The 90,554-nt window shown below is 68.8% G+C and carries 102 protein-coding genes, 4 tRNA genes and 2 pseudogenes; 27 read left to right on the plus strand and 81 right to left on the minus strand.

Going from position 1 to position 90,554, the window contains the following annotated elements; genetic code table 11:
- Positions 1 to 415 precede the first annotated feature (415 nt).
- The 4 genes from ACWV17_RS25785 to tsaB are packed head-to-tail and all read right to left on the minus strand — an operon-like array spanning position 416 to position 3,036.
- Positions 416 to 682, minus strand: coding sequence for a hypothetical protein (locus tag ACWV17_RS25785; protein ID WP_455352461.1), 267 nt, complete (start codon positions 680 to 682; stop codon positions 416 to 418).
- On the minus strand, positions 679 to 1,812 hold the full coding sequence (tsaD, locus tag ACWV17_RS25790) for a tRNA (adenosine(37)-N6)-threonylcarbamoyltransferase complex transferase subunit TsaD (protein WP_455361594.1): 1,134 nt from the start codon (positions 1,810 to 1,812) through the stop codon (positions 679 to 681). Before tsaD ends, ACWV17_RS25785 begins: the two co-directional genes overlap by 4 nt.
- Positions 1,805 to 2,338: a ribosomal protein S18-alanine N-acetyltransferase gene (gene rimI, locus ACWV17_RS25795; RefSeq protein WP_455352589.1), complete on the minus strand. Its 534-nt coding sequence runs from the start codon at positions 2,336 to 2,338 to the stop codon at positions 1,805 to 1,807. The genes tsaD and rimI overlap by 8 nt, the downstream gene beginning before the upstream one ends.
- 44 nt (positions 2,339 to 2,382) lie before the next feature.
- Positions 2,383 to 3,036 (minus strand): tRNA (adenosine(37)-N6)-threonylcarbamoyltransferase complex dimerization subunit type 1 TsaB, encoded by a 654-nt coding sequence (tsaB, locus tag ACWV17_RS25800; protein ID WP_455361595.1) that lies wholly within the window; start codon positions 3,034 to 3,036, stop codon positions 2,383 to 2,385.
- Between the two features lie 112 nt (positions 3,037 to 3,148).
- Here tsaB and ACWV17_RS25805 point away from each other — a divergent pair, with 112 nt between their 5' ends.
- Positions 3,149 to 3,736: a hypothetical protein gene (locus ACWV17_RS25805; RefSeq protein WP_455361596.1), complete on the plus strand. Its 588-nt coding sequence runs from the start codon at positions 3,149 to 3,151 to the stop codon at positions 3,734 to 3,736.
- 85 nt (positions 3,737 to 3,821) lie between these two features.
- On the opposite strand, the gene ACWV17_RS25810 is transcribed toward ACWV17_RS25805, so the two are convergent.
- The 8 genes from ACWV17_RS25810 to ACWV17_RS25845 all read right to left on the minus strand — a co-directional run bounded on the left by ACWV17_RS25810 (position 3,822) and on the right by ACWV17_RS25845 (position 11,835).
- A complete protein-coding gene (locus tag ACWV17_RS25810) occupies positions 3,822 to 4,016 on the minus strand; it encodes a hypothetical protein (protein WP_455361597.1) in 195 nt (64 codons plus the stop codon).
- Between the two features lie 183 nt (positions 4,017 to 4,199).
- On the minus strand, positions 4,200 to 4,676 hold the full coding sequence (tsaE, locus tag ACWV17_RS25815) for a tRNA (adenosine(37)-N6)-threonylcarbamoyltransferase complex ATPase subunit type 1 TsaE (protein ID WP_455352456.1): 477 nt from the start codon (positions 4,674 to 4,676) through the stop codon (positions 4,200 to 4,202).
- A gap of 88 nt (positions 4,677 to 4,764) precedes the next feature.
- Positions 4,765 to 6,006, minus strand: coding sequence for an alpha/beta fold hydrolase (locus tag ACWV17_RS25820; RefSeq protein WP_455352588.1), 1,242 nt, complete (start codon positions 6,004 to 6,006; stop codon positions 4,765 to 4,767).
- Between the two features lie 5 nt (positions 6,007 to 6,011).
- Positions 6,012 to 7,208 carry an alanine racemase gene (alr, locus tag ACWV17_RS25825; RefSeq protein WP_455361598.1) on the minus strand — a complete coding sequence of 399 codons (1,197 nt, stop codon included), beginning with the start codon at positions 7,206 to 7,208 and terminating at the stop codon, positions 6,012 to 6,014.
- A gap of 228 nt (positions 7,209 to 7,436) precedes the next feature.
- Positions 7,437 to 8,861, minus strand: a complete 1,425-nt coding sequence (locus ACWV17_RS25830; RefSeq protein WP_455361599.1) for an NAD(P)H-hydrate dehydratase — start codon at positions 8,859 to 8,861, stop codon at positions 7,437 to 7,439.
- Between the two features lie 71 nt (positions 8,862 to 8,932).
- Positions 8,933 to 9,301 carry a holo-ACP synthase gene (locus ACWV17_RS25835; RefSeq protein ID WP_455352453.1) on the minus strand — a complete coding sequence of 123 codons (369 nt, stop codon included), beginning with the start codon at positions 9,299 to 9,301 and terminating at the stop codon, positions 8,933 to 8,935.
- Entirely contained in the window at positions 9,298 to 11,145 is a 1,848-nt protein-coding gene (gene glmS / locus ACWV17_RS25840) for a glutamine--fructose-6-phosphate transaminase (isomerizing) (protein WP_455352452.1), read from the minus strand. Before glmS ends, ACWV17_RS25835 begins: the two co-directional genes overlap by 4 nt.
- Positions 11,146 to 11,247: 102 nt before the next feature.
- A complete protein-coding gene (locus tag ACWV17_RS25845; RefSeq protein WP_455361600.1) occupies positions 11,248 to 11,835 on the minus strand; it encodes a TetR/AcrR family transcriptional regulator in 588 nt (195 codons plus the stop codon).
- Between the two features lie 77 nt (positions 11,836 to 11,912).
- Here ACWV17_RS25845 and ACWV17_RS25850 point away from each other — a divergent pair, with 77 nt between their 5' ends.
- Genes ACWV17_RS25850 through ACWV17_RS25865 form a run of 4 tightly spaced genes read left to right on the plus strand, consistent with a single transcriptional unit; the run spans position 11,913 to position 15,610 of the window.
- Positions 11,913 to 13,106, plus strand: a complete 1,194-nt coding sequence (locus ACWV17_RS25850; protein WP_455361601.1) for an FAD-dependent monooxygenase — start codon at positions 11,913 to 11,915, stop codon at positions 13,104 to 13,106.
- Positions 13,103 to 13,576, plus strand: coding sequence for an LIC_13387 family protein (locus ACWV17_RS25855; protein WP_455361602.1), 474 nt, complete (start codon positions 13,103 to 13,105; stop codon positions 13,574 to 13,576). Before ACWV17_RS25850 ends, ACWV17_RS25855 begins: the two co-directional genes overlap by 4 nt.
- A gap of 57 nt (positions 13,577 to 13,633) precedes the next feature.
- On the plus strand, positions 13,634 to 14,629 hold the full coding sequence (gene coaA, locus ACWV17_RS25860; RefSeq protein WP_455352448.1) for a type I pantothenate kinase: 996 nt from the start codon (positions 13,634 to 13,636) through the stop codon (positions 14,627 to 14,629).
- Positions 14,630 to 14,665: 36 nt separating this feature from the next.
- On the plus strand, positions 14,666 to 15,610 hold the full coding sequence (locus ACWV17_RS25865; RefSeq protein ID WP_455361603.1) for a DUF389 domain-containing protein: 945 nt from the start codon (positions 14,666 to 14,668) through the stop codon (positions 15,608 to 15,610).
- A 72-nt stretch (positions 15,611 to 15,682) separates the two neighbouring features.
- Here the strand turns inward: ACWV17_RS25865 and glmM are convergent, their stop codons facing one another.
- From glmM to ACWV17_RS25885, 4 genes are all read right to left on the minus strand, one after another.
- Positions 15,683 to 17,041 carry a phosphoglucosamine mutase gene (glmM, locus tag ACWV17_RS25870; RefSeq protein ID WP_455361604.1) on the minus strand — a complete coding sequence of 453 codons (1,359 nt, stop codon included), beginning with the start codon at positions 17,039 to 17,041 and terminating at the stop codon, positions 15,683 to 15,685.
- Between the two features lie 142 nt (positions 17,042 to 17,183).
- The gene (rpsI, locus tag ACWV17_RS25875; RefSeq protein ID WP_455352445.1) at positions 17,184 to 17,702 is read right to left on the minus strand and encodes a 30S ribosomal protein S9; all 519 of its coding nucleotides are present in this window, start codon (positions 17,700 to 17,702) and stop codon (positions 17,184 to 17,186) included.
- Between the two features lie 42 nt (positions 17,703 to 17,744).
- Positions 17,745 to 18,188 carry a 50S ribosomal protein L13 gene (gene rplM, locus ACWV17_RS25880; RefSeq protein WP_455352444.1) on the minus strand — a complete coding sequence of 148 codons (444 nt, stop codon included), beginning with the start codon at positions 18,186 to 18,188 and terminating at the stop codon, positions 17,745 to 17,747.
- Between the two features lie 350 nt (positions 18,189 to 18,538).
- Positions 18,539 to 20,158 carry an ATP-binding cassette domain-containing protein gene (locus tag ACWV17_RS25885; RefSeq protein ID WP_455361605.1) on the minus strand — a complete coding sequence of 540 codons (1,620 nt, stop codon included), beginning with the start codon at positions 20,156 to 20,158 and terminating at the stop codon, positions 18,539 to 18,541.
- Positions 20,159 to 20,213: 55 nt separating this feature from the next.
- Between ACWV17_RS25885 and ACWV17_RS25890 the strand changes: the two genes are divergently transcribed.
- On the plus strand, positions 20,214 to 21,074 hold the full coding sequence (locus ACWV17_RS25890; RefSeq protein ID WP_455361606.1) for a hypothetical protein: 861 nt from the start codon (positions 20,214 to 20,216) through the stop codon (positions 21,072 to 21,074).
- On the opposite strand, the gene truA is transcribed toward ACWV17_RS25890, so the two are convergent.
- From truA to rpsJ, 31 genes are all read right to left on the minus strand, one after another.
- A complete protein-coding gene (gene truA / locus ACWV17_RS25895) occupies positions 21,048 to 21,917 on the minus strand; it encodes a tRNA pseudouridine(38-40) synthase TruA (protein WP_455352441.1) in 870 nt (289 codons plus the stop codon). The genes ACWV17_RS25890 and truA overlap by 27 nt on opposite strands.
- 79 nt (positions 21,918 to 21,996) lie before the next feature.
- Positions 21,997 to 22,509 (minus strand): 50S ribosomal protein L17, encoded by a 513-nt coding sequence (gene rplQ, locus ACWV17_RS25900; protein ID WP_455352440.1) that lies wholly within the window; start codon positions 22,507 to 22,509, stop codon positions 21,997 to 21,999.
- A gap of 79 nt (positions 22,510 to 22,588) precedes the next feature.
- Positions 22,589 to 23,611 (minus strand): DNA-directed RNA polymerase subunit alpha, encoded by a 1,023-nt coding sequence (locus ACWV17_RS25905; RefSeq protein ID WP_010473911.1) that lies wholly within the window; start codon positions 23,609 to 23,611, stop codon positions 22,589 to 22,591.
- Between the two features lie 143 nt (positions 23,612 to 23,754).
- A complete protein-coding gene (rpsK, locus tag ACWV17_RS25910; RefSeq protein ID WP_003948617.1) occupies positions 23,755 to 24,159 on the minus strand; it encodes a 30S ribosomal protein S11 in 405 nt (134 codons plus the stop codon).
- Between the two features lie 65 nt (positions 24,160 to 24,224).
- Positions 24,225 to 24,605: a 30S ribosomal protein S13 gene (gene rpsM / locus ACWV17_RS25915; protein WP_004946638.1), complete on the minus strand. Its 381-nt coding sequence runs from the start codon at positions 24,603 to 24,605 to the stop codon at positions 24,225 to 24,227.
- A 192-nt stretch (positions 24,606 to 24,797) separates the two neighbouring features.
- Positions 24,798 to 24,911, minus strand: a complete 114-nt coding sequence (gene rpmJ, locus ACWV17_RS25920) for a 50S ribosomal protein L36 (protein ID WP_003956441.1) — start codon at positions 24,909 to 24,911, stop codon at positions 24,798 to 24,800.
- Positions 24,912 to 24,974: 63 nt separating this feature from the next.
- A complete protein-coding gene (gene infA, locus ACWV17_RS25925; RefSeq protein ID WP_003956442.1) occupies positions 24,975 to 25,196 on the minus strand; it encodes a translation initiation factor IF-1 in 222 nt (73 codons plus the stop codon).
- Between the two features lie 139 nt (positions 25,197 to 25,335).
- Positions 25,336 to 26,172, minus strand: coding sequence for a type I methionyl aminopeptidase (map, locus tag ACWV17_RS25930; RefSeq protein WP_455361607.1), 837 nt, complete (start codon positions 26,170 to 26,172; stop codon positions 25,336 to 25,338).
- A gap of 98 nt (positions 26,173 to 26,270) precedes the next feature.
- Positions 26,271 to 26,930 (minus strand): adenylate kinase, encoded by a 660-nt coding sequence (locus ACWV17_RS25935; protein ID WP_455361608.1) that lies wholly within the window; start codon positions 26,928 to 26,930, stop codon positions 26,271 to 26,273.
- The gene (secY, locus tag ACWV17_RS25940; protein WP_455352437.1) at positions 26,930 to 28,240 is read right to left on the minus strand and encodes a preprotein translocase subunit SecY; all 1,311 of its coding nucleotides are present in this window, start codon (positions 28,238 to 28,240) and stop codon (positions 26,930 to 26,932) included. The genes ACWV17_RS25935 and secY overlap by 1 nt, the downstream gene beginning before the upstream one ends.
- A 187-nt stretch (positions 28,241 to 28,427) precedes the next feature.
- Positions 28,428 to 28,883 carry a 50S ribosomal protein L15 gene (gene rplO, locus ACWV17_RS25945; protein WP_455352436.1) on the minus strand — a complete coding sequence of 152 codons (456 nt, stop codon included), beginning with the start codon at positions 28,881 to 28,883 and terminating at the stop codon, positions 28,428 to 28,430.
- A 1-nt stretch (position 28,884) separates the two neighbouring features.
- Positions 28,885 to 29,067 (minus strand): 50S ribosomal protein L30, encoded by a 183-nt coding sequence (gene rpmD / locus ACWV17_RS25950; RefSeq protein WP_005313525.1) that lies wholly within the window; start codon positions 29,065 to 29,067, stop codon positions 28,885 to 28,887.
- Entirely contained in the window at positions 29,067 to 29,669 is a 603-nt protein-coding gene (gene rpsE, locus ACWV17_RS25955) for a 30S ribosomal protein S5 (protein WP_017239585.1), read from the minus strand. Before rpsE ends, rpmD begins: the two co-directional genes overlap by 1 nt.
- Positions 29,670 to 29,715: 46 nt before the next feature.
- Positions 29,716 to 30,099, minus strand: a complete 384-nt coding sequence (gene rplR, locus ACWV17_RS25960; protein ID WP_100108608.1) for a 50S ribosomal protein L18 — start codon at positions 30,097 to 30,099, stop codon at positions 29,716 to 29,718.
- Positions 30,100 to 30,102: 3 nt separating this feature from the next.
- Entirely contained in the window at positions 30,103 to 30,642 is a 540-nt protein-coding gene (gene rplF / locus ACWV17_RS25965; protein ID WP_455352435.1) for a 50S ribosomal protein L6, read from the minus strand.
- A gap of 21 nt (positions 30,643 to 30,663) precedes the next feature.
- Complete coding sequence (rpsH, locus tag ACWV17_RS25970) at positions 30,664 to 31,062, minus strand: 30S ribosomal protein S8 (RefSeq protein WP_385433662.1); 399 nt, start codon at positions 31,060 to 31,062, stop codon at positions 30,664 to 30,666.
- A gap of 224 nt (positions 31,063 to 31,286) precedes the next feature.
- The gene (locus ACWV17_RS25975; RefSeq protein WP_030368403.1) at positions 31,287 to 31,472 is read right to left on the minus strand and encodes a type Z 30S ribosomal protein S14; all 186 of its coding nucleotides are present in this window, start codon (positions 31,470 to 31,472) and stop codon (positions 31,287 to 31,289) included.
- 2 nt (positions 31,473 to 31,474) lie between these two features.
- Positions 31,475 to 32,035, minus strand: coding sequence for a 50S ribosomal protein L5 (rplE, locus tag ACWV17_RS25980; RefSeq protein ID WP_455352434.1), 561 nt, complete (start codon positions 32,033 to 32,035; stop codon positions 31,475 to 31,477).
- Positions 32,035 to 32,358, minus strand: a complete 324-nt coding sequence (gene rplX, locus ACWV17_RS25985; RefSeq protein ID WP_366073123.1) for a 50S ribosomal protein L24 — start codon at positions 32,356 to 32,358, stop codon at positions 32,035 to 32,037. Before rplX ends, rplE begins: the two co-directional genes overlap by 1 nt.
- A gap of 2 nt (positions 32,359 to 32,360) precedes the next feature.
- Positions 32,361 to 32,729 carry a 50S ribosomal protein L14 gene (rplN, locus tag ACWV17_RS25990; RefSeq protein ID WP_003956455.1) on the minus strand — a complete coding sequence of 123 codons (369 nt, stop codon included), beginning with the start codon at positions 32,727 to 32,729 and terminating at the stop codon, positions 32,361 to 32,363.
- Positions 32,730 to 32,863: 134 nt separating this feature from the next.
- Positions 32,864 to 33,148 (minus strand): 30S ribosomal protein S17, encoded by a 285-nt coding sequence (gene rpsQ / locus ACWV17_RS25995; RefSeq protein WP_366073122.1) that lies wholly within the window; start codon positions 33,146 to 33,148, stop codon positions 32,864 to 32,866.
- Positions 33,148 to 33,372, minus strand: a complete 225-nt coding sequence (gene rpmC / locus ACWV17_RS26000) for a 50S ribosomal protein L29 (protein ID WP_455352433.1) — start codon at positions 33,370 to 33,372, stop codon at positions 33,148 to 33,150. Before rpmC ends, rpsQ begins: the two co-directional genes overlap by 1 nt.
- A complete protein-coding gene (gene rplP / locus ACWV17_RS26005; RefSeq protein ID WP_119286204.1) occupies positions 33,372 to 33,791 on the minus strand; it encodes a 50S ribosomal protein L16 in 420 nt (139 codons plus the stop codon). The genes rpmC and rplP overlap by 1 nt, the downstream gene beginning before the upstream one ends.
- Before the next feature lie 5 nt (positions 33,792 to 33,796).
- Positions 33,797 to 34,642, minus strand: a complete 846-nt coding sequence (rpsC, locus tag ACWV17_RS26010) for a 30S ribosomal protein S3 (RefSeq protein WP_254372692.1) — start codon at positions 34,640 to 34,642, stop codon at positions 33,797 to 33,799.
- A complete protein-coding gene (gene rplV / locus ACWV17_RS26015; RefSeq protein WP_004571827.1) occupies positions 34,642 to 34,989 on the minus strand; it encodes a 50S ribosomal protein L22 in 348 nt (115 codons plus the stop codon). The genes rpsC and rplV overlap by 1 nt, the downstream gene beginning before the upstream one ends.
- 43 nt (positions 34,990 to 35,032) lie before the next feature.
- Positions 35,033 to 35,314, minus strand: a complete 282-nt coding sequence (gene rpsS / locus ACWV17_RS26020; RefSeq protein WP_254372691.1) for a 30S ribosomal protein S19 — start codon at positions 35,312 to 35,314, stop codon at positions 35,033 to 35,035.
- Between the two features lie 12 nt (positions 35,315 to 35,326).
- Positions 35,327 to 36,163, minus strand: a complete 837-nt coding sequence (gene rplB / locus ACWV17_RS26025) for a 50S ribosomal protein L2 (protein ID WP_455352432.1) — start codon at positions 36,161 to 36,163, stop codon at positions 35,327 to 35,329.
- Positions 36,164 to 36,202: 39 nt separating this feature from the next.
- Entirely contained in the window at positions 36,203 to 36,535 is a 333-nt protein-coding gene (gene rplW / locus ACWV17_RS26030) for a 50S ribosomal protein L23 (protein ID WP_455352431.1), read from the minus strand.
- Complete coding sequence (gene rplD / locus ACWV17_RS26035) at positions 36,535 to 37,209, minus strand: 50S ribosomal protein L4 (RefSeq protein WP_455352430.1); 675 nt, start codon at positions 37,207 to 37,209, stop codon at positions 36,535 to 36,537. Before rplD ends, rplW begins: the two co-directional genes overlap by 1 nt.
- Before the next feature lie 5 nt (positions 37,210 to 37,214).
- The gene (rplC, locus tag ACWV17_RS26040; protein WP_455352429.1) at positions 37,215 to 37,859 is read right to left on the minus strand and encodes a 50S ribosomal protein L3; all 645 of its coding nucleotides are present in this window, start codon (positions 37,857 to 37,859) and stop codon (positions 37,215 to 37,217) included.
- Between the two features lie 14 nt (positions 37,860 to 37,873).
- Positions 37,874 to 38,182, minus strand: coding sequence for a 30S ribosomal protein S10 (gene rpsJ / locus ACWV17_RS26045; RefSeq protein ID WP_003948644.1), 309 nt, complete (start codon positions 38,180 to 38,182; stop codon positions 37,874 to 37,876).
- A gap of 501 nt (positions 38,183 to 38,683) precedes the next feature.
- Here rpsJ and ACWV17_RS26050 point away from each other — a divergent pair.
- The gene (locus tag ACWV17_RS26050; RefSeq protein ID WP_455352428.1) at positions 38,684 to 38,941 is read left to right on the plus strand and encodes a type II toxin-antitoxin system VapB family antitoxin; all 258 of its coding nucleotides are present in this window, start codon (positions 38,684 to 38,686) and stop codon (positions 38,939 to 38,941) included.
- 8 nt (positions 38,942 to 38,949) lie between these two features.
- Here the strand turns inward: ACWV17_RS26050 and ACWV17_RS26055 are convergent, their stop codons facing one another.
- The 4 genes from ACWV17_RS26055 to ACWV17_RS26070 all read right to left on the minus strand — a co-directional run bounded on the left by ACWV17_RS26055 (position 38,950) and on the right by ACWV17_RS26070 (position 40,535).
- Positions 38,950 to 39,210 (minus strand): Txe/YoeB family addiction module toxin, encoded by a 261-nt coding sequence (locus ACWV17_RS26055; protein WP_455352427.1) that lies wholly within the window; start codon positions 39,208 to 39,210, stop codon positions 38,950 to 38,952.
- Positions 39,207 to 39,458, minus strand: a complete 252-nt coding sequence (locus tag ACWV17_RS26060; RefSeq protein ID WP_455352587.1) for a type II toxin-antitoxin system Phd/YefM family antitoxin — start codon at positions 39,456 to 39,458, stop codon at positions 39,207 to 39,209. Before ACWV17_RS26060 ends, ACWV17_RS26055 begins: the two co-directional genes overlap by 4 nt.
- Positions 39,459 to 39,525: 67 nt before the next feature.
- The gene (locus tag ACWV17_RS26065) at positions 39,526 to 39,711 is read right to left on the minus strand and encodes a DUF397 domain-containing protein (RefSeq protein WP_455361609.1); all 186 of its coding nucleotides are present in this window, start codon (positions 39,709 to 39,711) and stop codon (positions 39,526 to 39,528) included.
- A complete protein-coding gene (locus ACWV17_RS26070) occupies positions 39,708 to 40,535 on the minus strand; it encodes a helix-turn-helix domain-containing protein (RefSeq protein WP_455361610.1) in 828 nt (275 codons plus the stop codon). The genes ACWV17_RS26065 and ACWV17_RS26070 overlap by 4 nt, the downstream gene beginning before the upstream one ends.
- 103 nt (positions 40,536 to 40,638) lie before the next feature.
- Between ACWV17_RS26070 and ACWV17_RS26075 the strand changes: the two genes are divergently transcribed.
- The 4 genes and pseudogenes from ACWV17_RS26075 to ACWV17_RS26090 form a co-directional block, all read left to right on the plus strand.
- The gene (locus tag ACWV17_RS26075) at positions 40,639 to 41,124 is read left to right on the plus strand and encodes an ATP-binding protein (RefSeq protein ID WP_455361611.1); all 486 of its coding nucleotides are present in this window, start codon (positions 40,639 to 40,641) and stop codon (positions 41,122 to 41,124) included.
- A 340-nt stretch (positions 41,125 to 41,464) separates the two neighbouring features.
- Positions 41,465 to 41,647, plus strand: a pseudogene (locus tag ACWV17_RS26080) (IS607 family transposase); the annotation flags it as partial.
- Positions 41,640 to 43,277: an IS200/IS605 family accessory protein TnpB-related protein gene (locus ACWV17_RS26085; RefSeq protein ID WP_455361612.1), complete on the plus strand. Its 1,638-nt coding sequence runs from the start codon at positions 41,640 to 41,642 to the stop codon at positions 43,275 to 43,277. The pseudogene ACWV17_RS26080 and the gene ACWV17_RS26085, both read left to right, overlap by 8 nt.
- A gap of 4 nt (positions 43,278 to 43,281) precedes the next feature.
- A pseudogene (locus tag ACWV17_RS26090) lies at positions 43,282 to 43,560 on the plus strand (Uma2 family endonuclease); the annotation flags it as partial.
- 49 nt (positions 43,561 to 43,609) lie between these two features.
- On the opposite strand, the gene ACWV17_RS26095 reads toward ACWV17_RS26090, so the two are convergent.
- The 3 genes from ACWV17_RS26095 to ACWV17_RS26105 are packed head-to-tail and all read right to left on the minus strand — an operon-like array spanning position 43,610 to position 45,684.
- Positions 43,610 to 43,960, minus strand: coding sequence for a hypothetical protein (locus tag ACWV17_RS26095; RefSeq protein ID WP_455361613.1), 351 nt, complete (start codon positions 43,958 to 43,960; stop codon positions 43,610 to 43,612).
- A complete protein-coding gene (locus tag ACWV17_RS26100; RefSeq protein ID WP_455361614.1) occupies positions 43,957 to 45,291 on the minus strand; it encodes a hypothetical protein in 1,335 nt (444 codons plus the stop codon). The genes ACWV17_RS26095 and ACWV17_RS26100 overlap by 4 nt, the downstream gene beginning before the upstream one ends.
- A 6-nt stretch (positions 45,292 to 45,297) precedes the next feature.
- On the minus strand, positions 45,298 to 45,684 hold the full coding sequence (locus ACWV17_RS26105; RefSeq protein WP_455361615.1) for a hypothetical protein: 387 nt from the start codon (positions 45,682 to 45,684) through the stop codon (positions 45,298 to 45,300).
- A gap of 450 nt (positions 45,685 to 46,134) precedes the next feature.
- Here ACWV17_RS26105 and ACWV17_RS26110 point away from each other — a divergent pair, with 450 nt between their 5' ends.
- The gene (locus tag ACWV17_RS26110) at positions 46,135 to 48,093 is read left to right on the plus strand and encodes a PIG-L family deacetylase (protein ID WP_455361639.1); all 1,959 of its coding nucleotides are present in this window, start codon (positions 46,135 to 46,137) and stop codon (positions 48,091 to 48,093) included.
- Positions 48,094 to 48,198: 105 nt separating this feature from the next.
- Here the strand turns inward: ACWV17_RS26110 and tuf are convergent, their stop codons facing one another.
- From tuf to ACWV17_RS26180, 14 genes are all read right to left on the minus strand, one after another.
- Complete coding sequence (gene tuf, locus ACWV17_RS26115; protein WP_455352420.1) at positions 48,199 to 49,392, minus strand: elongation factor Tu; 1,194 nt, start codon at positions 49,390 to 49,392, stop codon at positions 48,199 to 48,201.
- Positions 49,393 to 49,542: 150 nt separating this feature from the next.
- Positions 49,543 to 51,672 carry an elongation factor G gene (gene fusA / locus ACWV17_RS26120; protein ID WP_455361616.1) on the minus strand — a complete coding sequence of 710 codons (2,130 nt, stop codon included), beginning with the start codon at positions 51,670 to 51,672 and terminating at the stop codon, positions 49,543 to 49,545.
- 38 nt (positions 51,673 to 51,710) lie between these two features.
- Positions 51,711 to 52,181, minus strand: coding sequence for a 30S ribosomal protein S7 (gene rpsG / locus ACWV17_RS26125; protein ID WP_351547885.1), 471 nt, complete (start codon positions 52,179 to 52,181; stop codon positions 51,711 to 51,713).
- 2 nt (positions 52,182 to 52,183) lie between these two features.
- Positions 52,184 to 52,555, minus strand: coding sequence for a 30S ribosomal protein S12 (gene rpsL / locus ACWV17_RS26130; RefSeq protein ID WP_003948652.1), 372 nt, complete (start codon positions 52,553 to 52,555; stop codon positions 52,184 to 52,186).
- Between the two features lie 390 nt (positions 52,556 to 52,945).
- Positions 52,946 to 56,845: a DNA-directed RNA polymerase subunit beta' gene (locus ACWV17_RS26135; protein ID WP_455352418.1), complete on the minus strand. Its 3,900-nt coding sequence runs from the start codon at positions 56,843 to 56,845 to the stop codon at positions 52,946 to 52,948.
- A 99-nt stretch (positions 56,846 to 56,944) separates the two neighbouring features.
- On the minus strand, positions 56,945 to 60,427 hold the full coding sequence (gene rpoB, locus ACWV17_RS26140) for a DNA-directed RNA polymerase subunit beta (protein ID WP_455352417.1): 3,483 nt from the start codon (positions 60,425 to 60,427) through the stop codon (positions 56,945 to 56,947).
- A gap of 484 nt (positions 60,428 to 60,911) precedes the next feature.
- A complete protein-coding gene (gene rplL / locus ACWV17_RS26145) occupies positions 60,912 to 61,295 on the minus strand; it encodes a 50S ribosomal protein L7/L12 (RefSeq protein ID WP_455352416.1) in 384 nt (127 codons plus the stop codon).
- Positions 61,296 to 61,404: 109 nt separating this feature from the next.
- The gene (gene rplJ, locus ACWV17_RS26150) at positions 61,405 to 61,935 is read right to left on the minus strand and encodes a 50S ribosomal protein L10 (protein WP_455352415.1); all 531 of its coding nucleotides are present in this window, start codon (positions 61,933 to 61,935) and stop codon (positions 61,405 to 61,407) included.
- Positions 61,936 to 62,246: 311 nt separating this feature from the next.
- Entirely contained in the window at positions 62,247 to 63,113 is an 867-nt protein-coding gene (locus tag ACWV17_RS26155; RefSeq protein WP_455361617.1) for a DUF1396 domain-containing protein, read from the minus strand.
- Between the two features lie 184 nt (positions 63,114 to 63,297).
- Complete coding sequence (gene rplA, locus ACWV17_RS26160) at positions 63,298 to 64,020, minus strand: 50S ribosomal protein L1 (protein WP_455352413.1); 723 nt, start codon at positions 64,018 to 64,020, stop codon at positions 63,298 to 63,300.
- A gap of 81 nt (positions 64,021 to 64,101) precedes the next feature.
- The gene (gene rplK / locus ACWV17_RS26165) at positions 64,102 to 64,536 is read right to left on the minus strand and encodes a 50S ribosomal protein L11 (RefSeq protein ID WP_355823929.1); all 435 of its coding nucleotides are present in this window, start codon (positions 64,534 to 64,536) and stop codon (positions 64,102 to 64,104) included.
- A 162-nt stretch (positions 64,537 to 64,698) separates the two neighbouring features.
- The gene (nusG, locus tag ACWV17_RS26170; protein WP_455361618.1) at positions 64,699 to 65,604 is read right to left on the minus strand and encodes a transcription termination/antitermination protein NusG; all 906 of its coding nucleotides are present in this window, start codon (positions 65,602 to 65,604) and stop codon (positions 64,699 to 64,701) included.
- A gap of 82 nt (positions 65,605 to 65,686) precedes the next feature.
- Complete coding sequence (gene secE, locus ACWV17_RS26175) at positions 65,687 to 65,974, minus strand: preprotein translocase subunit SecE (RefSeq protein ID WP_455352411.1); 288 nt, start codon at positions 65,972 to 65,974, stop codon at positions 65,687 to 65,689.
- A gap of 108 nt (positions 65,975 to 66,082) precedes the next feature.
- Positions 66,083 to 66,155, minus strand: a tRNA-Trp gene (locus tag ACWV17_RS26180).
- Between the two features lie 181 nt (positions 66,156 to 66,336).
- Here ACWV17_RS26180 and ACWV17_RS26185 point away from each other — a divergent pair.
- Together ACWV17_RS26185 and ACWV17_RS26190 are read left to right on the plus strand one after the other, a co-directional pair.
- Complete coding sequence (locus ACWV17_RS26185; protein ID WP_455361619.1) at positions 66,337 to 67,563, plus strand: pyridoxal phosphate-dependent aminotransferase; 1,227 nt, start codon at positions 66,337 to 66,339, stop codon at positions 67,561 to 67,563.
- Positions 67,564 to 67,905: 342 nt separating this feature from the next.
- Positions 67,906 to 68,925: an adenosine deaminase gene (locus ACWV17_RS26190; RefSeq protein WP_455361620.1), complete on the plus strand. Its 1,020-nt coding sequence runs from the start codon at positions 67,906 to 67,908 to the stop codon at positions 68,923 to 68,925.
- A gap of 4 nt (positions 68,926 to 68,929) precedes the next feature.
- Here the strand turns inward: ACWV17_RS26190 and ACWV17_RS26195 are convergent, their stop codons facing one another.
- Positions 68,930 to 69,532, minus strand: a complete 603-nt coding sequence (locus ACWV17_RS26195; RefSeq protein ID WP_455361621.1) for a TetR/AcrR family transcriptional regulator — start codon at positions 69,530 to 69,532, stop codon at positions 68,930 to 68,932.
- 89 nt (positions 69,533 to 69,621) lie between these two features.
- On the opposite strand from ACWV17_RS26195, the gene ACWV17_RS26200 reads away from it, so the two are divergent.
- Positions 69,622 to 70,254, plus strand: a complete 633-nt coding sequence (locus ACWV17_RS26200; RefSeq protein WP_455361622.1) for an NAD(P)-dependent oxidoreductase — start codon at positions 69,622 to 69,624, stop codon at positions 70,252 to 70,254.
- Positions 70,255 to 70,268: 14 nt separating this feature from the next.
- On the opposite strand, the gene ACWV17_RS26205 is transcribed toward ACWV17_RS26200, so the two are convergent.
- The 6 genes from ACWV17_RS26205 to ACWV17_RS26230 all read right to left on the minus strand — a co-directional run bounded on the left by ACWV17_RS26205 (position 70,269) and on the right by ACWV17_RS26230 (position 73,078).
- Positions 70,269 to 71,324 carry a UDP-N-acetylmuramate dehydrogenase gene (locus ACWV17_RS26205; RefSeq protein WP_455361623.1) on the minus strand — a complete coding sequence of 352 codons (1,056 nt, stop codon included), beginning with the start codon at positions 71,322 to 71,324 and terminating at the stop codon, positions 70,269 to 70,271.
- Positions 71,325 to 71,605: 281 nt separating this feature from the next.
- Positions 71,606 to 72,034, minus strand: a complete 429-nt coding sequence (locus ACWV17_RS26210; protein WP_455361624.1) for a MaoC family dehydratase — start codon at positions 72,032 to 72,034, stop codon at positions 71,606 to 71,608.
- Between the two features lie 5 nt (positions 72,035 to 72,039).
- Positions 72,040 to 72,492, minus strand: coding sequence for an FAS1-like dehydratase domain-containing protein (locus ACWV17_RS26215; RefSeq protein ID WP_455352404.1), 453 nt, complete (start codon positions 72,490 to 72,492; stop codon positions 72,040 to 72,042).
- A gap of 141 nt (positions 72,493 to 72,633) precedes the next feature.
- Complete coding sequence (gene rpmG / locus ACWV17_RS26220) at positions 72,634 to 72,798, minus strand: 50S ribosomal protein L33 (protein WP_006604855.1); 165 nt, start codon at positions 72,796 to 72,798, stop codon at positions 72,634 to 72,636.
- A gap of 86 nt (positions 72,799 to 72,884) precedes the next feature.
- Positions 72,885 to 72,957: transfer RNA gene (locus tag ACWV17_RS26225), tRNA-Met, on the minus strand.
- Between the two features lie 48 nt (positions 72,958 to 73,005).
- Positions 73,006 to 73,078 (minus strand) — tRNA-Thr (locus tag ACWV17_RS26230).
- Positions 73,079 to 73,283: 205 nt separating this feature from the next.
- Between ACWV17_RS26230 and ACWV17_RS26235 the strand changes: the two genes are divergently transcribed.
- Together ACWV17_RS26235 and ACWV17_RS26240 are read left to right on the plus strand one after the other, a co-directional pair.
- Complete coding sequence (locus ACWV17_RS26235; protein WP_455361625.1) at positions 73,284 to 74,528, plus strand: amidohydrolase family protein; 1,245 nt, start codon at positions 73,284 to 73,286, stop codon at positions 74,526 to 74,528.
- A 73-nt stretch (positions 74,529 to 74,601) separates the two neighbouring features.
- Positions 74,602 to 75,258 (plus strand): SDR family oxidoreductase, encoded by a 657-nt coding sequence (locus tag ACWV17_RS26240; RefSeq protein WP_455352402.1) that lies wholly within the window; start codon positions 74,602 to 74,604, stop codon positions 75,256 to 75,258.
- A 25-nt stretch (positions 75,259 to 75,283) separates the two neighbouring features.
- On the opposite strand, the gene ACWV17_RS26245 is transcribed toward ACWV17_RS26240, so the two are convergent.
- The gene (locus ACWV17_RS26245; RefSeq protein ID WP_455361626.1) at positions 75,284 to 76,936 is read right to left on the minus strand and encodes an FAD-dependent monooxygenase; all 1,653 of its coding nucleotides are present in this window, start codon (positions 76,934 to 76,936) and stop codon (positions 75,284 to 75,286) included.
- A gap of 208 nt (positions 76,937 to 77,144) precedes the next feature.
- Between ACWV17_RS26245 and ACWV17_RS26250 the strand changes: the two genes are divergently transcribed.
- On the plus strand, positions 77,145 to 77,396 hold the full coding sequence (locus ACWV17_RS26250; protein WP_455352400.1) for a hypothetical protein: 252 nt from the start codon (positions 77,145 to 77,147) through the stop codon (positions 77,394 to 77,396).
- A 77-nt stretch (positions 77,397 to 77,473) separates the two neighbouring features.
- On the opposite strand, the gene ACWV17_RS26255 is transcribed toward ACWV17_RS26250, so the two are convergent.
- Positions 77,474 to 79,309, minus strand: a complete 1,836-nt coding sequence (locus ACWV17_RS26255) for a Dyp-type peroxidase (protein WP_455352399.1) — start codon at positions 79,307 to 79,309, stop codon at positions 77,474 to 77,476.
- 29 nt (positions 79,310 to 79,338) lie between these two features.
- Positions 79,339 to 81,207, minus strand: coding sequence for a galactose oxidase-like domain-containing protein (locus ACWV17_RS26260; RefSeq protein WP_455361627.1), 1,869 nt, complete (start codon positions 81,205 to 81,207; stop codon positions 79,339 to 79,341).
- 333 nt (positions 81,208 to 81,540) lie between these two features.
- On the opposite strand from ACWV17_RS26260, the gene ACWV17_RS26265 reads away from it, so the two are divergent.
- Positions 81,541 to 82,185 carry an NADPH-dependent F420 reductase gene (locus tag ACWV17_RS26265; protein ID WP_455361628.1) on the plus strand — a complete coding sequence of 215 codons (645 nt, stop codon included), beginning with the start codon at positions 81,541 to 81,543 and terminating at the stop codon, positions 82,183 to 82,185.
- A gap of 149 nt (positions 82,186 to 82,334) precedes the next feature.
- On the opposite strand, the gene ACWV17_RS26270 is transcribed toward ACWV17_RS26265, so the two are convergent.
- The 3 genes from ACWV17_RS26270 to ACWV17_RS26280 form a co-directional block, all read right to left on the minus strand.
- Positions 82,335 to 82,412, minus strand: a tRNA-OTHER gene (locus ACWV17_RS26270).
- Between the two features lie 238 nt (positions 82,413 to 82,650).
- Positions 82,651 to 82,962, minus strand: a complete 312-nt coding sequence (locus ACWV17_RS26275) for a hypothetical protein (protein ID WP_455361629.1) — start codon at positions 82,960 to 82,962, stop codon at positions 82,651 to 82,653.
- 220 nt (positions 82,963 to 83,182) lie between these two features.
- Complete coding sequence (locus ACWV17_RS26280) at positions 83,183 to 85,255, minus strand: hypothetical protein (protein WP_455361630.1); 2,073 nt, start codon at positions 85,253 to 85,255, stop codon at positions 83,183 to 83,185.
- A gap of 606 nt (positions 85,256 to 85,861) precedes the next feature.
- Between ACWV17_RS26280 and ACWV17_RS26285 the strand changes: the two genes are divergently transcribed.
- From ACWV17_RS26285 to ACWV17_RS26320, 8 genes are all read left to right on the plus strand, one after another.
- Positions 85,862 to 86,404 carry a hypothetical protein gene (locus ACWV17_RS26285; RefSeq protein WP_455361631.1) on the plus strand — a complete coding sequence of 181 codons (543 nt, stop codon included), beginning with the start codon at positions 85,862 to 85,864 and terminating at the stop codon, positions 86,402 to 86,404.
- Positions 86,405 to 86,545: 141 nt separating this feature from the next.
- Positions 86,546 to 86,797 carry a hypothetical protein gene (locus ACWV17_RS26290; RefSeq protein ID WP_455361632.1) on the plus strand — a complete coding sequence of 84 codons (252 nt, stop codon included), beginning with the start codon at positions 86,546 to 86,548 and terminating at the stop codon, positions 86,795 to 86,797.
- A 21-nt stretch (positions 86,798 to 86,818) separates the two neighbouring features.
- Positions 86,819 to 87,007 carry a hypothetical protein gene (locus ACWV17_RS26295; RefSeq protein WP_455361633.1) on the plus strand — a complete coding sequence of 63 codons (189 nt, stop codon included), beginning with the start codon at positions 86,819 to 86,821 and terminating at the stop codon, positions 87,005 to 87,007.
- Positions 87,008 to 87,017: 10 nt separating this feature from the next.
- Positions 87,018 to 87,614, plus strand: a complete 597-nt coding sequence (locus ACWV17_RS26300; RefSeq protein ID WP_455361634.1) for a hypothetical protein — start codon at positions 87,018 to 87,020, stop codon at positions 87,612 to 87,614.
- Between the two features lie 89 nt (positions 87,615 to 87,703).
- The gene (locus tag ACWV17_RS26305; protein WP_455361635.1) at positions 87,704 to 88,480 is read left to right on the plus strand and encodes a bifunctional DNA primase/polymerase; all 777 of its coding nucleotides are present in this window, start codon (positions 87,704 to 87,706) and stop codon (positions 88,478 to 88,480) included.
- Positions 88,481 to 88,592: 112 nt separating this feature from the next.
- Positions 88,593 to 89,750 (plus strand): AAA family ATPase, encoded by a 1,158-nt coding sequence (locus ACWV17_RS26310; protein WP_455361636.1) that lies wholly within the window; start codon positions 88,593 to 88,595, stop codon positions 89,748 to 89,750.
- On the plus strand, positions 89,747 to 89,956 hold the full coding sequence (locus tag ACWV17_RS26315) for a helix-turn-helix transcriptional regulator (protein ID WP_455361637.1): 210 nt from the start codon (positions 89,747 to 89,749) through the stop codon (positions 89,954 to 89,956). The genes ACWV17_RS26310 and ACWV17_RS26315 overlap by 4 nt, the downstream gene beginning before the upstream one ends.
- Positions 89,953 to 90,537, plus strand: a complete 585-nt coding sequence (locus tag ACWV17_RS26320; RefSeq protein ID WP_455361638.1) for a hypothetical protein — start codon at positions 89,953 to 89,955, stop codon at positions 90,535 to 90,537. The genes ACWV17_RS26315 and ACWV17_RS26320 overlap by 4 nt, the downstream gene beginning before the upstream one ends.
- Positions 90,538 to 90,554: the final 17 nt, after the last annotated feature.

Here is a 90,554-nt window from a genome sequence, read left to right on the forward strand (position 1 = left end):
CGCGCAGCGACGCGACCGCAGGGAGCGCCCTTGACACCCGGCCCGCAACCGCCATCATCACCAACCGGGCGGCCCCCTCCCCGCACGACCCGCCCCCGGCCACGCACGCCCCGCCCCACCGGCCTGGTGGCCGCCGAGCCCATCCCGGACCTGCCGCGCCCCGCAACCACTCACCGGCCCGCGGCCGGCAGCGGGCCCGGGCCAACCGATAGGCAGCCCCGGGCCCCGCCCCGGGGGCCGCCCCCCACTCATCAGTCAGCGGTGGAGGGACGGGAGTCCAGGGTGGCCAAAGGCCATCGCGCAGCGACGCGACCGAAGGGAGCGCCCTTGACGCCCGGCCCGGAGCCGCCATCATCACCAACCGGGCGGCCCCCCACCCGAACGAACTCGCCCCCGGGTCAGGCTCCCGCCCCCGTCACCCCGTACCGACGGACTCGAAACGCCACCTGTGGACCGCTCGCGTGATCAGCTCGTCGGCCGGCTCCGGCAGTTCCGGCAGTTCGTCGGCCGGCTCGGCGTCCCACCACGTGATGACGAGCACCCGGTCCTGCTGGGCGCGGAAGAGCTCTCGGCGCTCGGGCTCGCGCGCCAGCCGATCCGCCTGCGCCCGTGCCCACTCCAGCAACTCCGCCCCCCGGCCCTCCACGGCCCGGGCCTCCCACATCAGCGCGACGGTGCTCATGAGTACAGGTTGTCCTTTGAGTGCAGGTTGTCCTTACTCAGCTCGTGCACATGGTCATGGCCATGACCATGACCCGCGCGGCCCCCCGCCCCCGGCACATGCGGGTCCGTCACCGGCAGCGACGAGTCCGCCGACAGGTCCCAGTCCGACGCCGCCCGCCCCCGCGCCACCATCTCCGCGCCCAGCGCCGCGACCATCGCTCCGTTGTCCGTACACAGCTTGGGCCGCGGCACCCGCAGGGTGATCCCCGCGTCAGCGCACCGCTCCTCCGCCAGGGACCGCAGCCGGGAGTTGGCCGCCACGCCGCCGCCGATCATCAGGTGGCCGACGCCCTCGTCCTTGCACGCACGGATCGCCTTGCGCGTCAGCACGTCCACGACCGCCTCCTGGAAGGACGCCGCCACATCACGCACCGGCACCTCCTCACCCGCGTTCCGCTTGGCCTCGATCCAGCGGGCCACCGCCGTCTTCAGCCCGGAGAAGGAGAAGTCGTACACCGCGTCGCGCGGCCCCGTCAGACCGCGCGGGAAGTGGATCGCGGCCGGGTCGCCCTCCTTGGCGAGCCGGTCGATGACGGGCCCGCCCGGGAACCCGAGGTTCAGCACCCGCGCGATCTTGTCGAAGGCCTCGCCCGCCGCGTCGTCGATCGTCGCGCCCAGCGGCCGTACGTCCGACGTGATGTCGGGCGCCAGCAGCAGCGACGAGTGGCCGCCCGACACCAGCAGCGCCATCGTCGGCTCGGGCAGCGCGCCGTGCTCCAGCTGGTCGACGCAGATGTGCGAGGCGAGGTGGTTCACGCCGTACAGCGGCTTGCCCAGCGCGTACGCGTACGCCTTCGCCGCCGAGACACCGACCAGCAGCGCTCCCGCCAGCCCCGGCCCCGCCGTCACCGCGATGCCGTCGAGGTCCTTCGCGCTGACGCCGGCCTCCTTCAGCGCGCGCTCGATGGTCGGCACCATCGCCTCCAGGTGCGCGCGCGAGGCGACCTCCGGCACGACACCGCCGAAGCGCGCGTGCTCGTCGACGCTCGACGCGATCGCGTCGGCCAGCAGGGTGTGGCCGCGGACGATGCCGACACCGGTCTCGTCGCACGAGGTCTCGATACCGAGGACGAGAGGTTCGTCAGCCATGGATCTCAGTTCCTTGCACAGGTACGGATTCAGGGGATTCAGACACAGAGTCGGACACGGACCCGGCTTCGGATCCGGATGCGGACGGGTCGGTCAGCCGCATCACGAGCGCGTCCACATTGCCCGGCTGGTAGTAGCCGCGCCGGAAGCCGATCGGCTCGAAGCCGAAGCGCTCGTACAGCCGCTGCGCGCGCGTGTTGTCCACCCGCACCTCCAGCAGCACCTCGGAGCACTCGAACGCGGTGGCGTGCCGCAGCAGGTCGGTGAGCAGCCGGGCCCCGAGCCCCGTACCCCACTGGTCGCGGGCCGCCGCGATCGTCTGTACGTCGCCGAGGCCCCCGGCGGCGGCCAGTCCCGCGTACCCGACCACCCGACCGTCGGCGTCCTCCGCGACGACATAGCGGCGGGTGGCCTGCGGGCCGCGCCCGTGGGCGAGCTCGGACCAGAACATCCCGGCCGACCAGGCGTCCTCCGGGAACAGCTCCTGTTCGAGCTCCAGCACAGGCCCGATGTCCCACCAGCGCATCTCGCGCAGTACAGCCGCAGCAGCAGTGGCCTCGCGTCCGGCGCTCACTGGGGAGTGACCACCTTGTAGTTCTTCGGCACCTGCGCGTCCGGCCTGCGCAGATACATCGGCAGCGGCGCCAGGAACGCGTCCCCCGCCGCCAGCCGCTCCGCGGCCAGCGCCGCCAGCGCCGCCGCGGACTGGTGCTCGGGGCCGCGCGCGTCCGGGAACACCTCGGGGTACAGCAGGGCGCCGGCGCCCACCGCCGGAAGCCCGGCGACGTCCGCCGCGATATCGGCGGGCCGGTCGACGGAGGGCTCCGACGCGCGCGTACGGGCGTCGTCGTACCGCGCCCAGTACACCTCCTTGCGCCGCGCGTCCGTCGCCACCACGAAGGGGCCGTCGATGCCCGAGGCGTACGCGAGGCCGTCCAGCGTGCACAGCCCGCGCACCGGCACACCGAGCACCGATCCGAAGGTCGTGGCGGTCACCAGTCCGACGCGCAGCCCGGTGTACGGACCCGGGCCGACGCCGACGACGACGTCCGTCACGGCGTCGAGTTTCAGCCCGGCCTGGGCCAGCACCCGGTCGACGGCGGGCAGCAGCAGCTCCCCGTGCCGGCGGGCGTCGACCTGGGCGGCCTCGGCGACGACGGAGTCGCCGTCGTGGAGGGCGACGGTGACGGCGGGAGTGGCGGTATCAACAGCGAGCAAGAGCACGCAAACAGCCTAGGCCCTGTACGGCGGGGGCACGGCGCCCCGTCCCCGCCGGTACCGGCTGCTACCGTCACCCCAAGTCCGTATGTGCGAGTGGTGCGAGAGGTGGAGCAAGGTGTCACGGAGCAGCTCGGGATTCGTGGCCGGGCTCACCGCGGCGGCCCTCGCCGTGGTCGGCTTCCTCGCGTACCAGGCCTCGGCGAACGCCCCCGCGCAGCTGGTGTCCACCCAGCCCTCCACCTCTGCCTCCACCGAGGGGACCGCCCCGCCGAAGGGCACGGACAAGGAAAAGGCGAAGGGGACGGACCAGGGCAGCGCCGCGACGGCCCTCCCCACGAATTCGGGTACGGGCGTACGGGTCGTCTACTCGCTCGGCACCAAGCGCGTCTGGCTCGTCGGCGCGGCCGGGCAGCCGGCCAGGACGTTCGAGGTCATGCCGAGCACGGTCAGCCCGAAGCCCGGCTCGTACACGGTGACCTCGCGGTCCGGGAAGATCACCGGATCCGACGGTCTCCCGGTCGAGCACGTCGTCCGGTTCGCGAGCGTCGACAACGTCTCCGTCGGCTTCAGCGCCGCCGTGGACGGCTCGGTGCCGGCCCCCGACCCGGCCCGCAAGACGGGCGGCGTCCGGATGACGCGCGGGGACGGCAACGCGATGTGGACGTTCGCGACGATCAACACGAAGGTCGTCGTCGTCCCGTAAGGCCTGAGGCTGGCCACCTGACGCGCGGCTGCATGCCCGATGCCCACCCCGCCAGAATCCCCCGTACGAGGGACCCGTAAAGGCTTCAGGCCGCGGCGCGCCCCTGCTCCAGCTTCGGCTCCGGCCTGGCCTGCCGCCCGGTCTCCGGTTCCCGGGGCGGCGTCGACACGGCGGTCGCCGCCGCGCAGGAGGCCAGCAGATCCCGCATCGACACGACCGACGGCGATGTGCGCGGCGACTGCGGGGACCGAGGCTGCGCTTCGCGTTCTGATGCCGGCATGGATGCCTCCTGGGGCTCCGGGGGAAGGCGTGGTTAGGTAGACCTAACCAGGTCTCGGTATCCATGTGACCACGCGCGGCACCGCCCGCGCAACATCTTGCCGACGACATGTCGGAACGTTGTCGGAACGTACGGGTCCAAAGCGCGAGGTACGGCCCCGGCCCCCGGCCTACGCCTCGCGGCTCAGGCCGTCACACCGGCCAGGTCCGCCGCCGTCCAGCGTGCGCCGACGCCCGTCAGCGTCACCTCGCGCACGTCGTCGAGGACCGCCTCGTGGCCGACGGCCCGCTGGATCACCACATGCAGCCGGTCGTCGGACAGGTCCTCGACCTTGCCTTCGCCCCACTCCACGACCACCACCGAGGCCGGCAGCGAGACGTCGAGGTCGAGGTCCTCCATCTCGTCCAGCCCGCCGCCCAGCCGGTACGCGTCCACATGCACCAGCGGCGGGCCGCCGGAGGTAGACGGGTGCACGCGGGCGATCACGAAGGTCGGCGAGGTCACGGCGCCCCGGACGCCCAGGCCCTCGCCGAGCCCGCGGGTCAGGGTCGTCTTGCCCGCGCCGAGTTCGCCGGTGAGCAGTACGAGATCGCCGGCGCGCAGTACCTTGGCGAGCCTGCGGCCGAGCTCCTGCATCTGCTCGGGAGATCGAACGGTCATCCGAGCAATGCGCTCGGTCACGGCGCCGGTCGCGGCGCCAGTCGCGGCGAGGGCCCCTGTGCCGATCGTGGAGCCAGTCGCGGCGCCCTCAGTTGCCGGTGCCGGGTTGTGCGGTGCTTCCATACGCGCCAACGTTAGTCGCTGCCGGGACGGCTCCCGCGCGCGCCAGCAGATCCGCCAGCCGGTCCGTGACGGCCTCCGGGTGCTCCAGCATCACCAGATGCCCCCCGTCCGGCACGATCACCAGCTCGGCGTCCGGCAGCAGGTCCGCGATCGCCTCGCTGTGGCCGCTCGGGGTCACCAGGTCCTTATCCCCCGCGAGGATGAGGGTCGGGATCCCGGCGAAGACGGTGAGCGCCTCCGCCTTGTCGTGCTCCTGGAACGCCGGGTAGAACTCCGCGACCACGTCGATCGGCGTGCCCTCGATCAGCCGCTCGGCGAAGCGCGCGACCGCCGGGTCGACGTCCTTCGAGCCGAAGGAGTAGCGCTTGATCATCCCCGCGAAGAGATCGGCGGTGGCCCGCCGGCCCCGCTCCACCAGGTCCACCTGGGAGCCGAGCGCCTTGAGCACACCCGGCAGCACCCGGCGTACGGCATTCACCCCGGCCACCGGCAGCCCGTAGTTCACCTCGCCGAGCTTCCCGGACGACGTACCGACGAGGGCGACGCCGACGACCCGTTCGCGCATCAGGTCCGGGTAGTGCGCGGCGAGCGCCATCAGCGTCATGCCGCCCATCGAGTGCCCCACCAGCACCAGCGGCCCGTCGGGCGCCGCCGCGTCCAGGACCGTCTTCAGGTCGCGGCCCAGCTGGTCGATCGTGATGGGTACGCCGTCCGCCTGCGCGGCGCCGCGCGCCGAGCGGCCGTGGCTGCGCTGGTCCCAGTGGACCGTCCGCACGACACCGCGCAGCGCGGCCCGCTGGAAGTGCCAGGAGTCCTGGCTCAGGCAGTAGCCGTGGCTGAACACCACGGTCACCGGCGCGGGCGTCTTCCGGCCGAAGAGCCGGCGCTTACGCGGGGCCGTGCCGCCGGCTTCCGGCTCGACCTCGTCGACCTCGTAGTACAGCTCCGTACCGTCGTCCGCGACCACGCGGCCCGGCATGCCGCGCAGCGCTCCGTACGGCCCGGAGGCGTCGAGCGCCAGCCGCGCCTTCTTGCGCATGCCGCGGCCCACGGTCAGCCGCTCCACCGCCACTCCCGCCGCGGCACCGGCCGCGATGACGCCTATCGCGGCGCCGGCCAGCCCCGCCCGGCGCCAGCTGCCCGCCGCGGCCACGGCCTCCGCCACCGTTTCCGCCACCGCCTCGGCAGCCGACTCCCCCGCGCCCATCTCGCTCACTGCGCCGCTCCGTTCGCCCCGCGCTCCCGCTCCTGCTCGTGCTCCTGCCCGTCCGGACGTTCGTTCAGATAGACGCGCGGCACGCGCGGACCGATCCGCGTGACGATCTCGTAGGCGATGGTGTCCGCCGCCTGTGCCCAGTCCTCGGCGGTCGGCTCGCCCCGGTCGCCGGGCCCGAACAGCACGGCCTCCGCGCCCGGGCCGAGGAGGTCCCCGCCCAGGTCGACCACGAACTGGTCCATGGCGACGCGGCCCGCGACGGTACGCCGCTTGCCGCCGACCAGCACCGGGCCGCGGCCCGAGGCGTGGCGCGGGATGCCGTCCGCGTAGCCGGCCGGTACGAGGCCGAGGGTGGTCTCGGCGGGGGTGACGTAGTGGTGCCCGTAGCTGACGCCGTGGCCCTCCGGCGCGCGCTTGACCAGCGCCACGGAGGCGATCAGCGACATCGCGGGGCGCAGGCCGAGATCGGCTGCGGTGCCGAGTTCGGGGCTGGGCGAGACGCCGTACACGGCGAGGCCGGGGCGCACGAGGTCGAAGTGCGACTCCGGGAGGGTCAGCGTCGCCGGGGAGTTGGCGAGGTGGCGCACCTCCGGGTCGATGCCCTCCTTCTCGGCGTACGCCACCATCTCCCGGAACAGGGACAGTTGGGCGGCGATGCTCGGATGCCCCGGTTCGTCGGCGCACGCGAAGTGCGACCAGAGCCCGGTCACCCTGACGACGCCTTCCGCCTCGGCGGCGCGCGCCTGCTGGACCAGTTCGGGCCAGTCGGCGGGCTGGCAGCCGTTGCGGCCGAGCCCGGTGTCCGCCTTCAGCTGGATCCTGGCCGTCCGGCCCGCCGCACGGGCGGCCTCGACGGCCTCCCGCAGGGCCCACATCCCGCTGACGGACACGTCGACGTCCGCCTCGATCGCCTCGCGCCACGGCCCGCCCGGCGTCCACAGCCAGCACAGCACGGGGCCGCCCACACCGGCGGCCCGCAGCGCGAGCGCCTCCTCGGGAGTCGCGGTCCCCAGCCAGGACGCGCCGGCCTGCTGCGCGGCCCGCGCGCAGGGGACCATGCCGTGCCCGTACGCGTCGGCCTTGACGACGGCCATCAGCGCGGCTCCGGGCGCGCGGGCGCGCAGCGCGCGCACATTGGCGCGCACGGCGGCCAGATCGATCTCGGCGCGGACGCGCGGCGGTGTCTCGTTCATCGCGCCAAGTCTCTCAGAGCCATGCCCCGGGCCCGGTGGATGGCCTCGCCACATACCTCCGGGCAGGGTCCGCCCCGCCCCCGGACAGCGGCCAGCCGCAGACCCCACCAGCAAAGACCCGCCCCGGCGCGCCGCCCCGCCGAGGCCCGGCGCGGCCGGCCCCCGGTACGGCGCGCAACGGCAGCGCGGCGCGGTCGCCACCGGTCAGCGGGGAAGACCGGCCCCGGCTCAGGGGCGGGTGACGTCCCGCCAGGCCTCCGGGAGGGCCGCCGCCACGTCGTGGGCTCCTGTGGGTGCGCCGTTCGCCGCGTATCGGGCCGCCAGGCCGTGCAGGTACGCCGCCACCGAGCCCGCGTCCCTGGCCGGCAGGCCCGCCGCCAGCAGCGAGCCCGCCAGGCCGGACAGGACGTCGCCGCTGCCCGCCGTGGCCAGCCACGGCGTGCCCGTCGGGTTGACCCGTACCGGGCCGTCCGCGCCCGCGACGAGCGTGGTCGAGCCCTTCAGCAGCACCGTCGCCCCGTACTTCCGCGCCAGCGCCCGTACCGACGCGAGCCGCGCGCCCTCCACCTCCTCCCGGGACACGCCGAGCAGCGCCGCCGCCTCCCCTGCGTGCGGGGTGAGCAGCGTCGGGGCCGTGCGCGCCCGTACCACCGCCTCGTCCAGCAGCCGCAGGCCGTCCGCGTCGACGAGGACCGGCACGTCGGAGACCAGCACGTCGTGGACGGCGTCCGGCGCGTCGCCCAGCCCCGGGCCGACGACCCACGCCTGGACCCGGCCCGCCTTCGACGGCGGCCCGGTGTGGACCAGGGTCTCCGGGTAGTGCGCGATGACCGCGTCCCCGCCCGGCCCGACGTACCGCACCGCACCCGCGCCGCCCCGCAGCGCGCCCGCCACCGCGAGGACCGCGGCACCGGGATAACGCGCCGACCCGGCGACGACGCCGACCACGCCCCTCCGGTACTTGTCGCTCTCCGCGACCGGTACCGGCAGCAGCCCCGCCACATCCGCGTACTGCAGCGCCTCCAGCTCCGGCTCGGCCGGGAGGTACGCGTCCAGCCCGATGTCCACGAGCCGCACCGCCCCCGCCCGTTCCGCCGCGGGGTCGATGAGCAGCCCCGGCTTGTACGTACCGAACGTCACCGTCGCGTCGGCCCGTACCGACTCGCCCAGCACCTGCCCGGTGTCCGCCTCGACGCCGCTCGGCAGATCGACGGCGACGACGACCGCCCCGGACGCCTCCGCCGCCCGCACCAGCAAAGCCGCCGCCTCGCGCAGCCCGCCGCGCCCGCCGATCCCGGTGATGCCGTCCAGGACGAGGCCGGGACGGGCCGGCAGCTCGGTGACCACCCGGCCCCCCGCCGCCCGCAGCGCCGCGAGCCCGCCCGCGTGTGCCCGGTCGGGCGCGAGCAGCACCGCGAAGACACCCGCGCCGCGCCGGGCGAGCCGGGCGCCCGCGTAGAGCGCGTCGCCTCCGTTGTCCCCCGCCCCCACCAGCAGTACGACACGCGACCCGTACACCCGGCCGCCCAGCAGGTCCACGCACGCGGCGGCCAGCCCCGCCGCGGCACGTTGCATCAGCGCGCCCTCCGGCAGGCGGGCCATCAGCTCGCGCTCGGCCGCCCGTACGGTCTCCACGCTGTACGCGGTACGCACCCGTTCCTCACCCCTTCGCCGCCGAACGATGCTTCCGGAGGATGCTCCCGGACCAACCATCCCTTCCCGGATCAGCCCTCCGCGATCACGACCGCCGACGCGACACCCGCGTCATGGCTGAGCGAGACATGCCACGACCGCACCCCGAGCCGCTCCGCCCGCGCCGCGACCGTCCCGCGCACCCGCAGCCGCGGCTGCCCGCTGTTCTCGACGTACACCTCGGCGTCCGTCCAGTACAGCCCGCTCGGCGCCCCCAGCGCCTTGGCCAGCGCCTCTTTCGCGGCAAACCGGGCCGCGAGCGAGGCGATACCCCGGCGCTCCCCGCTCGGGAGTATCAACTCCCGCTCCACGAACAGCCGTTCGGCCATGCTCGGGGTACGGTCCAGCGCCGCCCTGAACCGGTCGATCTCGGCGACATCGATCCCCACCCCGATGATCACTCCACCGTCACCGACTTGGCCAGGTTCCGCGGCTGGTCCACCTCGTTGCCGCGCGCCGTCGCCAGCTCGCACGCGAACACCTGCAGCGGCACCGTCGCGACGAGCGGCTGCAGCAGCGTCGGCGTGACCGGGATTCGGATCAGATGGTCCGCGTACGGCACGACCGTCTCGTCGCCGTCCTCCGCGATCACGATCGTCCGCGCCCCGCGCGCCCGGATCTCCTGGATGTTCGACACGATCTTGTCGTGCAGTACAGACCGTCCGCGCGGCGACGGCACCACCACGACCACCGGCAGGTCCTCCTCGATCAGCGCGATCGGCCCGTGCTTGAGTTCCCCGGCCGCGAATCCCTCGGCGTGCATGTACGCGAGTTCCTTCAGCTTCAGCGCGCCCTCCAGGGCAACCGGGTAGCCCACATGCCGGCCCAGGAACAGCACGGTGTCCTTGCCGGCGAGCGAGCGCGCCAGCTCCCGCACCGGCTCCATGGTCTCCAGGACCTTCCCGACCTTCTTGCCGATCTCCGACAGCTCCCGGATCACGGCCTGGATCTCGTCACCCCACTTGGTCCCGCGTACCTGCCCCAGGTACAGAGCGACCAGATAGCAGGCCACCAGCTGGGTCAGGAACGCCTTGGTCGACGCGACTGCGACCTCCGGCCCGGCGTGCGTGTACAGCACGGCGTCCGACTCGCGCGGGATCGTCGAACCGTTCGTGTTGCAGATCGCCAGCACCCGCGCGCCCTGCTCGCGCGCGTGCCGCAGCGCCATCAGAGTGTCCATCGTCTCGCCGGACTGCGAGATGGCGATGACGAGTGTCTGCTGGTCCAGGATCGGGTCCCGGTAGCGGAACTCGCTCGCCAGCTCGGTCTCGCACGGGATGCGGGTCCAGTGCTCGATGGCGTACTTGGCGATCATGCCCGCGTGGTACGCCGTGCCGCACGCCACGATGACGACCTTGTCGACCTCGCGCAGCACCGAGGCCGGGATCCGTACCTCGTCGAGCGACAGCGACCCGGCGGCGTCGATCCGTCCCAGCAGCGTGTCGGCGACCGCCTTCGGCTGCTCGGCGATCTCCTTGAGCATGAAGTAGTCGTAGCCGCCCTTCTCGGCGGCGGAGGCGTCCCAGTCGACGTGGTACTCGCGGACGTCGGCCGGCGCACCGGCGAAGTCGGTGACGGTCACCCCGTCGCGGCGCAGCTCGACGACCTGGTCCTGGCCCAGCTCGATGGCCGACCGGGTGTGCGCGATGAAGGCGGCCACGTCGGAGGCGAGGAACGCCTCGCCCTCCCCGACGCCCACCACCAGCGGCGAGTTCCGCCGCGCCCCGACGACGACGTCGGGCTCGTCGGCGTGCACGGCGACCAGCGTGAACGCGCCCTCCAGCTGCCGGCACACCTGCCGCATCGACTCGGCGAGGTCCCCGCAGGAGGAGAAGGACTCGGCGAGCAGATGCGCCACGACCTCGGTGTCCGTCTCGGACGCGAGGTCGTGCCCTCGCTCGGCCAACTCCGCCCGCAGCGCGGCGAAGTTCTCGATGATGCCGTTGTGGACGACGGCGACGCGGCCCGAATTGTCCAGGTGGGGATGGGCGTTGACGTCCGTGGGGGCGCCGTGGGTGGCCCACCGGGTGTGCCCGATGCCGGTCGTACCGGCCGGGAGGGGCCGGTCCACCAGCTCCTTCTCCAGGTTGAGGAGCTTGCCCGCCTTCTTCGCCGCGGCGAGCTGGCCGTCGGCGAGGACGGCCACGCCCGCCGAGTCGTAGCCCCGGTATTCGAGCCGCTTGAGTCCTGCGATGACGACATCGAGCGCGGACTGCGCTCCCACGTAACCCACGATTCCGCACATGGCGGCAGCCTACGCCTCACGCGGAACACCGCCCCGAAAGGCAACGGCCCGTGTGCGGCGGCCGTTCGGCGGTCGGCAGCTCGGCGAGGCCGTTGGCTCCGGTCAGGTGGAAAGCGCGGCATCGAGCATCCGCCGGACCACCGCGGTCAGCTCGGTCACATCGGGCAGCGGGCGGGTCGCGGCCAACGCGCCGGCGAGCCAGTCGTACAGCAGGCCGTCGGTCCAGGCGACGAGCAGATCCGCGGCCGGCGCCGGACGGGGAGCGCCGAGCGCTGCCAGCAGGGCGGCGGCCCTGGACCGCGCGGCGAGGCCGGCGGTCCGCAGGTCGGCACGCAGCTCTGGCCGACGGGTTGCCTCCAGGCTGAGTTCGAAGCGGGCGAGCTGGCGGTCGCGCGCCGCCGTCAGCCAGTGGTGCAGCAGCGCGGCCAGCGCGCCTGCGGCGGAGTCCAGGTCGTCCGGGCGCCCGTGGTCCGCTTCCCAGCGATCCACGTCGGCGACCGAGAGTTCGGCCAGGCGGAGGTAGCAGGCGCTGATCAGGGCGCTACGGGTGCGGAAGTAGTACGACGTGCTGCCGGCCGGCAGGTCCGCGGCGGCGTCGACCGCGCGATGGGTCAGGCCGCGCAGCCCGGCGGTGGCCACGGTACTGATGGCGGCGTCGGCGATCAGGTCTCGGCGGTCGGGGATGGACACACCCACACTCTACAGATGTAGAGTGCGGGTCATCGTCCTCTACAGATGTAGAGGCGACAGAGGTGGGGGCAGTTGACATGGGTGTGCGTCATGCCGTTGTGGCCGGAGGCGGGATCGGGGGCCTGACCGCGGCGGTGGGCCTGAGCCGCCGCGGCTGGCGCGTCACCGTGTGCGAACGGGCCTCCGTACTCACGGGCATCGGCGCCGGCATCATGCTCGCCCCGAACGCACTGCGCGCCCTGGATTCGATCGGTCTGGGCCCCGACCTGTGGGCGGGTGACGCCCTGCCCGGTCAGGTCGGGCTGCGTACGCCCGACGGCAGTTGGCTGAGCCGGTCCGACAGCGGCGCGATGTCCGCCCGCTACGGGCTCTCCGCGCGCGCCGTGCACCGCGGCTTCCTGATCGAGACCCTCGCGGCCGCCCTGCCGGCCGGCGCCCTACGCCTCGGCGTATCGGTGACCGGCGTGGACGACGCGGGGGACACCGTGGCCGTGCGTACGTCGGCGGGCGACCTGCGTGCCGACGTCGTACTGGCGGCGGACGGCATGCGCAGCGTGCTCCGCGGACAGCTCTTCCCCGGTCACCGCGGGCTGCGTCACGCCGGTGAAGCCGGCTGGCGAGCGGTGCTGCCCGGTGCGGGTCTGCGTGTCCAGCAGGCCGAAACCTGGGGGCGAGGCGAGCGGTTCGGCGTCGTTCCACTCGCCGATGGCCGTATCTACGTCTACGCCACTGCCGTCTCCGGCCCCGGCGCGAGGCCGGCCGACCACCATGCGGAGCTGACCCGGCGCTTCGGCGCGTGGCACGATCCGATACCCGCGCTGCTGGACCGGCTGAACCAGCGGGACCCGGACCCGGTCGGCATACTCCACCATGAATTCCACGAACTGGCCGCGCCTCTGCCCCGGTTCCACGCCGGCCGGGTGGCCCTGCTCGGCGACGCCGCCCACGCGATGACCCCCAACATGGCCCAAGGCGGCTGCCAGGCCATCGAGGACGCCGTCGTCGCGGCGCATCTCCTCGCGCCCGCCGACGACGTGCCGGCCGCGCTCGCCGCCTACACGAAGGCCAGACACCGGCGGACCACCCGGATCAGCCGCCGCTCCCGGCGCATCGGCGAACTCGCCCGGCTCTCCCACCCGCTTGCCGCGTCCCTCCGGAACCTGGCCGTACGAACCACGCCGCAGGCGCTGTCGCTGAGAGCCCTGGACACGGTCCTCGGCTGGCAACCACCACCCGCCCCAGCCCCCGTCAACGTCAAGGAGCAACCGTGAACACCACGGTCACATCCCGCCCCCTCCGCCGGGCGGACTCCGTCCGGCCCTTCACGGTCGGCGCCTACGGCTTCGTCTTCCTGGGCATCGGCCACCTCGCCCTCTCCGCCGCTTCGGCGCTGGCCACCCAGGCCCCGCAACGGCGTGAAGTCGACACCGCCATGCGGGAGTCCACCGTCGCCCTGCTGGGTCTGGAACGCACGGTCCTCGATGTCTTCAACGGCATCAGCATCGTTATGGCCTTCTTCATCATCACCTGCGGCCTCCTGATCACCGCCGCTGTCCGTCACGCCCCCACCCTCGTCCAGCGCCGCACCGCCTTTGGATGGATCACCCTCGCGGTCTCCCTGGCCGCCCTGGCGGTATCCGTCCTCCTGCTGCCCCCTCCGCCGATCGTCGTCCTCACCATCACCAGCTGCGCTTTCGCCCTGTCCCTGCGCAGGGCGGTCCCCGCCGCTCGCGCGGGCTGAGGCCCGAGTGACCGACCCCACCCCCCACAACCGCCCCCGAGCCCCGACAATGGCCGTGTGATCACATCGCCGCCACGGAGCACCGCCCGCCGGGCCGAGCCGGCCGCGTCCCCGTACGTGGACCTCACCCGTACGGAGTGGAGCGCACTGCGCGAGAAGACCCCGCTGCCGCTGTCCGCCGAGGAGGTCGAGCGGCTGCGCGGCCTCGGCGATGTCATCGACCTCGACGAGGTACGGGACGTCTACCTGCCGCTCTCCCGCCTCCTCAACCTGTACGTGGGGGCCACCAGCAACCTGCGCGGCGCCCTGAACACCTTCCTGGGCGACGCGGGCAACGGCCACGGCGCCCAGCAGGGCACCCCGTTCGTCATAGGCGTGGCGGGCAGCGTCGCGGTCGGCAAGTCGACGGTCGCGCGGCTCCTCCAGGCGCTGCTGGCCCGCTGGCCGGAGCACCCGCGGGTCGAGCTGGTCACCACGGACGGCTTCCTGCTGCCGATGAAGGAGCTGCGGGAGCGCGGCCTGATGTCGCGCAAGGGCTTCCCCGAGTCGTACGACCGCCGCGCGCTCACCCGCTTCGTCGCCGACATCAAGGCCGGCAAGGACGAGGTGACCGCCCCCGTCTACTCACACCTGATCTACGACATCGTGCCGGGCGAGCGGCTGACCGTCCGCCGCCCGGACATCCTGATCGTCGAGGGCCTCAACGTCCTCCAGCCGGCCCTGCCCGGCAAGGACGGCCGCACGCGGGTCGGCCTCGCCGACTACTTCGACTTCAGCGTGTACGTCGACGCGCGCCCCGAGGACATCGAGCACTGGTACCTCAGCCGCTTCCGGAAGCTGCGCGAGACGGCCTTCCAGAACCCCTTCTCGTACTTCAGGAAGTACACCCAGGTCTCCGAGGAGGAGGCGCTGGACTACGCGCGCACGATGTGGCGCACGATCAACCGCCCCAACCTGCTGGAGAACGTGGCCCCGACCCGCGGCCGGGCCACGCTCGTCCTGCGCAAGGGCCCGGACCACAAGGTGCAGCGCCTCAGCCTGCGCAAGCTCTGAGTCACGGCGCCGCAAGGGCCGCGTTAGGGTGCGGCCATGCTGCATCTGAGGCTGATCACCCCCACCGACCGCACCGAGGAGGTGCTCGGGCTCATCGAGAAGACGGTGGGCACCGCGCACGTGGCCGTCCTGGCGGGGGCGGCGCGCAACCCGGAGGGTGACGTCGTACTGTGCGACGTCGCGCGCGAGGCGGGCGACGAGCTGCTCGCCGGGCTGCGGGGACTGGGGATCGACGAGTGCGGCTCGATCGCCGTGGAGAACATCGACCTGACGCTGTCCAAGCGCGCCGACAAGGCGGAGGACGAGGCTCCGGGCGAGGGCGCGGACGCGGTGCTCTGGGAGCAGCTCCAGGAGGCCACCCACGAGGACTCGACCCTCACGGTCACCTACATCGCGTTCCTGGCGCTGGCGACGATGCTCGCGGCCTGCGGTGTCATGATCGACAACGCGATCCTGATCGTCGGCGCGATGGCGGTCGGCCCGGAGTTCGGACCGCTCGCCGGGATCTCGACGGCGATCGTCCAGCGCGCCCCGCAGCTGGTCTGGCGATCGCTGCTGGCGCTGATCGCCGGGTTCGCGGCGGCGATGCTGCTCACCGTCGGATTCAGCTGGCTGATGGACGCGCTCGGCCTGTTCGAGGAGTCGATGATCAAGGCCGACCGCCCGAACACGGCGTTCATCTGGCAGCCCGACGCGATGTCCTTCGTGGTGGCGCTCCTCGCCGGTATCGCCGGGACGCTCTCGCTGACGTCCGCCAAGTCGGGGCTGCTGATCGGCGTGGCCATCTCGGTGACGACCGTGCCCGCCGCCGCCAACGCCGCGGTCGCCATGAGCTACCGCGACTACGGCCAGATGTGGGGGTCGTCGATCCAGCTGATGGCCAACCTGGGCGGCATCATCCTGGCCGGCACGGTCACGCTGCTCATCCAGAAGCTCCTCTGGGCGCGGCAGCGTGCCCGTACGGCGGAGCAATCCGCCTGAGGCCCGCCCCGGGCCCGCGCCACTCCTGGCGGCGGGCCCCAGCGGGCCCCGGCGGGCCCCAGCGGGTCAGCGTCAGCCCAGCGCGGACTTCACCGCGTCGGCCAGCCGCCCCGCCACCGACCGGGCCTGGTCGATGTCGGCCGCCTCGACCATCACGCGGACCAGCGGCTCGGTGCCCGACGGGCGCAGCAGCACCCGGCCGGTCGAGCCCAGCTCGCGCTCGGCCTCGACGACCGCGGCGGCCAGCTCGGGGGACGTACCGACCCGCGACTTGTCGACGTCCGGCACGTTGATGAGCACCTGCGGCAGCCGCTCCATCACCCCGGCCAGCTCGGCCAGCGAGCGGCCGGTCGAGGCCACCCGGGCGGCCAGCATCAGACCGGTCAGCGTGCCGTCGCCGGTCGTCGCGTGGTCGAGGACGATCACGTGGCCGGACTGCTCGCCGCCGAGCGCGTAGCCGTTCTCCTTCATCGACTCCAGTACGTACCGGTCGCCGACCCCGGTCTGTACGACCTCGATGCCCTCGCGCTCCATCGCCAGCTTGAAGCCGAGGTTCGACATGACCGTGCCGACGACGGTGTTCTTCCGCAGCTGCCCCGACTCGCGCATGGCGAGGGCCAGTACGGCGAGGATCTGGTCGCCGTCGACCTCCTCGCCCGCGCCGTCCACGGCCAGGCAGCGGTCGGCGTCGCCGTCGTGCGCGATACCGAAGTCCGCGCCGTGCTCGACGACGGCGGCCTTGAGCCCGTCGAGATGCGTGGAGCCGCAGCCGTCGTTGATGTTCAGGCCGTCCGGATCGGCGCCGATGGTCACGACCTGGGCACCGGCGCGCGCGAAGGCCTCGGGCGAGACCCGGGAGGCGGCGCCGTGCGCCTCGTCGAGGACAACTTTGAGCCCGTCGAGCCGGTTCGGCAGTACGGCGATGAGGTGCGCGACGTACCGGTCGAAGCCCTCGTCGTACGAACGGACGCGGCCGACGCCCGAGCCGGTGGGCCGCTGCCACGGTGCACCGGTGCGGTGCTCCTCGTAGACCGCCTCGATGCGGTCCTCCAGGTCGTCGGCCAGCTTGTGGCCCCCGCGCGCGAAGAACTTGATGCCGTTGTCCGGCATGGCGTTGTGGCTCGCCGAGAGCATCACGCCGAGGTCGGCACCCAGCGCACCGGTGAGATACGCCACCGCCGGGGTGGGCAGCACACCGACGCGCAGGACGTCCACGCCCGCGCTCGCGAGACCCGCCACGACGGCGGCCTCCAGGAACTCTCCCGACGCACGCGGGTCACGGCCGACCACGGCGGTCGGCCGATGGCCCTCGAAGGTGCCCGCCTCGGCGAGCACATGCGCCGCCGCGACCGACAGGCCGAGCGCGAGCTCCGCCGTCAGATCCGCGTTGGCGACACCGCGCACACCGTCCGTGCCGAAGAGTCGTCCCACTGTTGTCCTCCGAATTGCTCCGAAACTGCAAGCGTTTGAACGCTCCAGTCACATATACGCCCCTGCCCGCCATAAACGAACGCCCCGGCAGCACAGCGAGTGTGCCGCCGGGGCGGATTCGTGCAGAGCAGCGAGCGGCGATTTAGCGCTTGCTGTACTGCGGCGCCTTGCGGGCCTTCTTCAGACCGGCCTTCTTGCGCTCGACCGCACGGTCGTCGCGGCTCAGGAAGCCGGCCTTCTTCAGCGGGCCGCGGTTGTTGTCCACGTCCGCCTCGTTGAGCGCACGGGCCACGCCGAGGCGCAGGGCGCCGGCCTGACCCGAGACGCCGCCACCCGAGATGCGGGCGATGACGTCGTAGCGGTTGTCGAGCTCGAGCACCTTGAAGGGCTCGTTGACTTCCTGCTGGTGCACCTTGTTGGGGAAGTAGTCCTCAAGGGTGCGACCGTTGATCTTCCACTTGCCGGTGCCCGGAACGATCCGGACGCGGGCAATGGCGTTCTTGCGACGGCCCAGGCCGGCCGCCGGCTGCGGCTCGCCGAAGCGGGACGCCATCGACTCGCTGGTGTACTCGCCCTCGACGGGGACCTCGGACTCGAAGGTCGTCACCTCGGCGAAGGTCTCTTCGCCCTCGACGGGGGTCTCTGCAGTGGTCTCGGCCACGATGCTCCTCAGATTTCTTTTCGTCTTAGGGGGTGGCCGGAACTACTGCGCGACCTGGGTGATCTCGAACGGGACCGGCTGCTGAGCAGCGTGCGGGTGCTCGGCGCCCGCGTAGACCTTCAGCTTCGAGAGCATCTGACGGCCCAGGGTGTTCTTGGGGAGCATGCCCTTGATGGCCTTCTCCACGGCCTTCTCGGGGCTCTTGGCGAGCAGCTCGTCGTAACGGACGGAACGCAGACCACCCGGGTAGCCGGAGTGGCGGTACGCCATCTTCTGGGTCTTCTTGTTGCCGGAGAGGTGGACCTTCTCGGCGTTGACAATGATGACGAAGTCACCCATGTCCATGTGAGGGGCGTAAATCGGCTTGTGCTTGCCCCGGAGGAGGGTCGCTGCCGTAGTCGCCAGACGGCCCAGGACGATGTCCTGCGCGTCGATGATGTGCCACTGGCGCGTGACATCGCCGGGCTTGGGGCTGTACGTACGCACGGTCGTAGCCTTCGCTTCTTCAGTGAGTGGGTCCTGACAAGGCCACCCGGACGATCACGACAGCCATGGCGGACATACGGGGACGCAACCCGTGCCTGCCGCTGGTCATCGGCCCGGTGGACCGGCGTAAGGGCCTCTCACGTGAGAATGAACAAGCCAATACGCATAACGAACCAGCAGGATACCCGCGATGGCCCGGACGGGTCAAAACGGGGTCCCGGCCGCCACACCGTGGCTTCCGGGGTCACCGGCTGCTCCGTCCTCACCACGGTAGCGCCCCGCCGGGGCCGGCAGCACCACATCACGGTGACGGCCCGGCCGCACCCCGTTACCGCTTGCGCTGGACCCGGCTACCGCTTGCGCTGGACCCGGCGTTCGTCCCAGACCGGCTCCGTCGTCTCCCGCACGACACCGTCCGAGCCGAACACCAGGTACCGGTCGAAGGACCGGGCGAACCAGCGGTCGTGCGTGACCGCCAGCACCGTGCCCTCGTACGCCTCCAGGCCGTCCTGCAGCGCCTCCGCCGACTCCAGGTCCAGGTTGTCCGTCGGCTCGTCCAGCAGCAGCGCGGTCGTGCCCGCCAGCTCCAGCAGCAGGATCTGGAAGCGCGCCTGCTGGCCGCCCGAGAGCTTCTCGAACGGCTGGTCGCCCTGCCGCTCCAGCTCGTACCGCCGCAGTACGGACATCGCCCCGCCGCGGTCCTTCGCGTGCTCGGTCCACAGGATGTCCACCAGGGAGCGCCCGAGCAGCTCCGGATGGGCGTGGGTCTGCGCGAAGTGACCGGGCACGACCCGCGCGCCCAGCTTCCACATCCCCGTGTGCGCCACCGGCTCCCCCGCCAGCAGCCGCAGGAAGTGGGACTTGCCGGAGCCGTTCGACCCCAGCACCGCGACCCGCTCCCCGTAGAAGATCTCCAGGTCGAACGGCTTCATCAGCCCGGTCAGTTCGAGCTGCTCGCAGGTCACGGACCGCACTCCCGTACGTCCGCCCCGCAGCCGCATGGTGATCTCCTGCTCGCGCGGCGGCTCCGGCGGCGGGCCGGCCTCCTCGAACTTCCTGAACCGCGTCTGCATCGCCCGGTATCGGGATGCCATGTCCGGGCTGATGGCCGCCTGCTGCCGCAGCCGGAGCACCAGCGCCCGCAGCCGCGCGTGCTCCTCGTCCCAGCGCCGCTTCAGCTCCTCGAAGCGCGCGAAACGCTCCTTGCGCGCCTCGTGGTACGTGGCGAAGCCACTGCCGTGCACCCACACGTCGCTGCCCGCGGCCCCGGGCTCCACGCTGACGATCTTCTCGGCCGACCGGGCCAGCAGCTCCCGGTCGTGGGAGACGAACAGCACCGTCTTGCGGGTCTCCTTCAGCCGCTCCTCCAGCCACCGCTTCCCCGGCACGTCCAGATAGTTGTCCGGCTCGTCGAGCAGCAGCACCTCGTCCGGGCCGCGCAGCAGCGCCTCCAGCACCAGCCGCTTCTGCTCACCCCCGCTGAGTGTGCGCACCTCACGCCACTGGGCCTTCTCGTACGGCACCCCGAGCGCCGCCGTCGTACAGATGTCCCACAGCGTCTCGGCCTCGTACCCGCGCACCTCCGCCCAGTCGCTGAGCGCCTGCGCGTACGCCATCTGCGCGGCCTCGTCGTCCCGCGTCATGATCCCGTGCTCGGCGGCGTCCACTGCGGCCGCCGCGGCCCGGATCCGCGGCTGGGCGACGGAGACCAGCAGGTCCCGGACCGTGCGCTCGTCCCGCACCGATCCCACGAACTGCGGCATCACGCCCAGCCCGCCGCTGACCGTCACCGTCCCGCCGTGCGGCTGCAGCTCCCCCGAGATCAGCCGCAGCAGCGTCGTCTTGCCGGCACCGTTCGCGCCCACGAGGGCGACCACGGACCCTTCGCCGACCCGGAACGAGGCGTCCCCGAGGAGCACACGTCCGTCCGGAAGGTAGTACTCCAGGTGTCCGGCTTCGAGATGTCCCATGGCCGCATTGTCACCGCCACTACGGCGCTCCCCCAACACGTTTAGGATGCGCGGCATGAGCTTTGGGCAAGGGGGGCCTTCATGGGGCCCCGGGGGACCGCAGGAACCGTACGGATCGAGCACGCCCGACTGGGCCGCGCTGGCGGACGCCTCCGCCGCGCGCAACCGCCGCAGGAAGTTGCTCTGGATCGGCGGCGGCGCCCTCGCGACGGCCGCGATCGTCGGCATCGTGGCCACCGCGATCGTGTCCACGAACAACGGCAGCCGGGACGGCAAGGCCGCCACTGAGCTGCCCACCCCCGAGGAACTGCCGAAGAACAGCGCCCAGCCCGGCCCGTCGTTCTCCTCGGTCGCCCCGCCGCCCCCGCTCGACCCGCACGACTTCATCGCCGACAAGGGGAAGGACAAGGCGCCGCTCAGCGCCGACACCCTCTACCCGGGCAAGAAGCTGACCATGGGCGACCGCGTCTACGCCAAGGGCCCGACCAGCCGCACCGCCGCCTGCGCCGCGGCCACCCAGGGCGCCCTCGGAGCCGTACTGGCGAACAACGGCTGCACGCAGGTCATCCGCGCCACCTACACCAAGGACGGCGTGGCCGTCACCGTCGGCGTCGCGGTCTTCGACACCGAGGCGCAGGCGAAGAAGGCGAAGCAGCAGGCGAGCGGCGGCCTCGCCTCCCTCTCCGGCTCGGGCGTCCCGACGTTCTGCCGCGGCGGAACGGTCTGCCGCAAGACGACCAACTCCTACGGCCGCTACGCCTACTTCACCGTCGGCGGCCACACCAGCGGCAAGAACGTCACCCAGAACGACGCCGCCGTCTTCCAGGCCGGCGACGACCTCGCCGAGTTCACCTTCCAGCAGATCGTCCAGCGCGGCCGCAGCCAGGCCTCAGCAGCAGCCGCCAACGCCGGGTAGCGTCCGCATGTTGCGGGCCTCGCGGCTGCGCGCGGCCAGCAACTCGTCCGCCGGATAGCCGACTTCCTCCAGGGTCAGGCCGTGCGGCCGTACGACGTGCACGGCGGAGTCCCGTACACCGGCGGCCAGCACCTGCCCCGGCCAGTCCACCGGCCGGTGCCCGTCGCCGACGAGCAGCAGCGCGCCGACCAGCGAGCGCACCATGTTGTGGCAGAAGGCGTCGGCCCGCACGGTCGCGGTGACGATCCCGGCATCCTCCTGCCCTTCCGGCACACGCTCCCAGCTGAGCTGCTGGAGCGTACGGATGGTCGTCGCGCCCTCGCGTTTCTTGCAGTACGCGGCGAAGTCGTGCTCCCCCAGCAGCGCCCGCGAGGCCGCGTTCATCGCGTCCACGTCCAACGGCCAGTTGTGCCACAGCACATGACCGCGCCTCAGCGGGTCGACCCCGCCCTTGTGGTCGCCGACGCGGTACGCGTACCGCCGCCAGACCGCCGAGAAGCGCGCGTTGAAACCGGCCGGCGCCTCGGCCACCCGCCACACCCGCACATCGTGCGGCAGCCGCCCGGCGAGCCGCCGCAGCAGCTTGTCCGCGTGCTCGGCCCAGACCGCCTCCGGCAGGTCGACGTGCGCCACCTGCCCGCGCGCGTGGACGCCCGCGTCCGTACGCCCGGCGACGGTCAGGTCGACCGGCTCCGGCAGCCGCATGACGGTCTGCAGCGCGGACTCCAGCTCACCCTGCACGGTCCGCCGCGCCGTCTGCTTCGCCCAGCCCGAGAAGTCCTTCCCGTCGTACGAAAGGTCCAGCCGCACCCGTACGAAACCGGGCCGCACGTCGTCACTCACCCGAAATCCCCTCACAAACGAAGCGGACCCGCACCGCCCCGAAGGGTGGTACGGGCCCGTCCAGTGGTCTGAAGAACGCTCAGGCGTCCTTGGACTCCTTGGACTCAGCCTCGGCCTCGGCCGGCTTGGCGTCCTCGGCGGACTCGGCCGGAGCCTCGTCCTTCTTGAGGGCGTCTTCCTTGACCGCACGCTTCGTCGCGGCCTCGGCCTCACCGGTGGCCTGCTGCGCCACGGTCAGGGCCTCGACCAGCTCGATGACCGCCATCGGGGCGTTGTCGCCACGACGGTTGCCGATCTTGGTGATGCGGGTGTAACCACCGGGGCGGTTCTCGTACCGCGGGGCGATCTCGGTGAAGAGCGTGTGCACGATGCCCTTGTCCGTGATCGTCTGCAGCACCAGGCGACGGTTGTGGATGTCGCCCTTCTTCGCCTTGGTGATCAGGCGCTCGGCGACCGGACGCAGGCGGCGGGCCTTCGCCTCGGTCGTGGTGATGCGGCCGTGCTCGAACAGCGACTTCGCGAGGTTCGCGAGAAGCAGACGCTCGTGCGCGGCGCTGCCGCCCAGACGGGCACCCTTGGCGGGCTTCGGCATGGTGTTACTCCTTCATATCTGCACCGGCCGTATCAGGTACCGGTGTCAGTTCCCCCGGGGCGGATGCCCCGCGGAAGAATCAGTACTGCTCGGTCTCGACGAAACCGGCGTCCGCGTCGTCGTCGGCGCCAAACGCGTCCGCGGCAGCGGTCGGGTCGAATCCGGGCGGGCTGTCCTTGAGCGCCAGGCCCATGCCGGCCAGCTTCGCCTTGACCTCGTCGATCGACTTCGCACCGAAGTTGCGGATGTCGAGCAGGTCGGCCTCGGAGCGGGCGACGAGCTCACCCACGGAGTGGATGCCCTCGCGCTTGAGGCAGTTGTACGAACGGACCGTGAGCTCGAGCTCCTCGATCGGCAGCGCCAGATCGGCGGCGAGCGCGGCGTCCGTCGGGGACGGACCCATGTCGATGCCCTCGGCGTCGATGTTGAGCTCGCGGGCCAGACCGAACAGCTCGACCAGGGTCTTGCCGGCGGACGCCATGGCGTCACGCGGGCGCATGGCCTGCTTGGTCTCGACGTCGACGATCAGCTTGTCGAAGTCGGTGCGCTGCTCGACTCGGGTCGCCTCGACCTTGTAGGTGACCTTGAGGACCGGGCTGTAGATCGAGTCGACCGGGATCCGGCCGATCTCCTGGCCCAGCTGCTTGTTCTGCACGGCGGAGACGTAGCCGCGACCGCGCTCGACGGTCAGCTCCATCTCCAGCTTGCCCTTGCCGTTCAGCGTGGCGAGGACCAGGTCCGGGTTGTGGACCTCGACACCGGCCGGCGGGGCGATGTCGGCGGCGGTGACCAGACCGGGGCCCTGCTTGCGCAGGTACATCACGACCGGCTCGTCGTGCTCCGAGGAGACGACCAGCTGCTTGATGTTCAGGATGAGGTCGGTGACGTCCTCCTTGACGCCCGGCACGGTGGTGAACTCGTGCAGGACACCGTCGATCCGGATGCTGGTGACAGCAGCGCCGGGGATCGAGGAGAGGAGCGTGCGGCGCAGGGAGTTGCCGAGCGTGTAGCCGAAGCCGGGCTCCAGCGGCTCGATGACGAACCGGGAGCGGTACTCGTCGACGACCTCTTCGGTCAGCGACGGACGCTGAGCGATAAGCATGATGAAGATCCTTCAGTCGTGGGCGCCCACTATTTGACGCCCGACGGGGTGCTGCGGGTACTGCGTACTGCAAGGGTACGGGCGGCACGTCCCCACAGGGGGGCCGTACCGCCCGGACACTCAAAAACGCACAGCGTCAGGCGTCAGACGCGACGGCGCTTGGGCGGGCGGCAGCCGTTGTGCGGGGTGGGGGTGACGTCCTGGATCGAACCCACCTCGAGGCCGGTGGCCTGGAGGGAGCGGATCGCGGTCTCACGGCCGGAGCCGGGACCCTTGACGAAGACGTCGACCTTGCGCATGCCGTGCTCCTGCGCGCGGCGGGCGGCCGACTCGGCGGCCATCTGCGCGGCGAAGGGGGTGGACTTGCGCGAGCCCTTGAAGCCGACGTGGCCGGCGGAGGCCCAGGAGATCACGTTGCCGGTCGGGTCCGTGATGGACACGATCGTGTTGTTGAACGTGCTCTTGATGTGCGCGTGGCCGTGAGCGACGTTCTTCTTTTCCTTGCGGCGCACCTTCTTGGCAGCGCCCTGACGTCCCTTGGGGGGCATGTCTTATCTCCTACGGAGGTGGTCGGTCCTACAGCGAAGACCGCTGATGAGCGTCCTGCTGCGGACTACTTCTTGCCCGGCTTCTTCTTACCGGCGATGGCGCGACGCGGGCCCTTGCGGGTGCGGGCGTTCGTGCTGGTGCGCTGTCCGTGGACCGGCAGGCCGCGGCGGTGACGCAGACCCTGGTAGCAGCCGATCTCGACCTTGCGGCGGATGTCGGCCTGGATCTCGCGACGGAGGTCACCCTCGGTCTTGAGGTTGGCGTCCACGTACTCGCGGATCTTGACCAGGTCCTCTTCGGCCAGGTCACGAACGCGGGTGTTCGGGTTCACACCAGTGGCGGCGAGAGTCGCCTTGGACTGGGTGCGGCCGATGCCGAAGACGTAGGTGAGTGCGACCTCCACACGCTTGTCGCGCGGGATGTCAACACCGGAAACGCGTGCCATTCAATGGCTCCTGTGTGTTCGGGGGTCTTCCGCAGAACCACTCCCGGCCGCCGACCTCACCGTCGGTGAGGTGGTACGTCCGGGTCCCCGGCCCCCGCCGGAGGTGTCGTCAGCCGTGGCTTGGACGGGTTCTGCGTATGTACGTATTGCTATGCGTCGCGCGAAGAACTGCGAGGTACAGGTGGTCGTGCGTCAGCCCTGGCGCTGCTTGTGGCGCAGGTTGTCGCAGATGACCATGACCCGGCCGTGACGGCGGATCACCTTGCACTTGTCGCAGATCTTCTTGACGCTCGGCTTGACCTTCATGGGATGTCAGGTTCTCCGGGTCAGTGCCACCACCCACGCCGAGGCGGGATGTGGAGACAAGATCTACTTGTATCGGTAGACGATCCGGCCACGCGTCAGGTCGTACGGAGAGAGCTCCACCACGACCCGGTCATCGGGGAGGATGCGGATGTAGTGCATACGCATCTTGCCGCTGATGTGCGCGAGGACCTTGTGACCGTTCTGGAGTTCCACCTTGAACATGGCGTTCGGGAGGGACTCGATCACGGTGCCCTCGATTTCGATGGCACCTTGCTTCTTGGCCACGCTTCGCCTTTCGAATCGGCTACCTTGATCAGCTCCCAGCAGACATGCGGACGCACGAATGCACGGGAGCCGACGAGTCAGTCTACGTCAGGGCCCCGAGAAAGACGAATCGGGTGAGTCTGCCCCACACCGCAGATCGTTAAGCAAGGGGGTCCGGGGCGGCCGTGATCCCGTACTCGGCGAGCTTCGCCCGGCCGCAGTCCGGGGCCGTCAGGACCAGCGGACCTTCCTCGGTGAGGGCGATCGAGTGCTCCCAGTGCGAGGACCAGGTGCCGTCGGTGGTGATGACCGTCCAGTCGTCGGAGAGCACCTCGGTGTACGGGGTGCCCAGGCTCACCATCGGCTCGATGGCCAGGCACACGCCGGGGCCGAGCTTGATGCCCTTGCCGCGCTTGCGCGTGACGTAGTTCAGCAGGTGGGGGTCCATGTGCATCTCGGAGCCGATGCCGTGGCCGCCGTACTCCTCGATGATCCCGTACTTGCCGGTGGCCGGCCGGGGCTGGCGGCGGATGTACGACTCGATCGCCTTGGAGATGTCGACCAGCCGGTTGCCGTTCTTCATCGCGGCGATGCCGGCCCACATCGACTCCTCGGTCACCCGGGAGAGTTCGATCAGCTCGGGGGCGTGACCGGTGCCGACGAAGGCGGTGTACGCGGCGTCGCCGTGCCAGCCGTCGATGATCGCGCCGGCGTCGATGGAGATGACGTCGCCGTCCTTCAGGACGGTCTTGTCGTCCGGGATGCCGTGGACGACGACCTCGTTGACCGAGGTGCAGATGGTGGCCGGGAACCCGCCGTAGCCGAGGAAGTTGGACTTCGCACCGTGGTCGGCGATGACCTTGCGGGCGACCTCGTCGAGGTCCTTCGTGGTGGCGCCGGGCACGGCCGCCTCACGGGTGGCCGCATGGATCGCGGCGACGACCAGCCCCGCCTCGCGCATCTTCGCGATCTGCTCCGGGGTCTTGATCTCCACCATGGCCTCTTGCCTTCCGGGTCCGACGTATCTCTGCTCAACAGTACGGCCGCGGCGCCCATCGGACACCGCGGCCGTACGTACTGGTCGTGCGGTACTGCTCAGCCCTTGGCGGGCTTCTTCAGGGCGTCCATCGCCCGCTGGGTCACGTCGGTGACCTTGCCCAGCGCGGAGATGGTGACCACCAGGCCCTGCGCCTTGTAGTGGTCGATGATCGGCTCGGTCTGCGTGTGGTACACGTCCAGCCGGTTGCGGACCGTCTCCTCGGAGTCGTCCGCACGCTGGTAGAGCTCGCCGCCGCAGGTGTCGCAGACACCCTCGGTCTTCGGCGGGGTGTACGTCACGTGGAAGACGTGGCTGGAGTCGTTGCGGCAGATGCGGCGGCCCGCGATCCGCTTGACGACCTCGTCCTCGGGGACCTCCAGGTCGAGCACCGCGTCCAGCATCATGCCCTCGGACTTCAGCATCGTGTCGAGCGCCTCGGCCTGCGAGACGTTGCGCGGGAAGCCGTCCAGCAGGAAGCCGTTCTCGGCGTCCGGCTTCGCCATCCGGTCCTTGGCCATGCCGATGGTGACCTCGTCGGGCACCAGGTCTCCCGCGTCCATGTAGGACTTCGCCTGTCGGCCAAGGTCGGTGCCCTGGCTGATGTTGGCGCGGAAGAGGTCGCCCGTGGAGATGTGCGGGATCGACAAGTTCTTGGCAAGGAACGCGGCCTGCGTTCCCTTGCCGGCACCCGGCGGCCCGACGAGGACGATTCGCATCAGCGGAGGAACCCTTCGTAATTGCGCTGCTGGAGCTGGCTCTCGATCTGCTTCACGGTCTCCAGTCCCACACCCACGATGATGAGGATGCTCGTCCCGCCGAAGGGGAAGTTCTGGTTCGCGCCGAAGCCTGCCAACGCCATCGTCGGCACAAGAGCAATCAGACCCAGGTACAGCGACCCCGGCCAGGTGATCCGGTTGAGCACGTAGCTCAGGTACTCAGCAGTAGGTCGACCAGCCCGGATACCCGGGATGAACCCACCATACTTCTTCATGTTGTCCGCGACTTCGTCGGGGTTGAACGAGATCGCCACATAGAAGAAGGCGAAGAACACGATCAACAGGAAGTATGTGACGATGTAAATGGGTTTGCCATCGACGAAGTGCCGCTGAATCCAGCCTGCCCAGTCCGACTGGGTACCGCTGAACTGCACAATCAGCATCGGAATGAAGAGCAGCGACGACGCGAAGATGACAGGAATCACACCCGCCTGGTTCACCTTCAACGGAATGTACGTCGACGTGCCTCCGTAGGACCGGCGGCCGATCATGCGCTTCGCGTACTGCACCGGGATCCGGCGCTGCGCCTGCTCGACGAAGACCACCAGGGCCACCATGGCGAGGCCCACCAGGATCACGATGCCGAACTCGACCCAGCCGTCCGCGATCTTGCCCTGCAGCTTGATGGCCCACAGCGCGCTCACGAAGCCGGCGGCGATCGAGATGAACATGAGGATCGACATGCCGTTGCCGATACCGCGGTCCGTGATCAGCTCACCGAGCCACATCACCATCGCCGTGCCGGCCGTCATCGTGATCACCATCGTGATCGTGACGAAGATCGACTGGTCCGGAACGACCTCGGTGGCGCGCGCACAGCCCTGGAAGAGATTGCCGCTGCGGGCGGTGGCCACCAGGCCCGTACCCTGCAGGATCGCGAGGGCGATGGTCAGGTAACGCGTGTACTGGGTGATCTTCGCGGTACCGGACTGCCCCTCTTTCTTCAGGGCCTCCAGCCGCGGAATGACCACGGTCAGCAGTTGCAGGATGATGCTCGCCGTGATGTACGGCATGATGCCGAGCGCAAAGATCGTGATCTGCAGCAGCGCGCCACCGCTGAAGAGGTTGACCAGGCCCATGAGGTTGTTGCCGGACTGGGACTGGTTCACACAGAACTGAACGTTCTCGTAGCTGACGCCGGGGATCGGCACGGCGGCCCCGAGTCGGAACAGCACGATGATGCCCAGTGTGAAGAGCAGCTTCTTGCGCAGGTCGGGCGTCTTGAACGCCCGGGCGAACGCGGTGAGCACGGTGCCTCCTGCGACCCCCGCGCTACTGCGTCAGAGGTGACGGTCTTGAGGATCGACGAATACGAATCACAAACGGTGCACGCCACCTTACCGGCGACCATGCCCCCCTAGGAACGACCAACCGGGGATGCCCCTTATGAGAGGCATCCCCGGTCGGTGTTTCTAGCTTTCAGCCACCGGACTCGTCTCAGACGAGCTCGGTGACGGTGCCGCCGGCAGCGGCAATCTTCTCCTTGGCGGAGCCGGAGACGGCGTCAACCGTCACCTGCAGCGCCACGGAGATCTCGCCCTGGCCCAGGACCTTGACGAGGCTGTTCTTGCGGACCGCGCCCTTGGCGACCAGGTCGGCCACCGTGACCTCTCCACCCTCGGGGTAGAGAGCGCCGAGCTTGTCCAGGTTCACGACCTGGTACTCGGTGCGGAACGGGTTCCGGAAGCCCTTGAGCTTCGGGAGACGCATGTGGAGGGGCATCTGCCCACCCTCGAAGCGCTCCGGAACCTGGTAACGGGCCTTGGTGCCCTTGGTACCACGACCTGCGGTCTTACCCTTGGACGCCTCACCACGACCCACACGGGTCTTGGCGGTCTTGGCGCCCGGGGCAGGACGGAGGTTGTGGACCTTCAGCGGGTTCTGCTCCGCCATGTCAGTCGACCTCCTCAACCGTCACGAGGTGGCGGACGGTGTGCACCATGCCGCGGAACTCGGGACGGTCCTCCTTGACAACCACGTCGTTCAGGCGCTTGAGCCCGAGCGAACGCAGGGTGTCGCGGTGGTTCTGCTTGCTGCCGATGTACGACTTCGTCTGCGTGATCTTGAGACGGGCCATTACGCACCCGCTCCCGCACGTGCACGCAGCAGAGCCGCGGGGGCGACGTCCTCGAGGGGCAGACCACGGCGAGCCGCGATCTCCTCGGGACGCTGCAGGCCCTTGAGGGCCGCCACGGTCGCGTGCACGATGTTGATCGCGTTGTCGGAGCCCAGGGACTTCGACAGGATGTCGTGAACGCCGGCGCACTCGAGCACCGCGCGCACCGGGCCACCCGCGATCACACCGGTACCGGGGGAAGCAGGCTTGAGCAGGACGACGCCCGCGGCCTTCTCGCCCTGGATCGGGTGCGGGATGGTGCCCTGGATGCGCGGGACCTTGAAGAAGTTCTTCTTGGCCTCTTCCACGCCCTTGGCGATGGCCGCGGGAACTTCCTTGGCCTTGCCGTATCCGACACCTACGGTGCCGTCACCGTCGCCCACCACGACCAGCGCGGTGAAGCTGAAGCGGCGACCACCCTTGACAACCTTGGCGACGCGGTTGATCGCGACAACGCGCTCAACGTACGCGGTCTTCTCGGCGGCAGCGCCACCGTCGCGACCCTTCCGGTCCCGCCGCTCGCCGCCACCGGCACCGCTTCCGCGGCGCTGGGGTCCAGCCATTGGATTTACCTCTCTCTGTTACGTCCGTTAGTCCCGGAACCGGGGCTCAGAACTTCAGCCCGGCTTCGCGGGCGGCGTCAGCCAGAGCGGCAATGCGCCCGGCGTACCTGTTGCCACCACGGTCGAACACGACGGCCTCGACGCCGGCGGCCTTGGCGCGCTCGGCGACCAGGGAACCGACCTGCTTGGCCTGAGCGCTCTTGTCGCCCTCGCCACCACGGATCGAGGTGTCCAGGGTCGACGCCGACGCGAGCGTGTGGCCCGCGATGTCGTCGATGACCTGGGCCACGATGTGGCGGTTGGAGCGCGTCACGACCAGGCGCGGACGCTCCGGCGTACCGGAGACGTGCTTGCGGACGCGGATGTGGCGGCGCTTGATGGCGGCGCGCTTGTACGCGTCACCCTTAGCAATCTTCACACCGTATGCCATGGCTTACTTACCCGCCTTTCCGACCTTGCGGCGGATAACCTCGCCCGCGTACTTGACGCCCTTGGCCTTGTACGGGTCGGGCTTACGCAGCTTGCGGATGTTCGCGGCGACCTCGCCGACCTTCTGCTTGTCGATGCCCTCGACGCTGAGCTTGGTCGGGGACTCGACCTTGAAGGTGATGCCCTCGGGGGCCTCAACGACGATCGGGTGGCTGTAGCCCAGGGCGAACTCCAGGTTGGAGCCCTTCGCCTGGACGCGGTAACCGACACCGCTGATCTCGAGCGCCTTGCTGTATCCCTGGGTCACGCCGGTGATCATGTTCGCCACCAGCGTGCGGGACAGGCCGTGCAGGGCCTTGTTCTGACGCTCGTCGTTCGGGCGGACCACGTTCAGAACGCCGTCCTCACCCTTGGTGACCTCGATCGGAGCGGCAACGGTGTGCGTGAGGGAACCCTTGGGGCCCTTCACCGCGACCGTGCGACCGTCGATGGTGACGTCCACACCAGCGGGAACCTGGATGGGGAGCTTGCCGATTCGCGACATTAGCTTTTCCTCCGTTCCCGACTACCAGACGTAGGCGAGGACTTCCCCACCTACGCCCTTCTTCTGCGCCTGCTGGCCGGTCAGGAGGCCGTGGGACGTGGAGATGATGGCCACGCCCAGGCCGCCGAGAACCTTCGGCAGGTTGGTGGACTTCGCGTACACGCGCAGACCCGGCTTGGAGATGCGCTTGATGCCGGCGATCGAACGCTCGCGGTTCGGGCCGAACTTCAGCTCCAGGACGAGGTTCTTGCCGACCTCGGCGTCCTCGACCTTCCAGCCGGTGATGAAGCCCTCCTGCTGGAGGATCTCCGCGATGTGCGACTTGATCTTGCTGTGCGGCATCACGACGGTGTCGTGGTACGCCGAGTTCGCGTTACGCAGACGCGTGAGCATGTCTGCGATGGGATCAGTCATGGTCATGAATTGGCCTTCGGCCTCTCTCGCCGGGGTTTCCTGTATGCGCCATCCCTCTCCCCGATCAGTGTCGGGACGGGTGCGGTGCGGGGACCTACGGCGTAGTAAGTCGGTCAGGGCGGCAGGCGCCCAACCCCACAAGCCTACGGCATGCGAAGGAGGGCTCCCGCCGACCAGATACTTACCGAGAGCTTCGGGTAATCCAGTACGGCCCTAGGGGCGTACGGGAGTTACCAGGAGCTCTTGGTCACGCCCGGCAGCTCGCCACGGTGAGCCATCTCACGAAGGCACACGCGGCACAGGCCGAACTTGCGGTACACGGAGTGCGGACGGCCACAGCGCTGGCAGCGGGTGTACGCGCGCACACCGAACTTGGGCTTGCGGGCGGCCTTAGCGATCAGAGACTTCTTCGCCACGGTCAGTTCTCCTTGAACGGGAAGCCGAGGTGACGAAGGAGGGCACGACCCTCGTCGTCGTTGGTCGCCGTGGTGACCACGGTGATGTCCATGCCCCGGACCCGGTCGATCTTGTCCTGGTCGATCTCGTGGAACATGACCTGCTCCGTGAGACCGAAGGTGTAGTTGCCACGGCCGTCGAACTGCTTGGGCGACAGACCACGGAAGTCACGGATACGCGGCAGCGCGAGCGACAGCGTACGGTCCAGGAACTCCCACATCCGGTCACCGCGAAGGGTGACGTGGCAGCCGATCGGCTGGCCCTCACGCAGCTTGAACTGCGCGATGGACTTGCGGGCCTTGGTGACGGCCGGCTTCTGGCCGGTGATCGTGGTGAGGTCGCGGATGGCACCCTCGATCAGCTTGGAGTCGCGGGCGGCGTCGCCCACACCCATGTTGACCACGATCTTGACGAGGCCGGGGACCTGCATGACGTTCTCGTACGAGAACTCCTCACGCAGCTTGCCGGCGATCTCCTCGCGGTAGCGCAGCTTCAGACGCGGCGCGTTGGTGGTGGCAGTCATCAGATGTCCTCACCGGTCCGCTTGGCAACGCGGATCTTGTTGCCCTCGTCGTCAAAGCGGTAGCCGACGCGGGTGACGACCTTCTTGCCGTCCTTCTCCACAACCAGCTGAACGTTGCTGACGTGGATGGGGGCCTCGGTCGTCACGATGCCACCGGTCTGCGAACCACGAGCGGTCTGGCCGGCCTTGGTGTGCTTCTTGACCCGGTTGACACCCTCGACGAGGACGCGGTTCTCAGTAGGGATGGCCACGATGACCTTGCCCTGCTTGCCCTTGTCCTTACCGGTGATGACCTGAACCAGGTCGCCCTTCTTGATCTTCATGCTTACAGCACCTCCGGCGCGAGCGAGATGATCTTCATGAACTTCTTCTCGCGCAGCTCACGGCCCACCGGGCCGAAGATACGGGTGCCGCGAGGGTCGCCGTCGTTCTTCAGAATGACGGCGGCGTTCTCGTCGAAGCGGATGTACGAGCCGTCCTGACGACGACGCTCCTTGACGGTGCGAACGATGACGGCCTTGACGACGTCACCCTTCTTCACGTTGCCACCGGGGATCGCGTCCTTGACGGTGGCGACGATGACGTCACCGATGCCCGCGTAGCGGCGACCCGAGCCACCGAGAACACGGATGCAAAGGATTTCCTTGGCACCAGTGTTGTCGGCGACACGCAGTCGCGACTCCTGCTGGATCACGTCTATCTCCTGATTGTCTGCCGGTTCCCGGCGAGGGGGCTCCTCACGGAGCGCCCCTCACCGAGCCTGGCGGAACTGACCTGAGGGAAACCCCCCAAGTGCTGTTTCTGTTGGAAGTCCCTTGCGGGAATTACCTACTTGGCCTTCTCGAGGATCTCGACGACGCGCCAGCGCTTCGTCGCGGACAGCGGCCGGGTCTCCATCAGGAGAACGCGGTCGCCGACGCCCGCGGCGTTGGCCTCGTCGTGCGCCTTGAGCTTGTTGGTACGGCGGATGACCTTGCCGTACAGCGCGTGCTTGACGCGGTCCTCGACAGCGACGACGACGGTCTTGTCCATCTTGTCGCTGACGACCAGACCCTCACGGGTCTTGCGGAATCCGCGCTGCTCAGTCGTCTCAGTCACATTCTTCTCGCTCATCAGGCGCTCTCCACCGTCTCGATGCCCAGCTCGCGCTCGCGCATCAGGGTGTAGATCCGGGCGATGTCCTTACGGACGGACTTGAGCCGGCCGTTGTTCTCGAGCTGCCCGGTCGCCGCCTGGAAGCGGAGCTTGAACAGCTCTTCCTTGGCCTCGCGAAGCTTGATGACGAGGTCCTCGTCGTTCAGCTCACGCAGCTCAGACGCCTTGATACCGGCCGCCATCACGACTCACCTGCCTCGCGCCGAACAATCCGGCACTTCATCGGAAGCTTGTGAGCAGCGCGGGTGAGCGCCTCACGAGCAATCTTCTCGTTCGGGTAGGACAGCTCGAACATCACCCGACCGGGCTTGACGTTCGCGATCCACCACTCGGGGGAACCCTTACCGGAACCCATGCGGGTCTCGGCAGGCTTCTTGGTGAGCGGACGGTCCGGGTAGATGTTGATCCAGACCTTGCCGCCACGCTTGATGTGGCGGGTCATCGCGATACGAGCAGCCTCGATCTGGCGGTTCGTCACGTACGCCGGGGTCAGCGCCTGGATGCCGTACTCGCCGAATGCGACCTCAGTGCCACCCTTCGCCATACCGCTGCGCTTGGGGTGGTGCTGCTTGCGGTGCTTGACCCTACGAGGGATCAGCATGTCGGTCAGGCCTCCGTTCCAGTGCTCTCAGCCGGAGCAGCGGCGGCGGGAGCCTCGGCCTTGGGGGCCTCGGCAGCCGGCGCGGACTGCTGCGGCTTGCGGCCGCGGCCGCCACGCTCGCCACCACGACCGCCACGGCCACCGGCCGGACGGTCGCCCGCGCCGCCACCACGGGCCGGGCGGTTACCCGCACGGGCCGCGGCGTTCTCGGCGCGGACCTCGGCGATGTTCTTGACGTCGCCCTTGTAGATCCAGACCTTCACGCCGATACGGCCGAAGGTCGTCTTGGCCTCGAAGAAGCCGTAGTCGACGTTCGCGCGGAGCGTGTGCAGGGGCACACGGCCCTCGCGGTAGAACTCCGAGCGGGACATCTCGGCGCCGCCGAGACGGCCGCCGCACTGGATCTTGATGCCCTTGGCGCCGGCCTTCATCGTGCCCTGCATGCTCTTACGCATGGCGCGACGGAAGGAGACGCGGGAGGAGAGCTGCTCGGCAACGGCCTGGGCGACCAGCTGAGCGTCCATCTCGGGGTTCTTGACCTCGAGGATGTTCAGCTGGACCTGCTTGCCCGTGAGCTTCTCGAGGTCGCCGCGGATGCGGTCGGCCTCGGCGCCACGGCGGCCGATGACGATGCCGGGACGCGCGGTGTGGATGTCCACCCGCACGCGGTCACGGGTGCGCTCGATCTCAACCTTCGAGATGCCGGCGCGCTCCATGCCGGACGTCATCATCCGACGGATGGCGACGTCTTCCTTGACGTAGTCCTTGTACAGCTTGTCGGCGTACCAACGGGACTTGAAGTCCGTGGTGATACCGAGCCGGAACCCGTGCGGGTTTACCTTCTGGCCCATTACCGGGTTCCTTCCTTGCTGCTGACGACCACGGTGATGTGGCTGGTCCGCTTGCGGATCCGGTAGGCACGGCCCTGAGCACGCGGACGGAACCGCTTCAGGGTCGGACCCTCGTCGACGTAAGCCTCGCTGATGACCAGCGAGGAGGCGTCCGTGTGGTCGTAGTTGTGCGCGGCGTTGGCAATGGCGCTGTCAAGCACCTTGCCGACCGGCACGCTGGCGGCCTGCGGGGCGAAACGCAGGACCGCCTGGGCCTCCGTGGCGTCCATGCCACGGATGAGGTCCACCACGCGGCGGGCCTTCATGGGCGTGACGCGGATGTACCGCGCCTGGGCCCTGGCTTCCATGGTTGTCCCTTCGGTGTCGTTCATAGTCTTCGCACACCCCGCCTTAGCGGCGCTTCGACTTGCGGTCGTCCTTGACGTGGCCGCGGAAGGTGCGGGTCGGCGCAAACTCGCCGAGCTTGTGGCCGACCATGGACTCGGTGACGAACACCGGGACATGCGTCTTGCCGTTGTGCACCGCGATGGTGTGACCCAGCATCGCCGGGATGATCATCGAGCGACGGGACCAGGTCTTGATGACGTTCTTGGAACCGGCCTCGTTCTGTACGTCCACCTTCTTGATGAGGTGGTCGTCGACGAAGGGCCCCTTCTTGAGACTGCGCGGCATCTAAACCCGCTCCTAGCGCTTCTTGTTCGTCTTGCGGCGGCGGACGATGTACTTGTTGGACGCCTTCTTCGGCGACCGAGTACGACCTTCCTTCTGACCCCACGGGCTGACCGGGTGGCGACCACCGGAGGTCTTGCCCTCACCACCACCGTGCGGGTGGTCAACCGGGTTCATCGCGACACCGCGGACGGTCGGGCGGACGCCCTTCCAGCGCATACGGCCGGCCTTGCCCCAGTTGATGTTCGACTGCTCGGCGTTGCCGACCTCGCCGACAGTGGCGCGGCAGCGGACGTCGACGAGGCGGACCTCACCGGACGGCATGCGCAGGTGGGCGTACTGACCCTCCTTCGCCAGCAGCTGCACGGAAGAACCGGCAGAGCGGGCGAACTTGGCGCCACCACCGGGACGGAGCTCGATCGCGTGGATCGTGGTACCGACCGGGATGTTGCGGAGCGGGAGGTTGTTGCCCGGCTTGATGTCGGCGCCAGGGCCGTTCTCAATCCGGTCACCCTGGCTCAGTCGGGCCGGGGCGATGATGTAGCGCTTCTCGCCGTCTGCGTAGTGCAGGAGCGCGATGCGCGCGGTGCGGTTCGGGTCGTACTCGATGTGCGCGACCTTGGCCGGCACGCCGTCCTTGTCGTGACGACGGAAGTCGATCACTCGGTAGGCGCGCTTGTGGCCACCGCCCTGGTGGCGAACGGTCACACGACCGGCGTTGTTACGGCCGCCCTTGCTGTGCAGGGGGCGGACCAGCGACTTCTCCGGCGTGGACCGCGTGATCTCGACAAAGTCGGCGACGCTGGAGCCACGACGGCCCGGGGTCGTCGGCTTGTACTTGCGGATACCCATTTCTCAGTCCTCGTCCGATTCCGGACGACTCGGACTCCGTTAGGAGACCGGGCCGCCGAAGATGTCGATACGGTCGCCCTCGGCAAGGGTCACGATGGCGCGCTTGGTGTTGGCGCGCTTGCCGAAACCGGTGCGGGTGCGCTTGCGCTTGCCCTGACGGTTGATCGTGTTGACCCCGGTGACCTTGACCGAGAAGACCGCCTCGACGGCCTGCTTGATCTGGGTCTTGTTCGCACGCGGGTCGACGACGAACGTGTACTTGTTCTCGTCCAGCAGCGCGTAGCTCTTCTCGGAAACCACCGGCTTGACCAGGATGTCACGGGGGTCCGTGTAGGTCTTGCTGGTGACGACCGCTGCAGTTGCCTCGCTCATCAGGCGTCGCTCCCTTCGAGCTCACCCTCGGAAGCGACGGCCTTGGCAGACGCGGCCGGACCGGCCACGAAGGACTCGAAGGCAGCCTGCGTGAAGACCACGTCGTCGGAGACGAGCACGTCGTACGTGTTCAGCTGGCCCGGCTCCAGGAGGTGCACCTGGGGCAGGTTGCGGGCGGAAAGCCACGCGGCCTCGTCGGCCCGCTCGACGACCAGGAGCAGGTTCTTGCGCTCGCTGATCTTGCCCAGCAGGGTCCTGACGGCCTTGGTGGAAACCGCACCGTCGACCACGCCGGAGACGACGTGGATACGGCTGTGGCGGGCCCGGTCGGTGAGGGCACCGCGCAGGGCGGCGGCCTTCATCTTCTTCGGGGTCCGCTGCGAGTAGTCACGCGGCACGGGACCGTGGACGACGCCACCGCCGGCGAACTGCGGCGCACGGGTCGAACCCTGGCGGGCGCGGCCGGTGCCCTTCTGGCGGTAAGGCTTGCGGCCACCACCACGGACCTCGCCACGCGTCTTGACCTTGTGCGTGCCCTGACGGGCGGCGGCCAGCTGCGCGACGACGACCTGGTGGATCAGCGGGATGCTGACCTTGGCGTCGAAGATCTCGGCCGGGAGCTCTACAGTCCCGGACTTGTCGCCGGAGGGCGACAGAATGTCAATGGTGCTCATAGTCCTCAGGCCCCCTTGGCCGCGGTGCGGACCAGGACCAGGCCGCCGTTCGGACCGGGAACTGCGCCCTTGATGAGGAGCAGACCCTTCTCCGCGTCAACGGCGTGAACGGTCAGGTTCTGGGTGGTGACCCGCTCGTTGCCCATACGACCCGCCATGCGGAGGCCCTTGAACACACGGCCCGGGGTGGCACAGCCACCGATGGAGCCGGGAGAGCGGTGCTTGCGCTGGGTGCCGTGACCGGCGCCGAGGCCCTTGAAGTTGTGACGCTTCATGACACCGGCGAAGCCCTTGCCCTTGCTCTTGCCCGTGACGTCGACCTTGACGCCGGACTCGAACACCTCGGCAGTGATCTCCTGGCCGAGCGTGTACTCGCTGGCGTCGGAGGTACGGAGCTCCACCAGGTGGCGGCGCGGGGTCACGTCGGCCTTGGCGAAGTGGCCCTTGAGGGGCTTGTTCACCTTGCGCGGGTCGATCTCGCCGAAGGCGATCTGGACCGACTCGTAGCCGTCGATGTCGTTCTTGCGGACCTGGGTAACGACGCAGGGCCCGGCCTTGACAACGGTCACCGGGACGACGCGGTTGTTCTCGTCCCAGACCTGGGTCATGCCGAGCTTCTCGCCCAGGACGCCCTTGATCTGCTTAGCCATCTTCTCCGCGCCTCTCAGAGCTTGATCTCGATGTCAACGCCGGCCGGAAGGTCCAGGCGCATCAGCGAGTCAACGGTCTTGGGCGTCGGGTCGAGGATGTCGATCAGGCGCTTGTGCGTGCGCATCTCAAAGTGCTCGCGCGAGTCCTTGTACTTGTGCGGCGACTTGATGACGCAGTACACGTTCTTCTCAGTGGGCAGCGGCACCGGGCCCGCGACCGACGCACCAGTACGCGTCACCGTCTCGACGATCTTCTTCGCCGAGGAGTCGATGACCTCGTGGTCGTAGGCCTTGAGCCGGATGCGGATCTTCTGTCCCGCCATGGCTACTAGTAGTCCTGTCTCTCGAAACGCTCTGGAACCCGGAAGGCTTGCGTTCATCCTCCGACCCACGCGGTCGGGCGTGTCGCACTCCCACCAAAGAAATTTCCGGGGAAATTCCCTGCCAAGGGGTGCGGGCCAGTGACCACGCATCGGGGGAAGCAGCGCCGAACGCTTTGGCCCACCGGGTGCCTGGCCGGTACCTCACTGACACTTCCCGGAAGATTCCCGTACGTCCGCCCCAGCGCTGCCCAGGAGGCAGATAAGGCGACGAGTACTGTGGGACTCGCTTCCGGTCCTCCCGGCGGGAGGCGTGCAGCATCGATACTCAACCGAGCAACCCGGACAGTCTGCCACACGAGGCGCGACGGGCGCCAATCGCAGCCGGAGAGATTACCCCGCGGGGGTTGCGTGTCAAGCGGCGGCTCGCGGTGGCCCGTGTCCGGGGCCGGGAAGTCACCGTTTACCCCTCTGCCGCTGCCAGCACTACGGAGAGGAGCAACCGTGGCCCGTATCGTCACCGAAGTCGACGACGTGATCGTCGAGCAGGCCATCCGCCTGTACGGCGTCACCACCGGGGCCGAAGCTGTACGCGCGGCCGCGGAGGACGCCGTGAAGCGCCAACTGCGCCGCGAGCTCTTCGCAGCCATCGCCTCGGGCGAGATCGACACCACCGAGATCGTGGAATCCACGGGCCCGAAGAACCGCGACGGCACCCTCAAGCGCAGGACGGCCGGCCCCTCCGGCCCGCCGCCGCCCTAGCCTCGCGGTCACCGACCGTAGTGATAGCGGCAGGCCGCGATCCGCACTTCGTCCTCGACCACCTTGTAGACAAGGCGGTGCTCGTCAGTGATCCGCCGGGACCAGTAGCCCTGAAAGCCGTGCTTGAGGGGCTCGGGCTTGCCGATGCCCTCGTTGCCGTTGCGCGCCACATCCTGAAGCAAGGAATTAATCCTCTTGAGGACCTTTCGGTCCTGCACCTGCCACCAGACGTAGTCCTCCCAGGCGGACTCGTCCCAGACGAACTTCACTCCGCAAGCTCCCGGACGGTTCCGCCGCCGCTTTCGAGGCGGTCGATGGACATCAGCAGCCGACGCGCGTTCTCCGGACTCCTGAGCAGATACGCCGACTCCTTCAGCGCCTGATAGTCGTCGAGCGCAACGATGACGACCGGATCATGGCCTGCACGGGTGATGACGACCTCCTCCCGGTCCTCGACGACCGAATCCAGCGTCTCGGCGTACTTCGCCCGCGATTCGCTGTAAGACATCGTTTTCATGCAAGCCTCCCTCTCCACGTACAGAAAATTGTACGTGGCCGGGTCCTGTGCCGACAAGGGGTCGGGCTCAGGGGCCCGTCGCGTACGCCACGAAGTCGGACCACGCGGCCGGGGTGACGGCGAGCTGCGGGCCCTGGGTGTTCTTGGAGTCGCGGACATGGACGGTGCCGGGGGTGGCGGCGACCTCGACGCAGTCGTTGTTGTTGCTGCCGCTGTAGCTGCTCTTGAACCACTCCAGCTCCGAAGCGTTCATGTCTCCCCCAGTACTTTTTCGATGAAAGCCGACGACTCTCGTGGGCTGAGAGCCTGGGACCGGATGATCCCATAGCGCAGCTCCAGGACCTGTACCTCTCTCGGATTCGAGACGAGACGGCTGGTGAGCTGGGCCTCGGAGTGCCCTACCGTCGAGCCGTCCCGGAGCTTCAGCAGTTGGAGCTCGCCGCCCATCCCGGCATGATCTTCCCGGTCCGTCGGCATGACCTGGAGCTCGACATGCCTCAACTGCCCGATCTCCAGGATGTGTTCAAGCTGTCGGCGCAGCACCATTCTGCCCCCGATCGGGCGCCGCAGCGTGACCTCCTCCTGGACAAATGTGAGCGTGGTCAGCGGCGTCCGGGCGAAGATCTCCTGCCGGGCCAGGCGGGCGGAGACGAACCGGTCGAGGTCGTCCGGGGAGAGCGCGGGCCGCCGGACGCCGAACAGCGCTCGTGCGTACTCCTCCGTCTGCAGCAGACCGTGCAGGTTGTGGTTGCCGTACGCGCCGAGCTCGACCGCCTCCGCCTCCAGCTTCGCCAGGTCTCGCACCTTCTTCGGGTACCTGGCCTCCTCCACGTCCTTCTTCATCGCCGCGATCCGGCCGCCGGCCGACAGCACCTGGTCCGCCTGGTCCAGGTATTCCGGCTTCGGGATGCGGCGGCCGCGCTCGACCGCCGAGACCATCTCCTCGCCGTACCCGATCGACGCCCCGAACTCCACCTGCCGCAGGCCGGCCGCCTCGCGCCACAGCTTGAGCTGCCGGCCGACCGCCTTGATCACGGCCCCGCTGTCGTCTTCGTCATCCAGACCGTCGCTGTCCATGCGACCCCACCCCACCTTCGCCCCGTACTGGTCCGGACACGTCCGGACCACCGCCGGACAGTCACTGTCCGTACACGCTCCGTTGCTTTCAGCGTAAGTGCACATGGCCACGCTGAGTGATGTGAATCGAGAAATCACCCAGCCTCGGGCCGCCGCCCGCCAGTTCTCCGTCCAGCTCTCCGCCACCCGCCGGGGCGCCCGGCTGGCCCGGCTGCTCGCCACCGAGCAACTCCGCGCGTGGGGCCGGCCCTTGGACGACGCCGCGCACATCGTCGCCGAGCTGGCGGCGAACGCCGCAACGCACGGCCTCGTGCCCGGGCGTGACTTCCGCCTCACGCTCGCCGTGATGGTCGCGGACACCCTCCGTATCGAGGTGACGGACGCACGCGGCGACCGGCTCCCCGCCGTCCGGACGCCGGGCAACGCCGAATCGGGACGCGGCCTGCTGCTGGTCGAGGCACTGGCCGACCGCTGGGGAGTAACGCCGGGCCCGCCGCCCTGCAAGATGATCTGGGCCGAGCTGACGTTCGTACCAGGGCCGCCGCACCGGGTTGTGGGGGGCCGCGACTCGGTGCGGCGCGACGTCTAAAGAAATCAATTCCTGCGAAGCAAAAGACCCCTCCCAACCCCTCCAGCCTCCCCGTCACTCGCATGGGTGACATCCGCCAACTGGGCTGGATTTGCGCAGGGTTCGCGGGCATATGCTCGCCACGACAACCGCAGACATGCGACGGCCCCCGGCCGGGACGGCAATCCCGAGCGAGGGCCTGACCAACGAGGAAGTTCGGAGCTTCCCGATGGCTCTTCAGCACCTTAGCGCGCCCTCGCGCGCCTCGTCCCGCGTTCCCCGGGCGGACGCCCATTCCGGCGTCGTCCACGCCAACACCCGGCACACCAGCCGCTACACGGTCGTGGGCAACCACGTGGAGCTGGTTGAGGCCGCGCTGTCCGCGCTCGGCCGCCGCCTGGTCGTCCTCGATGACGGTGCGGTCGAAGACGACCTGGTGCGGGACATGGTGGAGGTGCTGACCTCGTTCCGTGCCCGCCTGTACGGACGGCGCTCCGCGAAGAACCGCGCCCAGAAGGCACTTGAGGCGGCTGAGCATGGCTGAGCCGAAGAAGCTGCGTACGATCGCCACGCCGTTCGTCGCGCTCGGCCCCGCTGGTGTGGCGATACGCGACCGGCTCAAGCACCTCACGGCGGAGGACGAGAAGGTCCTGCGTACGGTGGGTGAGCATCAGGGCATGCTCGCTTCCCGTGACCTCAGGGCCCGGTGTGCGAATGGCTTGGACCACAGCACGGACACCTGGGCGGCACGCAAGCGGGAACTGACCGGGGTGTCGTCGTCGCGGATCGCGGGGGCGATCACGAAGGCCACCCACGACCAGTGGGCACTGGCGCGCAGGTGTCTGACCGTATACATCCACAACCTCGAAGCCGGTATCCGCACGCTGCGGCATCGCCTGTCCCTCCCGATCGGGGAGAAGGGCGGCAAGCGGTCCCCCGGCGGCTACCGCAGCAAGCAGGAGTGGTTCGCCAAGTCCCGGCGCCTGGCCGCGCTTCAGACCCGGCTGGAGCAGGCGCGTACAGACTGGCAGACCGGGCGCGTGCGCGTGGTACGGGGCGGTAAACGACTCCTCAATACCCGGCACAACCTCGCCGAAGCCCGGCTCACCGAAGCCGAATGGCGCGCCCGGTGGGAAGCCGAACGCCGGTTCCTCGCTGCTGATGGGGAGTCGGGGAAGCGGTTCGGGAACGAGACAATCCGCGTCACCCCCGACGGCGAGGTCAGTGTCAAGCTGCCCGCCCCGCTCGCGCACCTGGCCAACGCCAGGCATGGCCGGTACGTACTGGCCTCGAAGGTGGCGTTCGCCCACCGGGGCGAGGAGTGGCGGGACCGCATCGACACCAACCGGGCGGTGGCCTACCGCATCCACCTCGACGTGCCCCGGGGGCGCTGGTACCTCACCGCATCCTGGCAACGCCCCGTGGTGCAGACGATCCCGCTGGCTACCGCCCGCGTCCAGGGCATGATCGGCGTCGATACGAACGCCGACCACTTCGCCGCCTACCACCTCGACAGCCACGGCAACCCCATCGGTGATCCCGAGCGGTTCTTCTACGACCTGTCCGGCACCGCCGACCACCGCGACGCCCAGATCCGCCACGCACTCACCCAGTTGCTGCACTGGGCCAAGCGGTGCGGTGTCAAGGCCATCGGCATCGAAGACCTGGACTTCACCGCCGAGAAGACCCGCGAGAAGCACGGCCGCCGCAAGAGGTTCCGGCAGCTCATCTCCGGCATGCCGACCGGCAAGCTCAAGGCCCGCCTCGTCTCCATGGCCGCCGAACAAGGCCTCGCCATCGTGGCGGTCGATCCCGCCTACACCTCCCAGTGGGGCGGTCAACACTGGCGCAGGCCTCTGACCACGCCGCGCCGTACGATGTCCCATCACGATGCCGCCGGCATCGCGATCGGACGACGCGCCCTCGGGCACCCGATCCGACGACGGACGACACCGCCCCCACACGACCAGAGCGATCGTGTGGGGCATCGGACCGTCCAGGCCGGATCAAGTGACCGGGAGCGTGACGGAAACCGCCCGCCCGCAACGGACCACGCCCCTGAAGACGTGCCACCGAACGGGAAGCGAAAGCGGAGACCGAGTGCATCCAAAACCGTTCGGGATGCGCCCAGTACGCAGCAGTGGGTCCAAGACTCACCTATGCACACTGGTTAGGAACGGTTCCTTTGATCCCCGTACGATCACCGCCGCCATCGAGGTCGTCTCCCGGTCCAACCCGGACAACGACTGGGTGAGCAAGATGCGGGACTACCCCCTCCTGGGCGTTCCCCTTTACGCGATCTTCGATCCGCGCACCGGGTCCGGCGCCGTGTTCTCCGACATTCACTCGACCCCGAGCGGTCCCCGCTACGCGACCCGCAAGGACTTCCTGTACGGCGAGGACGTCACGATCGGCGAGTGGACCATCTCGACGGAGAAGCTGCCCCGCTACTCGTAGGCCAGCCCTGGTGCGACGGTCCGGTCGCCGCGGCTCTGCGACCTTGGATTCAGAGCTGAGGGGCAAGGACAGTGAGCCGCAAGAGGGCAGCGATGGCCAGCAGTGCCGGTAGCGCATACCACCACCTGCGCAACCACTGGGCCAGCACGCTGACCAGTGTCAGCAACGCGCCCAGGACGGACGCCACCAGAGCGAGGCTTGCGGTGATGTTGGAATGCGCGACTGTCTCGGTGTCCCATGGGCCGACAGGCTCGGCCATGTACGCGAGGAAGACGAAGTAACTCGTTACCAGGTGCATCAAGACAAGGACCACGGCACACGACAGCGTGCCCACACGGCTGAGGGCGCCCCGTTTCCGGCCCGCGTGATCACGGTTCGACAGGCCGACTGCGTTGCTCACCACAAAGCCTCCTTCGCCTTGTCGACGCGTTGGTCGAATCCACGACCGTAGGCTTGAGCGGCGTCGCTCTCGTGGTAGGGGCCGCCGTTGTAGCGCGCGGCGAGTTCCTGCATCTGAGCCCGGGTCATCTGCTCCGGCGGTACATCGGCGAACCCGCTCTCCGCCTTGAGTTGGGCCAGGTACTCCGAGGCGATGAAGATGTTGGTCCCCGGGTCCCTGACCGCATCCACGACAGCGCTCCGCTGGTCCTCGGTGAGGTTGTACGGGTCGTAACCCAAGACCTCCGCGGCCCGGCGGACCTGGATCGACAGGGGGCCCATCGAGGTCCGGTCGGGTTCTTCACCCCAGGGGTTGACCTTACGGACCTCAAAGGCCACGTCATCCACGAAACCGGGATCTCCCTCGACCTCCTGCCAGGCAATGCCGGCGACCATCTCTGGTGGCAGTCCCGAGTCATGTGCGGCGGCCACGATGAGTCCCTTGTTGGCGGAAATGTACTCACGGCGACTCTCGTCCGAGTTCGACGGCAGCCAGTAGTTGTTCCCCTGCCCCTCGGTCAGTCCGGCAACCCGGGTCTGCATCCGGTAGAGGGCGTCGGAGGTCGCGTAGTCGTCAACGGCTGGAATCGAGTCCACCTTCGGCCCCGCCCCGGGCAGCTGGACGTACGGATTGTCGCGTGCCTGCTGCGCCTCGGCGCGGAGGGGACCCAGGTTCTTGAGAAACTGCTCCGGATCGGGGACGCCGCTGCGGAAGTCTGGGATGGACCGGTACGCCGCCTTCAGGTCGGCGACGCACTTCTCGCGCGCTTCGGACTCCACACGGAGGGCGTCACCGTAGTGTCCCCTGGTCTGGCTGTAGTAGCCCTCGGCCTCTTCCCGGATCTCGTCCAGGTCGACGGTCACCTCAGCGAAGAAGTCGAGGACGCCTGTCGTCCCGCGCAGGTCCTCCCATTGCCGCAGTGGCTCCGCCGCCCGCGCGGTCGGGGTAATCGCGGTGGCCTCACGCGACATGACCTCGACGAGCTTCGACTCGGCGCTTTTCCCGCTGGCGTAGTGGCTCTTGGCCGTCGTGACGGCGTCGGCGTACAGAGCCAGGGCCTTCCCAGCCAAGCGGAAGGCGTCCGAGAGTGCATCGGCGAGGTCCTTGCCCTCCCGCAGCCGCTTCACGTACAGGTCGCGCGCTTCGCTCTCCCACTCGACCTTGGCTGCCTTGCGGAAGGCGTCGTCGGTGCAGTCGATCAGGTTGTGCAGGCGCCTGAACTCCGCCGCGTTGCGGTCGATGAGGGCCGGGTTCGAGTCCTCCAGGAACTCGACTGATTCACGGTAGGTCACGAATGATCACCGGTCTTCGGGGGCGACGTAACGTCCGGACTCCAGCATGGAGTTCAGCTGCCGCTGAACGCCGGCATCGAACTCTGTGTAGGAGTCGCTCGACGACTTCAGCTTGCTGGACAGGGCCGCCAGGAGCACGACCATGTCGTCGTACTGGTTCTTGGCGAACCGTGCGAGGATGCCGACGTTCGCAGCCACGTCCACGTGAGCCCGTGGTGCCCGGCACATCGTCGCGTTCTCGCCGTCCATCCGTCCCTCGTAGAGAAGTCCCGCGATCTCCATCAGAAGATGCGAACTCCCGTCGATGGAAGCGCTGTTCGCCAGAAACCCGTCTCCGCCGACACTCGGAGGGCCGGGGTGGTCGCCGCCGGCCGGAGCCTGGTTGAGTCGCATTCGGGACGACTCCTGCCCAGCAGTAGCGTCAGCCCTGAGCTGGGCCCACTCCTCGTCGAATGACACTGCTGTCCGCCTCCCCGTCAAGACCATGGCGTTGCCCGAGCACATGTTCCCCGGCCACGCCCAGCTTGCCACAATGGCATTGCGCCGACACGCTCCACCTCCTCTGTCACGCGTGAAGTCCCCTGTGTGGCAATGCCGTTGAATCCACCGAGCGTGACGGCTGCGAAGATCGACCGCACGCGGACTGGAGCACAGGTGTCCGGGCGTACTCCCCGACCCGGCGCACCGCGTGCCGCTGCTCACACTGCCGGCATCCCGGGCAACCTTCCGGCCCGTTTCTCCGTCAAGCAGCACGGATCGTAGGAAGAGCGCGGCACGGGGGGACCGTCCGCTGCGGGGGCGTGGGCGGGGAGATCAGCGGTGCGCGTTTCTTCGGGGGCCGGGCTGTCCCGGCGGGTTCTGCTGGGCGCGGCCACCGCCGCCGCCCTCGCCGCCACCGGATGCACGGCCCCCGCGCCCCGCCGCGCCGGGCCCACCGCCGATCCCGCCCCCGGCAAGCCGATCGCGCTGACTCGCGGCGCGCTGGTGATGCAGATCCTCGCCCACCCGGACGACGACCTGTACTTCATGAACCCGGACACGCAGCGCTGCCTCGACTCCGGGGTGCCGCTGGTCTGCGTGTACGTCACCGCCGGCGAGGCCGACGGGGTCAACAAGATCCCCGGCGAGCCCCGTCCTCCGGCCGACAGGACCGCGTACTCCTCCGCCCGGCACCAGGGCCTGCGGCAGGCCTACGCCACCATGCTCGGGCTGCCGCCGTTCACCGCATGGCACAAGTCCGTCGCCACCCTGCGCGGCGGCCACCGGGCCGAGACCAACACGCTCACCAACGGCTCCCGCAAGGTCGAGCTGGTGTTCCTCAACCTTGCCATGCACACCCCGCAGGGGCGCATGGGTCTGCCCGCCCTGTGGAACGCCCGGGGTCTGTCGCTGCGGACCGTGGTGGCCGACGACTCGCCGCTGCGCGAGGCCGCCGCGTACGACCACGACGACCTCACCGGCGTACTCGCCGGGCTCATGGACCAGCACCGGCCCACCGTCGTCCACACCCTCGACCCCGACCCCGACATCCAGCACAGCGACGAGGCGACCCGCCGCAAGGACAGCGAGCAGCCCGGCTACTCCGACCACGCCGACCACACCGGGGTCGCGCTGTTCGCCTGGAAGTCGATGGCCCGCTGGGTCGCCGAGAGCACCGGACGCGGCGCCGACGTGCCGCCGTTCGTCGCCACCGCCTACCGCGGCTACTACAACCGCCACTGGCCCAAGAACCTGCCGGAGCGGGTACTGCTGGAGAAGGCCGGCCACCTCGTCCCGTACGGCGGCCACCCCGACTGGGACTGCGGCAACGCGGCCGGCTGCGGCGACTACAACGTCGGCCAGGGGCGCCCGCTGACCAACCGCAAGGGCTGGGTCCGCTCCACCCACTACCGTCACCCCGGCCCCCGTACGGCCGTGGCCAACGGCCCGGACGGACGGCTCACCGCGTACGGCGTCCTCGGGCTGCGCGCCGTGCGCTGGCGCGAGACCGCGCCCGGCAGCGGGCAGTGGGGCGCGCCCGACGACCTCGGCGGCGGGCCGCTGGGGCCGGTGCTCGGTGCGGCCACCCTGAAGGACGGCAGGCAGCTGCTCTTCGGGCTGCGCTTCGCGTCGTTCGGGGGCCGCGGCGGGCCCGGACGGCGCGAGATCGTCCTGCTCGAACAGCGGTCCCCGAACGGGGAGTTCAGAGCATGGACCGGCCTCGGCAACCCGGAGCGGAGCAAGGACCGCGGGCGCCGCATCGGCTCCCCGGTCGCGGTCGCCGCGCCCGACGGGCGGGTCCATCTGTTCGTACGCAACGCGGACAAGGGCCTGAGCACCCGCGTGCGCGCCACGGACGGCGGCTGGGGCCCCTGGCGTGACCTCGGCGGCGAGGAGGTCCAGGACGGGCTCGCGGCGGTCGTGGACCGGGACGGCGCCGTCCACGTCCTCGCCTCAGGAAGAGACACCGTGCACCACTGGGTGGACGGCACCCCGCGCGAGGAGCCGGCGCTGAAGTCCCCGGGCGACTCCCCCACCGCGGTGCCGGTGCCGGGCGCCGCCGGCGTGGACGTCTCGTACCGCGGTCCGGCGACCGGCCGGGTGACGACGGTACGGGTCGGTGGCGCGGCGGGCCCGGCCGGTGGGCCCGTACTGCTCGGCAAGGACGACCGGGGCCGCGTACAGCTGCGGCTGTCCGGCACCGTGCTGCGGCGGACCGCCGACCCGGTCGCCCTGGAGGGCCCGGTCCTGCACGACGGCCCGCGCGGCCCGGTAGTGGTGGGCCTGGGCCCGGACGCCCGTCCCTGGCTCTGGACGCCCTGAGCACCAGGAGACGGCGGCAAGCCGAAAGGCCCCGGTCCGCCGCGAGCGGCGGGCCGGGGCCTTTCAGGTCGAACAGGTGGTGCAGGTGCTCCGGAGAGCGTCAGGTCACTTGGTGATCTTGGTGACCTGGCCGGCGCCCACAGTACGGCCACCCTCACGGATGGCGAACTTGAGGCCTTCCTCCATGGCGACCGGCTGGATCAGCGCGACCGTCATCTCGGTGTTGTCGCCCGGCATGACCATCTCGGTGCCCTCGGGGAGGGTCACGACGCCGGTCACGTCCGTGGTACGGAAGTAGAACTGCGGGCGGTAGTTGTTGAAGAAGGGGGTGTGACGGCCACCCTCGTCCTTCGACAGGATGTAGGCCTGGGCCTCGAACTCGGTGTGCGGCGTGACCGAACCGGGCTTGATGATGACCTGGCCGCGCTCGACGTCCTCGCGCTTGATGCCACGGAGGAGCAGACCGACGTTCTCACCGGCCTGGCCCTCGTCGAGCAGCTTGCGGAACATCTCGATGCCGGTGACCGTGGTGGTGGTCTTCTCGGTCTTGATGCCGATGATGTCGACGGTCTCGTTGACCTTCAGGACACCACGCTCGATACGGCCGGTGACGACCGTACCGCGACCGGTGATCGTGAAGACGTCCTCGACGGGCATGAGGAACGGCTTGTCGACGTCACGCTCGGGAGTCGGGATCGACTCGTCGACGGCGGCCATCAGGTTCAGGACCGTCTGGCCCCACTCCTTGTCGCCCTCGAGCGCCTTGAGCGCCGAGACCTTGACGACCGGAACGTCGTCGCCCGGGAAGTCGTACTCGGAGAGGAGCTCACGGACCTCGAGCTCGACGAGCTCCAGGATCTCCTCGTCGTCCACCATGTCGGCCTTGTTCAGGGCGACAACGATGGACGGCACGCCGACCTGGCGGGCCAGGAGCACGTGCTCCTTGGTCTGCGGCATCGGGCCGTCGGTGGCGGCGACCACGAGGATGGCGCCGTCCATCTGCGCCGCACCCGTGATCATGTTCTTGATGTAGTCCGCGTGACCGGGGCAGTCGACGTGCGCGTAGTGACGCGACTCGGTCTGGTACTCGACGTGCGCGATGGAGATGGTGATACCGCGCTGGCGCTCCTCAGGAGCCTTGTCGATCTGGTCGAAGGCCGAGGCCTCGTTCAGGTCCGGGTACGCGTCATGCAGCACCTTGGTAATGGCGGCCGTGAGGGTCGTCTTACCGTGGTCGATGTGACCGATGGTGCCGATGTTGACGTGCGGCTTAGTCCGCTCGAACTTCGCCTTCGCCACTGGGGTCCTCCTGTGGAGTGGTTCTGTACGCCTTACTCATCGGCGCCAGGTGATCTTTGCTGGATGGCCGGCCCCCCGGGGCACCCTCCGCGGTCTGCGTGAGGTGCCCCCGGGATCCGGTAACAAGCCTAAAGCGTGTACTCGGGAGAGTTACTCGCCCTTGGCCTTCGCGATGATCTCCTCGGCGACGTTCCGGGGAACCTCGGCGTAGGAGTCGAACTGCATCGAGTAGCTTGCGCGACCCGAGGTCTTGCTGCGGAGGTCGCCGACGTAGCCGAACATCTCCGACAGCGGAACCAGGCCCTTGACGACCCGGGCACCGCTGCGCTCCTCCATGGCCTGGATCTGGCCACGGCGGGAGTTGAGGTCGCCGATGACATCGCCCATGTAGTCCTCGGGCGTGGTGACCTCGACGGCCATCATCGGCTCGAGGAGCACGGGGGACGCCTTGCGGGCACCCTCCTTGAACGCCTGCGAACCGGCGATCTTGAAGGCGAGCTCGGAGGAGTCGACCTCGTGGTAGCCACCGTCGAGAAGGGTGACGCGGACGCCCACCATCTCGTAGCCGGCCAGGATGCCGAACTGCATGGCCTCCTGCGCACCGGCGTCCACCGAGGGGATGTACTCCCGCGGGATACGGCCACCGGTGACCTTGTTCACGAACTCGTAGGACGCGTCGCCACCCTCGAGCGGCTCCAGCGCGATCTGCACCTTCGCGAACTGACCGGTACCACCGGTCTGCTTCTTGTGCGTGTAGTCGATACGCTCGACGGCCTTGCGGATCGTCTCGCGGTACGCGACCTGCGGCTTGCCGACGTTCGCCTCGACGCGGAACTCGCGCTTCATGCGGTCGACAAGAACCTCGAGGTGAAGCTCGCCCATACCACCGATGATGGTCTGGCCGGTCTCCTCGTCCGAGTGAACCTGGAAGGAGGGGTCCTCCTCCGAGAGACGCTGGATGGCGACACCCAGCTTCTCCTGGTCGCCCTTGGACTTGGGCTCGATGGCGACCTGGATGACCGGCGCCGGGAAGTCCATGGACTCCAGGATGACCGGCTGCTTCTCGTCGCACAGCGTCTCACCGGTGGTGGTCTGCTTGAGACCCATGACGGCGATGATGTCGCCGGCGCCCACCGAGGCGATCTCCTCACGCTTGTTCGCGTGCATGCGGTAGATCTTGCCGATGCGCTCCTTCTTGCCCTTGACCGAGTTCAGCACGGAACTGCCGGCCTCAAGGCGGCCCGAGTACACCCGGACGAAGGTGAGCTTGCCGAGGTGCGGGTCGCTCATGATCTTGAACGCGAGGCCCGAGAACGGCTCGTCGTCCGACGGCCTGCGCTTGACGACCTCCTCCGCGTCCTTGACGTCGTGGCCCTCGATGGCCTCGACGTCCAGGGGGGAGGGGAGGTAGCGCACGACCGCGTCGAGCAGGGGCTGGACGCCCTTGTTCTTGAACGCGGTACCGCAGAAGACGGGGGTGACGGTGACGGAGCCCGCGCCGCCCTTGGAGGCGAGGGTGATGCGGCGGATGGCCGCGATCAGCTGCTCCTCGGTGGGCTCCTGGCCCTCCAGGTACAGCTCCATCATGTCTTCGTCGTTCTCGGCGACGGCCTCGAGCAGCTTGCCGCGCCACTCCTCGGCCGCCTCGGTGTGCGTGGCCGGGATGTCGACGACGTCGTACATCTCGCCCTTGGCGGCCTCGGCGGACCAGACGAGCGCCTTCATCTGGACGAGGTCGACCACGCCCTTGAAGTCCGCCTCCGCGCCGATCGGCAGCTGCATGACCAGCGGCACCGCACCGAGGCGGTCGACGATCATGTCGACGCAGCGGTGGAACTCGGCGCCGGTGCGGTCGAGCTTGTTGACGAAGCAGATACGCGGCACGCCGTAGCGGTCCGCCTGACGCCAGACAGTCTCGGACTGCGGCTCGACGCCCGCGACACCGTCGAACACGGTGACGGCGCCGTCGAGGACGCGGAGCGAACGCTCCACCTCGACGGTGAAGTCGACGTGACCCGGGGTGTCGATGATGTTGATGGTGTGGTCAACATCGTTGAGCGGCCAGTGGCAGGTCGTCGCGGCGGACGTGATCGTGATGCCGCGCTCCTGCTCCTGCTCCATCCAGTCCATCGTGGCAGCGCCGTCGTGGACCTCACCGATCTTGTAGCTCACACCGGTGTAGAAGAGGATCCGCTCAGTGGTGGTCGTCTTGCCCGCGTCGATGTGGGCCATGATCCCGATGTTGCGGACCTTGGCCAGGTCAAGCGAAGTGGTGGCCATAAGGCTCAATCTTCTCTCGGTCTCGATGGGGGTAGCGACTACCAGCGGTAGTGCGCGAAGGCCTTGTTGGACTCGGCCATCTTGTGGGTGTCCTCACGCTTCTTGACCGAAGCGCCGAGGCCGTTGGAGGCGTCGAGCAGTTCGTTCATGAGGCGCTCGGTCATGGTCTTCTCGCGACGGGCGCGGGAGTAACCGACGACCCAGCGCAGCGCCAGCGTGGCAGCGCGACCGGGCTTGACCTCGATCGGCACCTGGTAGGTGGCGCCACCGACACGGCGGGACTTGACCTCGAGGGACGGCTTGACGTTCTCGAGGGCGCGCTTCAGCGTGATGACCGGGTCGGCGCCGGTCTTCTCGCGCAGGCCCTCCATGGCGCCGTAGACGATCCGCTCGGCAGTGGAACGCTTGCCGTCGAGCAGAAGCTTGTTGATCAGCGACGTGACCAGAGGAGAGCTGTAGACCGGGTCAATGATGACCGGGCGCTTCGGGGCGGGGCCCTTACGAGGCATTCTTACTTCTCCTTCTTGGCGCCGTAGCGGCTGCGGGCCTGCTTGCGGTTCTTGACACCCTGGGTGTCGAGCGAGCCGCGGATGATCTTGTAGCGAACACCCGGCAGGTCCTTCACACGGCCACCACGCACGAGCACGATCGAGTGCTCCTGCAGGTTGTGTCCCTCACCCGGGATGTAGGCCGTGACCTCGATACCGGAGGTCAGACGCACACGCGCGACCTTACGGAGGGCCGAGTTCGGCTTCTTCGGGGTGGTCGTGAACACACGCGTGCAGACGCCGCGGCGCTGGGGCGAACCCTCGAGCGCGGGCGTCTTGTTCTTCTCGACCTTGTCCTGCCGGCCCTTGCGGACCAGCTGCTGGATCGTAGGCACTACTTCTCCGGTTTCTGTGTGCCGTAGTGAAACTAACCTGGAACGTCGCCGACCCACGCGGTCGGGTGTGTCGAATACTGCGGACTTCCGCCGAAGGGCGGACAAGCGCAGATTGCGGTGTGGTTCTCCCCGGCTCCCCATACGGTCCAAATGCACGCACGGGAGCCCAGGGCACACCCCAGGCACAAGGTCAGAGCGTACCTATAGCATCGGCTGCGGTCAAAACAAATGCCCACGCGCAGGACAGACCACCCGCATGCTAAGCCCTGGCCGACGAATCCGCGCGCCGAGTGCCCACCAACGCCGCAGGGCGGCCACCCGTGAAGGTGACCGCCCTGCGGCGTGCAGTGCGACTTGTCAGCCGTGCTGTGCCTGTCTGGGCCGACTCCGTCAGCCGTTGTACGGGCCGTAGTCGTAGTCCTCCAGCGGGACCGCCTGGCCGGAGCCGGTGCCGAAGGGCGAGTAGTCGATGTCGTCGTAACCGACGGCCGAGTACATCGCGGCCTTCGCCTCCTCGGTGGGCTCGACCCGGATGTTGCGGTAGCGGGCGAGGCCCGTACCGGCCGGGATGAGCTTACCGATGATGACGTTCTCCTTGAGGCCGATCAGGGAGTCCGACTTGGCGTTGATCGCCGCGTCGGTCAGGACCCTGGTCGTCTCCTGGAAGGACGCCGCCGACAGCCACGACTCGGTCGCCAGCGACGCCTTGGTGATACCCATCAGCTGCGGACGGCCGGAGGCCGGGTGGCCGCCTTCCGTGACCACACGACGGTTCTCGCCCTCGAAGCGGCCGCGCTCCACGAGCTCGCCCGGCAGCAGCTCCGCGTCGCCGGACTCGATGATCGTCACGCGGCGCAGCATCTGCCGGATGATGATCTCGATGTGCTTGTCGTGGATCGACACACCCTGCGAGTTGTAGACCTTCTGGACCTCGCCGACCAGGTGGACCTGGACCGCGCGCTGACCGAGGATCCGCAGCACGTCGTGCGGGTTGGTGGCACCCACCGTGAGCTTCTGGCCCACGTCGACGTGGTCGCCCTCGCCCACCAGCAGACGGGCACGCTTCGAGATCGGGAACGCCGTCTCGTCGCTGCCGTCGTCGGGGGTGATGACGATCTTCTTGGTCTTCTCGGTCTCCTCGATCCGGACGCGGCCGACCGCTTCCGAGATCGGGGCGACACCCTTCGGCGTACGAGCCTCGAAGAGCTCGACGACACGGGGCAGACCCTGGGTGATGTCGTCACCGGCCACACCACCGGTGTGGAAGGTACGCATCGTCAGCTGGGTACCGGGCTCACCGATGGACTGGGCGGCGATGATGCCGACCGCCTCACCGATGTCGACCAGCTTGCCGGTGGCGAGCGAGCGTCCGTAGCAGAAGGCACAGGTGCCGACCGCGGACTCACAGGTCAGGACCGAGCGGGTCTTGACCTCCTCGACGCCGTTGGCGACCAGGGCGTCGATCAAGACGTCACCCAGGTCGACGTTGGCCGGCGCGATGACCTTGCCGTCGATGACGACGTCCTCGGCCAGCATGCGGGCGTACACGGACGTCTCGACGTCGTCCGTCTTGCGGAGCACGCCGTCCTCGCCCTTGACCGCGATCTTCAGCTTCAGACCGCGCTCGGTGCCACAGTCCTCCTCGCGGATGATCACGTCCTGCGAGACGTCCACCAGACGACGGGTCAGGTAACCCGAGTCGGCGGTACGCAGGGCGGTGTCCGCGAGACCCTTACGGGCACCGTGGGTGGAGATGAAGTACTCCAGCACCGACAGGCCCTCACGGAAGGACGCCTTGATCGGACGCGGGATGGTCTCGTTCTTCGCGTTCGACACCAGACCACGCATACCGGCGATCTGCCGCATCTGCATCATGTTTCCTCGGGCACCCGAGTCAACCATCATGAAGATGGGGTTCGTCTTGGGGAAGTTCGCGTTCATCGCCTCGGCAACCTCGTTGGTCGCCTTGGTCCAGATCGCGATGAGCTCCTGCGTGCGCTCGTCCTTGGTGATCAGACCGCGCTCGTACTGCTTCTGGACCTTCTCGTCCTGTGCCTCGTAGCCCGCGACGATGGCCTTCTTGGCCTCGGGCACGACGACGTCGGAGATGGCCACGGTGACGCCGGAACGGGTCGCCCAGTGGAAGCCGGCCGCCTTCAGGTTGTCGAGCGTCGCCGCCACGATGACCTTGGGGTAGCGCTCCGCCAGGTCGTTGACGATCTCGGAGAGCTGCTTCTTGCCCACCGAGTAGTCGACGAACGGGTAGTCCTCGGGCAGCAGCTCGTTGAAGAGCGCGCGGCCCAGGGTCGTCCGCAGACGGAAGCTGTCGCCCGGCTGGAACTCGGCCTCACCCTCCTCGGCGACCGGGGGAACCCAGCCGCGCGGCGGGATGGTGCCGACGGGGAAGCGGATATCGACCTTCGCCTGCAGCGAGAGCTCGCGGGCGTCGAAGGCCATGATCGCCTCGGCGCTGGAGCCGAAGGACCGGCCCTCGCCCTTGACCTCGCGCTCCTCCTCGTCCGTGGTGAGGAAGAAGAGGCCGAGCACCATGTCCTGGGTGGGCATGGTGACCGGACGGCCGTCGGCCGGCTTGAGGATGTTGTTCGAGGACAGCATCAGGATGCGCGCCTCGGCCTGCGCCTCCGCGGAGAGCGGCAGGTGGACGGCCATCTGGTCACCGTCGAAGTCCGCGTTGAACGCGGTGCAGACGAGCGGGTGGATCTGGATGGCCTTGCCCTCGACCAGCTGCGGCTCGAAGGCCTGGATGCCGAGGCGGTGCAGCGTCGGCGCACGGTTCAGCAGCACCGGGTGCTCGGCGATGACCTCTTCGAGCACGTCGTACACGACCGTGCGGCCGCGCTCGACCATGCGCTTGGCCGACTTGATGTTCTGCGCGTGGTTCAGGTCCACCAGGCGCTTCATCACGAACGGCTTGAAGAGCTCCAGCGCCATGGCCTTCGGCAGACCGCACTGGTGCAGCTTGAGCTGCGGGCCGACGACGATGACGGAACGCGCGGAGTAGTCCACACGCTTGCCGAGCAGGTTCTGACGGAAACGGCCCTGCTTGCCCTTGAGCATGTCGCTCAGGGACTTCAGCGGACGGTTGCCGGGGCCCGTGACCGGGCGGCCACGACGGCCGTTGTCGAAGAGGGCGTCGACCGCCTCCTGGAGCATCCGCTTCTCGTTGTTCACGATGATCTCGGGGGCACCGAGGTCGAGCAGACGCTTCAGACGGTTGTTGCGGTTGATGACGCGGCGGTACAGGTCGTTCAGGTCGGAGGTCGCGAAGCGGCCACCGTCCAGCTGCACCATCGGACGCAGGTCCGGCGGGATCACCGGGACGCAGTCCAGCACCATGCCCTTGGGGCTGTTACTGGTCTGCAGGAACGCGGAGACGACCTTGAGGCGCTTGAGCGCACGGGTCTTCTTCTGGCCCTTGCCGGTACGGATGATCTCGCGGAGGCGCTCGGCCTCCTCCTCCAGGTCGAAGGACTCCAGGCGCTTCTGCAGCGCCGCGGCACCCATCGATCCGTCGAAGTACGTGCCGAAGCGGTCACGCAGCTCGCGGTAGAGCAGCTCGTCGCCCTCCAGGTCCTGGACCTTGAGGTTCTTGAAGCGGTTCCACACCTCGTCGAGACGGTCGATCTCGCGCTGGGCACGGTCGCGCAGCTGCTTCATCTCACGCTCGGCGCCCTCGCGCACCTTGCGGCGCACGTCGGCCTTGGCGCCCTCGGCCTCGAGCTCGGCCAGGTCGGTCTCGAGCTTCTTGGCGCGGGCCTCGAGGTCGGCGTCGCGGCGGTTCTCGACCTGCTGGCGCTCTACGGAGACGTGGGCCTCCAGCGACGGCAGGTCACGCGTGCGACGCTCCTCGTCCACGAACGTGATCATGTACGCGGCGAAGTAGATGACCTTCTCAAGGTCCTTCGGCGCCAGGTCGAGCAGGTAGCCCAGGCGCGACGGGACACCCTTGAAGTACCAGATGTGCGTGACGGGAGCGGCCAGCTCGATGTGGCCCATCCGCTCACGGCGCACCTTGGCGCGAGTGACCTCGACGCCGCAGCGCTCACAGATGATGCCCTTGAAGCGGACACGCTTGTACTTGCCGCAGTAGCACTCCCAGTCCCGGGTCGGACCGAAGATCTTCTCGCAGAAGAGTCCGTCCTTCTCGGGCTTGAGCGTGCGGTAGTTGATGGTCTCCGGCTTCTTTACCTCGCCGTGCGACCAGGTTCGGATGTCGTCCGCGGTGGCAAGGCCGATCCGCAGCTCGTCGAAGAAGTTGACGTCGAGCACTGTGCGTCAATCCCTCTTTCGGGGTCGTGTCTCTAAATCAGTGGTCTGAACGGTCCCGGGGATGGCCGGGGGATCTTGTGGATCCCCCGGCCAGGCCCGTCAGACCTCTTCGACGCTGCTCGGCTCGCGCCGGGACAGGTCGATACCGAGCTCCTCCGCGGCGCGGAAGACGTCCTCGTCCGTGTCGCGCATTTCGATGGACATACCGTCCGAGGACAGCACCTCCACGTTGAGGCAGAGCGACTGCATTTCCTTGATGAGCACCTTGAAGGACTCGGGAATGCCGGGCTCGGGGATGTTCTCGCCCTTGACGATGGCCTCGTAGACCTTCACGCGGCCGGTGACGTCGTCGGACTTGATGGTCAGCAGCTCCTGGAGGGCGTAAGCGGCGCCGTACGCCTCCAGCGCCCACACCTCCATCTCACCGAAGCGCTGGCCACCGAACTGAGCCTTACCACCCAGCGGCTGCTGCGTGATCATCGAGTACGGGCCGGTCGAACGGGCGTGGAGCTTGTCGTCGACCAGGTGGTGCAGCTTGAGGATGTACATGTACCCGATCGAGATCGGGTCCGGGAACGGCTCACCGGAGCGGCCGTCGAACAGCCGGGCCTTGCCGGACGGCAGGACCAGGCGGTCGCCGTCGCGGTTCGGAACGGTGTGCTCGAAGAGGCCGGCCAGCTCGTCCTCGCGGGCACCGTCGAACACCGGGGTGGCGACGTTGGTGCCGGGCTGGACGTCGTCGGCGCCGATGGCCTGCAGACGCTCCATCCACTCCTCGTTGCCCTCGACCTTCCAGCCCTGGCTGGCGAGCCAGCCGAGGTGGATCTCGAGGACCTGTCCCGGGTTCATCCGGGACGGCACACCGAGGGGGTTGAGGATGATGTCGACCGGGGTGCCGTCCTCCAGGAACGGCATGTCCTCGATCGGCAGGATCTTCGAGATGACGCCCTTGTTGCCGTGACGGCCGGCGAGCTTGTCACCGTCGGTGATCTTGCGCTTCTGCGCGACGTAGACGCGGACCAGCTGGTTCACGCCCGGCGGCAGCTCGTCGCCCTCTTCGCGGTCGAAGACGCGGACGCCGATGACCTTGCCGGTCTCGCCGTGCGGGACCTTCAGCGAGGTGTCACGGACCTCACGGGCCTTCTCACCGAAGATCGCGCGGAGCAGGCGCTCCTCCGGGGTCAGCTCGGTCTCACCCTTGGGCGTGACCTTGCCGACCAGGATGTCGCCGGCGACGACCTCGGCACCGATACGGATGATGCCGCGCTCGTCGAGGTCGGCGAGGACCTCCTCGGAGACGTTCGGGATGTCCCGGGTGATCTCCTCGGGGCCGAGCTTGGTGTCACGGGCGTCGACCTCGTGCTCCTCGATGTGGATCGAGGAGAGGACGTCGTCCTGCACCAGGCGCTGGCTGAGGATGATGGCGTCCTCGTAGTTGTGGCCCTCCCACGGCATGAACGCCACGAGGAGGTTCTTGCCGAGCGCCATCTCGCCCTGCTCGGTGGCCGGACCGTCGGCGAGAACCTGGTTCTCGACGACCCGGTCGCCCTCGTTGACGACGACCTTCTGGTTGACCGAGGTGCCCTGGTTGGAGCGGGAGAACTTCGCGACGCGGTACGTGGTGTACGTGCCGTCGTCGTTGGCGACGGTGACGTAGTCGGCCGAAACCTCCTGGATCACACCGTCCTTCTCCGCCTTGATGACGTCACCGGCGTCGACCGCGCAGCGGTACTCCATGCCGGTGCCGACGAGCGGGGCCTCCGCCTTGATGAGCGGAACGGCCTGGCGCATCATGTTCGCGCCCATGAGGGCACGGTTGGCGTCGTCGTGCTCGAGGAACGGGATCATCGCGGTCGCGACCGACACCATCTGGCGCGGCGAGACGTCCATGTAGTCGACGTCGTCGCCCGGGATGTAGTCGATCTCGCCGCCACGGCGGCGGACCAGGACGCGGGACTCCTCGAAGCGCATGTCCTCGGAGAGCGTCGCGTTGGCCTGCGCGATGACGAAGCGGTCTTCCTCGTCGGCGGTCAGGTAGTCGACCTCGTCGGTGACGACACCGTCGACGACCTTGCGGTACGGGGTCTCGACGAAACCGAACGCGTTGACACGGCCGTACGACGCGAGCGAACCGATCAGACCGATGTTCGGGCCTTCAGGGGTCTCGATCGGGCACATGCGGCCGTAGTGCGACGGGTGGACGTCACGGACCTCGAAGCCGGCCCGCTCACGGGACAGACCACCCGGGCCCAGCGCCGACAGGCGGCGCTTGTGGGTCAGACCCGACAGCGGGTTGTTCTGGTCCATGAACTGGGACAGCTGGCTGGTGCCGAAGAACTCCTTGATGGAGGCGACGACCGGCCGGATGTTGATCAGGGTCTGCGGCGTGATCGCCTCGACGTCCTGCGTGGTCATGCGCTCACGCACGACGCGCTCCATACGAGCCAGACCCGTGCGGACCTGGTTCTGGATGAGCTCGCCGACGTTGCGCAGACGACGGTTGCCGAAGTGGTCGATGTCGTCCGTCTCGACGACGATGTTCCGGCCACTCTCGCCGACCGTCTCGACCTCGCCGGCGTGCAGCCGGACCAGGTACTTGATGGTGGCGATGATGTCCTTGCTGGTGAGGACACCGGCGTTCAGCGGCTCGTCGGCGCCGAGCTTCTTGTTCACCTTGTAGCGGCCGACCTTGGCGAGGTCGTAGCGCTTGGGGTTGAAGTAGAGGTTCTCGAGCAGCGTCTGAGCGGCCTCGCGCGTCGGCGGCTCGCCCGGACGCAGCTTGCGGTAGATGTCGAGCAGCGCGTCGTCCTGGCCCTGGGTGTGGTCCTTCTCCAGGGTGGCGCGCATGGACTCGTACTCGCCGAACTCCTCGAGGATCTGCTCGGTGGTCCAGCCGAGAGCCTTCAGGAGTACGGTCACGGACTGCTTGCGCTTGCGGTCGATGCGGACACCGACCATGTCGCGCTTGTCGACCTCCATCTCCAGCCAGGCACCCCGGGACGGGATGATCTTGGCCGAGAAGATGTCCTTGTCGGACGTCTTGTCGATGGAGGAGTCGAAGTAGACACCCGGCGAGCGGACCAGCTGCGAGACCACGACACGCTCGGTGCCGTTGATCACGAAGGTGCCCTTGTTGGTCATGAGCGGGAAGTCGCCCATGAAGACCGTCTGGGACTTGATCTCGCCGGTCTCGTTGTTGGTGAATTCGGCGGTGACGAACAGCGGAGCCGCGTACGTGAAGTCGCGCTCCTTGCACTCGTCGACAGAGTTCTTCGCGGGCTCGAAGCGGTGGTCGCGGAAGGTCAGCGACATCGACCCGGAGAAGTCCTCGATCGGCGAGATCTCCTCGAAGATCTCTTCCAGACCGGACTTGGTGGGGACGTCCTGTCCACTCTCAAGAGCCGACTCGACGCGAGCCTTCCAGGCGGCGTTGCCGAGCAGCCAGTCAAAGCTCTCGGTCTGCAGCGCCAGGAGGTTCGGAACCTCGAGGGGCTCCTTGATCTTTGCAAAAGAGATGCGCAGCGGGGCAGTGCTTGCGCCGGTGTTCGTATTGGCAGTCGAGGCGTTGCGCGAGGCGGCCAAGAGGGGGTCCTTCCGAGGGCTCGGACTCACTACGCGCGTACCGGTCCCCGCGGGGCACAGCGATGGAAATCCCAGGTCAGGGAAGATCAATCGTCGATGCTCAAGCGTGGGCATGCCCCTGGTGACGGGCAGGGGGCAGCTAACAGGCAGCGCAAAGGGTCAGTGTAGCCACTTGGCCCACTGATGTCCAGACCGAGTTTCCGGAGACCGGCAACAGGCCTTCCCTCTAGTTGTTCACGCCGTCCAACGCCTGCGAAAGAACTTCCCTCTTCGTCGTCGATCCATGCCTCGAATCCTGGATCCGTGTGACGACGCGTCCTGAGAATTGCGCGCTGCGTGCGGTTCGTCAAGGCCCCCCACCACAACGAAGATCACCCTACTCGTCCCCGGGGGAAGAGCAAGGCAGGCCTCGCGGGTACGCCGAAGGGCGACCACCCGTACGGGTGGTCGCCCTTCAGGAGCGAGTCAGAAGACCGCTACGGGGTCACTTGACCTCGACGGACGCGCCAGCGGCCTTGAGGGACTCGGCAGCCTTGTCAGCGGCCTCCTTGGCGACCTTCTCGAGGACCGGCTTCGGGGTGCCGTCGACGAGGTCCTTGGCCTCCTTCAGACCCAGCGAGGTCAGCTCACGCACGACCTTGATGACCTGGATCTTCTTCTCGCCGGCGCCGGTGAGGATGACGTCGAACTCGTCCTGCTCGGCCTCGGCCTCGGCCGGGGCGGCAGCGGCGCCACCAACAGCGGCGGCGACGGGGGCGGCGGCGGTGACGTCGAACTTCTCCTCGAAGGCCTTCACGAACTCGGAGAGCTCGATGAGGGTCATCTCCTCGAACTGCGCAAGCAGGTCGTCCTGGGACAGCTTCGCCATGATGGCGTCCTTCCACTCATTCGGCAGGTGCCGGTTGTCTGTGTCGGCGGGCGTACTTTCGGCCCGCTGCGACCGTCGCCTTCAGGCGGCGGTCAATGCGCGAGCCGAATTACTCGGCACCGCCCTGCTCGGCCTGCTTGGCACGAAGCGCCTCCGCGGTGCGGACGAACTTCGAGGGGAGCGCCTGGAAGAGCGCGGCAGCCTGGGACTGCTTGCCCTTCATGGCGCCCGCCAGCTTGGCGAGCAGAACCTCGCGGGACTCGAGGTCCGCAAGCTTCTTGATCTCATCGGCGGACAGCGCCTTGCCATCAAGGACACCGCCCTTGATGATCAGGTTCGGGTTGTCCTTGGCGAAGTCACGAAGACCCTTCGCCGACTCCACCGGGTCACCGGTGATGAAGGCAACCGCCGTCGGACCAGTGAACTGGTCGTCGAGCGAAGTGATCCCGGCCTCGTTGGCCGCAATCTTGGTCAGCGTGTTCTTCACCACGGCGTACTGGGCGTTCTCACCGAGCGAACGACGCAGCGTCTTGAGCTGCGCCACGGTGAGACCCCGGTACTCGGTCAGCACAGCGGCGTTCGAGCTGCGGAACTGGTCCGCGAGCTCGGCTACCGCGGCAGCCTTGTCGGGCCTTGCCATAGAGCGTCGGCCTCCTTCCGGGTGATGAGGACCGCTCAGAAGGGACCGGGCAAAACGAAACGCCCCGGCGCAGGCGCACGGGGCGTGAGCTCGACCGGACGGAATCCGGGAGCACATCCACAGTCACCTGCGCAGGACGTCCGCACCCGGCGGAACCTTCGGCCACCGCACTCCCTGACGAGAGCACAGCAACGACCAGCGGTCTTTGGCTTCCGGGGAAGACTACGCGAATGCATCGCCGTCAAGCAAATCGGGCCATCGGGGCCTCGGGAGCCGGCCGTCGTGGCCCGCTCCCTGGCCCGCTCCCGGGGTCACGGTGCGCCGGACGCGTCCTTCATCATCTGCGCGAGGTCCACGGTCTCGGAGGCCGGCGGAGCCGTGACGGTTACCGGCTTGTTGAAGTCCAGGAACGTGATCGTCAGGTCGAGCGGGCCCTTGTCCGCCGCGCCCCGCACACGGAACTGCTTGGTGTGGTCGTTGCCGTCCACCCACATGTCCATCGTGAGCGCGTCGACGCCCATGCCCTCGTACCGCTTCAGACCCTTCTCCCGCTGCTCCCTGGTGGCCGCGTCCTGGCCCTTCAGGCTCTCGCGCATCGCGGCGATCGTGACCGTACCGGCGTAGTGCGTGGTCCGTACGCCGTCGACCGTCTCTTCGCCGACCTTCTTGAGGTCCTTGGCGGCGGTCAGCGAGGCGGAGTCCTGAGCAGGATTACGGTCCGCCTGGCCGGCCATCCCCGCCAGCGGGTCGGCGCCGCCCTTGCCGAGAGCCGCCAGGTCGAACTTGAGCCAGCTCTTGCCGTCCATCTTCGCCGCGGCTTCCGGGCCGCCATTCATGTACATGGCGCCCTCGACGAGGCGGATCTCCACCTCACCGGTCTCAGCCGCGGTTCCGCCGCGCATCTTCATCTGCATCGCGGGCGGCTTCATGCTCATCGACGCCCGGCCCTCGACACTGCCTCCGTCGGGGGCCTTGCCGCGCATCGTGTACGTCACCGAGGTGAGCTTCTCGCTCTTCTCGGCCGCCCGCTGCACAGCCGCGGCAGGAGTGACCTGGAAGGGCTTCTGCCCGGCCTTGGCGTCGGGCTTCGGGGCGCTGCCCGTCGTACAGGCGCTCGCGCCGCACAGCAGAGCGCCGACGAGCGCGGCCCCGGCCGCCTTCCGGTACATCACACGCATGCTTGGTTCCCCCCACGGGTGTTCACTTATGGTCCGGTCTTGTCCGGTCTGGTCCGGCAGGTGACCTCCGGTGACCCTACCGGCCGCCGCCGACAACGCCACGTGAATAAACAACCGGCCCCCGCACCTCGAAGGAGATGCGGGGGCCGGTTTCAGCACGCGTGACGCGCGGCTGCCGTCAGGATCAGACGGCGGCCGGGTCCTCCTCGACGAGGAGGTTGCGGGTGCGGTTGGAGTCCAGCGGGATGCCGGGGCCCATCGTGGTGGTCAGGGTCGCCTTCTTGATGTAGCGGCCCTTCGCGGCGGACGGCTTGAGACGCAGGATCTCGTCCAGCGCCGCGGCGTAGTTCTCGACCAGCTTCGTCTCGTCGAAGGAGACCTTGCCGATGATGAAGTGCAGGTTCGAGTGCTTGTCGACGCGGAACTCGATCTTGCCGCCCTTGATGTCCGTGACAGCCTTCGCCACGTCCGGGGTGACCGTGCCGGTCTTCGGGTTCGGCATCAGACCACGCGGACCGAGCACGCGGCCGAGGCGGCCGACCTTGCCCATGAGGTCCGGGGTGGCGACGACGGCGTCGAAGTCCAGACGGCCCTTCGCAACCTCGTCGATCAGTTCGTCGGAGCCGACGATGTCGGCGCCGGCGGCTTCCGCGGCCGCAGCACGGTCACCGGTCGCGAAGACCAGGACCCGGGCGGTCTTACCGGTGCCGTGCGGAAGGTTCACGGTGCCACGGACCATCTGGTCGGCCTTGCGCGGGTCGACACCCAGACGCATGGCGACCTCGACGGTGCCGTCGAACTTGATCGAGGAGGTGTCCTTGGCGAGACGGACGGCCTCGAGCGGGGCGTACAGCTTCTCCCGGTCGACCTTGGCGTCCGCAGCGCGGAGAGTCTTGCTGCGCTTCACTTCTGCTCCTGATGTGTTTGAGCGTGGAGTCGTGGTGCGGACCAGCGCTTGGTCCTACCACTGGGGGCTTACGGGGCTGAATCAGCCTTCGACGGTGATGCCCATGGAACGGGCGGTGCCGGCGATGATCTTCGACGCGGCGTCGAGGTCGTTGGCGTTCAGGTCGGGCAGCTTGACCGTGGCGATCTCACGGACCTGGGCGCCGGTGAGCTTGGCAACCTTGGTCTTGTGCGGCTCGCCCGAGCCCTTGTCCACACCCGCGGCCTTGAGGATCAGCTTGGCGGCCGGCGGAGTCTTGGTGATGAAGGTGAAGGAGCGGTCCTCGTAGACCGTGATCTCCACCGGCACGACCATGCCACGCTGCGACTCGGTCGCGGCGTTGTAGGCCTTGCAGAACTCCATGATGTTGACGCCGTGCTGACCGAGCGCGGGGCCGACCGGCGGAGCCGGGTTGGCCGCGCCGGCCTGGATCTGGAGCTTGATAAGCCCCGTGACCTTCTTCTTCTTGGGAGGCATTGCTCTCTCCGGGTCCTAGTGAGAGTTTCCAGCCAGCCACCCGATCATCCGGATGGAGGCATACCGCACCACGATAACGGGTATCTGCGCGGGGCTAAAAACCGAGCAGGTCAGAAAGGCTGCGAGAGCCTTTCTGACCTGGTCGGAAACGTGTGCTGCGAGTCAGTTCTTCTGGATCTGGTCGAAGCTGAGCTCGACCGGGGTCTCGCGGCCGAAGATCTCGACGAGACCCTTGACCTTCTTCGAGTCCGGGTTAATCTCGTTGATCGTGGCCTGCAGCGTCGCGAACGGACCGTCGGTGACGGTGACCGAGTCGCCGACCTCGAAGTCCAGAACCTGGACCTCCATCTTGCGGGACGGAGCCGGCAGTCCGGCCTCCTCCGCGGCGGCCTTGGCGGCCTTCTCCTCGGCCTCCGGCGCGAGCATCTTGACGATCTCGTCCAGCGTCAGCGGGTACGGGTCGTACGCGTTGCCGACGAAGCCGGTGACGCCCGGGGTGTTACGGACGACGCCCCAGGACTCGTTGGTGAGGTCCATACGGACCAGGACGTAGCCGGGAAGCTTGTTCTGGCGGACGTTCTTGCGCTCGCCGTTCTTGATCTGGACGATCTCTTCCTCGGGTACTTCGGCCTGGTAGATGAACTCCTCGACGTTCAGCGAGACGGCACGCTGCTCCAGGTTGGCCTTCACGCGCTTCTCGTACCCGGCGTATGTGTGGATGACGTACCACTCACCGGGGAGCAGGCGGAGTTCCTGGCGGAGGGCCTCGACCGGGTCGACGGGCTCGGCCGGCTCGGTCGCCTCCTCGGCCTCCGTGACCTCTTCGGCCTCGGAGTCGTCGGCAACGGCGGTGTCGGTATCGTCGGACTCGTCAGTGACGTCGGAGGCATCGACGTCATCGACGTCCGTCTCGACGTGCAGGGCGGCCTCCTCGGCCGGCTCGCCCGCAGCGGCGTCGGCAGCCTCGGCCTGGTCGGGACCGTCGGCGTCCGCCGCCTCGACGATGTCGAGCTCGTCCTCGACGGACTCGACCGACTCGGAGGCGTCGTTCAGGTTCGGGTCAGACACGTGGCTGCTTCTTCCTGGCTACATATGGGTGGAACATGCGAAAGCGGCGGCAGCCCGGTCAAGGCGCCGCCCTCCGCGGGGATCAGCCGAAGACGTACTTGATGGCTTCCTGGAATCCATAGTCAATCACGGTCACAAGGCCGATCATGATGACAACGAAGACAATCACCACAGTGGTGTACGTGGTGAGCTGGCTGCGCGTGGGCCAGACAACCTTGCGGAGTTCCGCGACGATCTGGCGGTAGAAGAGCGCGAGACGGCCCAGGGGGCCCTTCTTTCCGCGCTTGCCGCCCTTCCGAGTCTTCTTCTGCGACTCGGGCGTCTCGTCCTCGGCATCAGGCTTGTCGATGGAGCCAAGGGCGTCCGTCACGTCTCTCACCTGAATCCGGGTCGTGGCCGTGCCGCGCCCGGTTGAGCCGCACGGCGGTGCATTGAAGTACGTACATGCGCGCACACATCCTGGCGAAGGTGTGTGTAGCAGGGCCGGAGGGACTTGAACCCCCAACCGCTGGTTTTGGAGACCAGTGCTCTACCAATTGAGCTACGACCCTTTGTGGTTCCCCAACCTACCGCATCCGCCCGGGTGCACGGAGTGCGCACGGTCGGAGTGGCTGGTGAGGGCCAACGACAGGTGAGTGTACGTGCTTCGGGACGCGGCGTCGAACAGGTAACGGCTGTCCGGTCTCTGAAACCAGTGTGCCCGGCTGCTGCGGGGTCTGGGACGATTGCCGCATGACCTCTGCAACTCCTCCCACCGAGCGCCGGGTCTCCGCCCGTATCGGCGCGATCTCCGAGTCCGCGACCCTCGCAGTGGACGCCAAGGCCAAGGCCCTCAAGGCCGCCGGGCGCCCCGTGATCGGCTTCGGCGCCGGCGAGCCCGACTTCCCGACCCCCGACTACATCGTCGAAGCCGCCATCGAGGCCTGCCGCCAGCCGAAGTACCACCGCTACACGCCGGCCGGCGGGCTCCCCGAGCTCAAGGCCGCCATCGCCGCGAAGACGCTGCGCGACTCCGGCTACGAGGTCGACCCCGCGCAGGTGCTGGTGACCAACGGCGGCAAGCAGGCGATCTACGAGGCCTTCGCCGCGATCCTCGACCCGGGCGACGAGGTCATCGTCCCGGCCCCGTACTGGACCACGTACCCCGAGTCGATCCGCCTCGCGGGCGGCGTGCCGGTGGAGGTCGTCGCCGACGAGACCACCGGCTACCGAGTGTCCGTGGAGCAGCTGGAGGCGGCGCGTACGGAGCGTACGAAGGTCGTCCTGTTCGTCTCCCCGTCGAACCCGACCGGCGCGGTCTACAGCGAGGCCGACGCGCTCGCGATCGGCCGCTGGGCCGCGGAGCACGGGCTGTGGGTGCTGACGGACGAGATCTACGAGCACCTGGTCTACGGCGACGCGAAGTTCACCTCGCTGCCGGCGCTCGTCCCCGAGCTGCGCGAGAAGTGCATCGTCGTCAACGGTGTCGCGAAGACGTACGCGATGACCGGCTGGCGGGTGGGGTGGATCATCGGCCCGAAGGACGTCGTCAAGGCCGCGACCAACCTCCAGTCGCACGCCACCTCGAACGTGTCCAACGTCGCGCAGGTGGCAGCGCTGGCCGCCGTCTCCGGGGACCTGGACGCGGTGGCCGAGATGCGGTCGGCGTTCGACCGGCGCCGCCAGACGATCGTGCGGATGCTGAACGAGATCGAGGGCGTGGTGTGTCCCACCCCGGAGGGCGCGTTCTACGCGTACCCGTCGGTCAAGGCGCTCCTCGGCAAGGAGATCCGCGGGCAGCGCCCGCAGACGTCGGTGGAGCTGGCGGCGCTGATCCTGGACGAGGTCGAGGTGGCGGTGGTGCCGGGCGAGGCCTTCGGCACGCCGGGCTACCTGCGTCTCTCGTACGCCCTGGGCGACGAGGACCTGGTCGAGGGAGTGTCGCGGATCCAGAAGCTCCTGGCGGAGGCGAAGGCCTGACGCGGCCCGCAGCACCCCGTCGGAGCGGCGCCCACCCCAACGGGGGCGGGCGCCGCTCCGACGTTCCGGCCGGGCCCCGGGGGCGCCGCCTCCCCCTCAAGCCCCGCCGGCGATTGAGGCGCGGGGGCCGGGGCGGAGCCCCGGTTGAACCCGGCACCCCCAAGCCCCGCCGGCGATTGAGGCGCGGGGGCCGGGGCAGAGCCCCGGTTCGGGAAGGGGCGGGGAGGGGAACAGCCCCGCAGGGGTGGCGCCCGGGCCGGAGGAGGGCGGTTTTGTGTTCGGGCAAGCGCCCGAACGGGGAAACCCCTGCCGCGCGGCGCCCACCTGGGGCAGGATCACCCAATGGAGCACGCACGCGATCTCACGCTTCTGCCCAAGGCCCACCTGCACCTGCACTTCACCGGCTCGATGCGCCCCACCACCCTCCTGGAGCTCGCCGACAAGTACGGCGTACACCTCCCCGACGCACTGACCGGCGGCGAGCCGCCGAAACTGCGGGCCACCGACGAGCGGGGCTGGTTCCGCTTCCAGCGGCTCTACGACATCGCCCGGTCCTGCCTGCGCTCCCCCGACGACATCCGCCGGCTCGTGCGCGAGGCCGCCGAGGAGGACGTCCGGGACGGCTCCGGCTGGCTGGAGATCCAGGTCGACCCCACCTCGTACGCCCCCATGCTCGGCGGACTGATCCCCGCCCTGGAGATCATCCTGGACGCGGTGGACGCCGCCTCGCGGGAGACCGGGCTCGGCATGCGCGTACTGGTCGCGGCGAACCGGATGAAGCACCCGCTGGACGCCCGGACGCTGGCCAGGCTGGCCGTGCGGTTCGCGGACCGCGGCATCGTCGGGTTCGGCCTCTCCAACGACGAGCGCCGCGGCATGGCCCGCGACTTCGACCGGGCCTTCGCGATCGCGCGGGAGGGCGGGCTGCTGGCGGCGCCGCACGGCGGCGAGCTGACCGGCCCCTCGTCCGTACGGGACTGCCTGGACGACCTGCATGCCTCACGCGTCGGACACGGCGTACGGGCCGCCGAGGACCCGCGCCTGCTGCGCAGGCTCGCCGAGCGCGGGGTGACCTGCGAGGTGTGCCCGGCGTCGAATGTGGCGCTCGGCGTGTACGAGAAGCCCGAGGACGTGCCGCTGCGCACGCTGTTCGACGCGGGCGTGCCGATGGCGCTCGGCGCGGACGACCCGCTGCTGTTCGGCTCGCGGCTGGCCGCGCAGTACGAGCTGGCCCGGCGCCACCACGGTTTCACGGACGCCGAGCTGGCCGAGCTGGCCCGGCAGTCGGTACGGGGCTCGGCGGCGCCGGAGGGCGTGAAGGCCAAGCTGCTGGCCGGAGTCGACGACTGGCTGGCCAGATAGCCGGCTACCCGGCCGGCTGCGGGCGCAGGCCCGCGAGGACCGTGCGGGCGACGGCCGGTGCGAACTCGTCGAGGGGACGGACCGGCTCGCTGCCCGGAAACGCCTTGAGGAACGCGCGCTGCAGACAGGCGCCCATCAGCAGCGCCGCAGCTGCGTCGGTGTCCGCGTCCGCGGCGATCCGGCCGGCCGCGCGCTCCACGCGCAGATAGCGGGAGAGCGCGTCGATCGGATGGTGCGGACCGCTGCCCAGCGCGTGTACGCCCTCGGCATGGCGGCGCAGCAGCGCGGGCTCGGCGAAGAGCGAGGCACCGATGGCGAAGGTGGACTCGTAGAAGCGGGCGGCCTGCCGGACGACCGTGACGAGGTTCTCCTCGACGCTGTGGCCGGTGGGTGCTTCGGTCAGCTCGACGAGCAGCGGGCCGAGCTTCGGGAGCCGTTCCTGGAGGACGTGGAGGAAGAGGTCCTCCTTGCTCGCGAAGTGCTTGTAGAGCGCGGCCTCGGAGCAGCCGGCCTCCCGGGCGATCTCCTTGGTGGTGGCACGGGCGAGCCCGATGGTGCGCATGAGCTGGTCGGCGGCGTCGAGGATGCGGGCCCGTGCGGGTTTCACGTGTGCGCTCCGGAGAGGCTTGACGGAGGGGTGAGCGAGCACTCACTCTAGTGGTGAGTGAATACTTACCCACCAAGGGGCGTGTGGCAATGAAGCTGACCGTTTTCGGAGCGACCGGCGGCGTCGGGCACGAAATCGTCCGGCAGGCGCTGGCATCGGGCCACCAGGTGACCGCGGTGGTCCGCGACCCCGCGCGACTGACCGTCGACGACCCGGCCCTGCGGGTCGTCACCGCCGGACTGGACGACCCGGAGGCCCTGCGGCCGGCCGTGGCGGGCCGCGACGCGGTGCTGTCAGGCGTCGGCGCGCGCGCCATCAAGCACGCGGGCGACGCCACCACCTGCACCCGGACGATCCTGCGGGCTCTGGAGGCGGAGGGGGTGCGCCGCTTCCTGGCGGTGAGCGCGGCCCCCGTCGGCCCGGTGCCGCCCGACGAGACGCTCCTGCTGCGCGCGGTGACCCCGCTGGTCTCGCGCGTCTACCGCGACGTGTACGCGGACCTGACGGCGATGGAGGACGAGATCCGCCGCAGCACCACGGAGTGGACCGTCGTACGGCCGCCCAAGCTGACCAACAAGCCCGTGACCGGCGTCTATCGGACCGCGCTCGGCGCCAACCTGCGCGGCGGCAACTCGATCGGCCGGGCGGACGTGGCCCACGCGATGCTGCACTTCACGGACGACTCGTTGACGGTGAAGCAAGCGGTGGGCGTCGCGTACTAGCCGCGCACCGCCGGCTAGAGCTGGACCCCGACCGTCACCGGCTCGTTCACCAGGGTGACGCCGAACGCCTCGCGCACGCCCGCCACCACCTCCCGCGCCAGGGCGAGGAGGTCCTCGGTGGTCGCCTCGCCGCGGTTGGTGAGGGCCAGCGTGTGCTTGGTGGAGATGCGGGCCGGCCCGGTGCCGTACCCCTTGGTGAAGCCCGCCTTGTCGATCAGCCAGGCCGCGGAGGTCTTGGTGAGCCCGTCCCCCGCCGGGAACGCGGGCGGCGCGATGTCCGGGCCGAGGCGCTCGTGCGTACGGGCCAGGAAGGCCGCGTACTCCTCGGCCGTCAGGATCGGGTTCGTGAAGAAGGAGCCCGCCGACCAGGTGTCGTGGTCCTCCGGGTCCAGCACCATGCCCTTGCCGGCCCGCAGCCGCAGCACCGTCTCGCGCGCGGTGGCGGCGGGTACGCGGTCGCCCGCCTCGACGCCCAGGGCCCGGGCGGTCTCGGGGTACTTCAGCGGGGCGGACAGGCCGCCCGCGTCCTCCAGCAGGAAGCGCACGCGCAGCACGACATAGCGCTCGGGGTCCTGCTTGAAACGGCTGTGGCGGTACGAGAACTCACACGCCGCGTTGGCCAGGGTGACCGTTTCGCCGGCCCGGCGGTCGTACGCCACCACCTCGGTGATCGTGCTGGACACTTCCTGCCCGTACGCGCCGACGTTCTGGATCGGGGTCGCACCGGCCGAGCCGGGGATGCCGGCCAGGCATTCGATGCCGGCCAGGCCCGCCTCGACGGTGCGGGCGACGGCGTCGGTCCACACCTCGCCGGCCGCCAGCTCCAGCTTCGTACCGTCGAGGTGGAAGCCCTGCGTCGCGATGCGGAGCGCGGTGCCGTCGAATCCCTTGTCGCCGATCACCAGGTTGCTGCCGCCGCCGATGACCAGAAGCGGGGTGCCGCTCGCGTCGGCGTCCCGGACGGCTGCGATCACCTCGGCGTCGGTGGTCGCGGTGAGCAGCCGGGTGGCGGGGCCGCCCAGGCGGAAGGTGGTCAGCGGGGCGAGAGGGGCGTCGTGGAGTTCCTGCACGGGGACAAGAGTACGGTCCGCGGCTCCGCCGCTCGGGCGGGGCCACGGACCGTACGGACCGGGGGCGCCGGCGTCAGACGGTCACCGGCGCACGGCCCTCGGCCTTCTCGGGCGCGGTCTCCGGCGTCGGCCGGCGGCCGGATCAGCAGCGCCGTCCCGGCCGCGAGGGCCACGGCGGCCGCCCAGGTTCGCGGCCGGCGCGAAGTAAGCGTCCGTCGTGTAGCCCTCGGGCGCGCGTCCGGGACGGGCGCCCGAGGCTCGTACCGCGTCTCAGCCGCGTCTCAGGCGAGCCGGACGACAGCGCGCGACATACCGAGCACCTTCTGGCCGGCGCTGGTCGCCGTCAGGTCGACCCGGACCAGCCCGTCGTCGAGCTTGGCGGCGACCTTGGCGCTGACCTCGATCAGCGCGCCCTTGTCGTCGTTCGGGACGACGACGGGCTTGGTGAACCGCACGCCGTACTCGACCACCGCGGCCGGGTCGCCCGCCCAGTCGGTGACCACACGGACCGCCTCGGCCATGGTGAACATGCCGTGCGCGATGACGTCCGGCAGCCCGACCTCCTTGGCGAACTTCTCGTTCCAGTGGATCGGGTTGAAGTCACCGGAGGCACCCGCGTACTGCACGAGCGTGGCGCGGCTCACCGGGAAGGACTGGGCCGGCAGCTCGGTGCCGACCTCGACCGCTTCGTACGCGACCTTCGCTGTCACTTGCGTCACTCCCCCTCGGCCGCGCGCGAGACGAGCTTCGTCCAGGCGGTCACCACATGCTCGCCGGACTCGTCGTGAACCTCACCCCGGATGTCCACGATGTCGTTGCCCGCCATGGACTTGATGCCCTCGATGGTCGAGGTGACCGACAGCCGGTCCCCCGCCCGCACCGGACGCGTGTACGCGAACTTCTGGTCGCCGTGCACCACGCGGCTGTAGTCCAGCCCCAGTTGCGGGTCGGCGACGACCTGGCCCGCGGCCTTGAACGTGATGGCGAAGACGAAGGTCGGCGGCGCGATCACATCGGGGTGACCGAGCGCCTTGGCGGCCTCCGGGTCGGTGTACGCCGGATTGGCGTCACCCACCGCTTCGGCGAACTCGCGGATCTTCTCCCGGCCGACCTCGTACGGATCGGTGGGCGGGTACGACCGCCCGACGAAGGACTGGTCGAGCGCCATGGCTCGGTACCTCCTGCTCTGGTGTTTTGCGGTGACGGCCCTGCCGGTGACGGCCACCTGCGTGCGGTGACAGACACAGACCTGCACAACGACACGAGGCCGCCCCCGGTGAAGGGGACGGCCTCGGGTACGAGCCTGTTTTCAGCGCGTTTCGCGGTGCGCGGTGTGCGAGTTGCAGCGCGGGCAGTGCTTCTTCATCTCAAGACGGTCCGGGTCGTTACGCCGGTTCTTCTTGGTGATGTAGTTCCGCTCCTTGCACTCCACGCAGGCCAGCGTGATCTTCGGGCGGACGTCGGTGGCAGCCACGTGAGTGCTCCTTGACGGAATTGGACGGATGAACGCAAGAAAGAGTAGCCGACCGGGAGACCGACCCCACAATCGGCTACTGTGTGTAGCGGTGACCGGACTTGAACCGGTGACACAGCGATTATGAGCCGCTTGCTCTACCGACTGAGCTACACCGCTTTGATGTGATCCGTCCCCCGCCCGAGGGCGGGGAACCTCTCACACCAGAGCCCCAATACGGAATCGAACCGTAGACCTTCTCCTTACCATGGAGACGCTCTACCGACTGAGCTATTGGGGCGAGCGATGAAGACATTACACGGTCGCCCGCCGTTCGCCCAAATCCTTAAGCCGGTCCCCTGTGGGACCTCTGTGCCGGACCTTCACAGACGCCTCAGCAGCCGCAGCGCACCACACCGGTACGACTATTGCGCTCTTCCGCCACGGTGGCCGGCCAGCGTCCTAGGCTCGACTCACTCTGCGTGATCTTGCCTCCCTGGAGCACGATGCCCGACAGCCAGCCGCAGCCGCATCAGCCGCCGACGAGCAGCGCCGACGGCTCGGCACTGCTGCTCTGCGGCGCCCGGCTCACCGATGGCCGCACCGTGGACGTACGCCTCAGCGGCGGGCGTATCGAAGCGGTCGGGACCTCCGGCAGCCTGGCCGCGCGCGCCACCCGCGTCGACCTGAGCGGCTACCTGCTGCTGCCGGCCCCGGCCGAACCGCACGCGCACGGCGACACCGCCCTCACCGCCGACGCCGACGGCCCCCTGTCGTACGGGGTCGAGGACGTCCAGCGGCGCGTCACCGAGGCCGCGCTGCTCCAGCTCGGGCACGGCGCCACGGCGCTGCGTACGCACGTACGCATCGGCGATGTGCAGGGGCTCGGCGGCATGGAGGCGGTGCTCCAGGCCCGCCGCTCGCTGCGCGGGCTCACCGACCTCACGGCCGTCGCGGTGCCCCGGCTGCTCACCGGGACGGCCGGCGCCGACGGCCTCGCAATGCTGCGCGACGCCGTGAAGATGGGTGCCACGGCGGTCGGCGGCTGCCCCGACCTCGACCCCGACCCGACCGGCTACACGCAGACGGTCCTGGAGGTCGCCGCCGAGCACGGCTGCCCTGTCGACCTGCACACGGACGGTGACGACCCGGCCCGGCTCGCGCGCCTGGCGGCCATGGCCGGCGGACTGCGGCCCGGGGTCACGATCGGCCCGTGCGGCGGGCTGTCCCGGCTCCCCCAGGACGTCGCCGGCCGGGCCGCCGCCCGGCTCGCCGCCGCCGGCGTCAGCGTCGTCTGCCTGCCGCAGGGCGACTGCGGCGCCCTGGAGCGGCGCGGATCACGGACCGCCCCGGTACGGCTGCTGCGCTCGGCCGGGGTGAGGGTGGCCGCCGGCAGCGGGGCGCTGCGGGACGTCAGCAACCCGGTGGGGCGGGGCGATCCGCTGGAGGCCGCCTATCTGCTGGCCTCGCAGGGCGGGCTGCGCCCGCAGGAGGCGTACGAGACGGTCAGCGCGGCGGCCCGGGACGCGCTCGGCCTGCCGGAGGTACGGGTGGAGGCGGGGTTCCCGGCCGAGCTGCTGGCGGTACGGGGCAACGGGCTCGCCGGGGTGCTCTCGCTGGCGTACAGCAGGATCGTGATCCACCGCGGCCGGGTGGTGGCACGGACCAGCGCGGTGCGCGAGTACTGCGACTCGGCCGCGGCGGTGGCGCTCGACCTGCCGCGGCAGGGGCGGCCCGGTCCGGGGCCGTGAGCCTGCCGGAGACACCCCGGATTCGCTGCCGGAGCGTGCGCATGGCGGCAGTTGACGGCGTACGGTCGTAGACATGCGCATCGTCATCGCAGGTGGACATGGTCAGATCGCGCTGCGGCTGGAGCGGTTGCTCACCGCGCGCGGGTACGAGGTCGCGGGCATCATCCGCAAGCGCGAACAGGGCGACGCCCTGCGGGAGGCGGGCGCGGAACCCGTTCTCTGCGACCTGGAATCGGCCTCGGTGGAGCAGGTCGCGGCGGTGCTCCAGGGGGCGGGCGCGGCGGTCTTCGCGGCGGGCGCGGGTCCGGGCAGCGGCGTGACGCGCAAGGACACGGTGGACCGCGGCGCGGCGGTGCTGTTCGCGGACGCGGCGGAGCGGGCGGGGGTACGGCGGTACCTCGCCGTCTCGTCGATGGGCGCCGACGCCGGGCACCGGGGCGACGAGGTGTTCGACGCGTATCTGCGGGCCAAGGGCGAGGCCGACGCGTACGTGAAGACCCGGCTCGGCCTGGACTGGACGATCCTGCGGCCGGGCGCCCTCACGAACGACGCGGGCACCGGCCTGGTCCGTATGGAGGCCTCCACCGGCCGGGGCGCGATCCCGCGCGACGACGTGGCCGCGGTGCTGGCGGAGCTGATCGACACCCCGGCGACCGCCGGGCTGACGCTGGAACTGGTCTCGGGATCGACGCCGGTCGCGGTCGCGGTGAAGGACGTGGCGGGGAACTGAGCGGCGTCGAACTGAGCGGTCGGCGTCAGTCGGCCGCCACGGGCCGGAAGGTGCCCGCGAGGTGGGCGGACAGCTCGGGGACGGTCGGCGGGGCAAGGCGCGCGCCGAGGTAGCCGTCGGGCCGCACCAGAAGCGCCGTGGGACCGTCGGCCTCGTAGGCGCGCCGGAACTCGCCCCGGCCGTCGCGGAAGACCGGCAGCCGCACCCCGTCGGCGGCGGCATCGGGGGCGAGGACGACGAAGACGTCCACCTGGCCGTGGGTCAGTTCCTGTGCTGCTCGGGCCAGTTCACCGAAGTCGGCGGAGTCCGCGGAGTCCACGAGTGGTGGTCCGCCCGCGTCCGCATAGAGCAGCAGTACATGGCCGCGGCCGCGGAGCAGGTCGTACAGGCGCATGGGGAATGTGGCGATGGTGCCGGTGAGGCCGCCGCAGTCGGGTGCCCGGTCGCCGGCGTCGGGGCCGTCCTGGCCCAGGGCGCCCGGTCCCACGATGGGGCTGTCGCGGTAGGCGACGAGCAGTTGGGCTTCCCGCATCATGATCGTCGCGGGGTCGTCCGGGTCCGCCTGGATGCCCTCGGTGGCGTGCCGGACGGTGCGTCCCACGACCTCCTCGCCCACGGGCCGGCGTTCGGCGTCGTAGCTGCCCAGTAGCCGTGGGTTGGCGGTGCCGGTGACGGCGAGGGCCAGCTTCCAGGCCAGGTTGCAGGCGTCCTGAATTCCGGTGTTCATGCCCTGGGCGCCCGTCGGCGGGTGGATGTGCGCGGCGTCGCCGGCGACGAAGACGCGGCCCGTGCAGTAGTGGTTCACCAGCCGGTGGCTGATGCGGAAGACGGAGGACCAGCGCATGGCCGAGGCGGTGGTCGGCTGCGGCGAGAGCCGGTCGAGGACCGCCTGGATGTGTTCGAGGCCGGGCGCGCGGCTGCCTTCCAGCCCGTGGGCGACGTCGTCCGGGTCGCCCTGCTGCTTCCGGGTGGACAGCTCGGGCGGGACCAGCATGGACATGCGGTAGCGGGAGCGGCCGGGCAGCGGGATGCAGACCAGCAGGTCGTCGATGGTGCCGTCGTTTTGGTGCATGGCGCGTACGCCGTAGCCCTGCGGCAGGCTCCAGTCGACCTCCACGTCCGCGAGCATGTACTCGTCGGGGAACGCGCCGCCCTCGAAGGTGAGCCCGAGCGTCTTGCGGACGATGCTGTGCGCGCCGTCGCAGCCGACGAGGAAGCGGGAATGGAGCTCCTCCTGCTCACCGGAGGACGTGGTGACCCGGCTCCAGACCCCTTCGCTGTCCTGGGTGAACGACAGCAGTTCGGTGCCGCGCTCGATCCGGGTGCCGAAGCGGGCGAGGTGTTCCTCGATGATGCGCTCGGTCTCGTACTGCGGCAGGGCGGCGAAGCCGTACGGGACGTCCGGCGGGAGCCTGAGGTCGATGCGCGCCTGCTCGACGCCGTTGACGTACATCAGCTGCCCGCGCATCGGCACGGCAGCCTCCAGGGCTGCGCGCACCAGGCCCATCCGGTCCCAGATCTCCAGGGTTCTGGGCTGGATAACCACGGCTTTTGCGTACGGCAGCCGGGCCGGCAGTTTGTCGATGATGCGGCAGTCGACGCCGTGGCGGCGAAGTTCCGCGGCCGCGGTGAGCCCGACCGGGCCGGCGCCCACGATCAGTACGTCGGTGTGCGCCACTGGCAGCTCCCGCAGAGAAGAGGTCCCCGTGCTGATTCTTCGTGCTGATTCCTCCATCGTGGCCTGGGGCGGCCTGCGGGGCGACTTCTGTCGCTCACGTTCTCTCACGTCCCTCCTGCCTCTCTACTTTGACAGCGCACCGAGAGGGGAGGAATGTGGAAATCGCCCAAATGTCCGATGTGCGATAAGTGGTCGGAGGTGCGTGGGGATGCGCCGCAGGATCGTTGCCGCAGTCTCAGCAGCAGCAGCCGGGCTCGCACTTGGCGTGCTGCCCGCAAGCGAGGCGTTCGCCTCGAGCGACACCAGGAACACCAACCGCTGCTCCGACTGGAGGGGCTGGGACGACCGTCGCTACTGCGACGACCGGTACTACAACGACCGGTACTACAACGACCGGTATTACGACGACCGGCACTTCAGGAACTTCAACGACGTGGTGTTCATCCTCGTCGCCGTCTAGATCCCACTCCGCGGCCGGCTGCACGACCAACGGCCCCTGATCCGCGTTTTCGCTGATCAGGGGCCGTCCCGTCGCCGTCAGTGCCGGGTCTTGGTGTGCCAGATCGGGTCGCCGCCGCTGGTGTAGATCACCACGTTGCCGTCGGCCTGGACCACGAGCTTGGCGCCCGGGTTGCCGTAGGTCCCGGACGCCCACACCGGCTGGTTGTCCGGCGTGTAGATCACGAGGTTGCCGTCCTCCTGGAAGACGGCACGGGCGTCCTGCGTGGCCGGGTTGTTCGAGGCCCAGCGGGGGTCCTCGTTCTCGTCGAAGACGACGAGCTTGCCGTCGTCCTGGAGCATCAGCTTCGCCTTGCCGGCGTCCACGTCGTCCGTGAGCAGGAAGGTCGAGACGGCGGAGATCGCGTGGTTGCCGTTCTCCTCGACGTGGACCTTGATCCTCGGCGCGTCGTCCGACAGCTTGCCGTCGGCCAGCCGGTCGAGGGTCGACATCGACGGCGTGAAGGCGTACACCGCGCCCTCGGTCCGTACGAACTGCTCGAACCGCACCTGCTTGCCCACGAAGGAGACGTCGGTCGTCACACCGATCATGGGATCCGCACCGACCTTCGGCTCGCGCTTCGGGAAGTCGGCGTCGTTGACCCAGTCCTTCTGGATGAACTCGAACTGCCTGACCAGGTCGGCCTGGTAGCTGACGAAGACCAGACCGCGGGCGGCGTCGGGGCCGTGGCCGGCCGCGCCCGCCGGGTCGAAGGGCAGACCGTACGGGATGCCCCGGCGCATGATGCGCCGGCCGTCGAGGTTGCCCTTCTCCGGGACGGGCTTCTCACCCTGCTGGAACAGCAGGCCGTCGCGGGGGTTGGTCTGACGGAGATGGGAGAACAGCGGGGTGATCTCCCCCTCCAGGTCGTTCGCGAAGCTGATGTCGTTGTCGTTCGCCGCCGCCGGGTCGGAGGGCATGTCGGCGTGCGGACACTTCGCCACGGGCGTGCCGGAACGCCAGCGCCCGACCATTCGGGCCGCCAGCCACTCCGTGGTGGCCTCCGGGGGCACGGCCTTCGCGTTCTTCAGCTCCTTCAGCCGGGCCCCGATCTGCGCCCACCAGCCAGGAACGTCCTGGCCGAGCCTGCGCACCACGTGGAACGAGCCGTTCTTCGCCCAGTCCGGCATGTCGGAGAGCTTGCCGCTGACGGTCTTCTCGCCGATGACGAACTCGCCGGCCGGGATGATCCGGGTGCCCGGACTGCCCTTCTTCCACTCGGGGTGCTGGGGGTCGGGCGGGTCGTACCCCTCCACCGCCGGTTCGCTGACGCCGTCCTTGAAGCCGAAGTGCTCCTTGCCGCGGCGGTCTCCCACCAGCGTTCCGCCGTCCTGCTCGAAGATGATCACCACCTTGTGGACGGAGGCTTCCTGCCGCTCCTGGGCGAGGGCCGCACGCAGATCCTCGACCTTGTCGGCGGCGATGGTGAGCACCGCATGGACGGGCTGTGCGTTGCTGTCGCCGAAGAGCCAGTTCTCCGGGGAGTTGTCCCCGGTGTCCCCGAGCATTCCGGCCCGCACGGCGGAGCCCTGCTTGAACGCGTGCTGTGTCGTGCCCTCCGCGGTGCCGGGGAGCGGGTCCTTGCCCGTCAGCGTCTGCATGCCGCCGTGGGTGAAGCTGACGCTGCGCCACAGGGCGGTGAGCGCCCGGGGGTCGTCACCGCCGGTGTTGCCGCGTGCCGCGCTGAAGGCCGCGTTGAACGCCGCGACCTGCCTGGTCGTGGCGATACGCGGCTTCAGCCGCCGCAGCCAGGTGCGCGCCCGCATCGCGTCGTCGAACTTCAGGAACATCAGCTGGACATGGTCCTTCTTGAAGCCGGCGAGCACATCGCCCTGGATTTCCGTGCTCTCCCGCAGTGCCAGATCCGTCGTCATTCCGCCTCTCCTTTCTCGGGTTTCCTGGGTCACCGGGGCGGGCCGAAGGAGACGAACTTGGCGGTGCTGGGCACACCGTCCTCGTTGAGGAGGAAGAGCATGTAGTAGCCCGGAGGCGCGGCATTGGCCGAGGGCGGCGCCTGCAGCTCGAGGGAGCCGTCGCCGCGGCTCTTGATACGGACGTCGAGGTGGCGCTGGCTGAAGTCCACCGAATGGGTCGCCGTCGTGGGTGCCAGCAGTACGGCGCGCTTGACGTCCTCCGGGGTGGAGGTCAGCACCCGGAACCGGGAGTCGTAGTCGACCGTGCGCCGGGGTACGGCCGACAGGTCGGGCCGTTCGCCGTTGTGCAGATACGCCGGCTCGTAGATCTCGATGCTGCCGTCCATGTCGTCGCGGATGTCCGGGTCGTTGGCGATCTGCTGGGCCTCGTCGCCGGTGACCATGATCCGGCCGTCGGGCAGGACGACGGCGTTGGAGTGGTAGCCGCGCGGCAGCCGCTGGGCGGGCCCCAGCTTCCAGTTGCCGTCGGGGTCGCGCATCTCGGTCTGCCGGTACTTCAGATCGGCGTTGGGGTTGTAGAGCCCGTTGCCGTAGTCGCGGATGTCGTGGGCGCCGTTGACGGTGAACAGGGTGCCGTCGGGCAGGATCAGGGTGTTGTCCTGGGTACGGCCGAAGGCGCGGGGCTCCTTCTTCTTCCACTGGTCGCCGACGAGCTGGTACGTGTTCGGGTCGTTCCGGTTGCCGCCGAGGACGAGGACGGAGTCGGGCCCCCGGAAGCCGGCCGGCAGCGGCACCGCGGAGCCGTAGCTGCGCAGGAGCCCGTCGGGCCGCGCGGGCAGGTTCGTCCGGGTCTCCGCGACCGGGTCGAAGCGCCACTGCTGGTCGTGGTCGCGGCCGAGCCCGTAGATCATGCCGTCCCGCAGCGAGAACAGATGCGGATAGTCGTGCTTGAACGGGGCTTCCGCCTTGAAGACGTCCACCGGCACGTTCTCGGGGACGTCGCCCCTGCTGGTCGGGACCGCGTGGTTCAGCGCCGGGAAGCGCTCCACGATGGGCGTGGGGGTTCCCCAGCCGAGTTCCGACTGGCCGGACATGATGAGAATCCGCCCGTCGGGGCCGGTGACGGCGCTGGGGTACCAGCGTCCTACGGACATCTTCTCGTTGAGCGACCAAGTCTCGGACCACGGGTCGAAGACGAGGGACAGCTTGGCGCCGGAGCCGTGGTTGCTGCCGAGATTGCCGCCGAAGACGCCGAGCATGCCGTTGGGCAGGAAGGCGTGACCGGCGCAGAAGAACGGCGCGGGCCGCGGTTCGTTCTTGCCGTCCGGCATCATGACGGTGGGCGGCGTGACCTTCTTGAACGCGTTGGAGCCGCTGCCCTTCGCCGGGTCCCACAGATACGCCCGGCCGGCGTTCTCCTTGCCGATGACCTGGGTGGGCGCCGTCTCCTTCGTCGGGTTGGTCTCGATCCTCTCGAAGGAGAACAACAGGACCTTGCCGGTGGGCAGTTGCGCCACGTGGACGCCGAAGTCGGGGGACGGGAAGTACTCCTTGAAGGCCCCGTACTCCCGCGCGGCGAACCCGGCGTTGTGCTTGGCCTGCGACTTGGTGAGCGACTCCAGGCGTCCCGTGCGCATCGGCTGCGGGTAGTCGCCGGCGTCCTCGGCCCGCATACGGGCCTTGGCGTGCGACTCGGCGTGCTCCTGGCCGAGGACGGCGGCCTCGGCCTTGTCCACCGCCACCTTGCCGCCGGCGGCGGGATCCTTCCCCCGCTGGACGGAACGGGATCCCGACCCGCCGTCGTGGGCGACGGCGGGGAGAGCGGCGACGAGGGGGGTGGTCAGGGCGGAGATGACGGCGCAGGCAGAGATCAGCCTGGACAGTCGTGGTCGTGACATGGGACTCCTTGTGGCCGGTCGGCCTGCGCGTTCGACGGTCCCGCTTCCCGGCAGGCGCTGAATATGCGAAAGGAATAGGCCTGACGTAACGGACCGTGACATCGCACCACAGAGAGTGACGATCGGCAACCACCACGTCACCGAACCACTCGTGCGGTTCAAGGAGAATCAATTCTGCGGCGCAGGAACAACGCGAACCTGCCGGGTCGAGAAACTCGCCGAGCCCCTGGGCGTCACCCAGTGGCGAGCGACCACAGAACTACGTCTTTGGTGCCGGTCCACCCGGGCCCACGGTCCGATTCGCCGAGCCCCGACAACGGCTAGCGTCACACCATGCGTATAGGACTACTTGGCACCGGCAACGTCGCCCGAGCACTGGCCCACGGCTGGAGCGCCGCAGGACACGACGTGCTCCTCGGTTCACGCCGGCCCAACGACCGGACAGACCTCGAGCTCCCCGTGGCGGGCCTGAGCGAGACAGCCGCCCACGCAGAGGTACTGGTCAATGCCACCCCGGGGGCCGTCTCCGTGGAACTGCTGCACTCCATCGGGGCACCGGCGCTGGCCGGCACCCTGCTGATCGATGTCGGGGTCGGCCTCTCCGACGACTTCACCGAGCTCTCGCACCCCAACAGCAGCCTGAGTGAACAGATCCAGGAAGCCTTCCCCCTGACCCCCGTCGTCAAGACACTGTGCACGATGGACTCCACCGTGATGACCGCCCCGGACGGTCTCGACGGCCCGAGCACCGTTTTCCTCTCCGGCAACGATGCCGAAGCCAAACGGACCACCGGCCGCCTGCTCACCGACCTCGGCTGGCCCCCGTCGTCCCAGCTGGACATCGGCGGCATCACCACCGCACGCGGACAGGAGCACTTCGCCCTGCTCTTCATGGGCATCGCGGGCGGTCTGGGTGCCCACACGTTCAACATCAACGTGGTCACCCGCCCCTCTGCCCAGGGCCTGCCGTCCATGTGATCTTGATTGATGGATCATGGTCGGTGATACGTCGCCATGCACACCCGGTTCCGCCGGTGGGCTGTTCACCCGGTAGACCAGGGAAATCCCGTCCAAAGCGAACGGCTCCTCACCTGCGTTTCTGCAGGTGAGGAGCCGTTTATCTCGCGTGGCGGCGCCAGGATTCGAACCTGGGTAGGCTAAGCCGACGGATTTACAGACTCCTGACGAACGCGCCTCCACACCGCTGCTGACCTGCGACGGAGAGCACCGGGCGAATAGCTCGTGGGTCGGCCGTCCACGTCTCGTCCAGATCTTGTCCGACAGGCATGCATCTAGCGCTGGGCATCCTGCCGTCTCCTGCCGCGGGCGAGCGGCGCGAGCATCTCGATCCCGTCCTCAGAACTCTGAACTCGCCTACACAGCCAAGATCCTGCGCATCTCCTGTGGGTGGCAAGCGACACACTCGGACAAGTGTTGCACCTGTCAACCCTGCGACACTCTGAGTTCTGCTTCGCAGTCAACCACTTGGGTATATTTTTTTCGATCCTGCTCGTATTCAAAGCGGCAGCCGCGAATGTTTTTTTCTATCTGGCCGGTGACTTCGAGGTGTGCCACATAGAAGATGTCGCTGTACTCGGCAGGCTTCACCTTGAACGGCTCGCTCGCATAATTCTTCAGGCTGGCGAATTCAGGTAGTCCTGGTTCGCCTTCCGGAGCAAGGAGGGGCACTCCCTGTGTGTCCTGCCTGCTGTAGGCCCCGTAACCGAGCAATTTCAACCCCTTGGGGACACCCATCAACGTTGCACCCGTGATTTCGATGTCTTTCGAGGATTGATTGGTGGGGACGGGCAGAGCGAACCACCACTCTTGTCCGATCTTGGCCCCGTCGTGTCCGACGGTTCCGGCTTCGGAGGCTCCTCCACTGATCGCTGTTCCTGTCAGCCGAGGCTCACGGATCTCTGCCGATGCGGAGCACCCAGTAGCCAATAGGAAAGCAGAGCAGAGCGCGGCGACGCTAGTAGGAGTAAACGACGCCCGGATTCGGCGAAACCGGACCCCGGTGGCCCCAGATGTCATGTTGTCCGTACCCCCATCCTGCCTTGATCTTTTGAGTGTGCTTGCTGTCGTAACCTGTTGATGAACTCAGCGAGAGGCCGAAGACGGAGACCGCTCCCGTGAACTTGATGCTCCTGCCTCGAGCCACATAGAAGGTGCCGCCGCGGGAGATCCAATTACGATTAGCCTTCGGGGAGGCATAGAAATTTGCCCCGCCGTCCTTGTATTTAACGTCGCGACCGAACAGGGCGACCGGGCCGCCTGCGGGGACCTTGTAACGGCCGGCGATGACCTTCAAGGACGACCACATAGGTGTGGCTCCGCAGTAGTGCGTCATCTTCTGCTTGCGGTACTCAATCGGTACACGCCACTGCTTGCCGAAGTTGGGTCCGATGTAGTCGAAGCCCGCAGTGGCACTCGAATCAGATCCAAGGGCGACGGTGCCATTCACTACCCACTTATTCCCGGACTTATAGGCGACATCGACACTGGTTGAGAGCTTGCTCTCATATTCCATGGAGGCCTTCGCGTCATAGTAGGCATGACCTTCACCGACTACGGTGTAGCCAATCTGCGTGGAAACAGTTTGGTACAAGTTGTAGCAGTTGCCAGAATCCCGGGTGACAGGCTCAGCGCTGACGTCCCGCCCCTTGACGAGGTACGGGTTGTGGTTGGCAGACGACGGCCCCCGATCGTTCTGCCACACCGGAACGGGTGCGCTGCCTGGATCTCCGGTTCGCCTCTCGATCTCAGCAGCATATGTGGTGCTCATCTGATGGGGAGTGGGGTCGGCTGTCGTGTTGTTGGGATCGTCTTCCTCATACAACGGCAGGAGTGCCACTGAGCGAGGAGAGACGTCGCGCATCGTGGCCGCGAAGGTGGTCGCCTTCCTGGTGGCAGGCGCGGGAGGAGCAGCCACGAGATGATCGATGCCGATCATCGGAGCACCGGAGGAAGTCTTGCCAAGCGTAGTGGCACTGACGTTTAGGGCACCGCCGTTGTCGTCGACTTCCGCCTGAACCTCGGCGGGGAGCTGCTCAGGCAGGGTCACCGACCAGGTGCCGTCGGCGGCGGTGGTAGCCGTGCCGAGCGCAGGAAGCCTTTCGGAGCTGCCGTCTTCAGGAACGAGGCCGGTCGGTTCGATTGTGACGGTGAGACCGGGCGCGGGCGCGCCGTTGCCGAGGGTGAACTTGCCTGAGACCGTGGCTGGTCCACTCGGCTCCGGCTCCGGGGCTGGCGGCTCCGCCGGGGCTTCCGGTGTATCCGAGTCGTCCGGTGGCGTCCCGAAGTACGGCTTAGTATCAGGCGTTGCAGACAGGCACGACGCCGTGTCGGCAAAGATGTCGATGCCATAAATGCCAGTGCGAACGTCATCATTGGCGAGCGTCAGGGGAGAGCCGGTATAGCCCCTGATGACTCCGGAGTAGTTAAGGGCGCCAGAGTAGGTGTAGGTCGCCCCGGCGCCTGGGCTCCAGCCCTGTTCGGCCCCTGCCAGGCCGGTTGCGATGGAAGTTCCGTTGCCGGTGAGGGATGGAGCCCCGGACTCGGTGTAGTCCCACGTCTTGATCTCGCCGTTGGTCAGGGCGTAGACCTTGGAACCCGCGCCCCACACGTCATCTGCAGCCTTGAGTGCAATGGCGGCGCCAGTATTGGCGGCGATGGTGCCGACAATGGTGATCGCCCCCGCGCCAGTGTCCGGCGCGCCCTGCTTGTACACGGTGATGCTGCCGTCTTCTCGCTGCCCAAAGATCCGGCCGTTGTCTGACCAAATCTTCTTGAAGGCATCCCAACCGCGTCCATATGTGTGGGAAGGAGCGAGCAGCGATCCACCTGTGGCGGTGGCGTCCTTACGGGATTTGAGTGTGCCGTCAGCGACGATCTCGTAAATCACGCTCTTGCCGGCCGGGAAGAGCCTGCTCCCTGCTGGAACGGTTGCGGTGTGGCCGGTGTCGAAGATGGTGCCGCTTACGCCGGCTCCCTTCGGGTTCCAGTCCAGGTACTTCCGCAGTGTGTGTGGCCCTGTGGAATACACGGGGCCCGGCTTAGTTTCCACAACGTACGTCGCAACGTTCGAAGGGCAGGCGTCGGCTGCCGCCGTATCGACTGGACCCACGGTCTGAGGAACGGCAACTGCTCCTGCAAGCAATGCACTCAGACACACCCCACGGACCAGAATTCCTCCTGGCCTCCTCGATGCGCGAAATGCCACTTCATCCCCCAGGGAAATGATGCGAGCCAGCCTGCTGGCGCTCGCGGTGGGTGAATACAACCACGAGCAGGTTTGACGGGCCCATGCCAAATCGGAACCTTGACGTCCGTTCATGGAGGCGACGGGTCCATTTTGGGTACGATGCGTGCGACTCGAACGGTCTCTTTTGAGGTTTCCTTGAGGAAGAGGAATGCGAAGTTTGCGATTCCTTGGCGAATTCATTACTCATCATTGGCCAAGAATTGACTGGCTAATGACTGACCGTTGGCAGCGCCTGTTGTGACTTGAGGTCGCTTACACGTAGATAGCTGCAGTTCAGCCAGCGCGGTCGGATCCCCTGCGCGATCTGGCACGGTCCCGATCGAGGTACGGCAGGCCGCCAGCCAGACCATCAGCGCCAACGTCGGGATCCGGTTCTGCCTTCAGGTCATGGGCCAGCCCGAGAACGACATGGTGCTGGGCACCTCGATGTACAAGAACGGCATCCGCGCCACCTCGTTCACCGCCGAAGACCCGGGCATCGGCTACCTGGTCGGGGCCGGGCCGAACCCGCAAATCGTCCGCTCCTACTACATCGACAACGCCACCGCAGAGAAGCTGTGCGACCGCGCGAAGGCCGCGCGGGCCGCGGCCGGCACACTGCCCGACCCCGCCGCGCCGAAGAAGGACAAGGGGGCCGACACCCTCCTTGCCGACATCCTCGCGGTCACTCCCGCGAGCGAGGCCAAGCCGTGGAACGAGACGACCGTGGACCGCCTGGCGGAGCTGCGGCCCGAACGCTACGGCGACTGGGCCCGGATGAAGCCCGAGGAGAAGACCGCGCACCTGACCGCCGCCCTGAAGCCGTACGGCATCAAGACCGATCAGGTCGGCCGGCGCGTCGAGGGCAAGCCTGTCAACAAGCGCGGATTCGAGCGCTCCCACGTCGCCGATGTGGTTGCGGAGCGTAACCGAAACCGCGAGGCGAGCTGACCGCCCGGGGCCGCTAACGATAGTGGTCACCCCCGCTAACGTTAGCGGCCCCGATAGCGGCCCACACGTGTTCTGATCAGGCCGCTAGTAGATAGCGGCCCACCTGCGGAAACCCTTGAAACCCGCCTGTGGAGGCCCTCCATGACCCCCGCTCTCCTTGCTATCACCTGCCTGCTGACCGTCACGTTCAGTTACGTCGCGACGTGTGCGGTCAGCCCGTTCGGCACCTGCCGCAAGTGCCGCGGCTGGGGCCACGCCATCGCCACCGACCGCAAGGGCCGGGCCAAGCGCGGCAAGGACTGCCGCCGCTGCAAGGCCACCGGCAAGCGCATAGGGGTCGGCCGCCACCTCTACAACATCGCCGCCCGCATCCACCGCGACGGCACCCACTGACCGCACAGAAGGGAATGCCCGATGGCCATCACCGTCTCGCTCGTGGCCCTGTTCGGACTCGTCCTGTTCTTCCTGCTCCGCTCCAAGACCCTCGGCTACGGCTCCGCGTTCATCGCCGTGCTGTTCGGCTTCTACCTCGCCTCCACCGGCGCCTCGCAGCCCGTGAACGAACTCACCCAAGCCGTCCTCAACGCCGTCCGCGACCTGTGAGGAACCCGTCATGACCGAACCCATCACCTGTCGCCACTGGGCCCTGGATGCGCTGCCCAAGGCCACGCCCGCCATCGCCACCTCAACCGTGCTGATCCTGGGCCGAATCTGGAACGCCAACGGCGCCGAACACTCCCTCGGCAACGCCGCACTCATGACCGTGCTCACCGCGGGAGCCGCGGCGGCCGGCGCCCTCGCGGCCGCGGGCCGCTCTGGGGACAGCGTCCTCGCCGGAACCGCCTTCGCCACCTCTGGCGGCCTCGCACTGGCAGGCGTCGCCGGATACGCCGACGGCATCTGGCTGCCGCTGCTGCTGTGGGCCCTCGCGACCGCCGTCGCCTACGGCCTCGCGGCCCGCTACTGGCGCAGTGACCGCCGCGACACCGTCGCCCACGAGCGGCAAACGGCAGAGCGGCGTGAGGAGCACGCCCACACCGAGCGGGTGGAGACGATCCGCGCTCGCACGCAGATCGAAGTCGCCCGCGAGGCGAGCACCTACGCCGCCGCGCTCGCTGAGGCCATGACCGCCCGTGCCGCGCTGCCCGGCTTCGACGCCACCGCACTCACGCGCGCCGGACTGCCCGAACTCCCCACGACCGACAAGTAAATGGCCGCGGCGGCGGGACTCCCCAGCAAGGTCGCCCGCCGCCGCGGTTCTCCCTGACCGTCCGAAGACAGAAACAGGAGACACTCAGAATGCCTTACCCCGACCGCCCCGCGCTGCTCCAGGCCGCGCTGGATGCCGCCGCCAACGGCTGGCACGTCTTCCCGCTCCGGCCCGGCGACAAGCGCCCCGCCGTCACCGAGTGGGAGACCCGCGCGACCACCGACCCCGAGCGCATCGCCCGGTGCTGGGCCCACGCCCCGTACAACATCGGCCTCGCCACCGGCCCGTCCGGCCTGGTCGTTGTCGACCTCGACAACCCGAAGGGGCCCGAGGACGTGCCGCCGGCCGAGTGGGCGCGGCCTGGAATCCACAGTGGCTACGACGTGTTCCTCTCCCTGTGCCAGGAGCACACTGGCCGCGCAGAACTCGCCCCGGACACGCACACCGTGCGCACCGCAAGCAGCGGCACGCACCTGTATTTCGCCGAGCCCGAGGGCATCGAACTGCGTAACACCACGGGCAAGCTGGGATGGAAGATCGACACCCGCGCGCATGGCGGCTACGTCGTCGCCGCGGGCAGTGTCCTCGCCCACGGCGGCGGATACGCGGCGGTACTTCCCGTGGCGCCCTCGCTGCTCCCCGAGTGGCTGGTTGAGCTGCTGCGCCCGGCCCCGCTGCCGCCACAGAAGCCCGTGACCGTGGCGCTCGCCTCGGACCGGCGCGGCCAGTGGTTGCGCGCGGCCGTGAACGGCGAATTGCAGCGCGTCACCCGCAGCGGAGAGGACCAGCACAAATCGCCCTCTACCGCGCCGCCGTCGCGCTCGGACAGCTCGTTGCCGGGGGTGAGCTGGGCGAAGCCGAGGTGAAGGAGTGGCTGTGTGCCGCCGCTCTCCAGGTCGGACAGAGCGACCGCGAGGCACGGCGCACCATCGCCTCCGGACTCCGGGCCGGAGCCAAGCGCCCTCGGACGGTGGCGGCATGACCGGCAACCCGATTCCCCCGCTGCACCTGTACTCCGTGCCGAGCGAGCCGCAGACCCCGGCCGTCGCGCCGCCGAAGCGGGAGCGGCCGCGGACCGCGTGGACCGCGGATCAGCTCATGGCCGCGGAGTTCCCCGAGCCGAAGTGGGCCGTGCCCGGCATCCTCGCGGAAGGCGTCAGCTTGCTGGCCGGTCCGCCCAAGGTCGGCAAGTCCTGGCTCTCCCTCGGACTCGGTCTCTCCGTCGCCGCTGGCGGCAAGGCGTTCGACTCGGTCCCGGTCAAGGGCGGCCCGGTGCTCTACCTCGCCCTGGAGGACACCCCGCGCCGTCTCCAGACCCGGATGGGCAAGCTGCTCGGTGGGCAACCGGCGCCGGCCGGACTGACCCTGGTGACCGAATGCCCGCCCTTCCCCCAGGGCGGAGTCGAAGCCATCGCGCAATGGCTGGACCGCAACCCCGATGCCCGCATGGTCGTGATCGACGTGTTCGCCAAGATGCGCGGCCAGTCCCCACAGGGCGTGTCCGCCTACGACGCGGACTATGTCGCCGTCGGCTACGCAAAGCGGCTCGCGGACCACTACGGCATCGCCGTCGTCCTGGTCCACCACGTCCGCAAGATGGCATCCGAGGACTTCCTCACCGAAGTCTCCGGGACCAACGGCATCGCCGGAGCCGCGGACGCCACCCTCGTACTCAAGCGCGCCCGCGGGCAGGCAGACGGCATCCTGCACGTCACCGGCCGCGACGTGAACGAAGCCGAATACGCGCTCCAGTTCCAAGAAGCGTCCGGAGCCTGGCACTTGCTCGACGGCCCGGCATCCGACCACACCATCGGCGACACCCGTGCCGCAATCTTGCGGCACGTCCGGGCCAACCCCGGAGCCAAGCCCAAGGACATCGCCGAAGCCCTCCCACAGGCCGACATCGACACCGTCCGTCGCACCTGCTCCCGCATGGCCGCACACGGACAGCTCACCAAGGACGGCAGCGGCCGGTACTACCCCGACACCGAGACCCGGACACAGGGCACCCAAGAGGTGTCCCAGCTGTCCGACTGTCCGGTTACCCCCTCTGGCCAGCAAAAAGAGACCGGACAGTCCGAACTGGAGCTGTCCGGGCTGTCCGGTTCCGCAGATCAGAAGGAGGCCGCTCGATGACAACCGCCACCCGCCGCCGTCGGCCCTCGGCCGACGAATGGCTGCCGCTGACTGCAGTCCTGGACGAAATCGGCATCACGCGCGCGACCTGGTACCGCTGGCGGAACCGCGGCTACGGCCCGGAAGTCCGGCGCCTGCCCAATGGGCACCTGCGGGTGCGTCGCAGCGTCCTGGACGCCTTCCTGGAAGCACTGGAGGTCGCGTGACCGACTGGAGTTACACCGTGCGGATCTGGAGCATCCGGAAGCGCCCGTACCGCAAGCCGTTCCAACTCCGCTGGCAAGTAGGCACCCGGCCCCACTCGGAGTCCTTCCTGACGTCGGGCCTAGCGGAGAGCCGTCGCGCGCAGCTCATCACGGCGACCCGTGCGGGTGAGCCCTTCGACGTGGACAGCGGCTTGCCCAAGTCGATGGTGCAGAAGGAGCGGGACATCTCCTGGTACGAGCACGCAAGGAACTACCTGGAGATGAAGTGGGACCACTCCCCCGCCACGACCCGGCGGAACCTCGCCGAGGCCATGGCCAAAGTCACGCTCGCCCTGGTGAAGGACACGAAAGGGATGGCTGATCACAAGGTCGTCCGCCGGGCGCTCTACAGCTGGGCGTTCAACGTGAAGCGCTGGGAGGAGGAACCGCCGGCCGACGTGAAGGCCATCCTCGTGTGGGTCGAGCGCAAATCCGTGCCGACATCCGCGCTCTCGGACCGAGTCCTCGCACGCAAGGCACTGGATGTCGGCGTACACGTGAACGTCCCCACCCGCGTACGGATGAACGTCCCCAGTTCTTGATGCCTTGAAGGGACACC

The organism is Streptomyces mabaensis (assembly GCF_053763515.1).

Excerpts from the sequence above, each read along its gene's own strand:
- ACWV17_RS25785 (WP_455352461.1), bottom strand. The coding sequence starts at position 682 with ATGAGCACCGTCGCGCTGATGTGGGAGGCCCGGGCCGTGGAGGGCCGG.
- tsaD (WP_455361594.1), bottom strand. The coding sequence starts at position 1,812 with ATGGCTGACGAACCTCTCGTCCTCGGTATCGAGACCTCGTGCGACGAG.
- rimI (WP_455352589.1), bottom strand. The coding sequence starts at position 2,338 with ATGCGCTGGTGGGACATCGGGCCTGTGCTGGAGCTCGAACAGGAGCTG.
- ACWV17_RS25810 (WP_455361597.1), bottom strand. The coding sequence starts at position 4,016 with ATGCCGGCATCAGAACGCGAAGCGCAGCCTCGGTCCCCGCAGTCGCCG.
- tsaE (WP_455352456.1), bottom strand. The coding sequence starts at position 4,676 with ATGACCGTTCGATCTCCCGAGCAGATGCAGGAGCTCGGCCGCAGGCTC.
- ACWV17_RS25820 (WP_455352588.1), bottom strand. The coding sequence starts at position 6,006 with ATGGGCGCGGGGGAGTCGGCTGCCGAGGCGGTGGCGGAAACGGTGGCG.
- alr (WP_455361598.1), bottom strand. The coding sequence starts at position 7,208 with ATGAACGAGACACCGCCGCGCGTCCGCGCCGAGATCGATCTGGCCGCC.
- glmS (WP_455352452.1), bottom strand. The coding sequence starts at position 11,145 with ATGTGCGGAATCGTGGGTTACGTGGGAGCGCAGTCCGCGCTCGATGTC.
- ACWV17_RS25850 (WP_455361601.1), top strand. The coding sequence starts at position 11,913 with ATGGGTGTGCGTCATGCCGTTGTGGCCGGAGGCGGGATCGGGGGCCTG.
- ACWV17_RS25865 (WP_455361603.1), top strand. The coding sequence starts at position 14,666 with ATGCTGCATCTGAGGCTGATCACCCCCACCGACCGCACCGAGGAGGTG.
- ACWV17_RS25885 (WP_455361605.1), bottom strand. The coding sequence starts at position 20,158 with ATGGGACATCTCGAAGCCGGACACCTGGAGTACTACCTTCCGGACGGA.
- ACWV17_RS25890 (WP_455361606.1), top strand. The coding sequence starts at position 20,214 with ATGAGCTTTGGGCAAGGGGGGCCTTCATGGGGCCCCGGGGGACCGCAG.
- rplQ (WP_455352440.1), bottom strand. The coding sequence starts at position 22,509 with ATGCCGAAGCCCGCCAAGGGTGCCCGTCTGGGCGGCAGCGCCGCGCAC.
- ACWV17_RS25905 (WP_010473911.1), bottom strand. The coding sequence starts at position 23,611 with ATGCTTATCGCTCAGCGTCCGTCGCTGACCGAAGAGGTCGTCGACGAG.
- rpsK (WP_003948617.1), bottom strand. The coding sequence starts at position 24,159 with ATGCCCCCCAAGGGACGTCAGGGCGCTGCCAAGAAGGTGCGCCGCAAG.
- rpsM (WP_004946638.1), bottom strand. The coding sequence starts at position 24,605 with ATGGCACGCGTTTCCGGTGTTGACATCCCGCGCGACAAGCGTGTGGAG.
- rpmJ (WP_003956441.1), bottom strand. The coding sequence starts at position 24,911 with ATGAAGGTCAAGCCGAGCGTCAAGAAGATCTGCGACAAGTGCAAGGTG.
- map (WP_455361607.1), bottom strand. The coding sequence starts at position 26,172 with ATGGTGGAGATCAAGACCCCGGAGCAGATCGCGAAGATGCGCGAGGCG.
- ACWV17_RS25935 (WP_455361608.1), bottom strand. The coding sequence starts at position 26,930 with ATGCGAATCGTCCTCGTCGGGCCGCCGGGTGCCGGCAAGGGAACGCAG.
- rplO (WP_455352436.1), bottom strand. The coding sequence starts at position 28,883 with ATGGCGGAGCAGAACCCGCTGAAGGTCCACAACCTCCGTCCTGCCCCG.
- rpmD (WP_005313525.1), bottom strand. The coding sequence starts at position 29,067 with ATGGCCCGTCTCAAGATCACGCAGACGAAGTCGTACATCGGCAGCAAG.
- rpsE (WP_017239585.1), bottom strand. The coding sequence starts at position 29,669 with ATGGCTGGACCCCAGCGCCGCGGAAGCGGTGCCGGTGGCGGCGAGCGG.
- rplR (WP_100108608.1), bottom strand. The coding sequence starts at position 30,099 with ATGGCATACGGTGTGAAGATTGCTAAGGGTGACGCGTACAAGCGCGCC.
- rplF (WP_455352435.1), bottom strand. The coding sequence starts at position 30,642 with ATGTCGCGAATCGGCAAGCTCCCCATCCAGGTTCCCGCTGGTGTGGAC.
- rpsH (WP_385433662.1), bottom strand. The coding sequence starts at position 31,062 with ATGACCATGACTGATCCCATCGCAGACATGCTCACGCGTCTGCGTAAC.
- rplE (WP_455352434.1), bottom strand. The coding sequence starts at position 32,035 with ATGACTGCCACCACCAACGCGCCGCGTCTGAAGCTGCGCTACCGCGAG.
- rplX (WP_366073123.1), bottom strand. The coding sequence starts at position 32,358 with ATGAAGATCAAGAAGGGCGACCTGGTTCAGGTCATCACCGGTAAGGAC.
- rpsQ (WP_366073122.1), bottom strand. The coding sequence starts at position 33,148 with ATGAGCGAGAAGAATGTGACTGAGACGACTGAGCAGCGCGGATTCCGC.
- rpmC (WP_455352433.1), bottom strand. The coding sequence starts at position 33,372 with ATGGCGGCCGGTATCAAGGCGTCTGAGCTGCGTGAGCTGAACGACGAG.
- rplP (WP_119286204.1), bottom strand. The coding sequence starts at position 33,791 with ATGCTGATCCCTCGTAGGGTCAAGCACCGCAAGCAGCACCACCCCAAG.
- rpsC (WP_254372692.1), bottom strand. The coding sequence starts at position 34,642 with ATGGGCCAGAAGGTAAACCCGCACGGGTTCCGGCTCGGTATCACCACG.
- rplV (WP_004571827.1), bottom strand. The coding sequence starts at position 34,989 with ATGGAAGCCAGGGCCCAGGCGCGGTACATCCGCGTCACGCCCATGAAG.
- rpsS (WP_254372691.1), bottom strand. The coding sequence starts at position 35,314 with ATGCCGCGCAGTCTCAAGAAGGGGCCCTTCGTCGACGACCACCTCATC.
- rplB (WP_455352432.1), bottom strand. The coding sequence starts at position 36,163 with ATGGGTATCCGCAAGTACAAGCCGACGACCCCGGGCCGTCGTGGCTCC.
- rplW (WP_455352431.1), bottom strand. The coding sequence starts at position 36,535 with ATGAGCGAGGCAACTGCAGCGGTCGTCACCAGCAAGACCTACACGGAC.
- rplD (WP_455352430.1), bottom strand. The coding sequence starts at position 37,209 with ATGAGCACCATTGACATTCTGTCGCCCTCCGGCGACAAGTCCGGGACT.
- rplC (WP_455352429.1), bottom strand. The coding sequence starts at position 37,859 with ATGGCTAAGCAGATCAAGGGCGTCCTGGGCGAGAAGCTCGGCATGACC.
- rpsJ (WP_003948644.1), bottom strand. The coding sequence starts at position 38,182 with ATGGCGGGACAGAAGATCCGCATCCGGCTCAAGGCCTACGACCACGAG.
- ACWV17_RS26060 (WP_455352587.1), bottom strand. The coding sequence starts at position 39,458 with ATGAAAACGATGTCTTACAGCGAATCGCGGGCGAAGTACGCCGAGACG.
- ACWV17_RS26065 (WP_455361609.1), bottom strand. The coding sequence starts at position 39,711 with ATGAACGCTTCGGAGCTGGAGTGGTTCAAGAGCAGCTACAGCGGCAGC.
- ACWV17_RS26070 (WP_455361610.1), bottom strand. The coding sequence starts at position 40,535 with ATGGACAGCGACGGTCTGGATGACGAAGACGACAGCGGGGCCGTGATC.
- ACWV17_RS26075 (WP_455361611.1), top strand. The coding sequence starts at position 40,639 with ATGGCCACGCTGAGTGATGTGAATCGAGAAATCACCCAGCCTCGGGCC.
- ACWV17_RS26085 (WP_455361612.1), top strand. The coding sequence starts at position 41,640 with ATGGCTGAGCCGAAGAAGCTGCGTACGATCGCCACGCCGTTCGTCGCG.
- ACWV17_RS26105 (WP_455361615.1), bottom strand. The coding sequence starts at position 45,684 with ATGCGACTCAACCAGGCTCCGGCCGGCGGCGACCACCCCGGCCCTCCG.
- fusA (WP_455361616.1), bottom strand. The coding sequence starts at position 51,672 with ATGGCCACCACTTCGCTTGACCTGGCCAAGGTCCGCAACATCGGGATC.
- rpsG (WP_351547885.1), bottom strand. The coding sequence starts at position 52,181 with ATGCCTCGTAAGGGCCCCGCCCCGAAGCGCCCGGTCATCATTGACCCG.
- rplL (WP_455352416.1), bottom strand. The coding sequence starts at position 61,295 with ATGGCGAAGCTGTCCCAGGACGACCTGCTTGCGCAGTTCGAGGAGATG.
- rplJ (WP_455352415.1), bottom strand. The coding sequence starts at position 61,935 with ATGGCAAGGCCCGACAAGGCTGCCGCGGTAGCCGAGCTCGCGGACCAG.
- ACWV17_RS26155 (WP_455361617.1), bottom strand. The coding sequence starts at position 63,113 with ATGCGTGTGATGTACCGGAAGGCGGCCGGGGCCGCGCTCGTCGGCGCT.
- rplK (WP_355823929.1), bottom strand. The coding sequence starts at position 64,536 with ATGCCTCCCAAGAAGAAGAAGGTCACGGGGCTTATCAAGCTCCAGATC.
- ACWV17_RS26185 (WP_455361619.1), top strand. The coding sequence starts at position 66,337 with ATGACCTCTGCAACTCCTCCCACCGAGCGCCGGGTCTCCGCCCGTATC.
- ACWV17_RS26190 (WP_455361620.1), top strand. The coding sequence starts at position 67,906 with ATGGAGCACGCACGCGATCTCACGCTTCTGCCCAAGGCCCACCTGCAC.
- ACWV17_RS26200 (WP_455361622.1), top strand. The coding sequence starts at position 69,622 with ATGAAGCTGACCGTTTTCGGAGCGACCGGCGGCGTCGGGCACGAAATC.
- ACWV17_RS26215 (WP_455352404.1), bottom strand. The coding sequence starts at position 72,492 with ATGGCGCTCGACCAGTCCTTCGTCGGGCGGTCGTACCCGCCCACCGAT.
- ACWV17_RS26235 (WP_455361625.1), top strand. The coding sequence starts at position 73,284 with ATGCCCGACAGCCAGCCGCAGCCGCATCAGCCGCCGACGAGCAGCGCC.
- ACWV17_RS26240 (WP_455352402.1), top strand. The coding sequence starts at position 74,602 with ATGCGCATCGTCATCGCAGGTGGACATGGTCAGATCGCGCTGCGGCTG.
- ACWV17_RS26250 (WP_455352400.1), top strand. The coding sequence starts at position 77,145 with ATGCGCCGCAGGATCGTTGCCGCAGTCTCAGCAGCAGCAGCCGGGCTC.
- ACWV17_RS26255 (WP_455352399.1), bottom strand. The coding sequence starts at position 79,309 with ATGACGACGGATCTGGCACTGCGGGAGAGCACGGAAATCCAGGGCGAT.
- ACWV17_RS26260 (WP_455361627.1), bottom strand. The coding sequence starts at position 81,207 with ATGTCACGACCACGACTGTCCAGGCTGATCTCTGCCTGCGCCGTCATC.
- ACWV17_RS26265 (WP_455361628.1), top strand. The coding sequence starts at position 81,541 with ATGCGTATAGGACTACTTGGCACCGGCAACGTCGCCCGAGCACTGGCC.
- ACWV17_RS26275 (WP_455361629.1), bottom strand. The coding sequence starts at position 82,962 with ATGGGTGTCCCCAAGGGGTTGAAATTGCTCGGTTACGGGGCCTACAGC.
- ACWV17_RS26285 (WP_455361631.1), top strand. The coding sequence starts at position 85,862 with ATGGGCCAGCCCGAGAACGACATGGTGCTGGGCACCTCGATGTACAAG.
- ACWV17_RS26290 (WP_455361632.1), top strand. The coding sequence starts at position 86,546 with ATGACCCCCGCTCTCCTTGCTATCACCTGCCTGCTGACCGTCACGTTC.
- ACWV17_RS26295 (WP_455361633.1), top strand. The coding sequence starts at position 86,819 with ATGGCCATCACCGTCTCGCTCGTGGCCCTGTTCGGACTCGTCCTGTTC.
- ACWV17_RS26300 (WP_455361634.1), top strand. The coding sequence starts at position 87,018 with ATGACCGAACCCATCACCTGTCGCCACTGGGCCCTGGATGCGCTGCCC.
- ACWV17_RS26305 (WP_455361635.1), top strand. The coding sequence starts at position 87,704 with ATGCCTTACCCCGACCGCCCCGCGCTGCTCCAGGCCGCGCTGGATGCC.
- ACWV17_RS26310 (WP_455361636.1), top strand. The coding sequence starts at position 88,593 with ATGACCGGCAACCCGATTCCCCCGCTGCACCTGTACTCCGTGCCGAGC.
- ACWV17_RS26315 (WP_455361637.1), top strand. The coding sequence starts at position 89,747 with ATGACAACCGCCACCCGCCGCCGTCGGCCCTCGGCCGACGAATGGCTG.